The 113810-nt window shown below is 72.9% G+C and carries 100 protein-coding genes (1 of these 100 running past the window's edge); 35 read left to right on the top strand and 65 right to left on the bottom strand.

The window, feature by feature from the left end:
- From ACH4FX_RS17260 to ACH4FX_RS17250, 3 genes are all read right to left on the bottom strand, one after another.
- Positions 1 to 482: the 5' end (the start) of a UvrD-helicase domain-containing protein gene (locus ACH4FX_RS17260; protein ID WP_398479687.1), read on the bottom strand. 3532 nt of this gene lie to the left of the window's left edge; only the first 482 of its 4014 coding nucleotides appear in the window; the start codon lies at positions 480 to 482; its stop codon lies beyond the left edge, outside the window.
- Between the two features lie 211 nt (positions 483 to 693).
- The gene (locus tag ACH4FX_RS17255; protein ID WP_398479983.1) at positions 694 to 4107 is read right to left on the bottom strand and encodes an ATP-dependent helicase; all 3414 of its coding nucleotides are present in this window, start codon (positions 4105 to 4107) and stop codon (positions 694 to 696) included.
- Between the two features lie 435 nt (positions 4108 to 4542).
- Positions 4543 to 4941: an MGMT family protein gene (locus ACH4FX_RS17250; protein ID WP_398479685.1), complete on the bottom strand. Its 399-nt coding sequence runs from the start codon at positions 4939 to 4941 to the stop codon at positions 4543 to 4545.
- A 290-nt stretch (positions 4942 to 5231) separates the two neighbouring features.
- Between ACH4FX_RS17250 and ACH4FX_RS17245 the strand changes: the two genes are divergently transcribed.
- Positions 5232 to 8327: a lysylphosphatidylglycerol synthase domain-containing protein gene (locus ACH4FX_RS17245; protein WP_398479684.1), complete on the top strand. Its 3096-nt coding sequence runs from the start codon at positions 5232 to 5234 to the stop codon at positions 8325 to 8327.
- A 108-nt stretch (positions 8328 to 8435) separates the two neighbouring features.
- Here the strand turns inward: ACH4FX_RS17245 and moeZ are convergent, their stop codons facing one another.
- From moeZ to ACH4FX_RS17185, 12 genes are all read right to left on the bottom strand, one after another.
- The gene (gene moeZ / locus ACH4FX_RS17240) at positions 8436 to 9614 is read right to left on the bottom strand and encodes an adenylyltransferase/sulfurtransferase MoeZ (RefSeq protein WP_398479682.1); all 1179 of its coding nucleotides are present in this window, start codon (positions 9612 to 9614) and stop codon (positions 8436 to 8438) included.
- Between the two features lie 98 nt (positions 9615 to 9712).
- The gene (locus ACH4FX_RS17235) at positions 9713 to 10519 is read right to left on the bottom strand and encodes a spherulation-specific family 4 protein (protein WP_398479680.1); all 807 of its coding nucleotides are present in this window, start codon (positions 10517 to 10519) and stop codon (positions 9713 to 9715) included.
- The gene (locus tag ACH4FX_RS17230; protein ID WP_003984446.1) at positions 10507 to 11484 is read right to left on the bottom strand and encodes an NAD(P)-dependent oxidoreductase; all 978 of its coding nucleotides are present in this window, start codon (positions 11482 to 11484) and stop codon (positions 10507 to 10509) included. Before ACH4FX_RS17230 ends, ACH4FX_RS17235 begins: the two co-directional genes overlap by 13 nt.
- 326 nt (positions 11485 to 11810) lie before the next feature.
- A complete protein-coding gene (locus ACH4FX_RS17225) occupies positions 11811 to 12950 on the bottom strand; it encodes a hypothetical protein (RefSeq protein ID WP_398479678.1) in 1140 nt (379 codons plus the stop codon).
- A gap of 380 nt (positions 12951 to 13330) precedes the next feature.
- Positions 13331 to 15370 (bottom strand): glycosyltransferase, encoded by a 2040-nt coding sequence (locus ACH4FX_RS17220; protein WP_398479676.1) that lies wholly within the window; start codon positions 15368 to 15370, stop codon positions 13331 to 13333.
- 190 nt (positions 15371 to 15560) lie between these two features.
- Positions 15561 to 17288 (bottom strand): dipeptide ABC transporter ATP-binding protein, encoded by a 1728-nt coding sequence (locus tag ACH4FX_RS17215; RefSeq protein WP_398479674.1) that lies wholly within the window; start codon positions 17286 to 17288, stop codon positions 15561 to 15563.
- Positions 17285 to 18274 (bottom strand): ABC transporter permease, encoded by a 990-nt coding sequence (locus tag ACH4FX_RS17210; protein WP_398479672.1) that lies wholly within the window; start codon positions 18272 to 18274, stop codon positions 17285 to 17287. The genes ACH4FX_RS17215 and ACH4FX_RS17210 overlap by 4 nt, the downstream gene beginning before the upstream one ends.
- Positions 18271 to 19275, bottom strand: a complete 1005-nt coding sequence (locus ACH4FX_RS17205; protein WP_398479670.1) for an ABC transporter permease — start codon at positions 19273 to 19275, stop codon at positions 18271 to 18273. Before ACH4FX_RS17205 ends, ACH4FX_RS17210 begins: the two co-directional genes overlap by 4 nt.
- Positions 19275 to 21014, bottom strand: a complete 1740-nt coding sequence (locus ACH4FX_RS17200) for an ABC transporter substrate-binding protein (protein WP_398479668.1) — start codon at positions 21012 to 21014, stop codon at positions 19275 to 19277. Before ACH4FX_RS17200 ends, ACH4FX_RS17205 begins: the two co-directional genes overlap by 1 nt.
- Before the next feature lie 212 nt (positions 21015 to 21226).
- Entirely contained in the window at positions 21227 to 21322 is a 96-nt protein-coding gene (locus ACH4FX_RS17195; RefSeq protein WP_398479666.1) for an Ms4533A family Cys-rich leader peptide, read from the bottom strand.
- Positions 21323 to 21495: 173 nt separating this feature from the next.
- Positions 21496 to 22872, bottom strand: a complete 1377-nt coding sequence (locus ACH4FX_RS17190; protein WP_398479664.1) for a DUF3152 domain-containing protein — start codon at positions 22870 to 22872, stop codon at positions 21496 to 21498.
- A gap of 629 nt (positions 22873 to 23501) precedes the next feature.
- Positions 23502 to 24554 (bottom strand): alpha/beta fold hydrolase, encoded by a 1053-nt coding sequence (locus ACH4FX_RS17185; RefSeq protein WP_398479662.1) that lies wholly within the window; start codon positions 24552 to 24554, stop codon positions 23502 to 23504.
- 173 nt (positions 24555 to 24727) lie between these two features.
- On the opposite strand from ACH4FX_RS17185, the gene ACH4FX_RS17180 reads away from it, so the two are divergent.
- The 4 genes from ACH4FX_RS17180 to ACH4FX_RS17165 all read left to right on the top strand — a co-directional run bounded on the left by ACH4FX_RS17180 (position 24728) and on the right by ACH4FX_RS17165 (position 26651).
- A complete protein-coding gene (locus tag ACH4FX_RS17180; protein WP_398479660.1) occupies positions 24728 to 24946 on the top strand; it encodes a hypothetical protein in 219 nt (72 codons plus the stop codon).
- 142 nt (positions 24947 to 25088) lie between these two features.
- A complete protein-coding gene (locus ACH4FX_RS17175; RefSeq protein ID WP_398479658.1) occupies positions 25089 to 25730 on the top strand; it encodes a TetR/AcrR family transcriptional regulator in 642 nt (213 codons plus the stop codon).
- A 223-nt stretch (positions 25731 to 25953) separates the two neighbouring features.
- Entirely contained in the window at positions 25954 to 26181 is a 228-nt protein-coding gene (locus ACH4FX_RS17170; RefSeq protein ID WP_398479656.1) for a DUF3107 domain-containing protein, read from the top strand.
- A gap of 197 nt (positions 26182 to 26378) precedes the next feature.
- A complete protein-coding gene (locus ACH4FX_RS17165) occupies positions 26379 to 26651 on the top strand; it encodes a hypothetical protein (RefSeq protein WP_398479654.1) in 273 nt (90 codons plus the stop codon).
- A gap of 167 nt (positions 26652 to 26818) precedes the next feature.
- Here ACH4FX_RS17165 and ACH4FX_RS17160 read toward each other — a convergent pair whose 3' ends face one another.
- Complete coding sequence (locus ACH4FX_RS17160; RefSeq protein ID WP_398479981.1) at positions 26819 to 27574, bottom strand: ferritin-like fold-containing protein; 756 nt, start codon at positions 27572 to 27574, stop codon at positions 26819 to 26821.
- Between the two features lie 464 nt (positions 27575 to 28038).
- Here ACH4FX_RS17160 and ACH4FX_RS17155 point away from each other — a divergent pair, with 464 nt between their 5' ends.
- On the top strand, positions 28039 to 30594 hold the full coding sequence (locus tag ACH4FX_RS17155; protein WP_398479652.1) for a DEAD/DEAH box helicase: 2556 nt from the start codon (positions 28039 to 28041) through the stop codon (positions 30592 to 30594).
- Positions 30595 to 30699: 105 nt separating this feature from the next.
- Positions 30700 to 31557 (top strand): alpha/beta fold hydrolase, encoded by an 858-nt coding sequence (locus tag ACH4FX_RS17150; RefSeq protein WP_398479650.1) that lies wholly within the window; start codon positions 30700 to 30702, stop codon positions 31555 to 31557.
- A gap of 28 nt (positions 31558 to 31585) precedes the next feature.
- Here the strand turns inward: ACH4FX_RS17150 and ACH4FX_RS17145 are convergent, their stop codons facing one another.
- A complete protein-coding gene (locus ACH4FX_RS17145) occupies positions 31586 to 32527 on the bottom strand; it encodes an NYN domain-containing protein (RefSeq protein ID WP_398479648.1) in 942 nt (313 codons plus the stop codon).
- Positions 32528 to 32739: 212 nt separating this feature from the next.
- Here ACH4FX_RS17145 and ACH4FX_RS17140 point away from each other — a divergent pair, with 212 nt between their 5' ends.
- On the top strand, positions 32740 to 32892 hold the full coding sequence (locus ACH4FX_RS17140) for a hypothetical protein (RefSeq protein WP_199810363.1): 153 nt from the start codon (positions 32740 to 32742) through the stop codon (positions 32890 to 32892).
- Positions 32893 to 33009: 117 nt separating this feature from the next.
- Here ACH4FX_RS17140 and ACH4FX_RS17135 read toward each other — a convergent pair whose 3' ends face one another.
- From ACH4FX_RS17135 to ACH4FX_RS17125, 3 genes are all read right to left on the bottom strand, one after another.
- Entirely contained in the window at positions 33010 to 33615 is a 606-nt protein-coding gene (locus ACH4FX_RS17135) for a MarC family protein (protein ID WP_398479646.1), read from the bottom strand.
- Positions 33616 to 33915: 300 nt separating this feature from the next.
- Positions 33916 to 34770, bottom strand: a complete 855-nt coding sequence (locus ACH4FX_RS17130; RefSeq protein WP_398479979.1) for a PHP domain-containing protein — start codon at positions 34768 to 34770, stop codon at positions 33916 to 33918.
- A gap of 203 nt (positions 34771 to 34973) precedes the next feature.
- Entirely contained in the window at positions 34974 to 35612 is a 639-nt protein-coding gene (locus ACH4FX_RS17125; protein WP_398479644.1) for a DUF6758 family protein, read from the bottom strand.
- Positions 35613 to 35823: 211 nt separating this feature from the next.
- On the opposite strand from ACH4FX_RS17125, the gene ACH4FX_RS17120 reads away from it, so the two are divergent.
- Positions 35824 to 37191, top strand: a complete 1368-nt coding sequence (locus ACH4FX_RS17120) for an MFS transporter (protein ID WP_398479642.1) — start codon at positions 35824 to 35826, stop codon at positions 37189 to 37191.
- 86 nt (positions 37192 to 37277) lie between these two features.
- Here ACH4FX_RS17120 and ACH4FX_RS17115 read toward each other — a convergent pair whose 3' ends face one another.
- On the bottom strand, positions 37278 to 37874 hold the full coding sequence (locus ACH4FX_RS17115; protein ID WP_398479640.1) for a suppressor of fused domain protein: 597 nt from the start codon (positions 37872 to 37874) through the stop codon (positions 37278 to 37280).
- Between the two features lie 510 nt (positions 37875 to 38384).
- Here ACH4FX_RS17115 and ACH4FX_RS17110 point away from each other — a divergent pair.
- From ACH4FX_RS17110 to ACH4FX_RS17095, 4 genes are all read left to right on the top strand, one after another.
- A complete protein-coding gene (locus ACH4FX_RS17110; RefSeq protein ID WP_398479638.1) occupies positions 38385 to 39515 on the top strand; it encodes a magnesium and cobalt transport protein CorA in 1131 nt (376 codons plus the stop codon).
- Positions 39516 to 39562: 47 nt separating this feature from the next.
- Entirely contained in the window at positions 39563 to 40132 is a 570-nt protein-coding gene (locus ACH4FX_RS17105) for a hypothetical protein (protein ID WP_398479637.1), read from the top strand.
- A 211-nt stretch (positions 40133 to 40343) separates the two neighbouring features.
- A complete protein-coding gene (locus ACH4FX_RS17100; protein WP_398479635.1) occupies positions 40344 to 40637 on the top strand; it encodes an ArsR/SmtB family transcription factor in 294 nt (97 codons plus the stop codon).
- Entirely contained in the window at positions 40634 to 41023 is a 390-nt protein-coding gene (locus ACH4FX_RS17095) for a VOC family protein (protein WP_398479633.1), read from the top strand. Before ACH4FX_RS17100 ends, ACH4FX_RS17095 begins: the two co-directional genes overlap by 4 nt.
- 13 nt (positions 41024 to 41036) lie before the next feature.
- Here ACH4FX_RS17095 and ACH4FX_RS17090 read toward each other — a convergent pair whose 3' ends face one another.
- On the bottom strand, positions 41037 to 41777 hold the full coding sequence (locus tag ACH4FX_RS17090; RefSeq protein ID WP_398479977.1) for a hypothetical protein: 741 nt from the start codon (positions 41775 to 41777) through the stop codon (positions 41037 to 41039).
- A gap of 333 nt (positions 41778 to 42110) precedes the next feature.
- Here ACH4FX_RS17090 and ACH4FX_RS17085 point away from each other — a divergent pair, with 333 nt between their 5' ends.
- The 3 genes from ACH4FX_RS17085 to ACH4FX_RS17075 all read left to right on the top strand — a co-directional run bounded on the left by ACH4FX_RS17085 (position 42111) and on the right by ACH4FX_RS17075 (position 45257).
- Positions 42111 to 43409, top strand: a complete 1299-nt coding sequence (locus ACH4FX_RS17085) for a magnesium transporter MgtE N-terminal domain-containing protein (RefSeq protein ID WP_398479631.1) — start codon at positions 42111 to 42113, stop codon at positions 43407 to 43409.
- Positions 43399 to 43989: a DUF1003 domain-containing protein gene (locus ACH4FX_RS17080; protein ID WP_398479629.1), complete on the top strand. Its 591-nt coding sequence runs from the start codon at positions 43399 to 43401 to the stop codon at positions 43987 to 43989. Before ACH4FX_RS17085 ends, ACH4FX_RS17080 begins: the two co-directional genes overlap by 11 nt.
- Positions 43990 to 44096: 107 nt before the next feature.
- A complete protein-coding gene (locus ACH4FX_RS17075; RefSeq protein WP_398479627.1) occupies positions 44097 to 45257 on the top strand; it encodes an Mrp/NBP35 family ATP-binding protein in 1161 nt (386 codons plus the stop codon).
- Positions 45258 to 45354: 97 nt separating this feature from the next.
- Here ACH4FX_RS17075 and ACH4FX_RS17070 read toward each other — a convergent pair whose 3' ends face one another.
- The 5 genes from ACH4FX_RS17070 to sigE form a co-directional block, all read right to left on the bottom strand.
- Positions 45355 to 46080 (bottom strand): hypothetical protein, encoded by a 726-nt coding sequence (locus tag ACH4FX_RS17070; RefSeq protein WP_398479625.1) that lies wholly within the window; start codon positions 46078 to 46080, stop codon positions 45355 to 45357.
- A gap of 127 nt (positions 46081 to 46207) precedes the next feature.
- Positions 46208 to 46702 carry a sec-independent translocase gene (locus tag ACH4FX_RS17065; RefSeq protein ID WP_398479623.1) on the bottom strand — a complete coding sequence of 165 codons (495 nt, stop codon included), beginning with the start codon at positions 46700 to 46702 and terminating at the stop codon, positions 46208 to 46210.
- Between the two features lie 170 nt (positions 46703 to 46872).
- Positions 46873 to 48627: a trypsin-like peptidase domain-containing protein gene (locus tag ACH4FX_RS17060; RefSeq protein ID WP_398479621.1), complete on the bottom strand. Its 1755-nt coding sequence runs from the start codon at positions 48625 to 48627 to the stop codon at positions 46873 to 46875.
- 716 nt (positions 48628 to 49343) lie between these two features.
- Entirely contained in the window at positions 49344 to 50330 is a 987-nt protein-coding gene (locus ACH4FX_RS17055) for an anti-sigma factor family protein (RefSeq protein ID WP_398479619.1), read from the bottom strand.
- Positions 50327 to 51016 carry an RNA polymerase sigma factor SigE gene (gene sigE / locus ACH4FX_RS17050; protein ID WP_398479617.1) on the bottom strand — a complete coding sequence of 230 codons (690 nt, stop codon included), beginning with the start codon at positions 51014 to 51016 and terminating at the stop codon, positions 50327 to 50329. The genes ACH4FX_RS17055 and sigE overlap by 4 nt, the downstream gene beginning before the upstream one ends.
- 276 nt (positions 51017 to 51292) lie before the next feature.
- Here sigE and ACH4FX_RS17045 point away from each other — a divergent pair, with 276 nt between their 5' ends.
- On the top strand, positions 51293 to 51976 hold the full coding sequence (locus tag ACH4FX_RS17045) for an O-methyltransferase (RefSeq protein ID WP_398479615.1): 684 nt from the start codon (positions 51293 to 51295) through the stop codon (positions 51974 to 51976).
- Positions 51977 to 52218: 242 nt separating this feature from the next.
- On the opposite strand, the gene ACH4FX_RS17040 is transcribed toward ACH4FX_RS17045, so the two are convergent.
- On the bottom strand, positions 52219 to 52386 hold the full coding sequence (locus ACH4FX_RS17040) for a DUF3117 domain-containing protein (protein WP_003985072.1): 168 nt from the start codon (positions 52384 to 52386) through the stop codon (positions 52219 to 52221).
- Positions 52387 to 52700: 314 nt separating this feature from the next.
- On the opposite strand from ACH4FX_RS17040, the gene ACH4FX_RS17035 reads away from it, so the two are divergent.
- Positions 52701 to 53501, top strand: a complete 801-nt coding sequence (locus ACH4FX_RS17035; protein ID WP_398479613.1) for an enoyl-CoA hydratase/isomerase family protein — start codon at positions 52701 to 52703, stop codon at positions 53499 to 53501.
- A 46-nt stretch (positions 53502 to 53547) separates the two neighbouring features.
- On the opposite strand, the gene ACH4FX_RS17030 is transcribed toward ACH4FX_RS17035, so the two are convergent.
- Both ACH4FX_RS17030 and ACH4FX_RS17025 read right to left on the bottom strand, forming a co-directional pair.
- Positions 53548 to 54156, bottom strand: a complete 609-nt coding sequence (locus ACH4FX_RS17030) for a DNA-3-methyladenine glycosylase I (protein ID WP_398479611.1) — start codon at positions 54154 to 54156, stop codon at positions 53548 to 53550.
- Entirely contained in the window at positions 54156 to 54590 is a 435-nt protein-coding gene (locus ACH4FX_RS17025) for a DivIVA domain-containing protein (RefSeq protein WP_398479609.1), read from the bottom strand. The genes ACH4FX_RS17030 and ACH4FX_RS17025 overlap by 1 nt, the downstream gene beginning before the upstream one ends.
- Before the next feature lie 84 nt (positions 54591 to 54674).
- Here ACH4FX_RS17025 and folP point away from each other — a divergent pair, with 84 nt between their 5' ends.
- Positions 54675 to 55535, top strand: coding sequence for a dihydropteroate synthase (folP, locus tag ACH4FX_RS17020; protein WP_398479607.1), 861 nt, complete (start codon positions 54675 to 54677; stop codon positions 55533 to 55535).
- A gap of 70 nt (positions 55536 to 55605) precedes the next feature.
- Here folP and ACH4FX_RS17015 read toward each other — a convergent pair whose 3' ends face one another.
- Together ACH4FX_RS17015 and dapE are read right to left on the bottom strand one after the other, a co-directional pair.
- Positions 55606 to 56358: a TIGR00730 family Rossman fold protein gene (locus ACH4FX_RS17015; protein WP_398479605.1), complete on the bottom strand. Its 753-nt coding sequence runs from the start codon at positions 56356 to 56358 to the stop codon at positions 55606 to 55608.
- A 111-nt stretch (positions 56359 to 56469) separates the two neighbouring features.
- Positions 56470 to 57561 (bottom strand): succinyl-diaminopimelate desuccinylase, encoded by a 1092-nt coding sequence (gene dapE, locus ACH4FX_RS17010; protein ID WP_398479603.1) that lies wholly within the window; start codon positions 57559 to 57561, stop codon positions 56470 to 56472.
- Between the two features lie 41 nt (positions 57562 to 57602).
- Here dapE and ACH4FX_RS17005 point away from each other — a divergent pair, with 41 nt between their 5' ends.
- Entirely contained in the window at positions 57603 to 58631 is a 1029-nt protein-coding gene (locus ACH4FX_RS17005) for a heavy metal transporter (protein ID WP_398479601.1), read from the top strand.
- Positions 58632 to 59081: 450 nt separating this feature from the next.
- The gene (locus ACH4FX_RS17000) at positions 59082 to 59651 is read left to right on the top strand and encodes an ATP-binding protein (RefSeq protein ID WP_398479599.1); all 570 of its coding nucleotides are present in this window, start codon (positions 59082 to 59084) and stop codon (positions 59649 to 59651) included.
- A gap of 97 nt (positions 59652 to 59748) precedes the next feature.
- Here ACH4FX_RS17000 and dapC read toward each other — a convergent pair whose 3' ends face one another.
- Positions 59749 to 60846 carry a succinyldiaminopimelate transaminase gene (gene dapC, locus ACH4FX_RS16995; RefSeq protein WP_398479597.1) on the bottom strand — a complete coding sequence of 366 codons (1098 nt, stop codon included), beginning with the start codon at positions 60844 to 60846 and terminating at the stop codon, positions 59749 to 59751.
- 132 nt (positions 60847 to 60978) lie between these two features.
- On the bottom strand, positions 60979 to 61299 hold the full coding sequence (fdxA, locus tag ACH4FX_RS16990) for a ferredoxin (protein WP_018089397.1): 321 nt from the start codon (positions 61297 to 61299) through the stop codon (positions 60979 to 60981).
- 139 nt (positions 61300 to 61438) lie between these two features.
- Between fdxA and ACH4FX_RS16985 the strand changes: the two genes are divergently transcribed.
- Together ACH4FX_RS16985 and ACH4FX_RS16980 are read left to right on the top strand one after the other, a co-directional pair.
- A complete protein-coding gene (locus ACH4FX_RS16985) occupies positions 61439 to 62449 on the top strand; it encodes a GNAT family N-acetyltransferase (protein ID WP_398479595.1) in 1011 nt (336 codons plus the stop codon).
- Between the two features lie 17 nt (positions 62450 to 62466).
- On the top strand, positions 62467 to 63321 hold the full coding sequence (locus ACH4FX_RS16980; RefSeq protein ID WP_398479593.1) for a tetratricopeptide repeat protein: 855 nt from the start codon (positions 62467 to 62469) through the stop codon (positions 63319 to 63321).
- Here ACH4FX_RS16980 and ACH4FX_RS16975 read toward each other — a convergent pair.
- The 11 genes from ACH4FX_RS16975 to ACH4FX_RS16925 all read right to left on the bottom strand — a co-directional run bounded on the left by ACH4FX_RS16975 (position 63288) and on the right by ACH4FX_RS16925 (position 74486).
- Positions 63288 to 64451, bottom strand: coding sequence for a PP2C family protein-serine/threonine phosphatase (locus tag ACH4FX_RS16975; RefSeq protein ID WP_398479591.1), 1164 nt, complete (start codon positions 64449 to 64451; stop codon positions 63288 to 63290). The genes ACH4FX_RS16980 and ACH4FX_RS16975 overlap by 34 nt on opposite strands.
- A 110-nt stretch (positions 64452 to 64561) precedes the next feature.
- Positions 64562 to 65200, bottom strand: a complete 639-nt coding sequence (locus tag ACH4FX_RS16970) for a response regulator transcription factor (RefSeq protein WP_398479589.1) — start codon at positions 65198 to 65200, stop codon at positions 64562 to 64564.
- Positions 65201 to 65304: 104 nt separating this feature from the next.
- Positions 65305 to 65496, bottom strand: a complete 192-nt coding sequence (locus ACH4FX_RS16965) for a hypothetical protein (RefSeq protein WP_398479587.1) — start codon at positions 65494 to 65496, stop codon at positions 65305 to 65307.
- Between the two features lie 136 nt (positions 65497 to 65632).
- Positions 65633 to 66868, bottom strand: a complete 1236-nt coding sequence (locus tag ACH4FX_RS16960) for a sensor histidine kinase (RefSeq protein ID WP_398479585.1) — start codon at positions 66866 to 66868, stop codon at positions 65633 to 65635.
- Positions 66865 to 67602 (bottom strand): ABC transporter permease, encoded by a 738-nt coding sequence (locus ACH4FX_RS16955; RefSeq protein WP_398479583.1) that lies wholly within the window; start codon positions 67600 to 67602, stop codon positions 66865 to 66867. The genes ACH4FX_RS16960 and ACH4FX_RS16955 overlap by 4 nt, the downstream gene beginning before the upstream one ends.
- Positions 67599 to 68558 carry an ABC transporter ATP-binding protein gene (locus tag ACH4FX_RS16950; protein WP_398479581.1) on the bottom strand — a complete coding sequence of 320 codons (960 nt, stop codon included), beginning with the start codon at positions 68556 to 68558 and terminating at the stop codon, positions 67599 to 67601. The genes ACH4FX_RS16955 and ACH4FX_RS16950 overlap by 4 nt, the downstream gene beginning before the upstream one ends.
- Before the next feature lie 132 nt (positions 68559 to 68690).
- The gene (locus tag ACH4FX_RS16945) at positions 68691 to 70007 is read right to left on the bottom strand and encodes a serine hydrolase domain-containing protein (protein WP_398479579.1); all 1317 of its coding nucleotides are present in this window, start codon (positions 70005 to 70007) and stop codon (positions 68691 to 68693) included.
- Between the two features lie 287 nt (positions 70008 to 70294).
- Complete coding sequence (locus tag ACH4FX_RS16940) at positions 70295 to 72526, bottom strand: hypothetical protein (RefSeq protein WP_398479577.1); 2232 nt, start codon at positions 72524 to 72526, stop codon at positions 70295 to 70297.
- A 164-nt stretch (positions 72527 to 72690) separates the two neighbouring features.
- Complete coding sequence (locus tag ACH4FX_RS16935) at positions 72691 to 73215, bottom strand: DUF6113 family protein (protein WP_398479575.1); 525 nt, start codon at positions 73213 to 73215, stop codon at positions 72691 to 72693.
- Positions 73212 to 74168: an N-acetyl-1-D-myo-inositol-2-amino-2-deoxy-alpha-D-glucopyranoside deacetylase gene (gene mshB, locus ACH4FX_RS16930; protein WP_398479573.1), complete on the bottom strand. Its 957-nt coding sequence runs from the start codon at positions 74166 to 74168 to the stop codon at positions 73212 to 73214. Before mshB ends, ACH4FX_RS16935 begins: the two co-directional genes overlap by 4 nt.
- A 123-nt stretch (positions 74169 to 74291) precedes the next feature.
- The gene (locus ACH4FX_RS16925) at positions 74292 to 74486 is read right to left on the bottom strand and encodes a hypothetical protein (protein ID WP_398479571.1); all 195 of its coding nucleotides are present in this window, start codon (positions 74484 to 74486) and stop codon (positions 74292 to 74294) included.
- Positions 74487 to 74718: 232 nt separating this feature from the next.
- Here ACH4FX_RS16925 and ACH4FX_RS16920 point away from each other — a divergent pair, with 232 nt between their 5' ends.
- Positions 74719 to 76881: a prolyl oligopeptidase family serine peptidase gene (locus tag ACH4FX_RS16920; protein WP_398479569.1), complete on the top strand. Its 2163-nt coding sequence runs from the start codon at positions 74719 to 74721 to the stop codon at positions 76879 to 76881.
- Positions 76882 to 76905: 24 nt separating this feature from the next.
- Here the strand turns inward: ACH4FX_RS16920 and ACH4FX_RS16915 are convergent, their stop codons facing one another.
- Positions 76906 to 77895: a hypothetical protein gene (locus ACH4FX_RS16915; RefSeq protein ID WP_398479567.1), complete on the bottom strand. Its 990-nt coding sequence runs from the start codon at positions 77893 to 77895 to the stop codon at positions 76906 to 76908.
- A 447-nt stretch (positions 77896 to 78342) separates the two neighbouring features.
- Here ACH4FX_RS16915 and ACH4FX_RS16910 point away from each other — a divergent pair, with 447 nt between their 5' ends.
- The 5 genes from ACH4FX_RS16910 to ACH4FX_RS16890 all read left to right on the top strand — a co-directional run bounded on the left by ACH4FX_RS16910 (position 78343) and on the right by ACH4FX_RS16890 (position 84620).
- The gene (locus ACH4FX_RS16910) at positions 78343 to 79374 is read left to right on the top strand and encodes an ABC transporter permease (protein WP_398479565.1); all 1032 of its coding nucleotides are present in this window, start codon (positions 78343 to 78345) and stop codon (positions 79372 to 79374) included.
- 89 nt (positions 79375 to 79463) lie between these two features.
- A complete protein-coding gene (locus ACH4FX_RS16905; protein WP_398479563.1) occupies positions 79464 to 81266 on the top strand; it encodes an ABC transporter substrate-binding protein in 1803 nt (600 codons plus the stop codon).
- 126 nt (positions 81267 to 81392) lie between these two features.
- Entirely contained in the window at positions 81393 to 82370 is a 978-nt protein-coding gene (locus ACH4FX_RS16900) for an ABC transporter permease (protein WP_398479562.1), read from the top strand.
- Positions 82371 to 82380: 10 nt separating this feature from the next.
- Positions 82381 to 83454 carry an ABC transporter ATP-binding protein gene (locus tag ACH4FX_RS16895; RefSeq protein WP_398479560.1) on the top strand — a complete coding sequence of 358 codons (1074 nt, stop codon included), beginning with the start codon at positions 82381 to 82383 and terminating at the stop codon, positions 83452 to 83454.
- Between the two features lie 11 nt (positions 83455 to 83465).
- The gene (locus ACH4FX_RS16890; protein WP_398479558.1) at positions 83466 to 84620 is read left to right on the top strand and encodes an ABC transporter ATP-binding protein; all 1155 of its coding nucleotides are present in this window, start codon (positions 83466 to 83468) and stop codon (positions 84618 to 84620) included.
- A 53-nt stretch (positions 84621 to 84673) separates the two neighbouring features.
- Here ACH4FX_RS16890 and ACH4FX_RS16885 read toward each other — a convergent pair whose 3' ends face one another.
- The 8 genes from ACH4FX_RS16885 to ACH4FX_RS16850 all read right to left on the bottom strand — a co-directional run bounded on the left by ACH4FX_RS16885 (position 84674) and on the right by ACH4FX_RS16850 (position 92344).
- Entirely contained in the window at positions 84674 to 85744 is a 1071-nt protein-coding gene (locus ACH4FX_RS16885; protein ID WP_398479556.1) for an ABC transporter ATP-binding protein, read from the bottom strand.
- A complete protein-coding gene (locus ACH4FX_RS16880) occupies positions 85713 to 86768 on the bottom strand; it encodes an ABC transporter ATP-binding protein (protein WP_398479555.1) in 1056 nt (351 codons plus the stop codon). Before ACH4FX_RS16880 ends, ACH4FX_RS16885 begins: the two co-directional genes overlap by 32 nt.
- 11 nt (positions 86769 to 86779) lie before the next feature.
- On the bottom strand, positions 86780 to 87790 hold the full coding sequence (locus ACH4FX_RS16875) for an ABC transporter permease (protein ID WP_398479553.1): 1011 nt from the start codon (positions 87788 to 87790) through the stop codon (positions 86780 to 86782).
- Entirely contained in the window at positions 87783 to 88706 is a 924-nt protein-coding gene (locus ACH4FX_RS16870; RefSeq protein WP_398479551.1) for an ABC transporter permease, read from the bottom strand. The genes ACH4FX_RS16875 and ACH4FX_RS16870 overlap by 8 nt, the downstream gene beginning before the upstream one ends.
- 15 nt (positions 88707 to 88721) lie before the next feature.
- The gene (locus ACH4FX_RS16865; protein ID WP_398479549.1) at positions 88722 to 90344 is read right to left on the bottom strand and encodes an ABC transporter substrate-binding protein; all 1623 of its coding nucleotides are present in this window, start codon (positions 90342 to 90344) and stop codon (positions 88722 to 88724) included.
- Between the two features lie 189 nt (positions 90345 to 90533).
- A complete protein-coding gene (locus tag ACH4FX_RS16860) occupies positions 90534 to 91196 on the bottom strand; it encodes a hypothetical protein (RefSeq protein ID WP_398479547.1) in 663 nt (220 codons plus the stop codon).
- 73 nt (positions 91197 to 91269) lie between these two features.
- A complete protein-coding gene (locus ACH4FX_RS16855; protein WP_398479545.1) occupies positions 91270 to 91470 on the bottom strand; it encodes a DUF397 domain-containing protein in 201 nt (66 codons plus the stop codon).
- A 10-nt stretch (positions 91471 to 91480) separates the two neighbouring features.
- Complete coding sequence (locus ACH4FX_RS16850; protein WP_398479543.1) at positions 91481 to 92344, bottom strand: helix-turn-helix domain-containing protein; 864 nt, start codon at positions 92342 to 92344, stop codon at positions 91481 to 91483.
- Positions 92345 to 92478: 134 nt separating this feature from the next.
- Between ACH4FX_RS16850 and ACH4FX_RS16845 the strand changes: the two genes are divergently transcribed.
- Positions 92479 to 92883, top strand: coding sequence for an ATP-binding protein (locus ACH4FX_RS16845; RefSeq protein WP_398479541.1), 405 nt, complete (start codon positions 92479 to 92481; stop codon positions 92881 to 92883).
- Between the two features lie 98 nt (positions 92884 to 92981).
- On the opposite strand, the gene ACH4FX_RS16840 is transcribed toward ACH4FX_RS16845, so the two are convergent.
- The 7 genes from ACH4FX_RS16840 to ACH4FX_RS16810 form a co-directional block, all read right to left on the bottom strand.
- Positions 92982 to 94034, bottom strand: coding sequence for an ABC transporter ATP-binding protein (locus ACH4FX_RS16840; protein WP_398479539.1), 1053 nt, complete (start codon positions 94032 to 94034; stop codon positions 92982 to 92984).
- Positions 94027 to 95064: an ABC transporter ATP-binding protein gene (locus ACH4FX_RS16835; protein ID WP_398479537.1), complete on the bottom strand. Its 1038-nt coding sequence runs from the start codon at positions 95062 to 95064 to the stop codon at positions 94027 to 94029. Before ACH4FX_RS16835 ends, ACH4FX_RS16840 begins: the two co-directional genes overlap by 8 nt.
- A gap of 11 nt (positions 95065 to 95075) precedes the next feature.
- Positions 95076 to 96002: an ABC transporter permease gene (locus ACH4FX_RS16830; RefSeq protein ID WP_398479535.1), complete on the bottom strand. Its 927-nt coding sequence runs from the start codon at positions 96000 to 96002 to the stop codon at positions 95076 to 95078.
- Positions 95995 to 96918 carry an ABC transporter permease gene (locus tag ACH4FX_RS16825; protein WP_398479533.1) on the bottom strand — a complete coding sequence of 308 codons (924 nt, stop codon included), beginning with the start codon at positions 96916 to 96918 and terminating at the stop codon, positions 95995 to 95997. Before ACH4FX_RS16825 ends, ACH4FX_RS16830 begins: the two co-directional genes overlap by 8 nt.
- A 122-nt stretch (positions 96919 to 97040) precedes the next feature.
- Positions 97041 to 98669: an ABC transporter substrate-binding protein gene (locus ACH4FX_RS16820; RefSeq protein ID WP_398479531.1), complete on the bottom strand. Its 1629-nt coding sequence runs from the start codon at positions 98667 to 98669 to the stop codon at positions 97041 to 97043.
- Positions 98670 to 99143: 474 nt separating this feature from the next.
- The gene (gene typA, locus ACH4FX_RS16815; protein ID WP_398479529.1) at positions 99144 to 101048 is read right to left on the bottom strand and encodes a translational GTPase TypA; all 1905 of its coding nucleotides are present in this window, start codon (positions 101046 to 101048) and stop codon (positions 99144 to 99146) included.
- A 346-nt stretch (positions 101049 to 101394) separates the two neighbouring features.
- Positions 101395 to 103779, bottom strand: coding sequence for an ABC transporter family substrate-binding protein (locus tag ACH4FX_RS16810; protein WP_398479527.1), 2385 nt, complete (start codon positions 103777 to 103779; stop codon positions 101395 to 101397).
- A gap of 519 nt (positions 103780 to 104298) precedes the next feature.
- Here ACH4FX_RS16810 and ACH4FX_RS16805 point away from each other — a divergent pair.
- The 5 genes from ACH4FX_RS16805 to ACH4FX_RS16785 all read left to right on the top strand — a co-directional run bounded on the left by ACH4FX_RS16805 (position 104299) and on the right by ACH4FX_RS16785 (position 109055).
- Complete coding sequence (locus tag ACH4FX_RS16805) at positions 104299 to 104616, top strand: hypothetical protein (protein ID WP_398479525.1); 318 nt, start codon at positions 104299 to 104301, stop codon at positions 104614 to 104616.
- A gap of 67 nt (positions 104617 to 104683) precedes the next feature.
- Positions 104684 to 105544, top strand: a complete 861-nt coding sequence (locus tag ACH4FX_RS16800; protein WP_398479523.1) for a hypothetical protein — start codon at positions 104684 to 104686, stop codon at positions 105542 to 105544.
- A gap of 15 nt (positions 105545 to 105559) precedes the next feature.
- Positions 105560 to 107569: a fumarate reductase/succinate dehydrogenase flavoprotein subunit gene (locus ACH4FX_RS16795; RefSeq protein WP_398479521.1), complete on the top strand. Its 2010-nt coding sequence runs from the start codon at positions 105560 to 105562 to the stop codon at positions 107567 to 107569.
- Entirely contained in the window at positions 107566 to 108354 is a 789-nt protein-coding gene (locus tag ACH4FX_RS16790) for a succinate dehydrogenase/fumarate reductase iron-sulfur subunit (RefSeq protein ID WP_398479519.1), read from the top strand. Before ACH4FX_RS16795 ends, ACH4FX_RS16790 begins: the two co-directional genes overlap by 4 nt.
- A 200-nt stretch (positions 108355 to 108554) precedes the next feature.
- Entirely contained in the window at positions 108555 to 109055 is a 501-nt protein-coding gene (locus ACH4FX_RS16785; protein ID WP_398479517.1) for an excalibur calcium-binding domain-containing protein, read from the top strand.
- Positions 109056 to 109090: 35 nt separating this feature from the next.
- Here ACH4FX_RS16785 and ACH4FX_RS16780 read toward each other — a convergent pair whose 3' ends face one another.
- From ACH4FX_RS16780 to ACH4FX_RS16765, 4 genes are all read right to left on the bottom strand, one after another.
- Positions 109091 to 111895: a SpoIIE family protein phosphatase gene (locus ACH4FX_RS16780; protein ID WP_398479515.1), complete on the bottom strand. Its 2805-nt coding sequence runs from the start codon at positions 111893 to 111895 to the stop codon at positions 109091 to 109093.
- 161 nt (positions 111896 to 112056) lie between these two features.
- The gene (locus tag ACH4FX_RS16775) at positions 112057 to 112482 is read right to left on the bottom strand and encodes an ATP-binding protein (protein ID WP_398479975.1); all 426 of its coding nucleotides are present in this window, start codon (positions 112480 to 112482) and stop codon (positions 112057 to 112059) included.
- Positions 112483 to 112856: 374 nt separating this feature from the next.
- Entirely contained in the window at positions 112857 to 113270 is a 414-nt protein-coding gene (locus tag ACH4FX_RS16770; protein WP_398479513.1) for a (deoxy)nucleoside triphosphate pyrophosphohydrolase, read from the bottom strand.
- A 39-nt stretch (positions 113271 to 113309) separates the two neighbouring features.
- Positions 113310 to 113489 (bottom strand): SPOR domain-containing protein, encoded by a 180-nt coding sequence (locus tag ACH4FX_RS16765; RefSeq protein WP_398479511.1) that lies wholly within the window; start codon positions 113487 to 113489, stop codon positions 113310 to 113312.
- Positions 113490 to 113810: the final 321 nt, after the last annotated feature.

The following is a 113810-nucleotide window of genomic DNA, read 5'->3' as shown; positions in this document are numbered from 1 at the left end:
GCACTCGGCTCCAGGCCGATGCGGAGACCGTGGTCCTTGAGGAGCTGGCCGGCGAAGGAGTGGTACGTCGAGATCCGGGGCTCGCCGGGGACGCCGTCCGCGCCGGCCTGAGCCCCTGGGGATCCAGGGGAGGCCGAGAGGCCCGAGGCGCCCGGGAAGCCCGGGAGGTTCGGGAGGCCCGCGCCGAACGGGTCGGCCGGCTCCGTCACCCCGGCCGCGGCCAGCGCCTTGCGGACCCGCTCGGCCAGCTCGCCCGCCGCCTTGTTCGTGAACGTCAGCCCGAGCACCTGCTCCGGGGCGACCTGGCCGGTGCCGACCAGCCACACCACGCGCGCGGCCATGACCGTGGTCTTGCCGGAACCGGCGCCGGCCACGATGACCTGCGGGGCGGGCGGTGCGGTGATGCAGGCCGTCTGCTCCGGGGTGAACGGGATGCCGAGGAGCTCCTTGAGCTGCTCGGGGTCGGTGATGCGAGCTGACACATCCGAGACCGTATCGGCCCCCACTGACAATCACGGCAAACCCCAGCTGAGCGGGCCGCTGGGGCGTCCGGGACGCCAGGGCCGACGCGGGGCCGGTGGCCGGCACGGGACCGGTGGCGGGCACGGGACCGGTGGTCGGCCCAGGACCGGTCGCCGGCACGGGACCCGTGATCGGCACGGGACCGGTCGCCGCCGCGCCGGGGCGCGTCCGTCACTCCACGACGTGCTGCCCCTCGGGCAGGGCCGAGCAGGAGTTGCGGAACGTGCAGTGGGTGCAGTGCTGTCCCGTGGTGGGGGTGAAGCGCTCCTCCAGGACCCGGCCGGCGGCGGCGGCGAGCAGTTCGCCCACCCAGTCCCCGTCCAGGGGCTGCTGCGCCTGGACGGCGGGAAGCGCGTCGCCGCCCTCCTTCTGGGGCGCGCCCAGCCGCAGGTGTACGAGTTCCGCGCCGCCCGGCTCCGGCCGCCGCCCCTCGAAGGCGGCGTCCACCGCCCCCTCCCGCACCGCGAGCTGGTACACCGCGAGCTGCGGGTGGCGGGCGACCTCCGGCCCGGTCGGCTTCTGCTTGCCGGTCTTGAAGTCGACGACGTACGCCCGGCCCTCCGCGTCCCGCTCGACGCGGTCCATGCTCCCCCGGATGCGGACCGCGTACTCGCCCGCTTCGAGGGTGACGTCGAAGCCGTGCTCGGTCGCCACGGTCTCGCGGCCCAGCGTGCCGCGCTCCATCACGTGCCAGCGCAGGAAGCGTTCCAGGGCGGCGCGCGCGTTCTCCTTCTCCTGCCGCGACTTCCAGGGCGCGTCGAACGCGAGCGCGTCCCAGACCGAGTCCAGGCGCTCCATCAGGACGGACAGGTCGGCGGGCGTACGGCCCGAGGCGACCTCGTCGGCGAGGACGTGGACGACGTTGCCGAAGCCCTGGGCTGTGGTCGCGGGCGTGTCCGCCTTCACCTCGCGCCCCAGGAACCACTGGAGGGAACAGGTGTTGGCGAGCTGGTCCAGCGCGCTCCCGGAGAGGACCACGGGGCGGTCCCGCTCGCGCAGCGGCACGGCGCTGTGCGTCGGCTCGTACAAACCCCACCACTGGTCGGGGTGGGCGGCCGGCACCAGCGGCCGGCCGTCGTCGTCCCGCAGCGCGGCCAGCTTCGCCAGCCGCTGCGCGGCGGCCTCGCGCAGCGCCGGAGTGGCCGCCGGGTCGACGGTGGTGGCCCGCAGCTCGGCGACCAGCGCGGCGACCGACAGCGGGCGGCGGGGGCGCCCGGTGACGTCCTGCGGCTCCACCCCCAGCTCGGTCAGGAAGCGCGACGGCTGGTCCCCGTCGTCGGCCGCGGCCTTGACGGCGGTGACCACCAGGCGCTCGCGGGCCCGGGTCGCCGCCACGTAGAACAGCCGGCGCTCCTCGGTGAGCAGCGCGCCCGGGGGCAGCGGCTCGGCCAGCCCGTCCCGGCCGATCCGGTCCGCCTCCAGGAGCGAGCCGCGGCGGCGCAGGTCCGGCCAGAGCCCCTCCTGGACACCGGCGACGACCACGAGCCGCCACTCCAGGCCCTTGGAGCGGTGCGCGGTCATCAGGCGTACGGCATCGGGGCGCACGGTCCGGCGGGTCAGGGTGTCGGCGGCGATGTCCTGGGCGTCCAGTTCCTCCAGGAAGTTGAGCGCGCCCCGGCCGCCGGTACGGGCCTCCGCGCGGGCGGCGGTCTCGAACAGCGCCACCACGGCGTCCAGGTCGCGGTCCGCGTTGCGGGCCGCCGCGCCGCCGCGCCGGGCGGTCCGCTCCAGCCGCTGCGACCAGGTGGGCGTGCCGTCCCACAGCGCCCACAGGGCCTCTTCGGCGGTGCCGCCGCGGGCCAGGAGGTCACGGGTGGTGCGCAGCAGCTCACCGAGGTGCCGTGCGCCCCGCGCGTACGCCGGATCGTGTGCGACCAGGCGCTCCGGCTCGGCGAGCGCCCGCGCGATCAGTTCGTCGGAGGGCCGCGGTACGTCGTGCCCGGCCGCCCGCTCCTCCTCGCGCAGCGCCCGCCCCAGCCGGCGCAGGTCGGCGGCGTCCATGCCACCGAGCGGGGAGGTGAGCAGTTCTACGGCGGTCTCGGGGGAGAGCCGGTGCGCGGCCTCGGCGGGCTGCGCCGGTCCTGCCTCGGCAGGCGCCACCGCCGTGACCGCCGCCTCCCCGGCGTCCCCCGAGACCTCCGCGCCGCCCGCGTCCTCCGCGCCCTCCGGAACCGCCGCCCCCGAAGCCCCCGCCGGCCCCGCAGCCGCCGCCGAAGCCGCCACCCGCAGCGCGGTGAGCAGCGGTGCGACCGCCGGCTCCTGCCGCAGCGGCAGCTCGTCGCCGTCGATCTCCAGGGGTACGCCGGCCGAGGACAGCGCCCGGCGCACGCCGGGGATGGAACGGCCGCCGGCGCGCACGAGGACGGCCATGTCACGCCACGGCACGCCGTCCTCCAGGTGCGCGCGCCGCAGGATGTCCGCGATGTTGTCCAGCTCGGCCCCCGGCGTCGGGTACGTGTAGACCTCGACGCGGCCCCGGTCCCGTACGGCCGCGAGGTCACGGTGCTCCCGTACCTTCTGGGCCGGCAGGCGGGTCAGCGGCATCCGGGAGGTGAGCCGCCGGGTGGCCGCCAGGAGGGCCGCGCCCGAACGGCGGGAGGTGCCGAGCACCTCCACCGGCGCCGGTTCGCCACCCGTACGAGGGAACATCAGCGGGAAATCGAGGATCCCGTTGACGTCGGCGCCGCGGAACGCGTAGATCGACTGGTCCGGGTCGCCGAAGGCGACGAGCGTCCGGCCGCCGCCCGCCAGCGCGCGCAGCAGCCGTACCTGCGAGGCATCGGTGTCCTGGTACTCGTCGACGAACACCGCGTCATAGCGCGCGGCGAGTTCCACGGCGACCTCGTCGCGCTCCGCGAGCAGCACCGCCCGGTGCACCAGTTCGGCGTAGTCCAGCACACCCTGCGCGTCCAGGACGTCCAGGTACTCGGCGAGGAACCCGGCCGCCGCGCCCCAGTCGGGCCGCCCCGTACGCCGCGCGAAGTCGGCAAGCGCTTCCGGGCCCAGTCCCAGCTCGCGGCTGCGCGCGAGCACCGCGCGGACCTCGTCGGCGAAGCCGCGCGTCGTCAGGCAGGCCCGCAGCTCGTCCGGCCAGCGCACCCGGGCCCGCCCGGCGGCGGCCAGCCCGGCCTGACCTTCGAGCAGCTCGCGCACGACGAGGTCCTGCTCGGGCCCGGACAGCAGGCGCAGCGGGTCGGCGAAGAGGTCGGCGTCCTGGTGGGCCCGTACGAGCGCGTAGCAGTACGAGTGGAAGGTGGTGGCCTGCGGGGCGGCGGCGCTGCCCAGGCGCGCGGCGATCCGGTCCCTCAGTTCGACGGCGGCCTTGCGGCTGAAGGTCAGCACGAGCAGCCGCTCGGGGTCGGCACCGTCCCGTACCCGCCGGGCCACCGCCTCCACGAGCGTCGTGGTCTTGCCCGTACCGGGGCCCGCGAGCACCAGCAGCGGCCCGGCGCGGTGGTCAACCACAGCGCGCTGACGTGCGTCCAAAGCAGGAGGGTCCGCCGGTCCCGGCCGGGTACGCACCAGTCGGTACGCGCCGGAGGCATCCCGCCGCGCCGCACGCCGGCGCGGCGGCGCGGACGGCACGGCCGAGGCCGAGAAGGAGGAACTCACGTGGATCGCCGGTCCTGGGAGGAGGTGCTGGTCGTGGTGCGCACTGCGGTGCGGAGCGGGCCGGTGCGGCCACCGCGCCGGACGCCGGGTGGCGGGGCGGTGGTGCGGGCCGTGCCCGACGCTACGCCAGATGGCGCACGAGGCGCAGCGCGTCCCACGACCGTACGTCGGATGCGGAGGTCCGTGCCGCCGGCACCGCCCACGCCGGGCCTGCCGGACGCGTCGCACGTGCCGCACGCCCCGGCCTCCGCGCCCTGCGGAGCGGACGGCTCGCTCCCGGGCGGTACGCGCTCGGGCGCCTCCCTCCCGGGCGGTACGCGCTCGGCCGTGGCCGCCGGCAGGCTGCGGGCCGGTCCCGACGGCCGCGAAGCCCGCCGCCTCGCGCCCCCGGCCCGGCCGCGTACCGCCTCAGTCCCGCCGCACCGGATCACCCACCGCATCACCCACCGGATCGCTGCCGTCCCAGCGGGCCCGCCGCATGTCGAGGCGCGGTACGTGTCCCTCGGCCGACCGGGCCGCCTCCCGCAGCGGGGTGCCCTCCTCCCGGTAGTGCGCCATCGCGCGCAGTTCGGCGCCGGGCAGCAGCCGGCCGTCCGCGCGCACCACGCGCCACCACGGCACGGCGCCTCCGTACAGGGCCATCACCCGGCCCACCTGACGCGGCCCGCCCACGCGCCACCCGTCGTCGGCTTCCGACAGCCCCGCGGGCGGGTCCTCCCCCGCGAGCCACTCGGCGACGTCGCCGTACGTCATCACGCGACCCGGCGGGATCAGCTCCGCGACTCCGAGGACCCGTTCCGCGTACACGGGGATCTCCGTTCCGCCGGGGTCCGACGGGCTCCCGCCGTCCTCGGGGGCACCGTCTCCGCGCTCGGGAAGCCCTCCCGTTTTCCCACTCATTCGGCCCATCCTGCACCACGCCACCGACAGCCGCCGGTGGCCTGGGCGAGGGTCCGCGCGGTGGCCCGCGTGCCGGCCCGCCGACGGCGTGCGCGGACCGGCGCGGCGGCGTATGTTCCGTTTCCCGGCCCCGCGAAATGCACCCTGATGCCCCCCGCCCCACCCCGGCCATGCCACCATCTTCCGGGCGGTGACTGGTGATACGAGATCAAAAAGAGACGGCCGAGCAGCAGGGTGCGGTGCCTCCGCGGGAGGCCGGCACCCCTGAGGCGCGGTCCACCGCCACCCCCGCCCGGGGGGACGGGAAGCAACGGGGGAAGCCGTCACAGGCTTCCGAGACCGAAAAGGCGAGCACGATCGAGAAGGCCGGAAGAGCCGACGAGTCCGCGAGTCCGGAGGGGCCAGACCAGCCCCCCCGGGCCGACACGGCGACCGCTTCCACCGGAGCGGAGGACGCGGCAGAAGAGAAACGCACCACCGGCGGGGCCGCCGGCACGACGCCCGGCACCGGAAGACCGGCCGGGCCGGCCGAACCAACCGGACCGGCCGACCCACCCGCACCATCGGGGGCGACCGCCACATCCCCCCGCAAGAAACCCAAGCCGGGCAAGTCCCAGCCAGACAATCCCAAGCCGGACAAACCGGAAAAGGCCGACCGCACCTCCCCGCCTCACGACCACGTGGGCAGCGAGTTCCACGTCGACCAGGTCTCCGGTGACGAGCCGCTGCTCCCGGCCCGGGTGCACCGGCCCTCCGACCTGATGCGCCTGCTGCTCGGCATCGTCGGCATCGCCCTGGTGCTGCTGCTGGCCACCTTCGCGCACGGCACGACCCAGGGTCTCCAGCGGGACATCGGCGAGGGCGCCGGACTGGCGCCGCGGCTACTGATCAACTTCGCCGGGCTGGCGTCCAGCGTGGCCGTACTGATCGTGCCGGTGGCCTTCGCCGTCGAGCGGCTGATCAAACGCGACGGGCTGCGGATCGCGGACGGCGTCCTGGCGGCGGTCCTCGCGCACGGCGTCTCGCTCGCCACCGACCTGTGGGTGGCCGAGGCCGCCCCGGAGTCCATCCGGGTGGCGCTGACCCAGCCGCTGGCCAACGGCGGGCTGACCGCGCCGGTGCACAGCTACCTCGCGCCGGTCATCGCGTACATGACAGCAGTGGGCATGTCGCGGCGGCCACGCTGGCGGGTGGCGATGTGGTGCGTACTGCTGCTCGACGCCTTCGCCGTCCTCGTCGGCCGCTACACGACGCCGTTCGCCATCGTCACGACGATCCTCATCGGCTGGACGGTGGCCTTCGGGACGCTGTACGCGGTCGGCTCGCCCAATGTGCGCCCCACCGGCCAGAACCTGCTCGCGGGCCTGCGCCGGGTCGGCTTCCACCCCGTCAGGGCGGTGCGGGCCGAGGACATCGGCACCGCCGAGCACCCGGAGCACGCCGACCGCGGCCGCCGCTACATCGTCACCCTGGAGGACGGCCCGCCGATCGACGTCACCGTCGTGGACCGCGAGCGGCAGGCCCAGGGCTTCTTCTACCGGGTGTGGCGCCGGCTGTCGCTGCGCGGCATCAACCAGCGGCGCAGCCTGCAGTCGCTGCGCCAGGCGCTGGAGCAGGAGGCGCTGCTGGCGTACGCGGCCATCGCGGCCGGCGCCAACGCGCCCAAGCTGATCGCCACCTCCGAGCTGGGCCCGGACGCCGTGATGCTCGTGTACGAGCACATCGACGGCCGGCCGCTGGACTCGCTGCCGGACGAGGAGATCACCGACGATCTGATGCGCAACGCCTGGCGACAGGTGGCGGCGCTCCAGTCGCGGCGCATCGCCCACCGGCGCCTGGTGGGCGACGCCCTTCTGGTGGATCGTTCCGGCAGGATCGTCCTGACCGATCTGCGCGGCGGTGAGATCGCCGCGGGCGACCTGGTCCTGCGGATGGACATCGCACAGCTGCTGACCACGTTCGCGCTGCGGGTCGGCGCCGAGCGGGCGGTGGCCGCCGCCGTGGACGTGCTCGACCCGGACGCGGTCGCCGACAGCCTGCCGCTGCTCCAGCCGATCGCGCTCAGCCGCACCACCCGGGCCACCCTGCGCCAGCTGGCCCGCGAGCGCTCCGCACGGGAGCGCGAAGCGGTCCTGGAGGCGTCGCGCGCCGCCAAGGCGCGCAAGGCCGCCGAGGCGGCCCGGCGGGGCGGTGCGCACACCAAGGAGAGCCCGAGCAACCGCAAGGTGCTGCGCGCCGAGAAGAACGCCGAGAAGCGGGCGGTCGACGAGGCGCTGGAGGAGGCCCGCGAGGAGGACCTGCTCTCGCAGATCCGCCAGCAGGTGCTGCTGATCCGGCCGACGGCACCGGTCGAACCGGCCCGTCTGGAACGGATCCGGCCGCGCACCCTGGTCAGCTGGATCGCCGGTGTCTTCGCCGCGTACTTCCTGCTCTCGCAGATCACCCACGCCAACTTCGGCCAGGTGGTCGCGGCCCAGTGGGGGTGGGTGATGGCGGCGCTGGCCTTCTCGGCGCTGACCTACCCGGCGGCGGCGATGAGCCTGCTCGGCTTTGTACCGGAGAAGGTGTCCTTCCTGCGGACGGTGGTCGCGCAGGTGGCGGGCAACTTCGTCAAGCTGGTCGCACCGGCCGCGGTGGGCGGCGTGGCGCTGAACACCCGCTTCCTCCAGCGCTCCGGCCTCCGGCCCGGCCTGGCGGTGGCGAGCGTGGGCGCGTCCCAGCTGTTCGGCCTGGGCTGTCACATCGTGCTGCTGCTGACCTTCGGCTATCTCACCGGTACCGAGCGCACGCCGTCGCTCTCCCCGTCCCGCGCGGTCATCGCGGGCCTGCTGACGGCGGCCGTGCTGGTGCTGGTGGTCACCGCCGTACCGGCGCTGCGCAAGTTCATCTCCACCCGCGTACGGTCGCTGTTCGCGGGCGTGGTGCCGCGGATGCTGGACGTGCTCCAGCGGCCGAAGAAGCTGGCGGTCGGCATCAGCGGCACGCTGCTGCTCACAGCGGCGAACGTGATGTGCCTGGACGCCTCGATCCGCGCGTTCGGCGGGGGCGGGCAGCTGAGCTACGCGGCCATCGCCGTGGTGTTCCTCGCGGGCAACGCGGTGGGTTCCGCGGCGCCCACCCCCGGCGGTGTGGCCGCCATCGAGGGCGCGCTGACCGCCACGCTGACGCTGGCCGGTCTCACCGCGGACATCGCCTTCCCGGCGGTGCTGCTCTTCCGGCTGATGACGTTCTGGCTGCCGGTGCTGCCGGGCTGGCTCTCGTTCACGCACCTGACCCGCAAGCGCCAGATCTGATCAACGAGGTGCCGGATCCGACCCGCAACCGCCGGATCCGACCGGAATACGGCGAGGGCCCGCACACCAGGTGGTGTGCGGGCCCTCGTACGCCGTGCAGGGCGCCGGTCAGTACACCGGCTTCTCCGGCTCGACCGTGTTCACCCAGCCGATGACGCCGCCGCCCACGTGCACCGCGTCCGCGAAGCCCGCGGACTTCAGGACGGCGAGCACCTCGGCGGAGCGGACGCCCGTCTTGCAGTGCAGGACGATCTTCTTGTCCTGCGGGAGGGCCTGGAGGGCGCTGCCCATCAGGAACTCGTTCTTCGGGATCAGCTTGGCGCCGGGGATCGAGACGATCTCGTACTCGTTCGGCTCCCGGACGTCGATGATCTCGATCTTCTCGTCCGTGTCGATCCACTCCTTGAGCTGCTGCGGAGTGATCGTGGAACCGGCCGCCGCCTCCTGGGCCTCCTCGGACACGACGCCGCAGAAGGCCTCGTAGTCGATGAGTTCGGTGACGGTCGGGTTCGTGCCGCAGACCGCGCAGTCCGGGTCCTTGCGGACCTTGACCTGACGGTACGTCATCTCCAGCGCGTCGTAGATCATCAGCCGGCCGACCAGCGGCTCGCCGATGCCGGCCAGCAGCTTGATGGCCTCGTTGACCTGGATGGAACCGATGGACGCGCACAGCACGCCCAGGACGCCGCCCTCGGCGCAGGAGGGGACCATGCCAGGCGGCGGGGGCTCCGGGTACAGGCAGCGGTAGCAGGGGCCGTGCTCGCTCCAGAACACCGACGCCTGGCCGTCGAAGCGGTAGATCGAACCCCAGACGTACGGCTTGTTCAGCAGCACGCAGGCGTCGTTGACCAGGTAGCGGGTGGCGAAGTTGTCCGTGCCGTCCACGATCAGGTCGTACTGGGCGAACAGCTCCATGACGTTGGTGGAGTCGAGGCGCTCTTCGTGGAGGTTGACCGTGACGTACGGGTTGATGCCCAGCACCGTGTCCTTGGCGGACGCGGCCTTGGAACGGCCGATGTCCGCCTGGCTGTGGATGATCTGGCGCTGGAGGTTGGACTCGTCGACCTCGTCGAACTCCACGATGCCGAGGGTGCCGACGCCCGCCGCGGCCAGGTACATCAGCGCGGGCGAGCCCAGGCCGCCGGCGCCGACGCACAGCACCTTGGCGTTCTTCAGCCGCTTCTGCCCGTCCATCCCGACATCCGGGATGATCAGGTGGCGGGAGTACCTGCGGACCTCGTCGACGGTGAGCTCCTCGGCGGGCTCGACCAGGGGTGGCAGCGACACGGGGACTCCGTTTGTCGGTTCTCGATGGGCGACCCCCCGCCCCGGGCGGGCCCGGAGCAAGGGACGGTGGTCTTCCCGTAACACTGCCACGCCCTTCTTCATTCCGAGACACCAGGTCCGATACGCGAGACGAATTCGTCCCAGTAGCCGGGCAGCGACTCCCAGGCGCCGCCGCCGTGGTCGAGCCGGTCGGTGAAGTAGACCGTCCCGGCGCCCTGCCAGCGGGCGATGCGCAGGGCTTCTTCCAGGTGGGTGCGGGGGACGCCGTGCACCAGGTGGCAGAAGCGCCCGGCCGGGTACTCGGCGGTCCACTCGGCCGCTTGCGACCACCGGTAGTCGGACCAGCGCCCGGCGAAGGTGACGAGCTGGTCGGCGGCCTCCGCATAGCCCGGGTGCGGGTGGCGGCCGTGCCCGGTGACGAGGTGCGCGCCGTCCCGGAGGGCCCGCAGGGTGGTGGTCAGGCGCCGGGTCCCGGACAGCAGTGTCCGCTCCGTGGGACAGCGGTCCAGATAGAAGCCGTCGACCTTGTACCAGTCCAGGAAGCGGTGCGCGTCGGACACCAGCTCCCCGAAAGGGCGGGCCCCGTACGCCATGTCGAGGTGGCCCAGCAGCCGGGCGCCCGCGTCCCGCAACTGGGCCGCGGTCGGCAGGCAGTACGGGTCGGGCCGGGCCCCGGGGCCCTGCGCGACGTCGAGCACCACCCAGTGCAGCGCCGCCGCGGCGCCCCGCGGCCCCGGCGCCCGGCCCGCTCCCCCGGTGCAGGCCAGGCCCCTGGAGAGCCGCAGCAGTTCGGCCCACTCCGTGGGCGCCATCAGCGGGTGGGCGAACCCGGGGACGCCGACGCCCAGCGGCGCGGCACCGGTCCTGGCGCACCCGCTGTCCACCGGAGTCGTCAGATACGGCATGCGGCCTCCATCCAGATGTCGGCGAGGGACTCCTCCAGCCCGATCCGCGGCCGCCACCCCAGGCGGTCGCGGGCGGTGCGCACGTCCGCCTGCTGCCAGCTCCCGCACCCGTCCGGATAGGGGTACGCGGGAGGGATGGTGCCGTGTTCAGATGTCGGCCCCGGAATGGCGAGCCGGGCGGCGGCGGGACCGCCGCCGGGGTAGCCGGGCGGGGTGTCCAGTTCGTGGAGCGAGCCGCCGAACCCGGCGACCCGCGCGAGCAGGGCGGCGGCCTCGCGCAGCCGTACGGCGTGTCCCGTGCCGATGTTGACCACGCCCTGCGCGGCGGAGAGCGAGGCGGCGTGCACCGCCCGCGCCACGTCCCGGACGTCCACGAAGTCGCGCTGCACGCCCAGGCCGCCCAGCTTCAGTTCGGTGTCCCCGGACTGCATCGCGCGCCGCATCGCCTCCGCGAGCCGGCCGAGCGGCGACCCGGCCGGGGTCCCCGGGCCGACCGGCGAGAAGACCCGCAGCACGACGGCGTCCAGGCCGGAGCCGAGGACCAGTTCGGTGGCGGCGAGCTTGCTGACGCCGTACGGGCCGCCGGGCCGTGGCACGGCGTCCTCGGCGGTCGAGGAGCCGGGCTGCGAGGGGCCGTACTCGGAGGCGCAGCCCAGGTGCACGAGCCGGGCGCCGCAGCTGCTGCGCCGCAGCGACTCGCAGACGGTGGCCACCGCGACGGTGTTGTGCCGGGTCAGGTCGCGGGCGCCGCCCCGGGTCGTGCCCGCGCAGTTGATGACCACGCCGGGGTGGACCGCGTCCAGGAAGCGGGTGAGCGCCCCCGGGCTGCCGGAGGCCAGGTCGAAGCGGACGTCCGCGTCGTCGCCGCGCCCGAGGGCGGTCAGCTGGACGGCGGGGTCGGCGAGCAGCCGGTCGGCGACATAGCGCCCGAGGTACCCGTTGGCACCGATGAGCAGCACCCTCATCGCGCGACCCCCCGGTCCCGGTGTGCTTCGGTGGGGTGGACGTTCATGTTGTCGTTCTCCTCATGCAGGTTGGGGCGTGGTCCGGCGGGGGCGGCGGGACCGCCACCTCGGGGGCCGGGAAGTGGCGGTGCGCGCCGCGCGGGTGGTGGCGCGCGACCGGAAGAGGACGGCCGGCCCCATGGGGGCGCGGCAGGCGTCCTGCGGGAACCCGCGCGCACGCCGGGGTGCCGGCGTGCGCGCAGGCGGTGATGGCGCGCCCGCCGGGAGTGGTGGCGTGCGCGCCGGTGGAAGCGGTGTGCGTATCGCGGGTGGCGACGTGTGCGGGGTCATGGGCGGTCCGCCTCCGCAGGAGCAGCGGCGAAGGCCGCGACGGGGTCCGGTGTGTGCGCCGAGGCACCGGCCAGGGCGCGCAGCGCGTACAGCAGCAGGCCGGCTGCGGGCACCGCGCAGGCCACGACCGGTACGGCGGACGGGCCGAGGAGGGCGACGGCGGTCCCGACCGGCTTCCCGAGCGGCGCCAGACCGGGCAGCCGGGCGGCCAGAACGGAGGCCAGGGCCGCGGCCTCCAGTGCGACGGCGGCGGCCGGACCCGCGGCGGCCGCGGCGGGGAAGCCGTGCCGGGCGAGCAGCCGCGCCAGGAAGAGCAGGCTGCCGAGGGCGCAAACGGCGGCCACCGGCCCCGCTCCCCCGTCGCCGACGGCGGTGTCCGCAGCGGCCGACAGGGCGAGCAGCGCGGCGAGCTGCATCGTGACGGCGGTGAGCAGCAACGGCCGTACGCGGGAGGCGAATACGGCCAGGCATCGACTGTCCGCCAGTCCGCGCCGCGCGCGGGCCGCGAACCAGTGCGCACACCAGGCGGCGGGCCCGACGGCACACGTCAGGGCCAGGGCAGTGCCGGTGACGAACTGGGGCCGCGCCAACGGCAGATCGGGGCCGCCGGTCTGCACCTGCCGCAGCAGCCAGTCGCCGCACAGCGCGTACCCGGCCAGCCAGCAGGCCCACAGCCCGGCGGCACGGCCGGACCGGTACCGCGCGCGCAACGGGCCGTACCGGACGCACAGGCGCAGGGCCAGAACGACCAGACCGGCTCCGGCCGTGGCGACGGCCGTCTGCACCATCAGGGCTGACGGGGCGTCAGACCAAGTCTGCGATACGGGCGTGGGCACATGGGCGGACGCGGCGACGGCGGCCACGGTCCCGGCGCACAGGGCTCCGGGCAGCAGGTGCAGCACCGCCCGCACGCCCCTCCCCCGCCGTACGGGCGCGGGCGCCGGCGCGCCGGGTGGGGGCGCGTCGGCGCGCGGCACCCGGGCATACAGCTCCTCGGCCAGCGAGAACACGTCGCGGTGCCGGAAGCGGGCGGCCGTGCGGTCGGTGACACCGTGCGCCTCCAGACCGGCGGCGATCTCCATCGGATCGACGGCGTGTTCGCACAGCGTCCGGTGCCGGTACATCAGCGTCTTCACGGGATCGGCCGGGCCGCGCCGGGGCGGGACCGGGGTGTTCCGTACGGGCGGGGGTGCTGGGGTGGACGGGTTCCGTACGGGAGAGGGGGCGGGCGTGTCCCATGCGGGCGAAGGGGCAGGGGCGGCGGGCCGCCCGCCTGTCCGGGCCTCCGGTGCGGGGCCTCCCCCGGCATCCTGCGCGGGGCCTGCCCCGGCCACCGGCGCGGGCCCTGTCACAGCATCCGGCGCGGGTTCCGTCCCGGCTGCCGGTGCCGTTCTTGTCCCCACTGCCGGTGCCGGTGCCGGCCCTGTCCCGGCCACCGGCGCGGGTCCTGCCCCAGAATCCGGTGTGCGTCCCGTCCCGGCATCCGGCGCGGGCCCCGTGCCGGTCTCGGCTGTCGTCACGGCCGCGCTCCTCTCTGGCGGTCGGCGCCGGTGCCCGCCCCGGCGGCGGCCGGTTCGGCGGGCTGCGGACCGGCGGGCCCGGCGGCAGGCCGGTGCCCACCGTCCGCCGGCGGATCCGCGCGCCGTGCGCCGTCCCCCTCCCCGTCCGGTCCGGCGCGGCCCGGTCCGGCCCAGCGCGGGGTGCGGCCGGTCGGCGGTGCGGCCTGCCCGGTGCCGCGCATCGCGGCCCAGCGGCCCGGTACGTGGGATTCGGCGGGCCGGGCGAACAGACGGGGCACGCCGGCCGCGTCCGGTACGGCGTCGGCGGCCGGGCGGCACGGCATACGGGACATCAGCTCCAGATAGATGCCACGAAATGCCGCGACGTTCTGTTCCGCCGTGAACAGTTCGAGTGCGCGGGCGCGCGCGGCGGCGCCCAGCCGGGCGCGCCTGCCGGGGTCACGGAGCAGTGCCAGGCACGCGTCGGCCAGCGCGCGCGGGTTGCGCGGCGGTACGACCAGGCCCGTACCGCCGATGACCTCGCGGACCGCGCCGACATCGGTGGAGACCGTGGCCCGGCCGCTGAGCATGGCCTCCACCAGGGAGCGCGGGAAACCCTCCGCCACGCTGGAGAGGACCAGCACCGAACCCGCCGCGTAGGCGTCCTGCGGGCGGGGCACTTCCGGGCCGCCGAGCTCCTCGAAGGAGACCGGGTTGTCGCCGGCGCTGCACGCGTCGGCGGCCTCGTCGGGGAAGAGCTGGGCGGCCAGCGCCCGGCAGTGCGCCAGGTAGGCGGGGTCCTCCGGGCCGGTGTCCGGCGCGGCGACGAGGCGCAGGGTGGCCGCGGGCTCGGCCCGGTGGACGCGCGCGAAGGCGTGCAGCAGGGAGACGAGGTCCTTGGCGGGCCCGACGGCGCCGGTCCACACCAGCGTCGCGGAGTGGTCGGCCGCGGCGTCCGGGACGGCGGTGAATCCGCTCGCGTCCATGCCCGGGTGAACCGTGCGCAGGCGCCCCTGGTCCGCGCCGCAGCGCTCCTGCCAGTGCCGGGTGTGGGCGTTGCCGGGGGTGATGAGTGCGGACTGCGCGTATGCCTCGGCGGCCAGGGCGGTTTCGAAGGCGCCCAGCAGGGCCCGTACGGGGGCGCTGAGCTGCGCTCCGGCGCGCGCGAGGTAGTGCCCGCGCAGCCGCGCGCCGTACTCGGTGAGCAGAAGAGGCGTGCCGAAGAAGCGTTTGGCCAGCAGGCCGGGGAGGGCGACGGTCCCGCCGGTCGTGGCATGGCAGAGATCGACCACCGCGAGCCCGCCACCGGCGGGCACGTCACCGGCCCCGGGGACGTACGCTCTGCCGGGCGCGTCGCCGTACCAGTCGAGGGAGAGAGGGCGCAGGGCGCGCTCCAGCTCTTCGGTGACGGCCAGCAGGTCGCCCACGCGGGCGCCGTGCGCGGCGCGCGGCGCGCCGGGGGCGTGGCAGGCCGCCTCCAGGAGGCGTACGGCCTCTTCGGAGCGGAGGAGTTCGGGCAGGCCGCCCTGCTCGCGGGCCAGTTGGGCGAGTCCGTAGAGTCCGGCGGCGAAACGGTCCGCCTGGCTCTCCCGCGCCCCGTCACCGGCCACTGCCGCCGCACCGGCGGGACCCGGTTCGCCGGCCCCACCACAGCCCCGTTCACCGGCCCGCTCACCCGCCGGCCGGGCCGCGGTGAACCCCGCCGCGAGGTCGCCGAAGCACTCCGCGAACCGCCGGCGCGCGAGCCGTCCGCGCGCCCGCGCCCGGCGCCGCCCGGGCCGCCACCGCAGCGTGCCGGGGAGCTCCCCGTACAACGGAGCGGTGCGCACCGCCCGGACCCGGCCGGGCGCGCCCTCCCCGTCGGCCGCCCCGCGCCCCATCGCCGGACCGCCGGCCGTAGGGCCCGGGCGCCCCGCGAAACCGTTCCCGGGGTCGTGGGCGAGGGTGAAGACCTCGAACTCGTGGCCGGTGAGGCCGCGCACGAGCCGGTCGCGCCACGGACGCGTCTCACCGGACGCGCCTGGACCGCCACTCTCGGTGAGCAGACCAATGCGCACGAGCGCACCCCCGTTCTCCCTGATAGGTGTCCGACGGCGGCGGCCACCACTGGGGGCCCGCCGCTACTTGCAGGAAGAAGCTACGCAGAGATTCCGGTGACACGACGGACGGTTGTCCGTCGCGCCACCGGAAGGGGTGAAGAGACGTAACTTTCCACCCCGGTGGGCGTTCTGGCGCGCTACGTGCCGCTCACGCCGCGGCCCGCAGCGCCCGGCGGCCGGCCGACGCCTGCGGGTCGAGCACCGGCACCGCCGCCAGCAGGTCCTTCGTGTACGGGTGCGCGGGGCACCCGTACACCTCCTCGGTGGCGCCCTCCTCCACGATCCGGCCGCCGCGCATCACCGCGACCCGGTCGCTGACCGCCCGTACCACCGCCAGGTCGTGCGCGATGAAGACCAGCGCCAGGCCCAGGTCCCGCCGCAGTTCGCCGAGGAGGTCCACGATCTGCGCCTGCGTGGTGACGTCCAGCGCCGAGACCGGCTCGTCGCAGACCAGCAGCCGGGGGCCGGGGGCCAGCGCCCGCGCGATGCCGACGCGCTGCCGCTGCCCGCCGCTGAACTCGTGCGGGTAGCGGTGGTACCACGCCGGGTCCAGGCCGACCCGCTCCAGCAGTTCGCACGCCCGGCGCACCACGCGCGCGTCGTCCCGGTCGCCCGCCGCGCGCAGCGGGTCGGCGACCGACTCGCCGATGCTGCGCCGCGGGTTGAGCGACGACGCCGGGTCCTGGAAGACCATCTGCAACTCGCTGCGGAACGGCCGCAGTGCCCGGTAGCCGAGGGTGCCGATGTCGTGGCCGCGGTAGCGCAGCGTCCCGGCCGTCGGGTCCAGCAGGCGTACGAGCATCCGCCCGAGCGTCGTCTTGCCGCTGCCCGACTCCCCGACCAGGCCGACGGTTTCCCCTTCCCGTACGGTCAGCGAGACCTCGTCGACCGCGGTCGTACGGTGCCGCCGCCCGCCGAACTCGCGGCGCAGACCGACGGCTTCGAGCAGAACGCCGTCCTCCCCGCCGGCGGTCCTCCGCCCGCGCGCGGCCGGTGCGGCGTCCACCCGCGCCACCGCCGCCAGCAGTTCCTTGGTGTACGGCTCGCTCGGTGTGCGCAGCACCTCGCCGGCCGTGCCGTGTTCCACCGCCCGGCCGCCGCGCATCACCAGCACCTCGTCCACGCTGCCCGCGACCACCCCCAGGTCGTGGGTGACCAGGAGCAGCCCCATGCCGGTCTCCGCCCGCAGCTCGTGCAGCAGATCGAGGATCTGGGCCTGTACGGTCACGTCCAGCGCGGTGGTCGGCTCGTCGGCGATCAGCAGGCGCGGTTCGCAGGCGAGCGCCATGGCGAGCAACGCGCGCTGGCGCATGCCCCCGCTGAATTCGTGAGGCCGTGCGCGGGCGCGCCGGGGGGCGTCCGCGATGCCGACGCGCTCCAGCACCTCGACGGCGCGGGCGCGGGCCGCGCGCCGCGGGACGTCCGGCCGGTGCACTCGGTACACCTCGGCTATCTGGTCGCCGATGGCGTGGTACGGGTCCAGTGAGGACAGCGGGTCCTGGAAGACCATCGCGGCCCGGCCGCCGCGCAGCCGCCGCAGCTCCCGGTCGTCCGCCGCCCGTACGTCCGTACCGGCGACCCGGACCGTGCCGCCGACCCGCGCACCGGTTCCCCGGTGCAGGTCCAGCAGGGCCGCCGCCACGGTGGACTTGCCGGAGCCGGACTCGCCGACGATGCCCAGGGCCCGGCCCGCGGCGAGCGAGAAGGAGAGCCCGTCCACGGCCCGTACGGCGGCACCGCCGGTACCGCCGGCACCGGCCCGCCCGTCCCCGTCTCCCCCGTTCCCGTCCCCTTCCCCGCCGGGGAAGACGACCGACAGGTCCCGGACCTCCACCAGGGGATCCGTCGCCGCTCCGGAAGCGTTCTCTGAGGTCATGTCAGGGCCACCCTTCGGTCGGCGAGTGCGTAGAGGATGTCCGCCACCACGTTGGCGACGACGACGGCCGCCCCGGTGCCCAGCACCACGCCGACGACCACGGGCAGGTCGACGACGCGCACCGAGTGCACCAGGAGCTGTCCGATGCCCGGCAGCCCGAAGAGCGTCTCGGTGAGCACCGCGCCGCCGAACATCGTGCCGAGGTCGAGCGCGGTGAGCGCGATGACGGGCGGCAGCGCGCCGCGCAGCGCGTGCCGGGTGACGACGGAACGTTCCTGCACGCCGTACGCGCGGAAGGTGCGGATGTGGTCCTCGGCCAGCGTCTCCAGCGTCGCGGCACGGGTCAGCCGGGCGTACTTGGCGGACTCCAGCAGCGCCAGCGCCGTCCAGGGCAGCAGCAGGTTCCAGGCCCACTGCTCGGGGTCCTCGGACAGCGGGACGTAGGACGGGAACGGCAGCCACCGCAGATACGCGCAGAAGATCATCAGCAGCAGAAGCCCGGTGATGAAGACCGGGGTGGCGGTGCCGACGAGGGTCAGACCGGTCAGGACGCGTTCCGTCGTACCGCCGCGGCGCAGCGCGGACAGCAGCCCGGTGCCGACACCGAGCAGCAGCCAGAGCACCATCGCGCCGAGGGCGAGGGACGCGGTGACCGGCAGCCGGTCCCCGAGCAGCTCGGTGACCGGGGTGCTGTTCTGGTAGGAGAGGCCGAGGCAGGGCGCGTCGCAGTGCAGTACGGCGGTGCCGGACGAGAAGTCGCGGCCGGCCAGCAGCCCTTGGAGGAAGTGCAGGTACTGGGTCAGGACCGGGGCGTCCAGCTCCAGCCGTTCGCGTACCTGCTGGATCTGCCCGGGGTTGCAGCGCGGGCCGCAGGCCAGCTTGGCGGGGTCGCCGGGCACGACGTAGAAGAGCATGTAGACGGCGACCGTCAGCAGGAAGAGGACGAGGAGCGCGCCGCCCAGCCGGCGCAGGGCGTAGCCGGTCATGCGACCGCCTCCTTCTCGTGGGCGGCGTCCACGGCGGCGGGCGCGCCCGCGGACCGGCCCGTGCGGGCCGCGCGGGTGCCGACCCGCAGCCGGGACCGCTCGCGCGGATCGAGCGCTGTACGGACCGCGTCGCCGAGCACGGTGAACGCGAGGACGGTCACCAGCAGGCAGCCCGCCGGAAGCAGGACGTACATCGGGTCGGCCCGGAACCAGGTCGTCGCGGTGGACAGCATCTGGCCCCAGGAGGCGGTGGGCGGTGTGACGCCGATGCCCAGGAAGGACAGGGACGCCTCGGCCACGATGTTGCCGGGGACGAGGACCGCCGCGTAGGTGATCACCGGCGCGGCGAGCGCGGGCAGCAGTTCGCGCCGCGCCACGCGCAGCGGCCCCGAACCGCCCAGCCGGGCCGCCGCCACGTGGTCCAGCTTCTTCAGGGCCAGGGTGCGGGCGCGCACGATCCGGGAGGTGCCGAACCAGCTGAGCAGGCCGATGACCAGCACCAGCAGCAGCGGACGGGGGAAGTCGGCGGGCACGATCGCGGTCAGCGAGATGGCGATGACGAGCATCGGCAGCGCGGTCAGCACCTCGGTGAACCGGGAGAGCACCTGGTCCGCGAGCCGGTTGCCCAGCCCGGCCGCGAGGCCGACGACCAGGCCGAGCAGGACCTGTACGGCCGTCGCGCCGAGCGCGATGAGCAGGGAGACCCGCGCCCCGTACAGCAGCCGGGCGAACAGGTCCCGGCCGGTGCCGGGTTCGACGCCCAGCCAGTGGTCGCCGCTGATCCCGCCGTACGGGCCGATCGGCACGCCGCCGCGCGCCGAGTCGATCAGGTCGTCGTGGTACGTGGTCGGATCCTGGCCCTCCAGGGCGGCGAGCAGCGGGGCGCCGAGGGCGAGCAGGACGAGCACGACGAGGACCGCGGCGGAGGCCACGGCGGCGGGCCGTTGCCGCAGCCGCCGCCACACCGCGCTCTTCTGAGGGGGTGTCACGCCGGTTGCCATCACTTCACCGCGACCTGCGAGATGTCCAGCACGCCGTCCCAGTCGCTGATCACGACGTTCTTGACGTCCTTGCCGTACAGGCGCTTGTAGACGGGGTGGAAGAGCGGTACGGACAGGGCCTGTTCGCCGATCTTCTTGTCCAGCGCGCCCCACCGGACGGCCGCCGCCGACAGGTCGGTCAGCTTGTTGATCTCGTCGATCTCGTGGTTGACGGCCGGATCGTCGAGCTGCGCGTGGTTGAAGTTGTAGGCGTCGCGGACGATCTGGCGGCCGTCGAAGACCGGCGCGAGGAAGGGGCCGCCGGACGGCCAGTCCGCTCCCCAGCCGCCGATGAACAGGCCGGGTTCGTCGTCGACGCTGTGCACCTTCTCCTTGTAGTCGTTGTCCTCCAGCCCCTGGAGCCGGACGGTTATCCCGGCCTTTTTCAGGGCTTCCTGTACGGCGGTGGCGATTTCCGGGCTGGTCTCGAAGTTCTTGGCGGTGGAATGGGTGAGGGTGATGGTCAGCCCGTTCTCGTAACCGGCCTCCTTGAGCAGTTCCCTGGCCTTCGCCGGATTCCCGGTGCGGCCGGCCGGGAACGGGTCGTACGGGGTGTGGCCGAAAGCCTTGCCGTTCGGGAGGAAGGTGGTGGACGGTTCGGCGAGCGCGGAACCGCCCGCGGCGTTCACCACGCTCTGCCGGTTGACGGCATAGGCGATGGCCTGGCGCACCTTGGGGTCGTCGAAGGGTTTCACCTTCGGGTTGAAGGCGAGGTAATCGGTGTAGCCGAAGTGGCCGGTGCCGACCCGCTTGCCGAGCTGCTCGTCCCCGCCGATCTGCGCGAGTTCGGCCGGACCGAGGTTGGTGTCGGTGGTCACCGCGGCGGCGTCCGGGCCGGCGCCGGTGGCCAGCCGCTGGTTGACGACCGCCGGGTCCAGGCCCGATTTCACGTCGATGGTGTCGGGATAGGCGTGCCGCTCGGAGTCGGTCTCCTCGGACCAGTGCGGATTGCGTTCCAGGACGAGGCGTTCACCGTCCCCGACGTTCTTGACGACCTTGTACGGGCCCGAGGAGACCGGATGTTCCTCGTATTTCGTGCCGGTGTCCTTCGCCCGCGGCACCGGCGCGAACTGGGTCTGCGTGGCGAGCAGCGGGAATTCGCCTTCGGGCTTCTTCAGGTGGAAGACGATGGTCTTGTCGTCCGGCGTCTCGATGGACTTGAGGCCGTCCTTGCTCTTGTCCTTGTACGGCCCCTGGTAGCTTTCCCCGCCCACCAGCCAGTCCCGCAAATAGGGCGCTCCACCGGAGAGTTCGGCGGCGAAGGAACGCTCGATGCCGTATTTGATGTCGGCGCTGGTGATCGGCGAGCCGTCCTCGAACTTGAGCCCGTCCTTGAGCGTGTACGTCCACACGGTGGCGTTCTCGCTGGGCCGGCCGGTGTCGGTGGCGAGGTCCGGTACGGCCTTGGCGCCCGCCGCGCCGTTCTCCCGGTTGCGGGTGGTCAGCGTACGGAAGACCAGCGTCGGTACCTTGCCGCCGCCGGAGGTGTACAGGCGCGCGGGGTCGAAGTTGGTCTGCGGCACGGAGTTCAGGACGGTGAGCGTGCCGCCCTTGGCCGGGGCGGCGTCCGCGCCGCCGCCCGCGCCGGTGTCCTTGGGGCCGCAGGCGGTGGCCCCGGCGGCCAGCGCGACGCTCACCGCGACGGCGGCCACGCGTCTGGCGGTGGCGGGGAGGTGTCGGGTACGGGATGGCTCGGCCATGGCGGTGGGTGCCTTCTTTCGCAGCAGGACGTACCCGCGGAAGGCGGCGACAGGAGCGCGGTGAGGCGCGGGACCGCCCCTGCGGACACGTTCGGGTGAGAGCGTGCGTACGCGGGGGATGCCCCGGCCCGGGGTCGGACGTCGCCGCGGTACGCACGGACCCGCGGTGCGCGAGCCGTCGCGGCGCGCTTCCGCGCGGCCGGGGACGGACCTCAGCGACAGTGGATGTCGGCCACGGACTGCGCGGACACGCCGATCAGCGCCAGCTCGAAGGCGGCGCGTTCGTAGGCGGTGACAGGGCGCGGCATGCGCATGAAGACATCACGAATGTACGGTTGTCGGCAAAGGCGTCCCGCGCTGCGAGACATCGTGTTCCATATGCTGGTACGCAGCCCTCGTGACCACAGTGGTTCGCCGCCCGGTTCGCCGCTGGCCCGGGGGCGGCTCGCCGCCCGGTCCGGAGCCCGGCCCCCGTCCCGGGTCAGCGTCCGTCGGGGAACGGCCAGGCGTTGGGGCGGCAGGTCGCGCCGTCCGTCGTCAGGAACTTGGTCTGCTGCATCATCACCGGCGCCAGGGCGCCCTGCCGCCCGCAGCTCTCGTGGTTGTGTCCGAGCCGGTGGCCCACTTCGTGGTTGATGAGCATCTGCCGGTAGGCGTGCATCTTGTCCGGGCCGTAGGTCTTGGCGCCCTGCGCCCACCGGTACGCGTTGATCATGATGCGCTCGGTGGCCGCCGAGTCGCACGAGACGTTGTCCTCGGTCGTGTCCAGCCCGGACTTGGCGCACCATTTCGCGGTGGTCCCCGGGCTGGCCAGCGTGACGACGAAGTCCGCGTGACCGGAGCCCACCCGCCGGAAGGTGCGCTGTCCGCCGTGCGCCCAGCTCCGCTCGTCGTTGAGGGTCTTGTGCACCGCGTCGGCGAACAACTGCCCGTCGAGGCCCATGCCCTCCTCGACGTCGACCCGGTAGCGCAGCACCCGGCCGTGCCCGGGCTCCTTCGCGTCCCCGCCGGCCGGCTTGAACCGCCCGGAGGCCGTGAGCTTCTCGTCCAGGGGGAAGACCTGCGCCATCTTCTGGTCGTACGAGGCCGGGGCCGCCTGCTGTGTCGGGCGCGCCTGCGAGCGCGAGGCCCCGGCGGCGTCGGCCGCCCGGTCCCCTTCGCCCAGCGCCTGCGGCTTGCCGTCGTCCTGCTGCTGCTCGGCGACCTGCCCGGCCACCACGACCGCAAGTACGGTCGTCACGGCCGCCGCGGCCACGCCGGTGAACGTGCGGCCCTTGGCGCCCTTCTTGCCGGTCCCGGACCGGTGTCCTTCCGCGCCTATCTCGACGACGCCCTCGTCGTCGTCCGGTGTTCCGTGCGCCCCGTCGGTCGCGGGTCCGGAAGCCACCGGTGGCCCGGGGCGCGCGCCGACGGGATGCGCCGGTGCGCGCCCCGGGGCACCGGCCGCGAACACATCGTCGTCCTCGTCCTGCGGCCCGCCGGGCCGCTGTCCGCCCGGCACTTGGTCAAAGGCGTCCACGTACTCCTGGCGCGGCGCCGGGACGCGACCCTGCGGCGTGACCGGCGAGCCGAGCGGCCCGGTGCCCGTGACGGTCGGGCCGCTCGGTACGGAGCCTTCGGGCCGCGGGGCGGGGCGGGCAGCGGCGCCTTCGGGGGCGTCGTCCCCGTAGGGGGTGAATCCGTGGGCGGCATCCGGCCGGCCGTCGCCCGGCCGACCGACACCCGGCCGACCGGCACCCGGCCGACCGGCACCCGACCGGCCGTCGCGCGGCCCCGGTACGCGCGGGGTGCCTTGCGCGGGGGTGGGCTGCGGGGAAGCGCCCTGCGCGGGCGTGGCCTGCGCAGGCGTGCCCTGCATGGAGGTGGTCCCCGACGGGCCCTGCCCGGGTGCGCCATGCACCGGCGTGCCGTGCGCAGGTGTGCCCTGCACCGGCGGATCTTGCGAGGGTGTGCCCAGCCCTGGCGCTCCCTGCGCCGGCGTGCTGTGCGCGGGTGCGTCCGGGGCTGCCGTCTCCGAGGCGGGCGAAGTCCGAGGGGTTCCCTTCGCCGGGGTGGGCCACGGCGACGAGTGCGCCGCGGCGCCGTCCCCGGGAGTGTGCTGCCCGGGCCCGTACCCGGAGCCGTACGGAGCTGCCCCGCGCGCCGGTTCGTACGCGGGCGCGGGGTGCGCGAAACCGTGCCGGAGTGCGTCCTGCGCGGGCCCGTGCCCCGGCGTGCGCTGCTGCGGGAGCGGCGGGAACCCGCCGCGCGCACTCGCGTCCCGGGTCCCGTCCGCAGGCGAACCGCCGTCGGCCTCCGCCCCGGCCGTTGCCCCGGTCTCCGTCCCGGCCTCCGGGCGGCGGCGCCGGCGGCCCGTACCCGGCCCGGGAGCGGGTACGGCGCCACCTGCCGCACCGGGCCCGCCGGCGCCGTCCACCCCACCTATTCCGGAGGTGTCACCGGCGGTTGCGGCCGGTCCCCGGCGGCTGTGACGTCCCACTCGGCCTGTCAGCTCCTACCCACGTCACCGGACGCGGCTCCGGCGGCGGACCGTACCGCCCCGGCGCTCCCGCCCGCCCCGGCCGCGCCCCGCGCGGCCGCTTCGTCGTCCAACAGTTCGCGGAAGGCCCGCGCCACCGTTTCCGGGCACTCCATCATCGCCACGTGCCCCGCCTCCGGCAGCGTCAGCAGCCGTGAGCCGCGGAACGCGGCGGCCGCCCGGCGTGCCATACGGAAGGAGACCAGGCGGTCGCGCCCACCGTAGACGAGAAGCGTGGGCGCGAGCACCCGCTGCGCCTGCCGCCACAGATTGTGCTGCCCGCCGAGCGTGTACGCATTGACGATGCCCCGTGCGGTGCGCGTCATCACCTCCCAGAAGTACGGGAGTTCGAGGCGCCGTGCGTATTCCTCGGCGGCGGCGGTGAAGCCGTCCGGGGTCACCAGGGCGGGGTCGCCGTAACACAGGGCCAGCACCTCGCGGGTGCGCCGCTCCGGCGTCCAGTCCCGGGTCAGCCTGCTGAACAGCCGGGTCACGCCCGGCACCGCGAGCAGCCCGGTCGGCACCGCCGACAGCTGGGGCCGCAGTTCGGGCAGCGCGGGCGAGATCAGCGTCAGGGTCCGCACCAGGTCCGGGCGGACCGCTGCCACGCGGGTGACCGCCGCGCCGCCCATCGAGTTGCCGAACAGGTGGACGGGGCCGCGGCCGCTCGCGTCCAGGTAGCGGATGACCGCCCGGGCCTGCGCGGAGACCGAGTAGTCACCGTCGTCCGGCGGCGGCGCGTCACCGAATCCGGGGAGGTCCAGCGCCTCGCCGTCGACCCGGTCGGCGAGCAGCGGCATCAGCGCGGACCAATTCTGCGACGAGCCGCCGAGGCCGTGCACGTACAGCGCGGGCGGCAGCCCGGCCCGCTTGCCCGGCACCGCCCGTACGCTCAGCGTCAGGCCCGGCAGGCGCACGGAACGCACCGTCTCGCCCGCGCCGACGCGCGAGGGGCGGCCCGCCGGGGGCACCGGGAGTACGGCGCGGGCGTCCGGCGATCCGGTCGACTCCGTCGAAGACATGGGTCGATGTTACGAGACGATCACGCCGCCGATCGTGTGTTCGCGCTCACACACCACATCGCATTTCGCAATCCGCTCTCTTAGGCTCGGGCGTGAAGGGCACTCGTGTGATGAGCGCTCGCCGGCGGGCGCTCGCCCTGGCCTCCGGAGTACGCGAGAGAGAGGGAGCCACCATGCCCGTCGACCCGACCGACCCGGACACCTTCGAGGACGAGACGGACTCCTCGGAATTCGGCGTCGAGGCACCCGAGGCCGACGCCGCGGAGCAGCACGCGGACGTCGCGCCGCACCACGACCAGCCGCTGACCGGCATCGACCCGTCCGCCGCGAACGAGGCGGACATCGCCGAGCAGGCCCGCGTCGTGGACCTCGACGAAGACGATTACCGATGACCTGGGGTCATATGTCGGCTTCCCACAGTGTCCGGCAACAGATTTTCTCGCCCTCGACCGCGCACAGCCGGGTTACCCAAAAGTACGATGGCGGGCGCGGCGCGTGCGTACGCCGCGGACGGAACCACACCTGGGAGGCAGCGTGAGCGCCATCGAGCAGACCGAGGCGGCACGCCCGCGGGGCACGCGCCTGCCACGCCGAGCCCGGCGCAACCAGCTCCTGGGCGCGGCCCAGGAGGTCTTCGTGGCGCAGGGCTACCACGCGGCCGCGATGGACGACATCGCCGAGCGCGCCGGCGTCAGCAAGCCCGTGCTCTACCAGCACTTCCCGGGCAAGCTCGACCTCTACCTGGCCCTCCTGGACCAGCACTGCGAGGCGCTGCTGCACTCCGTGCGCAGCGCACTGGCCTCGACGACCGACAACAAGCAGCGCGTCGCCGCGACGATGGACGCCTACTTCGCGTACGTCGAGGACCCGGGCGGCGCCTTCCGTCTCGTCTTCGAGTCCGACCTGACCAACGAGCCCGCGGTCCGCGAGCGGGTGGACAAGGTCTCCCTGGAGTGCGCGGAGGCGATCAGCGAGGTCATCGCCGAGGACACCGGCCTGTCCAAGGACGAGTCGATGCTGCTGGCCGTCGGGCTGGGCGGCGTCTCCCAGGTGGTCGCGCGCTACTGGCTCTCCTCCGGGAGCACCGTGCCGCGCGAGACCGCCGTCCAGCTGCTGACCTCGCTCGCCTGGAAGGGCATCGCGGGCTTCCCGCTGCACGGCGCCGACGGCCAGTGAGCGCTGCCGCGGGCCGGTAGCGCGGTCCGGCGGGCGGCGACCGGCGGCGGTGCGCGCGATCGCACCCCGTCCACGCGCCCCGCGGCTGTTCGCTGCGGGCGTGCTCCGCGGCGTCCTGTCCGTCCGCGCAGCGGGTTACTGTGTGCTGCGTACGGCGCGGATCACCGCGCACCCGCCCCATGGCCCGGCCAAGGGGAATCACGACCGTCGGAGGGACAAAGCCGTGGAGGTCAAGATCGGCGTGCAGCACGCGCCCCGTGAGATCGTTCTGGAGAGCGGGCAGACCGCCGAGGACGTCGAGCGAGCGGTGGCGGACGCACTGGGCGGCAAGTCGCAGCTGCTGAGCCTCGTGGACGAGCACGGCCGCAAGGTCCTGGTCCCGGCGGACCGGCTGGCCTATGTGGAGATCGGCGAGCAGACCGTCCGCAAGGTCGGTTTCGGCACGCTGTGACCGGACGCGGGCCCGGCCGGCCCGCGTACCCGTCAACGAGCGGCGGCCCGGAGAGATCGTCTCCGGGCCGCCGCTCGTGCGTACGCCGCCCGCCGGCTCCCGGCACCGGCGAGGGTTGCCGCGCATTCCCGCTGGGTACGACGGCCTACGACCGATTTGTGTCGTCCAACCGGTCATCACCGCGGGAGGGATAAACCATGGTCTGGGAAGCTCTCGGCTCCGTGCTCGTCGGACTCGTCATCACGCTCGCCGCCACCCGCTGGCTGCCCGGCCGCTTCCCCGCACGCCTCCTGACCCTGGCGACCGGCCCCGCCGCGGCGCTCCTGGGCGCGTTCCTCGCGCACTCCATCCTGGGCCCGGGCCACTTCTTCCAGACGCTGCTGGCCGCCGCGGGACTGAGCGCGGCGATGCTGTCCCTCCTGGTCCGCCCGAGCCACAGCCTGGTGCCGGCGCGGGGGATGGCGCCGTAGCGGTACGGGGCCGAGCCGCCCGGCGAAGCGAAAACCAGCCCGTCCGGCGCTTGAGGACGAGCGGAGCGATATCAAGCCCGTCCGGCGCTTGAGGATGCCCGCCGCAGGCGCAACGGACCGGCACCGGGCGGGCCGGGCCCGAACCCGACCCACCCGCCGCGCAGCGGCTACGCGGCCAGCCCCAGCGCAGCCATCCGCTTCGTGTGCGCCTCCGTGATCCGCGAGAACATCCGCCCGACCTCCGCCAGGTCGAACCCGTCGGCGACCCCGCCGACCAGCATCGTCGACAGCGAGTCCCGCTCGGCGACGACCCGCTGCGCCTGCGACAGCGCCTCGCCCATCAGCCGCCGCGCCCACAGCGCGAGCCGCCCGCCGACGCGCGGGTCGGCCTCGATCGCGGCCCGTACCTTCTCGACGGCGAACGTCGCGTGCCCGGTGTCGTCGAGGACGCCGAGGACCAGGTTCCGGGTGTCGGAGTCGAGCCGGGCCGCCACCTCCCGGTAGAAGTCACTGGCGATCGAATCGCCGACGTACGCCTTGACCAGGCCCTCCAGCCAGTCGGACGGCGCGGTCTGCCGGTGGAACTCGTCCAGCGCCGCGGCGAACGGCTCCATGGCCTCGTTCGGCTCGGCCTCGATCTGCGCCAGCCGGTCGCGGAGCCGCTCGAAGTGATGGAATTCGGCCGACGCCATCTTGGCCAGCTCCGCCTTGTCGTCCATCGTCGGCGCCAGCTTCGCGTCCTCCGCGAGCCGCTCGAAGGCGGACAGCTCTCCGTAGGCGAGCGCACCGAGCAGGTCGATGACGGCGGCCCGGTACTGCGGTTCCGCGGAGGCCGCGGCCCAGTCCTGGGCGGCGATCCCGGTGTGTTCCTGTGCGTCGTCGGCGGTCTGCGCTGCGTTGTCAGGCGTCTCCATGAAGCGCACAATAGCCCGCCGCACAACCGGGGGAAGTGGCTGGTCAGCCACTCCTGCCCCACCCGACCGAACGATTGCCCGGACACACGTGTGGCCATCCGGGGTATGGTGGTAATGCGCCCGCCGAGTATCGGTGGGTTGTTCCACGCATGCGGATGCCCGGTCGGTGGCCCGATCGGCTCCAACCCGACCGCCCTTTTTCGCGGCGCGTACGCGACGTACGTACAGCGAGAGGGACACCGCTCGCGGTTCGAGTGCTTGAGCGAAGGCAGTGGTCCCGCGCCATCCGGCTGATCAAAGGCCGGCCCGTACGACACCGTGCGAGGGCGCGGTACGACCCCCTTGGCCGCCTCGTGCCGCGTCTTCACAGAAGAGGCAAGATTCTGTCTACGTTCCGAGAGCTCGGGATCCTCCCCGAGACCGCCGAGGCCCTGGAGGCCGTCGGCATCACGTCCCCCTTCCCCATCCAGGAGATGACGCTCCCCGTGGCCCTGTCGGGCTCCGACGTCATCGGCCAGGCCAAGACCGGCACCGGCAAGACCCTGGGATTCGGCCTCCCCCTGCTGGAGCGCGTCACCGTCCCCGCGGACGTCGAGGCGGGCCGGGCGCGGCCCGAGCAGCTGACGGAGGCACCGCAGGCCCTCGTGGTGGTTCCCACCCGCGAGCTGTGCCAGCAGGTCACCAACGACCTCCTGACCGCCGGCAAGGTCCGTAACGTGCGGGTGCTGTCGATCTACGGCGGCCGGGCGTACGAGCCGCAGGTCGAGGCCCTGAAGAAGGGCGTCGACGTGGTCGTCGGCACCCCGGGCCGCCTGCTGGACCTGGCGGGCCAGAAGAAGCTGGACCTCTCGCACGTCAAGGCGCTGGTCCTGGACGAGGCCGACGAGATGCTGGACCTCGGCTTCCTGCCCGACGTCGAGCGCATCATCAACATGCTGCCGGTGCGCCGCCAGACCATGCTGTTCTCCGCGACCATGCCGGGCGCGGTCATCGGCCTGGCCCGCCGCTACATGTCGCAGCCCACGCACATCCGCGCCGCCGCGCCGGACGACGAGGGCCAGACCGTCGCCAACATCAAGCAGCACGTCTTCCGCGCCCACTCGATGGACAAGCCGGAGATGGTGGCCCGCATCCTCCAGGCGGACGGCCGCGGCCTGGCGATGATCTTCTGCCGTACGAAGCGGACCGCGGCCGACATCGCCGACCAGCTCGCGCGCCGCGGCTTCGCCTCCGGCGCGGTCCACGGCGACCTCGGCCAGGGCGCGCGCGAGCAGGCGCTGCGCGCGTTCCGCAACGGCAAGGTCGACGTGCTGGTCTGCACCGACGTCGCCGCCCGCGGCATCGACGTCGAGGGTGTGACGCACGTCATCAACTACCAGTCGCCCGAGGAGGAGAAGACCTACCTCCACCGGATCGGCCGGACCGGCCGCGCGGGTGCCAAGGGCACCGCGATCACGCTGGTGGACTGGGACGACATCCCGCGCTGGAAGCTGATCAACAAGGCGCTGGACCTGCCGTTCGACGAGCCGGAGGAGACGTACTCCACCTCCGCGCACCTGTACGAGCTGCTGGAGATCCCCGAGGGTACGAAGGGCGTCCTGCCGCGCGCGGCGCGCACGCGTGCCGGGCTGGCCGCGGAAGAGGTCGAGGACCTCGGCGAGACGGGCGGCCGTGGCCGCGGTCCGCGCCGCGGCGGGCCCGTCGAGGAGGAGCAGCCGCGCCGCACCCGTACGCCGCGCCAGCGCCGGCGCACGCGGAGCGGTGCGCCGGTGGACGAGTCCGGTGCGCCCGCCGCTTCCGGTACGGCCGAGGACGGCGGCGCCGCCACGGACGGGCCGCGCCAGCCGCGTCGCCGCCGTCGTACGCGCGGCGGTTCCGGCAGCGCGTCGGCCGCCGCCGGGACGCCGGCCCGCGAAGCGGCGGCCCCGGCCGCCGAGGGCATCGCGTCCGAGGCCGCGCAGACCGACGCCACCGCGGCGCCGGCCAAGTCGCGCCGCCGCCGTACGCGGGGTGGCGCGAACGCCGCCGCCACGGGCGAGACGGCCACCACGACGGCCGCCGTCGCCGTGGACACGGCCGAGGGCCCCGCCGAGACCGTCAAGGTCCCGGCCCAGGTCACCGCCGAGTCGCCGGTCGTCACGGAGGCCACCGAGGCCGAAGCCCCGGCCAAGCCCCGCCGCCGTACGCGCAGCGCCAAGCCCGCGGCGGAGACCGCCGTGGAGACGGCGGAGAGCACGGAGACGGCCGCGGAGCCGGTCGCGGACGAGGCTCCGGCCAAGCCGCGCCGCACCCGCAAGACGGCCGCCGCCAAGAAGGCCGAGGCCGCCGCCGACACGGCGGAGGCCACCGAGGCGGTCGCTGAGACGGTCGCGGAGGAGGCTCCGGCCAAGCCCCGCCGTACGCGCAAGACCGCTGCCGCCAAGAAGGCCGAGGCCGCCGTCGACGCGGCCGAGGGCACGGAGACGGTCGCTGAGACGGTCGCGGAGGAGGCACCCGCCAAGCCGCGCCGCACCCGTAAGACCGCCGCCAAGAAGACCGAAGCGGCAACCGAGGCCGTCGAGCCCGCGGCGGACGAGGCACCCGCCAAACCCCGCCGCACCCGCAAGACGGCCGCCACCAAGAAGGCCGAGGCCGCCGTGGACGCGGCGGAGGCGACGGAGACGGAAGAGGCTCCGGCCAAGCCGCGCCGCACCCGCAAGACCACCGCCGCCAAGAAGGCCGAGGCCGCCGCCGACACGGCGGAGGGCACGGAGACGGTCGCTGAGACGGTCGCGGACGAGGCACCCGCCAAGCCCCGCCGCACCCGCAAGACCGCCGCCAAGAAGACCGAAGCGGCAACCGAGGCCGTCGAGCCCGCGGCGGACGAGGCACCCGCCAAACCCCGCCGCACCCGCAAGACGGCCGCGTCCAAGAACGCCGAGACGGCCCCGCCCGCCGACGCTGCTGCGGACGAGGCGCCGGCCAAGCCCCGGCGTACCCGTAAGACGGCCGCCAAGAAGGCCGTGTCGGAGGCCACGGCCGAGGGCTGATCCCGACCACACGCCGACGGCCCGGTTCCCGCTCAGCGGGGCCGGGCCGTCGGCGTGTGCGCCCGCGCGCGGCGGGCTTCCCGCGCCCCCGGATAGCCTCGTCCCATGAGCAAGCCGCCCACCCTCACCCTGCCCCCGTGCGCCCGCGCGCGCCGACTCGTCACCGAGCGCGGCGAGTTCGCCGTCCATGACGCCCGCCCCGACGGGCCCCCGGCCGGGACCGCGCTGCTCGTGCCCGGCTTCACCGGCAGCAAGGAGGACTTCATCGGGCTCCTGGAGCCGCTGGCCGCCGCGGGTTTCCGGGTGGTGGCCGTGGACGGCCGCGGCCAGCACGAGTCACCCGGCCCGCGTGACGAATCCGCTTACGCACAGGGCGAGTTGGCGCAGGACATACTGGCTCAGGCGCGCGCTCTGGACGCCGGTCCGGTCCACGTTCTCGGCCATTCCCTCGGCGGCCTCCTCACCCGCGCCGCCGTCCTGCGCGATGGCGCGCCGTTCCGTTCCGTGACGGTCATGAGTTCCGGCCCCGCCGCCATCACCGCGACCCAGCAGGCCCGTGTACGCATGCTCATCGACGCCCTCGGGCGGATGGACATGCAGTCGGTGTGGCTGGCCATGCGGGATCTCGACCCGCCGGAGGCCGAGGACGCCGCCACCCCGCCCGAGATCGGCGCGTTCCTCCACCGGCGCTGGATGAACACCGTCCCGCAGCAGCTGGCCGCCACCGGGCGGCAGATGCTGACGGAGCCGGACCGGGTGGCGGAGCTGGCCGCCGTGCCGCTGCCCAAGCACGTCGTGTCGGGTACGGAGGACTACGTCTGGCCGGTGCCGGAGATGGACGCGATGGCCGAGCGCCTGGGAGCCCGCCGCACGGTGGTCGAGGGCGCGGAGCACTCCCCCAACGCCCAGCGCCCGGCCGAGACGGCGGCGGCGCTCGCCGAATTCTGGCGCGCGACGGCGTGACCCACCGGCCGCGCCCGGCGCGCGCGCCCTAACACTGCGCCCGTACGTGCTCCCAGAAGCCGTCCCGCAGCGCCCGGCGCAGGTCCGCGTGCCCGCGCAGCGAGTACCGCAGCAGCGCCTCGGCGGCCGTCAGCAGCTCCTGGTCGACCGTGCCGGGCAGGTACGGGTGGCCGGGCAGCAGTTCGGTGATCCAGGGGACGCCGCGTTCGGACAGCCATCGGGCGGCGACCCGCGCGCCGACGAAGCGCACCTCGTCGCGGGTGGGCGCCACGCCGCCGCTGCCGTCGGCCACCGGGTCCGCGGCGTCGTACACGACGGCCCGCCGGGTCACGTACGGCTTGCAGAACTCCAGGTCGAAGGTGCGCTGGCTGTCCACCTCCCACAGCAGCGGCTCGGCCTGGTTGCGCCCGCCGACCGCCTCGATGCCCCACAGGTGGACCCGGGCGCCGTAGCCCTGTGCGGCCTCCACCGCCGAGACCAGGTCCTCGTCGCCGCCGATGAGGACCGCGTCGCTGATCGCGCGGTGCCGGGCCAGCGACTCCAGGTCGGAGCGGATCAGCGAGTCGACGCCCTTCTGCTGGTTGTTCGCGTTCAGGTTGCCGAGCCGGACCTTGACGTCCGGCAGCTCGGCGACGCGCTGCTGCTCCGCGGTGTGGATACGGCGCCGGGCGCCGTCGTACCAGTACACGCGCAGCAGCCGGCTGTCCGGGAAGATCGTGCGGGCCTTGTCGATGAACGCCTCGATGAGGCCCTCGGCGTCCAGCTCGAAGGCCCGCCGGTCCTCGGTGCCGGCGACGAGCCGCCCGGCCGCCGCGTACACATAGCCCGCGTCGACGAAGGCCGCGTGGGTGGACGGGGTGGTGGCGACCTCCGCGAGCACCCGTGTGAGCAGCTCGTTCGTCCGCTCGATGCCCGCGAGCACGGCGGTGAGGTCGGGTGCGGGGCCGGTGGGCCGTACGTCGTCGTTCATACGGGCCCATTGTCCGGCCGGTCACTCAGCGCGCACAACCGCTCCCGCTACCCACCAGTATTTAGACGGCCGAAAATTTTCTTTAGCGTAGGGAATGATTGCAGGCAGCATGTCGTTGTACCCACTGGACACGCAAGGCAGCGACGCCTCACGTGTCCCTCGTACAACAGCAAAGTTCTCCGCAGGAGGATCAGACGAAGGGAGAAGCCGTTATGCGCTTCGAGATCATGCGCCTGGACGACGTCGACGGCGCCGCCGTGGACAGCACCGTCGTGGACGCCGCCTCCGTCAACCGGATCGTGCAGCAGGCCGCCGCAGTCGGCCAGCGCATCTACATCCGCCCAGCCGACACCGCCGCCCGATGACTCACGCCGCGTCACTCATGCACGCGTAACGCGTCATGTCCGGCGCACGGAGCGCCCCGCACGAACCACTTCGCGCGGGGCGCTTCGCGTGTCCGGGCCCGGCCCGCGGGCCCGCCGTCAGCCGCCGCGCACCACCTGCATGACGCCGTTGATGATCTGCTGCACCGCGAGCGCGGAGAGCATCATGCCGGCGAGCCGGGTCACCAGCACCACGCCGCCGTCCTTGATCACCCGGATGATCACCAGCGAGAAGCGCATCACCACATAGAGCACCACATGGATGGCGACGATCGCCGCCCACACCGACAGCTCGCCGCTGAGCCCGTCCGCGTGCTGCACCGCGAGGATCACCGAGACGATCGCGCCCGGCCCGGCCAGCAGCGGCATCCCCAGCGGCACCAGGGCCACGTTGACGTCCTTGGTCTGCGTCGGCTGCTCCGACTTGCCGGTCAGCAGACTGAGTGCCACCAGCAGGAGCAGCAGCCCGCCCGCGATCATCAGCGCGGGCGGCGTGATGTGCAGCCGGCCGAGGATCTGCTCGCCGAAGAGGCCGAAGACGGCGATCACGCAGAAGGCGACGGTGGCGGCCTGCCAGGCCATCCTGCGCTGCACCTTGGCGGGGCGGCCGGAGCTGAGGGCGAGGAAGATCGGGATGATCCCGGGCGGATCCATGATCACGAACAGGGTGACGAAGAGGGTGCTGAAGACAGCGAAGTCGAACACGGTGATGGCCTTGCAGGAGGTGGTACGGGAGAGCAGGTCAAGCGGAGGAACAACGGTCGGAGAGGGGGGAACGGGGAGTAGCGGGAAGGGGAGGGGAGAAGAGGCGCAGGCAGGGGGCGGGGAGGCGAGGAAGGGCGCACGGTCCGTGCACGCGCCGGCGTACGAGCGGGCAGGCGGGGCCCGGCAGGCGCGGTCCGACGAGCTCGGTCCGGACCGGCGCGGCCCGGGTGCGGCACGGCAGGGTGATCGGCCGTCGGCCGGAGCGCCGGTACGGGTCAGCCGACCGGGGTGCGGTACGGGTCAGCCACCCGCGCCGGGTACCGGGAAGGCGCCGGTCGCGCGGCGCACGATCTCGCCGTAGATCTCGGGGTCGGTGGTGTACTCGCCGAGCGCGACGGTCTTGCGGCTGCCGTGGTAGTCGCTGGAGCCGGTGGTCAGCAGGCCGAGGTCGGCGGCGAGGCCGCGCAGGCGCGCCCGCGTGGCGTCGTCGTGGTCCATGTGGTCCACCTCGATGCCGTCCAGTCCGGCCGCCGCCAGCTCGCCCACGACGCTCTCGGGGACGACCCGGCCGCGCTTGACCGCCAGCGGATGCGCGAAGACGGTGACCCCGCCCGCGGCCTTGACCAGGCGTATAGCGTCGAACGGGTCCAGTTCGTGCTTGTCGACGTAGGCCCGGCCGTCGTTGGCGAGCCACTGCGGGGTGAAGGCGCCGGAGACGGTCTCGACGACGCCCAGCTCCACCATCGCGGCGGCGACGTGCGGACGGCCCACCGTGCCGTCCCCGGCGATCCGCGCCACCTGTTCCCAGGTGACCGGAACGCCCAGCTCCTGGAGCTTGGCGACCATGCCCCGGGCGCGCGGCACCCGGTCGTCGCGCACCAGCTCCCGCTCGCGGGCGAATTCGGGCTCGTCGGGGTCGAAGAGGTACGCCAGCATGTGCATGCTCACGCCGCCGATGCGGCAGGACAGCTCGGCGCCGGTGACCAGCGTGAGTCCTGCGGGCAGCGCGGCCCTGGCCTCGGCATGCCCGCGCACGGAGTCGTGGTCGGTCAGCGCGACGACGTCCAGCCCGGCAGCCGCGGCGTTGCGTACCAGCTCGGCGGGGGTGTCCGTACCGTCGGAAGCAGTGGAGTGGGTGTGCAGGTCGATGCGCACGACGCGGAACTCCAGACTGCTGCGGGGCCGGCCAGGGGACACCAGCAGGATACCGGCCGCCCATGGACCCCTCGAACAGGCGCCCGGACCGGGCCCGGGGCCCGCGGGGCCTCAGCCCCCGGACATCTCAGCTGCCACGCCGGCACTGCCGCGCCCCGCCGTCGTCCCACGCCCTCGCACGGACGGCTCCCGCCGCCCCGCCCTCACGTGAGCAACCGCGGCGACAACGCCCCGCACGGCAGCAGGTCCACCTCGGCGCCCGCGTCCCGCAGGTCGGTCAGCACCAGTTCGTCGTACAGCAGCAGCCCCGACTCGGCCGGCCAGACCACCGCCCACAGCCACAGCCCGCGCGCCTCCCCGGCGAAGACCGCGCGGTCCTCGGGCGCCCCTTCCACGTGCCACAGAGGCGTCGGACGTCCGGCCGCCAGCACCTTCACGTGCGGCGGCTTGTCCACGCACATGTACGGGCCCGGGTCCGGGCCGTCGATGCCCGCGTAGCGCGCGCCGAGGCCGACGCCCAGTTCCTCGGCGATCAGCAGCAGTTCGCCGGGGCCGCCGAGCGGTCCCGGCCCCGAGCAGGCCACGGCGGTGGCACGACCGCCGCTGCGGTCGTCACCCGCGCAGGCCACGCCCGTGAACAGCCAGCCGACGGGCAGCGGCCACGGCATCCACACCGGCACCTGGGCACGGCTCACCACCACGGCCAGCGCTTCGACGCTGGGCGGGACCACCGGTTGCAGCGGGTGCACGGTGCCGTGCACGCCGCACTGCCAGGAGTCGGCAAAGAGACCGGGCGCCCGCACCCGGCCACCGCACTTCGGGCAACTGGGTTCGCCCCTCATAGAGCCCCACGGTCCTCCCGGCCGGGCGCCGCGTCAAGGACGATCACCCATCCGGAGCCCCGGCCGGGCACCCGCCATCAGTAGTTGTAGCTTGCACCCTTTAGGCCGACTAACTTATTGTGTGTAAACAGCAACGTTTCATGCGGAAGCGCCGGACCCGGCGGACACGCGGCCCCGACGCACGCAACCGGAACAGGAAGGGGACAGCGGCATGCGGGCAAGCGGTACGAGCGGCCACGGCGGCGCCGGAGAGGATCCGTTCGACGAGGGCGGCACAAGCATCCTGCGCCAGCCGATGGCCGTCTGGGCCACGGCGGGCGCCTCGGTCGTCGCCTTCATGGGCATCGGCCTGGTCGACCCGATCCTCCCCTCGATCGCCCGGGGCCTGCACGCCTCCAACAGCCAGGTCTCCCTGCTGTTCACCTCCTACTTTCTGATCACCGCGGTCGCGATGCTGGTCACCGGCTTCGTCTCCAGCCGGATCGGCGGCCGCAAGACGCTGCTCGCCGGGCTGGCGCTCGTGGTGCTCTTCGCCGCCCTGTCCGGCACATCCTCATCGGTGGGCGAGCTGGTCGGCTTCCGGGCCGGCTGGGGTCTGGGCAACGCGCTGTTCGTCTCCACCTCGCTGGCCGTCATCGTGGGTGCCGCGAATCCCATAGGGGCATCGCGGAGCGATTCGGCTCGGGGTGGTGGCGGGCGACGGGTCATAGGGGCATCGCGGAGCGATTCGGCTCGGGGTGGTGGTGGGCGACGGGCGGGCGGGAGCGCCGCGGCGATCCTGCTGTACGAGTCGGCGCTCGGCCTCGGCATGGCCTGCGGGCCGCTGCTCGGCGCGGTCCTCGGCGACATGAAGTGGCGCTACCCCTTCTTCGGCACCGCCGTCCTGATGGCCGTCGGCTTCATCGCGATCACGGTGTTCCTCAAGGAGCAGCCCCGGCCGGCCCGTAAGACCTCGGTGCTGGACCCGGTGAAGGCGCTCGGCCACGGCGGCCTGGCCTCCGCCGCCGTCTCCGCGTTCTTCTACAACTACGCCTTCTTCACGGTGCTGGCCTTCACGCCGTTCGTACTGGACATGAGCCCGTACAAGTCCGGTGGCGTCTTCTTCGCCTGGGGCGTGCTGCTCGCCGTCTTCTCCGTGCTGGTGGCGCCGCGCGTCCAGGAGCGTTTCGGATCGCTGAAGGTGCTGGGCGGCTCGCTGGTGCTGCTCGCCGCCGACCTGCTGGTGCTCGGGTACGGCGACCACACCACCGCCGTCGTCTGCACGATCGTCTCCGGCGCCTTCATCGGCCTGAACAACACCGTCTTCACCGAGCTGGCCCTCGGCGTCTCCGACGCGCCGCGGCCGGTGGCGAGCGCGGGCTACAACTTCGTGCGCTGGTTCGCCGCCGCGGCGGCCCCGTTCCTGGCGCCGAAGATCGAGGAATGGACCGACGTGCACATCCCGTTCGTGATCGCGGCGCTGGCGGCGCTCGTCGGCGCGGGCATCGTGGGCGTACGGCGCCGGGCGCTGACGCTGCGGGCACACGAGCTGGAGCCGCAGCACGCCACCGAGGACGGCGTGTCCGCCTTCGCCGGCTGACCGGCCCCGTACCGCGGTACGGCGCGCCACCCGCCCGGGGCGCGCGCCGTGCCGTCCTGCCGTACGGCCGGCGCACCGGCCCCGGCTCACGTCAACGGCACCCCGGCACGCAGCGGATCACGCAGGTCCGTGCCGTTCTTGAGCCACCGCTCCTGGAGCGCCTCGGCGCCGTGCACCCGCTTCCAGGCGGCCTCGTTGGGCGTCATCGGCAGCAGCGGCAGGAAGCGGACCGGGTCCAGCGGCTCTTCCAGTTCCAGGTCCTCGACCAGGCCGCCGGACTCCGCGACCAGGACAGCGGTGAACGGGGCCCCCGGCCACAGCGGCTCCCCCACGTCCAGCGACGCCCCCGGCGCCACGATCACGCCCTCGACCTGCGGGGACGCGGCGAGCACGGCGAGCGGGCGGAGCACCTTGGCGGTGTCGGCGCGGCCGGCCCGCACCGACAGCACCAGTTCGGCGCGCGGGCCGCGCACCGGGTCGGCCAGCACGGCCGTCGGGTCGGTCATCGGCCGGTCCGACATTCCGAGGGTGACGTATCGCACGAGGTCGCCGTCCGGGCCGCCGCCGGTGAAGCGCAGCACCTCGATCCGGTCGGTCCCGAGGAAGGTGACGGCGGCGCGCGCGTCCGGCTCGCCCAGGGTCGTGCGCAGGCGGGCTTCGACCAGCTCAAGAACGTCAGACATGCCGCGAGCATAGGCCCGGGTCCGGGGCCGGCCGCCGCTGCCCGGCGGGCGGGCGCAGGGCCGGTGCCGCGCCGTTCGTATGGAACGGGCAAAGGCGCACCGGATCGGTTCTGTCGACTGATAGCCTTGCCGTCTGGTCAGGGAATGACGTTCGTCCCCCAACGGGGACCGGCCGGAGGAGGTGGGGCTGCGGTGGATCCAAGTCGACCGTGCAGTACCGACAGTTCTCCCGTCATCTCCCCGCGCGCCCAGCGGCTTTCTTGATCCAGGGGCTTCCGTACCCCCGCCGCCCGCGGTGAAACCCGCGAAGTGCCTTCGCGCCGGAAGCAGATGACGGAAGAGCGCCTTCGACTCCCGTTTCCGTGTTTTCTGCGAACTGCCGTCAGTCCTGCGCACGGAGCGCCGCCCGCTTTGCGGACGTATGGCCTGCGCCGACGCGTACGTCCACGTTCCGGGCAGCGTTACGCCGCGCGCCCGCGGCTGGCGGCCGGCCCGTGAAGGAGCCTGCCCATGTCGATGATCCGCGACCTGCGTGCCGCCGTCCGCCCGTCCCGGCGGCGCGAGGACTCCCCGTACGAGTACGAGACCGACCTCCGCAAGCCCGCCCACACCAACAGCGCCATCGTGGACTGCGGCGTCTACCGCGACGGCCGGCGCGTCAGCGACCACGTCACGCCGTCCGAGGCGATGGCGGGCGTGCGCAGCGAGGGGGGGTTCGCCTGGATCGGGCTGCACGAGCCCACCGAGGCGGAATTCGCGGAGATCGCGCGGGAGTTCGGCCTGCACCCGCTGGCCGTGGAGGACGCCGTCCACGCCCACCAGCGGCCCAAGCTGGAGCGCTACGACGACACCCTGTTCACCGTCTTCAAGACGGTCCACTACGTCGAGCACGCCGAGCTGACCGCCACCAGTGAGGTGGTCGAGACCGGCGAGGTGATGTGCTTCACCGGGCGGGACTTCATCGTGACCGTGCGGCACGGCGGCCAGGGCTCGCTGCGCGCGCTGCGCCACCGCCTCCAGGACGACCCCGAGCTGCTCGGCAAGGGCCCCTCGGCGGTGCTGCACGCCATCGCCGACCAGGTCGTGGACGGCTACATCGCGGTGGCCGGCGCGATGCAGGACGACATCGACGAGGTGGAGATCGACGTCTTCAGCTCCGGGTCGGACGGCAAGGGCGCGGGCAGGAACCAGGCGAAGGGCGGCGACGCCGGGCGGATCTACCAACTCAAGCGGGAGGTCCTGGAGTTCAAGCGGGCCGTGTCGCCGCTGCTGCGGCCGATGCAGGTGCTCAGCGAGCGGCCGATGCGGCTGATCGACTCCGACATCCAGAAGTACTTCCGGGACGTGGCCGACCACCTGGCCCGGGTCAGCGAGCAGGTGCTCTCCTTCGACGACCTGCTCAACTCGATCCTCCAGGCCAACCTGGCGCAGGCGACGGTGGCGCAGAACGAGGACATGCGCCGGATCACCTCATGGGCGGCGATCTTCGCGGTGCCCACGATGATCGCCGGGATCTACGGCATGAACTTCGAGTACATGCCCGAGCTGAAGTGGAAGTACGGCTACCCGCTCGTCCTGCTGGTCACGGTCGGCATCTGCTTCGGCATCCACCGCGGCTTCAAGCGCAACGGCTGGCTGTGACGCCGTACGCCCCGGGCGGCCCGCCCGTCGCCCATTAGGCTGGCCCCATGACGGAGACCGTGTCGCAGGCGCTGCTGGACCGCGCGCTCATCGAAGAGGCCACGAAGAAGTCCGGCCTCATCTGGGTACGGGGCGTCACCGGCCCGGCGCGGGCCCTGTGGCACGTCTGGCACGACGGGGCCGCGTGCGTCGTCGGGGCGGGCGCCGGCGGCGGTACGGACCGGGCGGCCGACCCGGCCGACGAGCAGCCGCTGCACGATCTCGGCCTGGCGGACGGCGGCACCGCGACCGTCACCGTACGCAGCAAGGACAAGGGCGGACGGCTGGTCAGCTGGCAGGCCCGGGTCACCGAGCTGACGCCGGACGGCGAGGCGTGGCAGGCCGCCGTGGAGGACCTCAAGGGCAAGCGGCTGAACGCGCCGGACGCGGAGACGATGCCGCGGCGCTGGGCGCGCGAGTGCCGCGTCCTGCGGCTGGAGCCGGTCACGGAGGCGGCGGCCCGTACGGAGTTCGACGGCTCCTCCGAGGCCGCCACGCCCCTGCCCACCCCGGCCACCACCCGCAACCCCGTCCCGGCGGGTCTCCCGAAGCTCCTGCGCGGGAAGCGCAGGGGCTGAGGGCGGGGCCGCGCCGGAGCGGCCCCGTATGGCGGCCGTCCCGCCGCCTTCCCGGCACCCCAGGCGCCCCTACCGGACGCCCACACACCGCTTCCGGCACGTCCCTCCCTGTCACCCACACACCGCTTCCGGCACGCCCCCTTCGGCATGCCCCGGACAACGCCGCCCCCTGCCTCGATAGGCAAGTCTCCACTTGCCTATCGTGGCGGCCATGGCGGAAGAGGTCTTCAAGGCGCTGGCCGACCCCACCCGTCGGCACATCCTCGACGAGCTGGTGGAGCGGAACGGCCAGACACTGTTCGAGATATGCGCGCGGCTGGCGACGAAACACGGCCTGGGGCTGTCCCGCCAGGCGATCAGCCAGCATCTGGCCGTACTGGAATCGGCGGGGCTGGTCGCCTCGCGGCGCGAGGGCCGCTACAAGTTCCACGACCTGGACACCGCACCTCTTGAACGCATCATGACCCGATGGCTCAGAGCCGACACACCGGAGAGCACCCCATGAGGATCTACGTCACCAGCGTCTTCGTCGACGACCAGGAGAAGGCCCTGCGCTTCTACACCGACGTACTGGGCTTCGTGAAGAAGCACGACATCCCCTTGGGCGGCCCGGCCCGGTGGCTGACCGTGGTCTCGCCGGAGGACCCCGACGGGACCGAACTGCTGCTGGAGCCCTCCGGCCACCCCGCGGTGCAGCCGTACAAGACGGCCCTGGTCCAGGACCGCATCCCGGCCACCTCCTTCGCCGTGGACGACGTCCGGGCCGAGTACGACCGGCTGCGCGGCCTCGGCGTGGTCTTCACCCAGGAGCCGGCGGACATGGGCACGGTCACCACCGCGGTCCTGGACGACACCTGCGGCAACCTGATCCAGATCATGCACAGCAAGTGAGCGGGGAGCGCACCTAGTCGCCGGTCGTGATCTGCTTGCCGTAGTCGATCACTTGGCCGGCCTCGGGGGCCCGGAGTTCCACCGGCTTGTCCCAGTCGGTGAGGCGGATCTCGCCGGCGCCGCCCGCGCGGCGCAGCCGGAGCGGGTAGGGCTTGCCTTCGAGGGAGACGTCGAGCGTGCCGCCCGCGCCCTGGCCGGCGGCGATGCGGATGGTGCGGGTGCCGTCCAGGGTGCCGCGCTCGCCGGTGGTCAGCTTGCCGTGCAGGCCGAGCAGGCTGCTCAGGAGCACGCCCTTGTCCGTGAAGCCGCTGAAGCGCTTGTAGACGGGGTCGGTGGCGGGCACCTTCACGTACTTGCCGACGAGCTTGGAGGCGGCCGTCCCGTCGTTCTTCGAGGGGTTGGCGCTCTTCTCGCGCTCCCAGAAGCCGGCGTCCGCCTTCAGGTACAGCGCGTCGCCGACCCGCAGCAGCTGGAAGGTGGCGGCCTTGGTGGACAGCTGCCCCTCGGCGCCGTTCCGTCCGAGCCGCATGTCGAGCTTGTAGGTGCGGCCCTGGCTGACCAGGTTGCCGGCGAGCCGTACCGTTCCGGCACCGCGGGCGGCCGTCTGCGCCTTGGACTGGATCTGGTCGGCGGGCAGCTTGCCGACCCCGTTCGTCCCGGCGTCCGGGTCCTCCGCCGCGCAGCCCGCCAGCGCCCCGGCGAGCACCGCGCACACCGCCGCCGTCAGCGCCGCCCCGCTCCTGCGACGGGGCACGGCCGGGCGGCGGGAGCAGGCCCGGGCGGGGCCTGCCGAGGGGAATGTGGTCACGACGGCTCTGCTTCCTGGTGCGGATGACCTCGGCGGCAGTACGGCAGCGTACCCGGGGCCGGGCACGTCGTACGGCGGAGTGCGTGGTGGACACCGTACGGCCCTTCCCACCCGGGCGGCACCGGCCGGTGCACGTTAGCCTGAATTCGGATCAAGGCTCTGCGGGGGGCTTCACCTGCGGATGAGCGGCAACACGTAACGCGAGGCAGGAACGGGCGCGGCCGTGGCGACGCGGCGGCCCGTACAGGCGGCGGCGGAACGGAAGCGGAGGCACTCGGCATGGCGGTGGTCACCCCCCGGGTGTTCGTCTCGCATCTCTCGGGCATCGCCGTCTTCGACCCCAACGGCGACCAGGTCGGCCGGGTGCGCGACCTGGTGGCGCTGCTGCGGGTCGGCGGCCGGCCGCCCCGGCTGCTGGGCCTGGTCGTCGAGGTGATCAGCCGCCGCCGGATCTTCCTGCCGATGACCCGGGTGACGGGCGTGGAGTCCGGCCAGGTCATCACCACCGGCGTGGTCAACATGCGGCGCTTCGAGCAGCGCGCCTCGGAGACGCTGGTCCTCGGCGAGCTGCTGGACCGCCGGGTGCGGCTGGTCGAGACGGACGAGGAGGCCACCGTCCTGGATATCGGCATCATCCAGCTGCCGGCCCGCCGCGACTGGGAGATCGACAAGGTCTTCGTACGGAAGGGCCGGGGCGGGGCGCTGCGCCGCAAGGGAGAGGTGCTGACGGTCGAGTGGTCGGCGGTGACCGGGTTCTCGCTGGAGGAGGACGGGCAGGGCGCGGAGAGCCTGCTGGCCACCTTCGACCAGCTGCGCCCGGCCGACCTGGCCAGCGCCCTGCACCATCTGACGCCGAAGCGGCGCGGCGAGGTGGCCGCGGCGCTGGACGACGCCCGGCTGGCGGACGTGCTGGAGGAGCTGCCGGAGGACGACCGGGTCGAGATCATGGGCAAGCTCGCGGAGGAGCGGGCCGCCGACGTCCTGGAGGCGATGGACCCGGACGACGCCGCCGATCTGCTCTCCGAACTGCCGGAGGAGGAGAAGGAACGGCTGCTGGGCCTGATGCGGCCGGACGAGGCGGCGGACGTACGGCGCCTGATGGCGTACGAGGAGCGGACCGCGGGCGGTCTGATGACGACCGAGCCGATCGTGCTGCGGCCGGACGCGACGATCGCGGACGCGCTGGCCCGGGTGCGCGACCCGGACCTCTCCCCGTCGCTGGCCGCGCAGGTCTACGTGTGCCGGCCGCCGGACGAGACGCCGACCGGCAAGTACCTGGGCCTGGTGCACTTCCAGCGGCTGCTGCGCGACCCGCCGTTCACGCTCGTCAGCTCCATCGCCGACACCGATCTGCCGCCGCTGCCGCCGGGCACCCCGCTGAACGAGGTGACCAGCTATCTGGCCACCTACAACATGGTCGCGGCGCCAGTCGTGGACGAGAGCGGCTCGCTGCTGGGCGCGGTGACCGTCGACGACGTACTGGACCACCTGCTGCCCGAGGACTGGCGCGAGGCGGAGATGCACGGCCCGCCCGGCGCGGCGGCGGACCGGGAGGGAGAGCCGGACGATGGGCGTTGAGGAACGGGACGGTGTGAAGGAGCGTGCGCGGGCGCTGAACACGGCTCCCGGGCCCGGCCTGGGCGGCGGGCGCCCCCGGGTGCGCCTGGACCAGCCGCGGGCGCCGCGCCGGAGCCTGCTGCCGGAGTACGACCCGGAGGCGTTCGGGCGGCTGTCGGAGAAGATCGCCCGTTTCCTGGGGACCGGCCGGTTCATCGTCTGGATGACGGTGATCATCGTGGTGTGGATCATCTGGAACGTCTCCGCACCCGACCATCTGCGCTTCGACAAGTACCCGTTCATCTTCCTGACGTTGATGCTCTCGCTCCAGGCGTCCTACGCGGCCCCGCTGATCCTGCTCGCGCAGAACCGGCAGGACGACCGGGACCGGGTCACCCGCGAACAGGACCGCAAGCAGAACGAGCGCGCCATCGCCGACACCGAATACCTGACCCGGGAGGTGGCGGCGCTCCGGCTGGGCCTGGGCGAGGTGGCCACCCGCGACTGGATCCGCTCCGAACTCCAGGACGTGCTCAAGGAGCTGGAGCTGCGTCAGCTGGTGGACGCGGAGAGCGACGCGGAGGTCCGGCGCCGGGAGTAGGGCCGGACCGCGCACGGCAGGGCGGGCGGCCGGCCCGCGCCGGAGTGACGAACACGACCGCCGACCGGCCTTTCCGGAGGCCCCCTCACGCGCCTTACCCTTGGGGCATGGCTACCGACACGCCCCAAGGCGCAGCGCCCAGCGAGGACGCGGTCCGCGCCGCGCTCGCCACGGTGAACGACCCCGAGATCCACCGCCCCATCACCGACCTCGGCATGGTCAAATCGGTGGAGATCGCGGCGGACGGCACGGTCGCGGTGGCGGTCTACCTGACGGTCGCCGGCTGCCCGATGCGCGAGACGATCTCCGCGAACGTGCGGGACGCCGTGGCGCGCGTCGAGGGGGTCACCGGCGTCGAGGTCGAGCTCGACGTGATGAGCGACGAGCAGCGCAAGGAGCTGGCCTCCTCGCTGCGCGGCGGCACCGCCGAACGCGAGGTGCCGTTCGCCAAGCCGGGCTCGCTGACCCGGGTCTACGCGGTCGCCTCCGGCAAGGGCGGCGTCGGCAAGTCCTCGGTGACGGTCAACCTGGCCGCGGCGATGGCGGCCGACGGCCTGAAGGTCGGTGTGGTGGACGCCGACATCTACGGCCACTCGGTGCCCCGCATGCTGGGCGTGGACGGCCGGCCCACCCAGGTCGAGAACATGATCATGCCGCCGTCCGCCAACGGCGTGAAGGTGATCTCCATCGGCATGTTCACCCCGGGCAACGCCCCGGTGGTCTGGCGCGGCCCGATGCTGCACCGCGCGCTCCAGCAGTTCCTGGCCGACGTGTACTGGGGCGACCTGGACGTGCTGCTGCTCGACCTGCCCCCGGGCACCGGCGACATCGCCATCTCGGTGGCCCAGCTGGTCCCGAACGCGGAGATCCTGGTCGTCACGACCCCGCAGCAGGCCGCGGCGGAGGTCGCCGAGCGGGCCGGCTCCATCGCCGTACAGACCCACCAGAAGATCGTCGGCGTGGTGGAGAACATGTCCGGGCTGCCCTGCCCGCACTGCGACGAGATGGTGGACGTGTTCGGCACCGGCGGCGGCGAGCGGGTCGCCGAGGGCCTGACGAAGACGACCGGCACCCAGGTGCCGGTGCTGGGCGCCATCCCGATCGACGTACGGCTGCGCGAGGGCGGCGACGAGGGCAAACCGGTGGTGCTGACCGACCCGGAGTCCCCCGCCGGCGCGGCGATCCGCGCCATCGCGGGCAAGCTGGGCGGCCGGCAGCGCGGCCTGGCGGGCATGTCGCTGGGGATCACCCCGCGCAACAAGTTCTGAGCCGTTCCGGCCGCCGCCCGGGCGGCGGCCGGAACGTGCGGAGGGGCGGGCCCGATGGGCTCGCCCCTTCTTCGTGGTGGCATCCGGCCGCTCCCCCTCAGTCCGCGGCCACGCCCTCCGCGGGCACGTCGTCCGCCCGCGCGTCCTCGGCGTCCTGCGGGCCCGCGCCGGTCCCGCCGTTCTCGTACACGCCGAGGTCCTTGACCACGGCGAAGCCCAGCCCGTACGCGCTCATCCCGCGCCCGTACGCCCCGATGTGCACGCCCCCGGGGCCGTCGCCCGCCGAGCCGGCCAGCACCCAGCCGTACTCCGACTCCCGGTAGCGGAACGGCGTCGGCACACCGTCCACCGGCAGGGTCAGCGCGCTCCAGCCCTCGCCCCCGAGGTCGTCGGCCAGCTCCCAGGCGAGCATCGTCTGCTGGTCGAGCCAGTCCTGGCGGAGGGTGCGGTCCATCTGTGTCGGCCAGGTGCGCGAGAGCAGGCCCGACCCGGCGAGCCAGGCCGCCGTGGAGACCGAGGTGGCCTCCAGGACCCCCGTACCGTCGGCGCTGCGCCGGACCGGCCGGCTGGCGACGGTCACCACCACCGCGAAACGCTCCGCGTCCGGCGCGGTCTCCACCTTTATGGTGGGCTCCTGGCCGTGGCCGGTGGCGCCGTGCTCGACCGTGCCGTCCGCGGCCGCACCGACCTGCATCAGCCAACGGGGACCGGTGAACGCGTCGTCGAGTCCGTACCACGGAAATGCGGCCATCAGATAGCCGTCGACCTTCCGCCCGGCGCCGGCGGTGACCGCCCGTACTCCTGCCCGACCCGTCGTCTCCATCTGCGCGGAGCCTCCTCGTTGCCCTGCGTCGTGGGCGGCCCGCCCCCCTCAGGCGACCTCACCCCGGACACGGGGAGCATAGTCAACCCGGTCGGCACCAGCGGGCATAAGGCTTGCATAAGACGAGTCAGGTGGCATCGGGGTCGAACGGCGGGCGCTCGCCCGGCGACGGCTTCGCGCCCTTCTTGAACATGTCCGGCGCGGTGGTCCCGCCGCCGGAGCCGGCGCCGGCGTCCGGGGCGCCCTTGGCGAAGCTCACCCGGGACGCGGACCCCCGGTCGGCGGAGGAGGCGCCGTCGGTGCCGTGCACCGCGTCCGTGACCTCGGCCATCTCCTGCTTCAGGTCGAAGCCGTTGCGGATCTCCTGGAGGCCGTACTGGTCGTTCTCCAGCACGTGCTTGCGCACGAAGTTGCGCGGCTTGAGGTCCTCGAACTCGAAGTCCTTGAACTCCGGCCCCAGCTCGCTGCGGATGTCCTCCTTGGCGTTGTCCGAGAACGCCCGCACCTTGCGCACGAAACCCATGACATCCGAGATCACCTTGGGCAGCTTGTCCGGCCCGAAGATCAGAACCGCAAGGATCACGAGCGCGACCAGCTCTAGGGGTCCTATGTCGAAGAACACCTTGCAGCTCCTTGGGTAATCCGTGGCCTACCGGGTCCCAGGGGGACCTAGGGGGACGTGTCGGGCCTATGGGCCAGGCCGCCTATCACGGTACCTGGCCCCGCCCGTCCGACGGGAGTCGCCCGCCCCAACACCGTGCAAACGGTCGGCGCCCGGGCCCGGCCGGGCGCTCACTCCCGGCTGGAGGCGCCCAGGGTGAGCTGCGCGGTCCGTTCCTTGCCGGCCCGGAGCAGGGTCAGCGCGAGCCGGTCCCCCGGCCGGTGGCTGCGGATCTTGATGATCAGCTCCTCGCCGCTGTGCACGGGCTGCCCGTCCACCTTGGTGATCACGTCGCGCGGCTGGATGCCCGCCTTGGCGCCCGGTCCGCCGGGTGTGACGGGGGCACCGCCGTCCTTGCTCCGGGAGCTGACCCGGGCGCCGTCGCCCGCGTACTCCATCTCCAGCGTGACGCCGATCACCGGGTGCATGACCTTGCCCTTGTTGATCAGCTGCTCGGCCACCCACTTGCCCTGGTTGATCGGTATGGCGAAGCCCAGGCCGATGCTGCCGCCCTGGCCGCCGCCCTCCAGCCCGCCGCCGGAGCTGTCGGCCGCGCGGATGGCGCTGTTGATGCCGATCACCCGGGCCCGGGAGTCGACGAGCGGGCCGCCGGAATTGCCGGGGTTGATCGGGGCGTCGGTCTGCAGGGCGTCCACGTACGAGACGTCGCTGCCGTCGCCCTTCTTGCCGCCCGCGGTGATCGGCCGCTGCTTGGCGCTGATGATGCCCGCGGTCACGGTGTTGGCGAGGTCGTACGGGGCGCCGATCGCCACGACCGGGTCGCCGACGCGGACGGAGTCGGAGTCGCCGAGCGCCAGCGGACGCAGCCCGGAGACGCCCTGGACCTGCACGACGGCCAGGTCGTAGCCGCCGTCCCGGCCGATGACCTTGGCCTTGGCGGTCTCCCCGCCGCTGAAGGAGACCGATATCTCGCCGCCGGTGCCGGCCGGCTCGACGACGTGGTTGTTGGTGAGGATGTGGCCCTGCTTGTCGAGCACGAAGCCGGTGCCGGTGCCCTGCTCCGCGTTGCCGCGGACGTGCAGGGTGACCACGCTGGGCAGGGCCGCCTGGGCGATGCCGGCCACGCTGTCCGGCTTCCGGCCGCCCTGGTCGCCGGTGGCCTGCGGCAGCTCGATGGAGCCCAGGCCGCCGTTGCGCTCGATGTACGCGCCGACGCCGCCGCCGATACCGCCCGCCAGGAGGGCCAGCGCGACCGCCCCGGCGGCCAGCACGCCGCGGCGGTTGCGCCGGGGGGCCGCCGGGGGCGGGGGCGGCGTGCCCAGCGGCATCGCGGCACCGTGCTGCGGCGCCCGCCACGGGTCGTACTGCCAGTGGCCGGACCCCTCGCCCTGCTGGTGGGTGGCGGGCGCACCCGGCTGAGGTACGGGCGGCTGACCTGGGTGGGGCGCGCCGTGCGCCTCGGGCGGGAGCGGGGCGCCGGACGCGTCGTGCGCCACGACGGGCGGCTGCGCGCCGTCGCCCTTGGTGAGCAGGGTGGTGCCGGTGCCGGTGGGCGGAGTGGTCTCGGGGGTGCCGTGCGGGGGCGGGTCGTGCGGGGCCGTCGGCTCGGCTTGTGGCATCGGGGTGCGGGCGGAGTCGGCGTACGGCTGCGGCTGGGGCGCGCCCGGGGCCGCAGGGGGCTGCGGCTGGGCGGGGAACGGCTGCTGGGGCGGCGGTACGGGGGCGCCGGTGCCGTAGGGGGACTGCCGGCCGGACGGCGGGGCGGCCGCGTGCGGTGCGGTGTGGTGTGGTGCGTTGCCCGCGCTCTGCGGCGGGACTCCGGTGCCGTGTGCAGGGGTGGCCGTCGGGCGCTGCACCGGCGGCGCGGGGGCCCAGGGGCCGGGATCTCCGTACGGAGGCGTGCCGTAGGGGTCCTGGGGGTGCAACGGCTGCTGCTGCGGCGGGGCGACCGGTGGCGCGGGGAACTGAGAGGCGCTGGGGCCATCCGAAGGGGCCGGGCCGGAGGCGGTCGCATCGGAAGGGGCCGGGCCGGACACGACAGCATCGGACGTGGCAGGACCGGAGGCGGTCGCATCGGAGGCGTCGCCTGACGTGGCGCCTGACGTAGCGTCAGGCATGGCTCCGGGCTGTTCGCCGGGCATCGACGAGTCTCCGGCCGGTGCGGTGGACGGGCTGTCGGCCGCCGCGGCCTTGGACGTCGCCCCGGACGGGCTGTCCGCCGCCGCGACATCGTCCGATATGCCGGACGGGCCACCGGCCGACGGTCCGGACGGTCCGCCCGCCACCGGCGCGGCATCCGGCACCCCCGGAGCGCCCGGCACCTCCGCCGCTCCGGAAACCTCCGCGCTTCCCGCCGTTCCCGCGGCCTCCGCCGGAAACTCCCGTGCCGCAGCGCCCCGTTCCGCCTCGGGTGCCGTGGAACCGGGCGCGGCGGGGTCCGCCGCCGGATGCGCGGGCCGCTGGCCCGGCCGGCTCCACCAGTTGCGCTTCGGCCCGGCGGCCGTCCCCTCGTCCATGCTCTCCCCACCGATTCGCCCGCTGGTCACACGGGCTCCGCCACCTCACCGGCGGCGCGCCCGACAAGCGAACGCCGCCCGGACAGCGATTCAACCAGGTCCGCGCGGCCTCGCGCAGGGCCCGGTCAGCGCTCGGCGGGGTGGTGGGCGGTCATCGTCTCCCGGGAGGCGGGGCCGGACGGCGCGACGGCCCCGGCCGGCGGGCGTCCGGCGTCCGCGGACGGCAGCGCCGGTCCCAGGACGCGGGCACCGGACAGCGGCGACGTGGTGCCCGGCGCGAGGTGGTACGGCAGGCCCTGGCCCGTCTGCACCGTCAGCGCGGACGGCCAGGAGACCAGGGAGAGCGACAGCGGCGGGGCGGGGCGGGCCGCCGACGGCGCCGACGGTCCGGTGAGCCCCAGCGAGCTGGGCGCCGGCTCGGAGGTCACCCCCGCGGCCGGGAGCGACCGGGGCCAGGGGGTGCCCGTCCCGAACAGGGACGCGCCGTGGGCCGGGCCCGGCCGGCCGTAGAGGCCCGGGGTGGTGCCGAGCGGTGTCGTCTGGCTGCCGGTGCCGTCCGCACGGCCGGCCGGTGCGTCCACCGCCGCTTCCAGCGGCAGCGCGCCGCCGAGCGCGAACGCCGCCAGCGACACGGCACCGGCCGCCGCGGCGGCGAACCGGCGGCGCTGCGGCGCGGGCCGCTCCGTCTCGTGGATGCGGAACCCGCGCGAGCGCGGCTGCCGCGGCACCGCGCCGACGGCATGGCCGCCGGACGGTGCGTACCGGAACGAGCCGCCGCGCGCCTCGAACTCGCCGCCGTCGGTGATCTCACCACCGAACGCGCCGCCGCCGAGACCACCGCGGCCCAGCCGACTTCCGAAGCCGTCGGCATCACCCCCGGGCAGGCCCTGGAGACGCGCCAGCAGCCCCTCGGAGGGACCGGGGGGCGCGGTTGCCGCGAAGACGTTCTTCAGCTGTCGCTGGTCGTCGGCCTCCGCCTTGCACTTTCCACACGTAGCGAGATGCGCGAGCACCCGCTCGCGCGCGTCATGCCCCAACTCCCCGTCGACCAGAGCCGCGAGGCGGTCGCCGAGATGATGCTCGGCGGGGGACGGACCGCCTGTACCGCTCACGCGATTCCGACCTCCCCTGTAGTGAGCGAGGTGAGCGTCCGCTGTTCGCGCTCGCGCTCCTCGGCGCGCGCCGCCGGGGAGCGGTGCTTGAGCGCCTTGCGCAGGTGGGAGCGGCCGCGGTGGATCCGGCTGCGGACCGTGCCCAGCTTGACGCCGAGCGTGGCGGCGATCTCCTCGTACGACAGGCCCTCGATGTCGCAGAGCACCACGGCGGCGCGGAACTCGGGCGCGAGGGTGTCCAGCGCCTGCTGCACGTCGGCGTCGAAGTGGGTGTCGTTGAAGTGCTGCTGCGGGGAGGGCTCGCGGCTGGGGAGCCGCTCGGCCGCGTCGTCACCGAGCGCGTCGAAGCGGATGCGCTGGCGGCGGCGGACCATGTCCAGGAAGAGGTTGGTCGTGATGCGGTGCAGCCAGCCCTCGAAGGTGCCGGGGGTGTACGTCGACAGCGAGCGGAAGACGCGGACGAACACCTCCTGCGTCAGGTCCTCGGCGTCGTGCTGGTTGCCCGTGAGGCGGTAGGCGAGGCGGTAGACCCGGGCACTGTGTGTGCTGACGATCTCCTCCCAGCTGGGCGGGGACCAGACCTGTGCGTCCGCTTCGGCGGCGAAGGTCGCTGTCGTAGCGGTGTCACGGGCCCCTCCCCTACCCTTAAGGCCGTGGGAGCGGGAACGGTCAGCGGTGTCTGTCACGGATTTCGGCTCGACGACCGACCGCCTGAAGCGCCTGCGCGCCCATCGGTCACCCGTCGCAGCCGCACCTCCCCTGGTGGCTCTGGTGGTGTCCAGTAGAGCCCCTACCATATCCACCTCGCCCGTTAGCTCCGGATAAGCAGATTTGACCTGCTTTTGGTCTGGCTTCGTGTCATCCCGCGCGTCCCGCTGGGTCTTCACCGATGCATCCCCCCTGCTGTGCTTCAACGCCCGGTCCCATCTGCGGGTTCCCGCACGCAGCGGATACAGTCACGGTTGCGTCAACTACGGGGACAGGAGAGGGCCATTACCGGCAACCGGCAGACGAGCTTGGCATTCGCCGAGGCGTACGGCGCCGGGACCATCGACGACAAGGCCGACGCCGCCCTGCACTGGTCCCGCGACCGGGCCCGGGAGGCGGGCATCCGCGCGGTCTCCACGGGCACCGGCACCGCCCTGCGCCTGCTCGCCGCCACGGCGGACGCCAAGGCGGTCGCCGAGATCGGCACCGGCACGGGGGTGTCGGGAATCTACCTTCTGCACGGTATGCGGCCGGACGGTGTCCTGACGACGGTCGACCTGGAACCGGAGCGGCAGCAGTTCGCGAAGCAGGCGTTCCGGGAGGCGGGCTTCGCCGGCAACCGCGCGCGCTTCATCCCCGGCCGCGCCCTGGACGTCCTGCCCCGGCTGGCCGACGGCGGCTACGACCTCGTCTTCTGCGACGGCGACCGGATGGAGTGCCTCGACTACCTCGCTGAATCGTTGCGGCTGCTGCGCCCCGGCGGCCTGGTCTGTTTCGAGGGCGTCTTCGCCGACGGCCGCACCGTGGACTCGGCGGCGCAGCCCGCGGAGGTGCTGCGCCTGCGGGAGCTGCTGCGCACGCTGCGCGAGAGCGACGCGCTGGTCTCGTCCCTGCTACCGGTGGGCGACGGCCTGCTGTGCGCGGTCAAACGCGGCTGAGCACGGACGCGGGGACGGTACGGACGCGTACGGATATGTACGGGTATGTGCGGATGCGCACGGCCCCGTACGCCCCGACCGCCGACCACCCGCGAACGACCGCCCGCGAACAACCACCCCCGATACGAACGAGGCCCCGGCAGGCATCGCGCATGTGCGCGGCGCCCACCGGGGCCCGGGTATTCGGCTGGGGGTCCAGGGGGACAAGCCCGGGAGACCGCAGCATCAGGGCGGCTGCCCTGTCAGACGGTGACCTTCTCCAGGGCCTCGCCCAGGGCCTTGGCCTCGTCGGGAGTCAGCTCGACGACGAGTCGACCGCCGCCTTCGAGCGGAACGCGCATGACGATGCCCCGCCCCTCCTTGGTCACCTCGAGCGGGCCGTCGCCCGTCCGCGGCTTCATGGCCGCCATGCTCGTTCCCCTTCCTGAAACCAGCTCACGCAGCCGACAACCCAGGTGTCACCGGCATCGAACACATTGCTTCCAGGCCATTATCCCGCATCGCACGACCCGATGACCAACATCGGGGAGCATCCCTTCGGCAACGCGCTCTCGCAAAACCACCCAATTCGGGGAGTGGGCTGCGATACTTCGCCATCCACCGGTGTCCGGTCCGCGCCGGTTCTTTGACGTACGTCACATGACGGACGCCGATGATCTCCGGCATCCTGAGCGACGGCTGCCACAGCCGGACAGCCCGAGCCGCGACGGAGGGACCCCTCACCATGGCCGACACCGTGCTCTACGACGTGACCGACGGCGTCGGGACGATCACCATCAACCGTCCCGACGCGATGAACGCGATGAACACGGAGGCCAAGGCCGCCCTGCGGGACACGCTCCGCGAGGCCGCCGCCGATCCGGCCGTACGGGCCGTCCTGCTGACCGCCACCGGACGGGCCTTCTGTGTGGGCCAGGACCTCAAGGAGCACATCGGGCTGCTGGCGGAGGACCGCGCGACCGGCTCCGAGGACACCATGAGCACGGTGCGCGAGCACTACAACCCCATCGTCACGGCGCTCGCCGGGATGCCGAAGCCGGTGGTGGCCGGGGTCAACGGCGTCGCGGCGGGCGCCGGAGCCGGGTTCGCGCTGGCCGCCGACCTCCGGATCGTCGCCGACACGGCCTCCTTCAACACGTCCTTCGCGGGCGTCGCGCTCACCGCCGACTCGGGGATCTCCTGGACACTGCCCCGCCTCGTCGGCCACGGCCGCGCCGCCGACCTGCTGCTCTTCCCGCGCAGCATCACCGCCCAGGAGGCGTACGACCTGGGCATCGCCAACAAGGTCGTACCGGCGGCGGAGCTGGCGGCCGAGGCGGCGGCGGTGGCCCGCACGCTGGCCGCGGGACCGACCGCCGCCTACGCCGCGATCAAGGAGTCCCTCGCGTACGGGGCCGGGCACACGCTCGCCGAGACGCTCGGCAAGGAGGAGGAGCTCCAGACGCGGGCCGGCGCCTCGGAGGACCACCACATCGCGGTCGAGGCGTTCGTGAAGAAGGAGAAGCCGCGCTTCCTGGGGCGCTAGCCGGTTGGCACCCGTCCGGCCAGGGAGCGGCCGGGCGGGCGTCCGCTCAGACCTCGGCCGCCGCCTCCACCGCGTCCCGCACATGGCAGTCCACGAGGTGGTCGTTGACCAGGCCGCACGCCTGCATCGTCGCGTACGCCGTGGTCGGGCCGACGAAGCGGAAGCCGCGCTTCTTCAGGTCCTTGGCCAGCGCCGTGGACTCCGGGGTGACCGGCGCCAGGTCGGCGAGGGTGCGCGGCGCCCGCCGCGTGCCGCGCTCGGGTGCGTACGACCAGATCAGCCGGTCCAGCTCGCCCGGGGCCAGCCCGGCCGCCACCCGGGCGTTGCCGATCACCGCGTTGATCTTCGCGCGGTTGCGGACGATGCGGGGGTCGGCGAGCAGCCGCTCGGCGTCCGCGTCGGTGAACCGGGCGACCGCCTCGATCCGGAAGTCAGCGAACGCTGCCCGGAAGCCCTCACGGCGGCGCAGGATCGTGATCCAGGACAGCCCGGACTGGAACGCCTCCAGGCTCATCCGCTCGAACAGCGCGTCGTCGCCGTGGACCGGCAGGCCCCACTCGGTGTCGTGGTACGTGCGGTAGTCGGCCATCTTCTCCGACTCCATGCCCCAGGGGCAGCGCGGCACCCCGTCCGGCGCCGTGATCACTCCGGTCATCAGGCCGTCTTCCCCTCTTCGTCGCCGTCGGAAGCCGCGGCGGCCTCCCCGGTCGGCCGTTCCTCGGCCGGCCGCTCCCCGGCCCGGTCCGCGGGCCCGTCCTTGATCAGGCCGGGCGCGCCCATCGCCGCGGCGTGCGCGCCCGCGAGGGCGGACTCCAGCTCGGCGATCCGCGCGTCCCGCTCGGCCAGCTCGGCGCCGAGCCGGTCCAGGACGTCGTCGACGTCGTTCATCCGGTAGCCGCGCACGCACACCGGCAGGCGCAGCGCCTCCACGTCGGCGCGGGAGAGGGGCCGGTCGGCGGGCAGCGGTTCGTACAGCCGGTCCGGCGCGGCCTCGCCGAGCCCGCCCTCGTCACCGTCGCCGATCACGGCGAGCGTGACCGCGGCGACCACCACGACCATCGCGATCAGCAGGAACCAGAACACGACCATCTCCCCGAGCTATGTGTTGGCACTGATCGTGCCATGCGGGTGCGACCGTTAGGGTCGCTGGCGGACCAGGAAGAGGGAGAAGCGATGCTGCGGCTGGGGAATCGGGAGTTCACTGCGCACGAGCCGGTGATCATGGCGATCGTGAACAGGACCCCGGACTCCTTCTACGACCAAGGGGCCACCTTCAGCGACGAGCCCGCGCTCGCCCGGGTGGAACAGGCGGTGGCGGAGGGCGCCGCGATCATCGACATCGGCGGGGTCAAGGCGGGCCCGGGCGAGGAGGTCAGCGCCGCGGAGGAGGCCCGGCGCACGGTCGGCTTCGTGGCCGAGGTGCGCAGGCGGCATCCGGACGTGGTGATCAGCGTGGACACCTGGCGGCACGACGTGGGCGAGGCGGTCTGCGAGGCCGGCGCCGACCTGCTGAACGACGCGTGGGGCGGGGTGGACCCGAAGCTGGCCGAGGTCGCGGCCCGCTACGGCGCCGGGCTGGTGTGCACCCATGCGGGTGGTGTCGAGCCGCGGACCCGCCCGCACCGGGTGGCGTACGACGATGTGATGGCGGACATCCTGCGGGTGACGCTGGGCCTGGCCGAGCGCGCGGCGGAGCTGGGCGTACGGCGCGACGCGATCATGATCGATCCGGGGCACGACTTCGGGAAGAACACCCGGCACAGCCTGGAGGCGACCCGCCGGCTCGGCGAGATGACGGACACCGGGTGGCCGGTGCTGGTCTCCCTGTCGAACAAGGACTTCGTCGGCGAGACGCTGGACAAGCCGGTCAAGGAGCGGCTGCTGGGGACGCTGGCGACGACCGCGGTGTCGGCGTGGCTGGGCGCCCAGGTCTACCGCGTCCACGAGGTCGCCGAGACCCGGCAGGTACTGGAGATGGTGGCCTCGATCGCGGGCCACCGGCCCCCGGCGGTGGCCCGCCGGGGGCTCGCGTAGCGCGGGCGGGCGGTCCGGCCGGCCGCCCCGGCCATCGCTGGGAGGCGCCCGGGGCGCTCCGCCCGTTCGGCTACTTGCCGGTCTCCTTGGACACCAGCGCGACCGCCTCCGCCACGTCGTCGGTGACGTGGAACAGCAGCAGGTCGTGCTCGGACGCCTTGCCCTGGGCGACCACCGTGTCGCGCAGCCAGTCGACCAGGCCGCTCCAGTACTCCGTACCGAAGAGCACGATCGGGAAGCGGGTCACCTTCCGCGTCTGGACCAGGGTCAGCGCCTCGAAGAGCTCGTCGAGGGTGCCCATGCCGCCGGGCAGCACGACGAATCCCTGTGCGTACTTCACGAACATCGTCTTGCGGACGAAGAAGTAGCGGAAGTTGACGCCGATGTCGACGTGCGGGTTCATGCCCTGCTCGAAGGGCAGCTCGATGCCCAGGCCGACGGAGACGCCCCTGGCCTCCCGGGCGCCCCGGTTCGCGGCCTCCATCACCCCGGGCCCGCCGCCGGTGATCACCGCGAAGCCGGCCTCCACCAGCGCCCGGCCTAGGGCCACGCCCGTCTCGTACTCGGGCGAGCCGACGGGGGTACGGGCCGAGCCGAAGACGCTGATGGCACTCGGGAGTTCGGCCAGCGCGCCGAAGCCCTCCACGAACTCCGACTGGATGCGCATGACCCGCCAGGGGTCGGTGTGCACCCAGTCCGTGTCCCCCTCGGCGGTGTCCAGCAGCCGCTGGTCCGTCGTCCCCCGCTGCACCTGGTCGCGCCGGCGCACCACCGGTCCCAGCCGCTGTTCGTCCCACGCCCGCTCTTCCTCGGGGATGGCCATATCGTGCTCCCTCCGCTGCCGGTCGGTGTCCGGCAAGGGTAGATCGACGCAGGTGGCGGGCAGGGCAATTCCGGATGCCGGGAAGCATCAGGGGCGGGTGTACCCGGTGCGCTACGCGGTGAGCCAGGCCCGCAGGCGCTCCTCGCAGTGCCGGATGCGGTCGGTGGCGACCCTTTCGTCCTTCTTGTGCGCCAGCAGCGCGTCCCCGGGGCCGTAGTTGACAGCGGGCACGCCCAGCGCGCTGAACCGCGCGACGTCGGTCCAGCCGAACTTGGGCTTCGCGGTGCCGCCGACCGCCGCCATGAAGGCGACGGCCGCGGGGTGCGACAGCCCCGGCAGCGCGCCCGGCGAGTGGTCGTCGACGACCAGCTCGGCGACGCCGCAGTCCGCGAAGACCTCGCGGACGTGGTCGAGCGCCTCCTGCGCGGAGCGGTCGGGCGCGTAGCGGAAGTTGACGGTGACCGTGCAGGCGTCGGGGATGACGTTGCCGGCCACGCCGCCCTCGATCCGTACCGCGTTCAGGCCCTCGCGGTATTCGAGCCCGTCGATGACGGCCCGCCGTGGCTCGTACGCGGCCAGGCGGGCGAGGATCGGCGCCGCCGCGTGGATGGCGTTGCTGCCCATCCAGCTGCGCGCCGAGTGGGCCCGCTCGCCCGCGGTGCGCAGCAGGACCCGCAGGGTGCCCTGGCAGCCGCCCTCCACCTGGGTGTCCGAGGGCTCCAGCAGGACGGCGAAGTCGCCCGCGAGCCAGTCCGGGTGGTGCTCGGCCAGCCGGCCGAGGCCGTTGAACTCGGCGGCGATCTCCTCGGCGTCGTAGAAGACGAAGGTCAGGTCGCGGTTGGGCGCGGGGACGGTGGCGGCGATGCGCAGCTGTACGGCGACGCCGGACTTCATGTCGGTGGTGCCGCAGCCCCACAGGACGCCGTCCTCGTCGAGCCGCGAGGGCACGTTGCCGGCGATCGGCACGGTGTCCAGGTGGCCCGCCAGCACGACCCGCTCGGCATGGCCCTGGTTCGTCCGCGCGACCACGCAGTTGCCGTCCCGCTCCACCGTCAGGTGCGGGAGCGCGCGCAGCGCGTGTTCGACGGCGTCCGCGAGGACCTTCTCGTCCCGGCTGACGGACGGGATGTCGACGAGCTGCGCGGTCAGCTCGGCCGCGTCGCGGGAGAGGTCCAGTGCGGGGGTCTGCGTAGCGGGCTCCATGGGTCCGACCCTACCGGCGGCCCTCCAGTACCGTTGGCTGCGTGTCCCCCCAGCCCACCGCTCCCACCCGCAGCAAGCGCCTCCTGCGTACCGGCGCGGCCTTCGCCGTGCTCGTCGGGCTGGGGGTGTACCTCCTCGTGCAGTACGTCACCGGCGGCCCGGGTGCGCCGCGCTGTTCGGTACGGGCCGCGGACGGCGGCGAGCCGTACGAGATCTCGCCGGAGCAGGCCGCGAACGCCGCGACCATCGCGGCCGTCGGCTCCTCGCGCGGGCTGCCGGAGCGGGCCGTGACGATCGCGCTGGCGACCGCCATGCAGGAGTCCGGGCTGCGCAACATCGGCTTCGGCGACCGCGATTCGGTGGGGCTGTTCCAGCAGCGGCCGTCGCAGGACTGGGGGACGGTCAAGCAGATCATGGACCCGGTCTACTCGGCCGGTGAGTTCTACACGCACCTGGTCAAGGTGCCGGGCTATTCGCGGCTGCCGCTGACGGTGGCCGCGCAGAGGGTGCAGCGCAGCGGCTACCCGCAGGCGTACGCCAAGCACGAGCCGGACGCCGCGCTGCTGACCGGCGCGCTCACCGGGCGCGACGGGGCGGCGATGACCTGCTCGGTGAACCGTCCGGCGGACGAGAAGCACCCGGGCGGCACGGAGCAGGTGCGCAAGAAGCTGGTGCGCGAGTTCGGGCCGGACGTCCTGCCGCGCACGGGCGGGGCCGCGCCGGACGGCGGCAAGGGCGGTGCCGGGGACGGCGACCGGGTGCTGACCGTGCCCGCCGTGCGGCCGGACCCGGCCGGCGGCGACGGGGACGAGAGCGCGGTGGCGCACCGGCCGCCGGGCGGGGGCCAGGCCGGCGGGGCCGCGGCGGGCGGCGACGGTTCCGGGAACGCGCGGCGCGGCTGGGAGCTGGCCACCTGGGCGATGGCCCACTCCGGCGAATTGGGCATCGAGCAGATTTCCTACGCCGGGAAGATGTGGTCCGCGGCCGATTCCGGGAAGGCCTGGCAGCGGGCCACCGGCGAGGCAGCGCGCACTTCGGGTACGGACGTACGGATCGTCACCGGGCGGTGAGGTCCGGCGGCCGGCCGCCGGGAGACCGGGAAGCGCCCGTCCGGCCCGGCGCCGGGCCCGCTGCGGCCCGCCGCGCCCGTAACCCGGACGGCCGCCCCGCCGTCAGCACGGGCGTCACCGAGCAGCCGTCCGGCGGGTCGCTCGGTCGAGTTAACGGCGTCAATCGGGCGCAGCGGGGGCCACAGGGTCGCCGACGAGATCACTCGAATGGCATGGACCCCGCCTGAACACAGAGGCGTGACGTTTCGGCACCGTACTGCGTCCGGCGCAGTTTGCCCGGTTTCATCCGGAGCAGATTATGTGACCCCTCACCGATTCTTTACCGGCGGCGCCGCAACCTTCGCGGGTCTGGCGCGGTAGTCACGTCGTGCGCCCGGCAGCCACCGCGCCCCGCCGGCGGACACGGCACGTCTGTCAGAAGAACCAGTCCCTCTCCGTAAAAGGAGCACCATGTCCCTCCCCCTCTCGCGCCGGATCGCCCGAGCCGCGCTGCTGGTCGCCGCCGGCGCAGCCCCCGTGGTCGGTGCGGCAGGCTCCGCGAGCGCCGTGGAACTGCCGAAGGCCGCCGATCTGGGCGGCCTGACCGCGGTGGACACCGCGAGCCTCGCCGACACCGCGGACGGCGCGGTGCAGGGCGCCGGCGACCTCGCCGGCGAGACCGGCGGGAACGCCGCCGAGGCCGGTGGCAAGGTCGTCCGCAAGGCCGTTCCGGCGCTGAGCAAGTCGGCCGGCAAGACCACCGGCAAGACGCTCAAGGAGACCGCCCCGGCCGCGAAGGAGGCCGCCAGCAACGCCGCCGGCGACACCGCGGACAGCGCGGGGGACATCCTCACCGACACCCTGCACACGGCCACCGAGGACGGCCTGCCGACCGACGGCCTGACCGAGACGCTGCCGGGCGACGGCCTGTCCACCGACGGCCTGACCGACTCGCTGTCCACCGACGGTCTGGCCCAGGCGGTCGGCGACAGCGGCCTGGCCTCGGACCTGCTGCCGACGAACGGGCTGCCGATCAACTGACGGAAGGGCCGCACCGCGCGAAGCCCGGAGCGGACGCCTGCGCAAGGCGTCCGCTCCGGGCTTCCGTGTGCCCGTGGCCGGAGCCACGGGCACCGGCTCACTGCGCCAGGCGCCGTACCGCCGCGTCCACCCGCTCGTCGGTGGCGGTGAAGGCGACCCGTACGAACCGCTCCCCCGCCCTCCCGTAGAAGTCGCCCGGCGCCACCAGGACGCCGCGCTTGGCGAGGTCGGCGACGGTGTCCCAGCACGACTCGTCGCGCGTCGCCCACAGGTAGAGCGACGCCTCGCTGTGCTCGATGCGGAAGCCGGCCGCCTCCAGGGCCTCGCGCAGCGCCGTGCGGCGGCGGGCGTAGCGCTCGCGCTGCTCGCCGACGTGCTCGGTGTCGCCGAGCGCGGCGATCGTGGCGGCCTGCACGGGCGCGGGGATCATCATGCCGCCGTGCTTGCGGATCTGGAGCAGCTCGCCGAGGACCGCGGCGTCGCCCGCGAGGAACGCGGCGCGGTAGCCGGCCAGGTTGGAGCGCTTGGACAGCGAGTGGACGGCCACGATGCCGTCGTACGAGCCGCCGCAGACGTCCGGGTGCAGGACGGAGACCGGGTCGGACTCCCAGCCCAGTTCGATGTAGCACTCGTCGCTGAAGAGCAGGACGCCGTGCTCGCGCGCCCAGGCGACCGTACGGCGCAGCTCGCCGGCGCTCAGCACGCGGCCGGTCGGGTTGGACGGCGAGTTGAGCCACAGCAGCCTGAGGCCGGCCGGGTCCAGCTCCCAGGGGTCGTCGTAGACGACCGGCTCGGCGCCCGCCAGGCGCGCGCCGACCTCGTACGTGGGGTAGGCCAGGCGCGGGTGGGCGACGCGGTCGCCGGCGCCCAGGCCGAGCTGGGTCGGCAGCCAGGCGACCAGTTCCTTGGAGCCGACGACCGGCAGCACGTTGGTGTGGGCCAGGCCGGTGGCGCCGAGGCGCTCGCCCGCCCAGCCGGTGATCGCGTCGCGCAGCGCGGGGGTGCCCCACACCGTGGGGTAGCCGGGGCTGTCGGCGGCGTCCGTGAGGGCTTTTCGGATCAGCGGGGGCACGGGGTCGACCGGGGTGCCCACGGACAGGTCCACGATGCCGTCGGCATGCGCGGCCGCCGTGGTCTTGTACGGCTCCAGCCGGTCCCAGGGGAAGACCGGAAGACGGGATGAGACGGTGCCCACGTTGCTCTCTTTCCTCACGTTCCTCTGGCTGCACAGGGCTGGAAACGCCTCGGCCCCGTGCGGCGTCGGCATCCCGGTCTCAGGTGACGGGGAGGCCGGCCGTACGGGACCGGGGCGGCGCCATGCGGCCGCTTACTGGTTCTGCGGCGGCAGCGCTGCGATGAAGGGGTGGTCGCGCTCGATCAGGCCCAGCTTGCTGGCACCGCCGGGCGAGCCCAGCTCGTCGAAGAACTCCACATTCGCCTTGTAGTAGTCCTTCCACTCCTCCGGGGTGTCGTCCTCGTAGAAGATCGCCTCGACCGGGCAGACCGGCTCGCAGGCGCCGCAGTCGACGCATTCGTCCGGGTGGATGTACAAGGACCGGGAGCCCTCGTAGATGCAGTCGACGGGGCACTCCTCGATGCATGCCTTGTCCTTGACGTCGACACAAGGCTGCGCGATGACGTAGGTCACGCTGTCGTTCCTCCTCGGTAGGGCTGGCGGACCGATTGGCAGTTCCGCCGCGGGGCGCGCGGGAGCGCGGCGTCGTCGATGCCCGCACCTAGTATCTCCGTTCCCGGGCAGGAGACGAACAAGAGGGGCGGGTAGAGCCGTGGAATTCACTACCGGCGGACGGTTGGAGGTCCACATCACCCGTGCTGACGTGGGCAAAAGGGTATCTGTCCGGCGCTTGAGCGGCGCTGGGGAGGGGACCGCGAAGTTCACCGACACGGTTGGCGTTCTCACATCCTGGGACGACGGTGTGCTGAGCATCACACGCCGGAACGGAGAGACCGTCCGGATCTCCGAGGCCACGCTGGTCGCGGGCAAGACGGTGCCCGCGGCGCCGGCCCGCCGCCGCTCCCCCGCGACGAGCGCGCCCGAGCTGGACCGGGTGGCCGCCCGCGGCTGGCCGCCGGTGGAGAGCGCGTGGCTGGGCGAGTGGCAGCTGCGGGCCAGCGCGGGCTTCACCCGGCGGGCCAACTCGGTGGCGGCCCTGGGCGATCCGGGGCTGCCGCTGGACACCGCGCTGGAGCGGGTCCGCGCCTGGTACGCGGAGCGCTCGCTGCCCGCCTACCTCCAGGTCAGTACGGGCGCCCCGGGGACCCAGGAGCGGCTGGCGGCCGAACTGGACAGCCGCGGCTGGACGCGCGAGGTGTCGGCCGAGACGCGGACCGCCGCGCTGGCCCCCGTCGGCGATCTGGACGCGGACGTCTCCCGGGTGGCGCTCGCCCGGGAGGTGGACGCGCGGTGGCTGCGCCGCTACCAGCGGGCCGGGGTGCCCGGGCCGGAGGTGCTCCAGGTCCTGCACGGCGGCCCGTCCGTGTGGTTCGCGAGCGTGCCGGACGAGGCGGGCGAGGTGATCGCGATCGGGCGTTGTGTGGTGGACGGGCGCTGGGCCGGGTTCGCGGCCGTCGAGGTGGACGGGGCGCACCGGCGGCGCGGGCTGGCCTCCGCCGTGATGGCGGCGCTCGCCCGCAAGGCCCTGGACGAGGGCGCCTCGGCCGCGTACCTCCAGGTGGAGACGGACAACCACGACGCCCGCGCGCTCTACGACCGGCTGGGCTTCGGCACGCACCACCACTACCACCACTGGCGCGCCACTCAGGGAGGCCCGAGCTGAACGGGTACGAACCTCGTATGCACCCGGAGCCGGACGGAGACGGCGCCTCCGCCGAGCGGCGGCGGCGGTTCGCCGAGGCCGCCCGCGACGAGCGGCCGGACCTGGCCCGGCTGTGCCTGCTGATCGCGGCGGAGGCCGACCCCGCGCTGGACGAGGCGGGCGCGGACGCGGCGCAGATCGAACTGGACGCGCTGGCCGGGCGGCTGCCGTACGCCCCGGCCGGGGGCCCGCGCCCCTGGGCCCGCAACGTCGCCGAACTGCTCGGCGCACGCCTGGGCTTCCACGGCACGCCCGCCGACTACCGGCGCCTGGAGTCGTCACTGCTGCACGAGGTGCTGCGGCGCCGGCGCGGCCTGCCGATCCTCCTGTCGGTGGTGTGGATGGAGGTCGCGCGCCGGGCCGGTGCCCCGGTGTACGGGGTGGCGCTGCCGGGCCACTTCGTCGTCGGCTTCGGTGACCCGTACGGCGCACACGTCCTCGCCGATCCCTTCGACGGCGGGCGGCTGCTGACCGACGAGGACGCGGAGGTGCTGGTGGCGGGCGCGACCGGGGCGCCGCCGACCGAGCAGATGCTCACGCCGGCCGATCCGCTGGACATCGTGCTGCGCATCCTGAACAACATCCGGGCGTGGGCGGCGGCCCGGCCGGAGCACACCGCCGTACAGCTGTGGGCGGTCGAGCTGTCCCTGCTGCTGCCCCGCCATCCGGCGAGGCTGCGCCACGACCATGCGCAACTGCTCGTGCAGCGCGGCGACTTCCTCGGCGGCGCGGCCGAACTGGAGGAGTACGCGAAGGTGGTCGAGGCGGTCGATCCGGCCGCCGCGGCGACGGTGCGCCGTCAGGCGGCGGCGGCCCGCGCCATGCTCAACTGATCTTGCGGGGCCCGGGCGGTGGCGTCCGCGTCCGGCCGCGGTGCGGTGTGCGGGCGGCGGCGCACGATCAGGACGGTCGCGTCGTCCTTCAGCTCCCCGCCGGTGAAGCGCTCCAGGTCGGCGCGGAGGGTCCGGGCCAGTTCCGCGGGTTCCAGGTGCGTCCAGCGGGCCAGCCGGCCGGCCAGCGGGTAGAACTCGCCGTCCGCGCCGCGCGCCTCGGTGACGCCGTCGGTGCACAGCACGATCCAGTCGTCCGCCACCGGCTCGACGGCCACGCTCTGCCGCGCCTCGCCGGTCAGCCCGCCGAGTCCCAGGGGCAGACCGCCCTCGCCGTCGGTGCGCTCGGTGATCTGGCCGTTCCGTACGAGGTAGTACGGGATGTGGCCGCAGGACAGGACGTTCGCGCGGTCCTCGCCCCGCACCTCCAGCAGCAGCGCGGTGACGAACCGCTCCTGACCGCCTCGCTCGGCGGAGCGGGCGTTGTAGCGGCACAGCGCTTGTTCCATGCGTTCGGCGACGGCTTCGAGAGTGTCCTTGTATTGGGCCGCCTCCCGGAAGGAGGCCAGCACTTCGTGCCCGGCGCCGATCGCGGGCATGCCCTTGCCCTGTACGTCGCCGATCACCAGCCGCAGCCCGTGCGGCGTCTCCACGGCCTCGTAGATGTCCCCGCCGACCCGGGCGCCCTCCTGGGCGGACACATAGAACCCGTACGCCTCCAACGGGCCCGCCCGCAGCGGCAGCTCGCGCAGCATCTCCCGCTGCACTGCGTCGGCGACCATGCGCGTACGGGCGTACAGCGCCTCCCGGTCCAGCCGGGTGCGGCACAGCACCAGCGCGAAGACGGCCACCAGCACCGCCCCGAAAACGCCGACGGCCTTGCTGGCCACGGACCACTCCGGCACGAGCCGGAGCTGGATGAGCAGCTGGCACAGCAGGTACACGGCGGCCACCGCGGCGGTCCACCGGTAGGTGCAGCGCAGCGCGCCGATCAGCGGCGCGATCCCCATGAACAGGGCGAAGTGCAGCTGCGGGCCGGTCACCGCGTCCACCAGGGTGATGGCCAGGGTCGCGATGATCAGCAGCACCGCCACACCGCGGTCGCGCGCCGGGGATCGCTGGAAGGTCGTCACCTTTCCAGCCTGCGTCCGCCGTACCGGCCGGCCCAGGGTCGAAGGTCCTGGTGGGGGCGGGGCGCGGGTGAGACTCCTTACAGGGCGCGGGCTACAGCACGGCGGGCGGGCTACAGCCAGCCCTTGTCGCCGGCCGTGCGGACGGCCTCGGCGCGGTTGCGGGCGCCCGTCTTCTGAATGGCGGTGGACAGGTAGTTGCGTACCGTGCCCTGGGAGAGGCACAGAGCGGCGGCGATCTCCGCGTTGGTGGAGCCGTCGGCCGCGGCGCGCAGCACGTCGCGCTCCCGGTCGGTGAGCGGGTTCGCCCCGTCGGCCAGGGCCGCCGCCGCGAGCGCCGGATCGATGACCCGGTCGCCGCGCAGCACCCGCCGTACGGCGTCCGCCAGCTGCGCGGCCGGGGCGTCCTTGACCAGGAACGCGTCGGCGCCGGACTCCATCGCGCGGCGCAGGTAGCCGGGCCGCCCGAACGTGGTGAGGATGACGATCTTGAGCGCCGGGAACTCGGCGCTCAGCAGGGCGGCGGCGTCCAGCCCGCTGATACCGGGCATCTCGATGTCGAGCAGCGCGACATCCACAGGCTGCTTCCGCACCGCGTCGAGGACCTCGTCGCCCCGCGCGGCCTGGGCCACGACCTCCAGGTCCGGTTCCAGCCCCAGGAGCGCGGCCAGCGCCTCGCGGACCATGGACTGGTCCTCGGCGAGGAGGAGGCGCACTGTCTTCACGGGCCGGCCGTCGCACGGGTCAGTCATACGGACCACCCTAGCCAGCCGAAGAAACCCCTGGTCACCCCGGGCGAACGGACGGGAACGCGACGGCGGGACCGCCCTGGTCGCGGCGGCGCTCCGGGCAGACCCTAGACGTAGTAGCGCCGGTGCTGCGGTGCCGGCTCGAAGGTCTGCCGGCAGCCGGAGCACCACCAGTGCCAGACCTCCTGGCCCCGCCCCGAGTCGCTGGTGTCCTTCCACAGCCTGCGCCGGTCCCGGCAGGTGGGGCAGCCGGGCGGCGCGAGGGGGCGGACGACGGCCCGCGGGTCGATGGGTGGCATGGCGCCAGCCTGCACCGCCCCCGGCGCCGGTGCGCCGGTTCCCGCGCCGGGCCACTCCATCGGGGGGAGCGGGGGCGGGCGCTCCCGTGCGCCGGAGCCGCCGGTGGCCGCCCGGCCGGGGTGCGGACGCCGGCTGTCACGCCCCGGACGGGCTGTGGTCCGCGGTGCGGGTGGTGGCGCCGCTCACCGGCGGGGCGCCGAGCGGGACGTACGCGCGCAGGACGAAGCCGCGCCCGCGCGGCGCGGTGCCCGTCTCCAGCCGGCCGTCGGCCAGGGCGAGGCGTTCGCGCAGGCCGCTGAGGCCGTTGCCGTCGTGTGCGCCGCGGGCCGGGCCGGTGCCGTCGTCGGTGACGGACAGGCACAGGTAGCGCCGTTCGTCGGCCTCCCATTCCTCGGTGAGCAGCACCTCGCAGCGGCCGGCGGAGCTGTGCCGTACGACGTTGGTGACGGCCTCCCGCAGCGCCCAGGCCAGGGCGCCCTCCCCGTCCTCCCCGAGGCCCCGGTGCTCCTGCTCCAGGGCCGGGTCGAAGTCCGCCGTGATCGCGGCGGTGCGCAGCGCGGCGCGGGCCCCGGCCAGTTCGACGGTGAGGCGGGGGCGCCGGTAGCCGGTGACGGCCTCGCGGACGTCCACCAGGGCCTGGCGGCTGACCCGTTCGATGTCGGCGACCTGCTGGGCCGCGGCGTCCGGGGTGCCGGGCAGCATCCTCCCGGCCAGCTCGCTCTTGAGCGTGATCAGGGAGAGCGAGTGGCCGAGGAGGTCGTGCAGGTCCCGGGCGAGGCGCAGCCGCTCCTCGTTGGCGGCGAGCCGGGCGACCTCCTCGCGTGCGGCGCGCAGCTCCTGCATCGTACGGATCATGTGCTGCACGCCGACCATCGCGAACCCGCTGAGCAGGCAGGGCAGGGCGTACGCGAAGAGGTAGACGTGCACGTTCGGATAGCGCAAGCCGATCAGTACGAGGACGCAGGTCAGCGCGGGGATGGCCCACCGTGAGATGCGGAAGGGCTGGGTGACGCCCACGGAGACGCTCGCGAAGGTGAAGAGCACCAGCCAGTTCGGGCCGATCTCCCAGGCCAGCAGGGCAGCGAGCGCCACGATGACGAACACGGCCGCCCGGACCAGGCCGTCCGGCATCGGCCGGTGCGTCATGTGCCGGAAGACCAGCGCGAAGTAGACGGCGATGAACGCCAGGAGACCGGCCCAGCCCAGTACGTCGTCCGCCGGGGACAGCTCTCCCCCGGCCAGGTCCCCGATCGGGCCCGACAGGTACAGGAACCAGATGACGATCCAGACGGACTTCGCCAGCGCCTGTCTGAGGGTGCGGGGAGCCCTGCCGAACATCACCGGGTTGGGGTCGGTCTCCGGTTCGTTCATGCCGTGCGGGTGTCCTTCCGGTAGAGCCAGGCCGCGCCCCCGGCGAAGACGACCAGGTAGCCGACGAGGATGGCGATGTCCTTGACGTGCGGGGCGCTCCCGGCCTCGACGGCGGTGCCGAGCGCGGCGTACGCGTGGGTGGGCAGCCACTCGGCGATGTTCTGCACCCACTGCGGCAGGATCGTCAGCGGCATCCACAGCCCGCCGAGGAACGCCAGCACGAAGTAGACCATCATCGCAATGGGGCGGACCGCGTCGCCGCTGGCCAGGTAGCCGATGGCCACGCCGAGCGCGGCGAAGACGAAGCTGCCGAGCCAGGTGCCGACGAGGATGGCGGCCCACTGCCAGACTTCCAGCCGTACGCCCTTGACCGTGGCGCCGACGAGCATGACCAGCAGGATCGACGGCAGGCTGATCGTCGCGGCGGAGCCCATCTTGGCGGCCACGTAGCCGCGGCCGGGCAGCGCGGTCAGCCGCAGCTGCCGCACCCAGCCCTTCTCACGCTCCTTGGCTATCGCCTCGCTGTTGCCGATCAGCACGGCGGTCATCGCGCCGAACGCCGACATGGCGACCATGTAATACAGGCCCATGTCCAGGCCCAAGCCCGGGATCGGCTTGCTGTCGGCGCCGCCCGCGATGATCAGGTAGAGCACCGGCGGGTAGATCACCGAGAAGAACATGAACTTCTTGTTCCGCAGGGCGCGGACGATCTCCAGCTTGATCAGAGTGGTCATCGTGCCGCCTCCTCGGCGGTCGCTGCGTCGGTGATGGCGATGAACGCCTGCTCCAGGCCGAGACCGGCCACTTCCAGGTTGCGCGGGTACAGGCCGAGGCCGTAGACGGCGTGCATCGTCGCGTCGGCGTCCTGCGACTGGATGCGTACGGTGCGCCCGGAGACCTCCAGGGAGGTCAGGCACGGCAGGCCGCGCAGCGCCTCCCGGTCGGCCGGACCGTCCAGGTCGAAGGCGATGCGGCGGGCGCCGGCCCGCGCCTTGATCTCGGCGGAGGTGCCGTCGGCCAGCACCCGGCCGCGGTGCAGCACGATCACGCGGTCCGCGATCTCGTCGGCCTCTTCGAGGTAGTGGGTGGCGAACAGCACCGTACGGCCCTGCTGGGCCTGGGCCCGCATGGTGCCCCAGAAGGTCTGCCGGGAGGAGACGTCCATGCCGGTCGTCGGCTCGTCCAGCACGATCAGGTCGTTGGCGCCGGCCGTGGCGAGCGCGAACCGCACCCGCTGCTCCTGGCCGCCGGAGAGCTTGTCGACCATCCGGTCGGCGATCTCGGTGATCCCGGCGGTGGCCAGGATCCGGTCGACCGGGTAGGCGTGCGGGTGCAGGTCGGCGGCGAGCCGGACCAGCTCACGGACCTTGACACCGCCCATCAGGCCACCGCTCTGCAGCATCGCGCCGACCCTGCCCTGCTCGATGGCGCGCTGCGGGGTGGTGCCGAACAGCGACACGGAGCCGGTGTCGGCGTTGCGCAGGCCCAGGAGCAGGTCGAGGGTGGAGGACTTGCCGGCGCCGTTGGGGCCGAGGAGCGCGACGGTCTCGCCCGGGTACAGCTCCAGGTCGAGGTCGGCCACCGCCCGTACGGAGCCGTAGTTCTTGCTGACCTTCCGGAAGCTGACCACGGGCGCCGGGCCCGCGCGGCGCCCGGCGGACCGGTCTGTGGTGGTGGCTGTGCTCGTCATGTGATCCAGCCTGCCGGTGGCGCGGGGGTGTCCGGCAGTGTCGGGTGTCGTGACTCCGTGATGACAGATGTCATGGGTGGAGTCCCCTAGGGGAGCGGTCCGGCCGCGCTCCCCGGCGGTGCCGCGGGCGGATCAGCGGCTTCGCGGGCCGCAGAACTCGGCCTCGACGACCCCCGCGTACGAGGACGCGTCGCCCAGCCAATCGCCGTTGATGTTGAACGTCAACTGGTGGCCGCCGTCCCTGGTGCCGACGACCCCGGACACGGAGCCGTTGGCGCGGCCCGTCTTGCCCACCACCGTCACTCCGCAGGAGAGGGTGACGGACTCGATGCCGAGCCCGTAGCGGAAACCTCTGACCTCCGCGGGCACGGTGGTGAACATCTGCCGGGTCGCCGCCGGGCCCAGCAGCTTCCCCCGGAGCAGCGCCCGGAAGAAGGTGTTCAGGTCGCCGGTGGTGGAGATGACGTCGCCCGCCGCGCCGAGCCACGACATGTTCTGTTCGGTGGCGTCCACGACGGGCGCGCCGGGCTGCCGCTGCCGGAGCCGGGAGTACGCGGTCGGGTGCGGCAGCGGCATCTGGGGGCGCAGGCCCGGGAAGGAGGTCTCGCGCAGCTTCAGGGGGGTCAGGATGCGCCGCTGGACCTCGTGGGCGTACGAGTGGCCCGTCACCTTCTCGATGACCATCCCGGCGACGACGAAGTTGGTGTTGCTGTACGAGGCGGGCGGGGTGGGCGGGTCGGACGGCCTGGCCGGAGCGGATGAGGTGGACGAGGTGGACGAGGTGGCTGTGGCAGGTGAGGTGGCCGAGGTCCTGTCCGGAGTGCTGTGCGGGGGCCGCTTCATCGCCAGGGCGACCAGCTCTTCGGGGCGGTAGGTGTCGTAACGGTGCTGGAGGAAGCCGGGACCCGAGGTGCGGCGGGCGAACTCGGGGTCGGCGGTGTAGTTGAACAGGCCACTGGTGTGGTTCAGCAATTGACGCAGCCGGATGGCGCGGCCGTCGTTGCCGTTGCCGCGCACCAGTCCGGGAAGCCACTTCTCGACGGTGTCGTCCAGGTCCAGCTCGCCCTCCTCCTCCAGCTGGAGGAGGACGGTGGCGATGAAGACCTTCGTGATGCTGGCCGCGCGGAAGTGGTCGGCGCGGGTGCGTTCGCGCCCGGTGGCGGTGTCCGCGTGACCGGCCGAGCCGAACCACCGGCCGTGCGCGTCATCGACCTCGGCGGCCACCCCGGGCAGGCCGCCCCGCTCCACCACGGCGCGCAGCGCGTCCTGTGTCGCCCGGTGGCCGTCCGGCCGGCGGTCGGGAGTCGCGGCGCCGGCTGCGGGCCCGGTGGCGAGCACGGCGGTCACCGCCATGGCGAGGGCCGTCGCACGGGTGCCGGAGGCGCGACGGGTGGGGGTGTGGGTGGCGGGCTTGGCGGTACCGCTGAGGCGGTGGGTTCCGAAAGGCATGACCGGGACGCTATGGCGCGCCGGGACCACGCAGTAGCGACGAAAGTAAGGGCCGCGACCTGACGTTCGGGGGGTGTCCGAGTGCCCTTCGGGGGGCTCGCCGACCATGGACCGGACCAGGCACGTGCCCGTACGCCGTCGAGCCGGCCCCGTACGACGGTACGGGGCCGGCTCGACGTGACGCGATCAGCTCGACGTGACGGGTCCGGTTCTCCGTGACGGGTCCGGCTCGTCGTGACCCGACCGGCTCGACGTGACGCACCCGACGCGACGCTTCCGGCGCGGGATCAGCCCGTCGTGGCCCCCTCCACCTTGGCGATGCGCTTCTGCGGTGCGGGCGGGGCGGGCTTCCTGAGTGCCTGCTGCATCGCCGCGGCGGCGTGCTGCGGGGTCATCTTCACCTTGCCGGCGCCGCCGTCGATCATCACGTTGTCGAAGGCGTGGCCGTACTTCTCCTCCAGCTTGGCCAGGTCTATGACCGGCTGGAGCTTGCCGTCGGGGGCGGCCGTGAAGGACAGCAGCTCGCCGATGGAGCGCTGGCTGAACGGCACCTCGACGCCGCCCGCCGACAGGTAGACCCACCCGGAGACGGCCGGCTCGGCCATCTCCTTCATGGCCCGGTCGACCTCCGCCTTGCCCGCCTTCGGCTGCTGCTCGACGGCGGCCAGCACCACCGGGGTGTTCTTGCCGGTGGCGGCCCGGTCGAGATACGCCTTCTCGATCTTGCTCTTGGACGCCTTGACGTCCACCGCCTTGTAGGGCGTGCCGTAGTGCGGGACCGGCTTGCCGTTCTCGAAGGTGATGCTGCCGTCCTTGGCGGCGCCCGCCGGGCCCGCCACCGCCTTGAGCGCGACGTCCAGCTTCTCGTCGTCGGTGACCAGCGCGGGCTCGGCCGTCCGGGTGCCGCCGAACAGCGAGCCGATGACGGAGACCGGGTTGTAGTCACGCCCGGAGGCGTCCCGGACCGTGGCCTGGGTGTCGATGTTCAGCCCGGCCTTGGCCGGCACGAGCGTCTGCTCCTTGCCGTCCACGGTCAGCTTCAGCGGCTCGGTGCGGGCCTTCTGGACGGCCGCGTCGAGCTTCTTGACGGCTTCCTCCTTGGTGGCGCCGCCGATGTCCACGCCCAGCACGGTGGTGCCGTTGGGCACGTCGGCGTGGTCGAGCAGCAGCCCCGCGCCGTACGCGACGCCCGCCAGCACGACGACCGCGACGCCCAGCAGGACGACCTTGTTGCGCCCCTTCTTCTTGGGGTTGATCGGCTCGGGGATCTTGGGGCGCGGCGGGGCCGGGGTGTCCTGGCCCGCCCCCGGTCCGGACGGGAAGCCGCCGGCGGGCGCCGGGCCGCCGTCCGCGGGCACCGCCGGGATGCCGCTGACCAGGGTGTCACTGGAGATCTGGTCCCCACCGCGGTCACCGGAACGGCCGGAGCCGCCGGGCGTACCACCGGGGAACCCGCCGCCGTCCGTCCCGGCAGACGTACCACGGGGGAACCCACTGCCGTCCGCCCCGGCAGACGTGCCACCGGGGAACCCGCTGCCGTCCCCACCGGGGAGCCCGCCGTCCGTCCCGGTGGGCGCGCCGCCGGGCACACCGCCCGCGATGCCGCCGGTGACGCCGATGCCGCCGCCCGCGCCGGCGGGCGGGGCCGGGGGCTGCGGGGTGAGGAGCGCCGTGTCGTCGGCCGCGGCGGGCCCGCCGTCCGTGCCCGGGGCGGGGAAGCCGGACGGCCGGTCGAAGGACACCTCGCCGGTGGCCGGGCCGGTCGTCGGGCCGCTGGGGCCGCCGCGCCCGTCGGTACGGCCGGAGCCGCCGGGCGCGTCGAACGGGCTGGTCCCGCCCTGCTCCCCGGGCCCGTCGAACGGGTTGGCGGGCGCGTCGAACGGCGACGACGGGGCCGCGTCGAACGGCGAGCCGCCGTCCTGCCCGGGCGCGTCGGAGAAGAACGGCAGGTCCGTGCGCGGCTGGGAGCCGGCGGCCGGGGTCTGCGGCGGGGCGGCGCCGGACCGGTCCGCCGGGGTCGCGGGCGGGGCGGCCGGGGAACCGGCGGCGGCCGTGGTCGGCTTACGGGGCGAGAACCAGTCGCTGGTCTTCTCTGCCGGAGCGCTCTTGGCGCCGTCGGACCCGCCCGCGTCGGGCTTGCGGGTGCTGCCCGTGCGCTCGCCCCCGGCGGCCCCCTTGTCGGACGAACCCTTCCCGGACGCACCGGACATACCGGACACTCCAGGCGCGCCGGGCGTACCGGACGTGCCGGAACCCGACGATCCGTTAGCGCCGGACTCCTCACCGACGGGCTTGCGCACGACCACCGGCGGAATGGGGCGGGACCCCGGAATGTTGATCTTGATCCGCGTGGTCAGCGTGGTCTCGGTCTTCGGCTCCTCCGGCTTCGCCGCGGCGTCGGCCGCCACTGCGTCGTCCGCCTCGGACCGAGGCGTTCCGTACGGCGGTGTCCCCGACGGGTACGCGGCACCGCCGCGCCCCTGGGCGCCGGAGGACGAACTGTCAGATTCACGACTCAAAGCAGGTTCTCCCGGTTGGCTCCGCCGCTCGTCAGTAAGGTGCTTGGGCGGCTCGGCGGCGCGCACCACCATACTGTCCGCCGTCGGCGGACACCCGGGGAGCGGACCGACGGCCCGGCCCCGGACCGCCGTGCGGTACTGAAAATGATCTCTCCGGCCGGTACTTACCTGCCAAGTCGGGCCGCTTGTGCACCGTTGGCCCGCATCTGCGAACCGGTGGCACAGATCACAGCGAGCACGATGCCGCCCACGAGGAAGACGTACGTGCCCACGCCGGCCCCGAAGAGGAAGTCGCCCTCGGGGCGGGAGTCGCTGAGCAGGATCACCGTCACCAGCCAGCCCGCGCCCGCCGCCAGCACGCCACCCGTCCGGCCCAGCGCCAGCGCGCTCCCGTAGAAGAGGCCGCCCGCCCCCGCCAGGGCCAGCAGCAGCCCGCCGGGGAACCACGCGGCCTGGACGAGCCCGCCCGCGATGGCCACCACCGCGCCCAGGAGGAACAGCAGGACGTACCCGGCCACCCGGCCGGGGCTCAGCGGCGCGGCGAGACCGCTGCCGGGCGCCGTGCCCGCCCTACCCCCCGTACCGGTGTCCGCCGTCGCTTTCCGGCCACCTCCGCCGGCGGCCGGGGTGCCCGCCTTCGGCCCCTTGCCCCCTGTCGTGGCCCTGGTCCGCTTCTTCGCGCCGCTCATACCGCCGTCTCCTTCTCGTCCGTGCCGCGCCTTTCGTCCGCGTTGTGTCCCGCGTCCTCTCCGCCGTCCGGCAGGCCCGCGAAGAGATCGTCCTCACATTCCCCTTCCGCGGCGCCGGACGTGCCGTGTACCAGCTGGTAGTGCTCGGTGGCGAACAGCGGCTGCCCCAGGTCGTTGGAGAGCGCGAAGAAGGGGCCTTCGACGGCGATCTGCGTGGCGTGCGCCCGCATCGCCGCGGCCTTGGCGGCCCCGTGGCGCTCCCCGCCGGCGATCGAGGCGGTCACCACGGCATCGTCCACGACGCCCGGCACGTCGGCCACCTCGGCGACGCCGGGGAAGGACGGGCCCGCGGCACGCAGCCGCGCGAAGCCCGCCTCGACCGCCGAGCGCGGGTTGCGGTTCCAGTAGATCTTCGCGATCCGGTGCGGCGCGCCCAGCTCCGGGCGGAAGCCCGGGTCGGCGGCGAGGTCGGCGGCGCGCATCGCGACGCGGTGCGCCTTGATGTGGTCGGGGTGGCCGTAGCCGCCGTTGTCGTCGTAGGTGACCAGCACCTGCGGCCGGATCTCGCGGACCACGGCGACCAGGTGGCCGGCGGCCTCGTCCAGGCCGGCCTGCCAGAAGGATTCCGGCCGCGCGTTCTGCGGCGCGCCCATCATCCCGGAGTCGCGGTAGCGGCCCGGGCCGCCCAGGAAGCGGTGGTCGGTGACCCCGAGCGCCGTCATGGCGGCGGCCAGCTCCCCGGCCCGGTACGGACCCAGCGCGTCGTCACGGTCCGGCGCCAGATGGGCCAGCTCCGGCGGGATGACCTCGCCCTCCTCGCCGCGGGTGCAGGTCACGAGCGTGACCAGGGCACCCTCGTCCGCGTACTTGGCCATCGTGGCGCCGTTGTTGATGGACTCGTCGTCCGGGTGCGCGTGCACGAGCAGCAGCCGGCGGGCGGGAAGGTCGGTCATGGGACCAGCGTACGAGCCGGGCGGCCGGGACTCGGCACCCGATCCGGCCCACCCGGCCCGTCCCCCGTTCCGGGCCCTGCCCGCCCCTCGCGGGCGGACGGCGCAGGCCGCGCGGGAGGGCGGCTAGAACTTGAGTCCGTTGAGCATGCCCGCGACGTTCGTCGTCAGCTGCTTGATGGTCGGGCCGACCGACGAGCTGGCCAGATAGAACCCGAGCAGCATGCACACCAGCGCATGCCCCGTCTTCAGCCCGGACTTCTTGACGAGCAGGAAGACGATGATCGCCAGCAGCACCACCGCCGAAATCGAGAGTGCCACGGCGGCTCACCTCCAAGTACGCACGGTCCGGACAGCGTTGGAACGTCACGGGGCTGCCGGCCGGCGGCCCCGCGGGCACGGGGAAGTCACGCTCCACTCCCATACCCACTCCGCGGAGGGGATCATAACTTTCCATGCTCGCGCATATGTCGGTGCACGGGAGCAGAACGGGGGCGCACGCGATCATCGCGCGTGCGGCCACGGCCGGGCGCGGCCCCGTAGGCTCGTCCGCATGACCGGACAGCTCTCCTTCCCCCGGCAACACGCCCGCACCCAGCGCTTCTCACTGGGCGCGCCACGCGGCTTCGCGGTCGCCCCGGACGGCTCGCGCGTCGCCTTCCTCCGCTCCCGTACGGGCACCGATCGAGCGAACCTGCTCTGGGTGCTGGATCTTGACGACGGACGGGAGTACGCCGCGGCCGACCCGCGGGCCCTGCTCGCCGGCGCGGACGAGGAACTGTCCGCCGAGGAGCGGGCGCGCCGCGAACGCACGCGCGAAGGCTCGTCCGGCGTGGTGGGGTACGCCGTGGACGCCGCGGTGGAACTCGCCGCCTTCACCCTCTCGGGCCGGCTGTTCACCGCCGAGCTGCGCGCCGGCACGGCGCGTGAACTGCCCGTTCCGGGCCCGGTGGTGGACCCCAGGCCGTCGCCCGACGGACGGCACATCGCGTATGTGTCACAGGGCCGGCTGCGGGTCGTGCCGGCCGAGGGGACGCCGCGGGAGGACGGCGGCGCGGGCGACCGCTCGCTCGCCGAGCCGGACGGCCCGCACGTCACCTGGGGCCTGGCGGAGTTCATCGCAGCCGAGGAGATGGACCGGCACCGCGGCTTCTGGTGGTCCCCGGACAGCGACCGGGTGCTCGCCGCGCGGGTGGACGACGCGCCCGTACGGCGCTGGTGGATCGCCGACCCCGCGCACCCGGACCGGGAACCGGCGCAGGTCGCCTACCCGGCGGCCGGCACCCCCAACGCCTCGGTGGGGCTGGCCCTGCTCGGCCTGGACGGCTCCCGCACGGATGTGACGTGGGACCGGGAGCGCTATCCGTACCTGGCGCGGGTGCACTGGTCGGCGGCGGGCCCGCCCCTCCTGCTCGTCCAGTCCCGCGACCAGCGCGCGCAGCGCTGTCTGGCCGTCGACACCAAGACCGGCGCCACCAGCACGCTGCACGCCGACGAGGACCCGCGGTGGGTCGAGCTGACCTCGGGGGCGCCCGCCTGGACGCCGGACGGGCGCCTGGTGCGCATCGCGGACGAGGGCGGCGCGCGCCGGCTGTTCGTCGGCGACCGGCCGCTGACCGCCGCGCCGCTGCACGTCCGCGCCGTCCTGGACATCGGCGAGGACGACGTGCTGTTCTCGGCGTCCGGGGAGGACCTGCACGACATCGGCGTCTACCGCGCCTGGTACCGGGGCAGCGGCGACCAGGGCGGCTGGGAGCGGGTCGGGCAGCGCCCCTACCCGTCCGTGTCCTCGGCGGTGCGCGGCGGCACCGTGGCGGTGCTCTCGCACGCCTGTCTGGAACGGCCGGGGGCGCAGACGGAGGTGGTGCGCCTGGAGGCGGACGGCGGTGAGACCTGGCTGGCCGGGATCGGCTCGTACGCCGAGGTCCCGGTGCTCGCCACCGCCCCGCAGCTCGTGTCGTCGGGCGAGCGGCGGATTCCGTGCGCGGTGGTGCTGCCGACCGGCTACCAGGAGGGCGACGGGCCGCTGCCGGTGCTCATGGACCCGTACGGCGGGCCGCACGGGCAGCGGGTGGTGGCCGCGCACAACGCGCACCTGACCTCGCAGTGGTTCGCCGACCAGGGCTTCGCGGTGATCGTCGCGGACGGACGGGGCACCCCGGGCCGCTCCCCCGACTGGGAGAAGGCCGTCCACCGGGACCTGGCCGCGGTCGCGCTCCAGGACCAGGTCGACGCGCTGCACGGGCTGGCCGGCCGCTTCCCGCTGGACCTGGACCGGGTGGCGATCCGGGGCTGGTCGTTCGGCGGCTACCTGGCGGGGCTGGCGGTGCTGCGCCGTCCCGATGTCTTCCACGCCGCCGTCGTCGGCGCCCCGGTGACCGACCTGCGGCTGTACGACACCCATTACACGGAGCGCTACCTGGGCCACCCGGACGAGGAACCGGCCGTCTACGCCGCCAATTCGCTGGTCGGTGACGACGGCCTGGTGGACGCGGCGGAGGAGCACCGCCCGATGATGATCGTGCACGGCCTCGCGGACGACAACGTGGTGGTGGCGCACTCCCTGCGCCTCTCCTCGGCGCTGCTGGCGGCCGGCCGGCCGCACGAGGTGCTGCCGCTGTCGGGCGTCACGCACATGACGCCGCAGGAACAGGTGGCCGAAAATCTCCTGCTGCTGCAAGTCGACTTCCTGAAGAGGTCCTTGGGCCTCCGGTGAACCCGGCCGCCCGGCAGCACCGCCTCACCAGTTCGGCGGCAGCTTCGAAGGCGGGGCCGGCGGTGTGAAACCCGGCGGCAGCGGCCCGGCCTCGGGCCCGTGCGGACGGTCGCTATCGCCCGCACGGGCCAGCGCTGCCAGCGCCACGAGCCCGGCCAGGGTGACGAAGGCCATGGTGGCCACGTCCAGCTGACCGCGCGCGGACAGGGCGTGGAAGCGGCCGAGCAGTCCGGCGTGCTGTGCGGCCGCCAGAGCGGCGGCACCGTGTGCCAGCAGCAGCGCCGCGGCCAGCAGCCCAGTCGGCCGTATGGACACGGCGCGCTGGGCCGCGCCGAGGGCGGCTGCCAGGGCCAGCAGTACGAGTGACAGCAGGTACCAGTTCGGCGGCGGCTGCAACAGGGCGTGGAAGGCGCCGGCGTTCCCGATGACGCTGTCCCAGTACGGGCCCCATCCCAACTCGCGTACCCAGTGCACCTGCCAGCCTGCCAGCGCCAGCCCGGCGCCACCCAGCAGCAGGGCGGCCAGCGCGGCGGGCGCGAGACGCAGACGGCCGGCCGGGCAGCCGGCGCCGCTCCGGCCGGCCGAAGCGGTGATCAGCAGAAGCACGCTCAGCAGCAGCGCGGCACCGGCTGTGATCAGCGCCCACTCCCTGGCCCCCGGCTCCAGGCCGGACAGCCGCCCGCCGCCGAGGGTGCGCAGCAGCGGCGCCCGGAACAACAGCGTCGCGCCCGCCACCGCGGTCAGCGCGCACGGAGCGGACGGTGAGCGGCGCAGCACGGCCACCGCCGCGAGGAGGGAGGCGAGCCCCAGCACCGGGTCCAGCAGCGTGGTGGCCCAGGCCCGGAAGCCTTCCGGCCGTACCGGCTCGCCCGCCCACAACCACCAGACGTCCTGCGGGCGTTCGGCGAACCACAGGTCACGGGCGATCCATCCGGCACACAGCAGGGCGAGCAGCGCGCACAGCAGGGCGGCGAATCCCCCGGCACCCCGCGCGCGAGCCCTTCTCCGCCCCATGACGTGGCCCACCCCCTGCCGCCGCACGGACAGGTCTACTCCACTCACCGCACCGGGACAACAGTGCGAGGGCAGACGGCGGGCGGCGGGCCGGGCGCGGTCCCGGCCGGGGCGGTCACAGGGCCGCCCCGGCCGGTTCACGGCACCCGCACGGCCGTACGCTGTCCAGCGTGGCGCGTCCGTATATCGGCGTCGCGTCGGTCAAGTTGCCTTCACGTTAAAGACGTTGGGCACGATATGTCACCCATGCCGTACACGGCATACGCCTGTCAAGCACGCCGTGGCGTCAATCTGCGCACCCTTCGCTCAAGAAGCGGACACCACCCGGGCGAGCGTCCGTCGTCCTCTTGACTGCGACATAAATCACTTGCCAAAGTCCGCTCAACCAGCGGTGCGTAACAGCTCCGCTTCCTGTTCCAAGTGAACTCGGTGCGGGGGAACTTCGCGATGACCAGTCCGTCCCAGACCGCCGTGACACCGACCGATCCCACCGGACTCGGCCCCGGCGGCGCGGGGAAAATCAAGGGCAGCAAGGGCGGGGAACTGGTCGGCCGTTCCCCCGGCCAATTGATGTGGATCAGATTCCGGCGCGACCGGGCCGGAATGATCAGCGGCTGCGTCGTGCTCACGTTCTTCCTGATCGGCTTATTGGCGCCGGTGATCTCCAAGCTGTACGGCAAGGACCCGTACACCCGCTACGGGCAGATCACCCCGGGGCTGCTGGTCAACGGATATCCCGCGCAGCCGAACGGCGGCATCTCCAGCGAATTCTGGTTCGGCATCGAACCGGGACTCGGCCGGGACGTGTTCATGCAATTGATCTACGGCATCCGTACGACGCTCTACCTCTCGATCGCGATCACCGCGGTATCGGTGCTCACCGCCATCGTGATGGGCGTGGCGGCCGGCTACTTCGGCGGCCGGGTCGACTACTTCATCGGCCGGATCATCGACCTGCTGATGGCCTTTCCCAATCAGCTGTTCTTCGTCGCGTTCGTCCCCGTGGTCGGCGCGATCTTCGTGGCCCCCGAGGACGCGATGGCGACCTGGATGCGCTGTCTCATCCTGATCCTGGTGCTGTGGTTCCTGGGCTGGATGAGCCTGGCCCGGCTGCTGCGCGGTACCGTCCTGTCGCTGCGCGAACGGGAGTTCGTCGAGGCGGCCAAGGTCAGCGGGGCCTCTCCGGCCCGCATCATCCGGCGCGAGCTGCTGCCGAACGTCATGACGCCGATCCTGGTGCAGACGACGTACATGCTCCCCAACTTCGTCACCTCCATCGCGGGCCTGTCCTTCCTGGGCGTCGGCCTGGTCGAGCCCACCCCCGACTGGGGCCGGATGTTCGCCAACGCCGTCGACTACTACCGCAACGACATCACGTACTTGTTCTTCCCCGGCGTCGCGATGGTGATCTTCATCGTCGCGTTCAACCTCCTCGGGGATTCCGTCCGGGACGCCTTCGACCCGAAACGCGCCCGGTGAACCGTGTTTCACGGGGGGTGCTGCCACCCCAGCACCGCACACGTCAGGCAGCGGAGACGGAACTACGACAGGCAGGTGCATCCATCACCATGAACACACTCCGTACGCACAGAGCGCGCGCCACGGTCGTGGCGCTGTCCGCGGGGGCACTGGTCCTGACCGCCTGCAGCAGCGGGGCCGGCAAGGGAGCGGAGGACGACCAGGGCCGCAAGCAGGCGGAGAGCCAGCGCGCTCAGATCACCTTCGGCGACGCCAAGGCGTCCACCGGACCGGCGGAGCCGGTGCCCGGCGCGACCTCCGGCGGCACCATCAAGGTCTACCAGCGCGACACCTACGACCACCTGGACCCGGCCCAGATCTACGTGAGCGACGAGGGCACCCTGTCCACACTGCTGTTCCGCCGGCTGACCTCGTACCACATGGACAACAAGGGCAAGTACACGGTCGTCGGGGACCTGGCGACGGACAGCGGCAAGGCCACCGACGGCGGCCGGACCTGGACGTACACGCTGAAGAAGGGCCTGAAGTTCGAGGACGGCTCGCCGATCACCGCCAAGGACGTGCGGCACACCTTCGAGCGGCAGTTCGCGAACTTCATCTCCAACGGGCCGACGTACGTCCAGCGCTGGATGGCCGACGCGGAGGGCAACGAATACCGCAAGCTGCTGCCGGACGGCCCGTACAAGGGCAAGCACCTGCCCGACAGCGTGCTGGAGACACCGGACGACAGCACCATCCGCTTCCACTTCAAGAAGCCGGTCGGTGACCTGCCGTACGCGCTGGCCATGGCGGGCTACGCGGTCGTCCCGGAGAAGGGCGACACCAAGGAGCGGTACGACAAGGCCCCGGTCGCCTCCGGCCCGTACAAGATCCAGCCGGGGTCGTTCAAATCCGGAAAGGGCATGCAGCTGGTCCGCAACACCAACTGGGACCCGAACACGGACATCACCCGCCACCAGTACGTCGACCGGTTCGACATCCAGTTCGGCGTCTCCTACCCGGACTCGACGCAGCGGCTGATGTCCGACAGCGCCGACAACAAGACGGCCATCAGCTTCAACAACCAGGTCGACGCCGCCAGCCTCCAGCAGGTGGCCCGCGACCCGGACATCAAGAAGCGCTCCGTCTCCGGCTATCAGCCCTTCGTCGGCGTGATCAACTTCAATATGAAGCGCCTGAAGGACAAGAAGGTCCGCGAGGCCATCGCCCACGCCCTGCCCATCCAGGCCATCCTGGACGCGTACGGCACCCCGGGCGGCGGCGAGCTGGCCGGCAGCTACATCAGCCCGACGCTCACCGGCCACAAGGACATCGACCCGTACGGCAAGCTCAAGAAGCCGATGGGCGACGTGGAGAAGGCCAAGCAGCTGCTCAAGGAGGCCGGCAAGGTCGGCATGAAGCTGACCTTCGCGTACACCAACGCGCCCGAGCCGCAGAAGTACTCGGTCGCGGTCGCCGACAACCTGCGCAAGGCCGGCTTCAACGTGCAGAACAAGGACCTGCCCTCGGACACCTACTACGACATCATCGGCAAGGTCGACAACCAGTTCGACATCTACCCGTCCGCGTGGGGCGCCGACTGGCCCAGCTCGCTGACCGTGATCCCGCCGGTCTACGACGGCCGGCAGATCCAGGACAACGCGCCGAACTACTCGCACTACAACAACCCCGAGGTCAACAAGGAGATCGACCGGATCTCCCAGCTGACCGACCAGAAGAAGGCCGCGCACGACTGGTTCGCGCTCGGCGAGAAGATCCTCAAGGAGGACCTGCCGCAGCTGCCGACCTTCTACTACAAGCAGGTCCAGCTGCACGGTTCCAAGGTCGGCGGGGTCGTCAACAACGACATCATCAGCTCCGTCGACCCGACCAAGCTGTACGTGAAGAAGTAGCGGAGCCGGCGCTCCGGCGCCCGCGCGCCGTGCGCCGCAGGCGCCCGGTGTGCCCGTCGTCCCGGACGGGCACACCGGACCGGCGCACCCCCGTCCCTCTGGCTGCCCACGAGAGCTGCGACTGCCATGCTGCGTTTCCTCTTCCGCCGGTCCCTCGGCGCGATCGTGATCCTGCTGATCATCAGCGCGTTCACGTTCTTCCTCTTCTTCGCCGCCCCCCGGGATCCCGCGCTGCTGGCCTGCGGAAAGAACTGCACGCCCGACGCCATCGCAGTGATCCACAAGAATCTCGGGCTGGACAAGCCGGTGCCGGTCCAGTACTGGGAATTCATGTCCGGCATCGTCACCGGACGGGATTTCGCCCAGGGGCCGTGCCCGGCCCCGTGCTTCGGCTATTCGTTCGCCAACGGTGACCCCGTCTGGTCCACGATCGTGGACCGTTTCCCGACCACCGTCTCCCTGACCATCGGCGCCGCCGCGGTGTTCCTGACGGTGGGCGTCGGCACCGGAATGATCGCGGCCTGGAAGCAGGGCAAGCTGATCGACAAGATCTTCAGCTCGGCCTCGCTGGTGCTCTCCTCGATGCAGATCTATTTCGTCGGGCCGATCGTACTGGCGCTGCTGGTCTACAACCTCGGCTGGTTCGGGCAGCCGAAATACGTGCCGATCACCGAGGATCCGGCGGGCTGGTTCCTGGGGCTGATCATTCCCTGGTGCGTGCTGTCGATCATCTTCACCGCGCAGTACACCCGTATGGCGCGCTCATCGATGATCGAACAGTTGCAGGAGGACCACGTACGGACCGCGCGGGCCAAGGGAATGGCGTCCCGCCGGGTCTTCTTCCGCTATGCCTGGCGCGGCTCGCTGATTCCCATCGTCACCATTTTCGGCATCGACCTGGGGTCCCTCTTCGGCGGCGCGATGATCACCGAATACACCTTCGCGCTGCCCGGCCTGGGCACCCTCGCCGTGAAGTCGGTGCAGAACACCGATCTGCCCATGACCATGGGCGTGATGCTGTTCGCCGCGACCTTCATCATCCTGTTCAACATCGTGGTGGACGCCTGCTACGCGTTCATCGACCCGCGCGTGCGGCTGTCCTAGGAGAGACCCCGTGTCCACATCCACCCAGCCCGCGGACGTGCCGGGCCCGGCCGCCCCGGCGTCCTCCTCCCCGCCCTTCCTGTCCGTGCGCGACCTGTACGTACGGTTCGCCACCGAGGACGGCGTCGTCCAGGCGGTCGACGACCTCTCCTTCGACCTGGAGCGCGGCCGCACCCTCGGCATCGTCGGCGAGTCCGGTTCCGGCAAGTCGGTGACCAACCTCGCGATCCTGGGGCTGCACAACCCCAACTACACGACGATCGCGGGCGAGATCCTGCTGGACGGCCACGAGCTGACCGGCGCCCGGGAGAAGGACCTGGAGAAGCTGCGCGGCAACAAGATGGCGATGATCTTCCAGGACCCGCTGACGTCGCTCTCGCCGTACTACACGGTGGGCCGGCAGATCGCCGAGCCGTTCGTCAAGCACACCGGCGCGAGCAAGCGCGAGGGCCGGCGGCGGGCGATCGAGATGCTGGCCAAGGTGGGCATCCCGCAGCCGACGCTGCGGGTGGACGACTACCCGCACCAGTTCTCCGGCGGGATGCGGCAGCGCGCCATGATCGCCATGGCGCTGGTGTGCAACCCGTCCCTCCTGATCGCCGACGAGCCGACCACCGCGCTGGACGTGACCGTACAGGCGCAGATCCTGGACCTGCTCAAGGACCTCCAGCAGGAGTTCGGCTCCGCCATCATCCTGATCACCCACGACCTCGGGGTGGTCGCCAACACCGCCGACGAACTGCTCGTGATGTACGCCGGGCGGGCCGTGGAGCGCGGCACCGTCAAGGAGATCCTCAGCGAGCCGCGGCACCCGTACACCTGGGGCCTGCTGGGTTCGATGCCGCGGCTGTCGGCGAGCGTCGAGGAGCCGCTGACCCCGATCCCCGGCACGCCGCCGAGCCTGCTCGCACCGCCCTCCGGCTGCCCCTTCCATCCGCGCTGCGCCTTCCCCGGCGAGGTCGGCGGCACCCGCTGCCGGGACGAGCGCCCCCTGCTGGCGCCCGGGCGCGCCGCCGCCTGCCACCTGACCCCGGAACAGAAGCACACCCTGTTCACCGAACAGATCAAGCCCCGGCTCGGCTAGGAGCGACGACCATGAGCGCACCCGAAGACGTCATCGTGCCCGCGCCCCGGCCGGCCGCCACCGGGCCGGGCGAGCCGCTGCTGGTCGCCGAGCGCCTGACCAAGCACTTCCCGATCATGGCCGGGTTCCCGTTCAAGCGCCGGATCGGCGCGGTGCAGGCGGTGGACGGCATCGACCTGACCGTGCACGAGGGCGAGACCTTCGGGCTGGTCGGCGAGTCGGGCTGCGGCAAGTCCACCACCGGGCGGCTGCTGACCCGGCTGCTGGAGCCGACCGCGGGGACGATCACGTACCGGGGGCGGGACATCACCCACGCCGGGCGCCGGGAGCTGGCCCCGGTCCGCTCCGAGATCCAGATGATCTTCCAGGACCCGTACTCGTCGCTGAACCCCCGGCAGACGGTCGGCACCATCATCGGCGGGCCGATGGAGATCAACGGCATCGAGCCGCCGGGCGGCCGGGAGCACCGGGTGCGCGAGCTCCTGGAGACCGTCGGCCTCAACCCGGAGCACTACAACCGCTTCCCGCACGAGTTCTCCGGCGGCCAGCGCCAGCGCATCGGCGTCGCCCGCGCGCTCGCGCTGGAGCCGAAGCTGATCGTCGCGGACGAGCCGGTCTCCGCGCTGGACGTCTCGATCCAGGCCCAAGTGGTCAACCTCCTCCAGGAGTTGCAGCGCGAGCTGAACATCGCGTTCCTGTTCATCGCGCACGACCTGGCGATCGTGCGGCACTTCAGCCAGCGGGTCGCGGTGATGTACCTGGGCAAGATCGTCGAGTTGGGCGACCGGGACTCGATCTACCGCCGGCCGCGCCACCCGTACACCCACGCGCTGCTCTCCGCCGTCCCGGAGGCCCGGCTGCTGGACGCGCAGGAGGGGCCGGACGACCGCGAGCGCATCCGGCTGGCCGGGGACGTGCCGTCACCGATCGACCCGCCGTCCGGCTGCCGGTTCCGCACCCGCTGCTGGAAGGCGCGTGACAAGTGCGCCGCCGAGGAACCGCCGCTGGTGCAGATCACCGGCAACGTCGCGGGCCATGTGACGGCCTGTCACTACCCGGAGGAGCCCACCACGGCGGCACGGGACACGGACATCGTGCTGGACCCGGCGCTGGCGGCGATCGAGGACGCGGCGTCGGGGGCGGGAACGGAGAAGGCGGGACCGTGACGGCGGCGACCGCGGGTCCGTGAAGGCGGCGGGTCCGTCCGTACGGCCGTCCGTCAGCCGCCCGGCACGACCTGCCGCTCCTCCGCGAAGTGGCACGCCGAGGCGTGCCGGGCCGGCCCCGTCACCTGCTCGAACCCTTCCGGTACGGCCAGCGGCGGCACCTCCAGCGCGCAGCGCTCCCGCGCCTTCCAGCAGCGGGTGCGGAAGCGGCAGCCGGACGGCGGATCGGCGGGTGACGGCACGTCACCGGCCAGCAGGATGCGCTCGCGCCGGGTGCGCGCCTCGGGGTCCGGCACGGGTACGGCGGACAGCAGCGCCTGTGTGTACGGGTGCGTCGGATGGCCGTAGATCTCCTCCTCCGTACCGGTCTCGACGAAGCGGCCGAGGTACATCACGGCGACCCGGTCGGAGATGTGCCGCACCACCGACAGGTCGTGCGCGATGAAGACGTACGACAGGTCGAACTCGTCCTGGAGGCGTTCCAGCAGGTTGACCACCTGTGCCTGGACGGACACGTCCAGCGCGGACACCGGCTCGTCGCAGATGATGATCTCCGGGTGGAGCGCGAGGCCGCGGGCGATGCCGATGCGCTGGCGCTGGCCGCCGGAGAACTGGTGCGGGTAGCGGTTGATGTACTCGGGATTGAGCCCGACCACGTCCAGCAGCTCCTGGACCTTCCTGCGCCGGTCGCCCTTCGGGGCCGCCTCCGGGTGGATCTCGTACGGCTCGCCGATGATGTCGCCGACCGTCATCCGCGGGTTCAGCGAGGTGTACGGGTCCTGGAAGACCATCTGGATGTTGCGGCGCACCGCCTTCAGCGCGCGCCCGGACAGCCGGGTGATGTCCTCGCCCCGGTACAGGATCCGGCCGCCGGTCGGCTTCTCCAGCCCCACCAGCATCTTGGCGACCGTCGACTTGCCGCACCCGGACTCGCCGACGATGCCCAGCGTCTCCCCTTTGCGCAGCTCGAAGGAGACGGTGTCCACCGCCTTGACCGAGCCGATCTGCTTGCGCAGCACGATGCCCCGGGTCAGCGGGTAGTGCTTGGCCAGCTCCCGTACGTCGAGGACCGGCTCCCCGGCGCCGTCCGCCTCAGTGTTCACCGGCGCGGCCTCCCTGCTCACCGACGGTCTCCTCCCAGAAGTGGCACGCGCTGGCCCGGCCCGGCGCCACGTCGAAGAGCGGCGGCCGGTCCGTACGGCAGATGTCCCGCGCCTTGGGGCAGCGCGGATGGAACGGGCAGCCCGGCGGGATCGCGGTCAGGCTGGGCGGCAGGCCCTTGATCGCGTACAGCTCCCGGCCCTTGCGGTCCAGGCGGGGGATGGAGTCGAGCAGGCCGCGGGTGTAGGGGTGCGCGGGCGCCCGGTAGAGGTCGTGGACGGGGGCGGTCTCCACGATCCGGCCCGCGTACATGACGGCGATCCGGTCGGCGACGTCGGCGACCACGCCCAGGTCGTGGGTGATCAGGACGAGCCCCATCGCGTACTCCCGGCGCAGCTCCGCGAGCAGGTCCATGACCTGCGCCTGGACCGTCACGTCGAGGGCCGTGGTGGGCTCGTCCGCGATGATCAGGTCCGGCTCCAGGGCCAGCGCCATCGCGATCATGATGCGCTGGCGCATGCCCCCGCTGAACTGGTGCGGGTAGTCGCCCACCCGGCTCCGGGCGGCCGGGATGCGCACCCGGTCCATCAGCTCGACGGCGCGGGCCCGTGCCGCCTTGCGCGACATGCCGCGGTGCACCTCGAACAGCTCCCCCAGCTGCGCCCCCACGCTCAGCACGGGGTTGAGCGCCGACAGCGCGTCCTGGAAGATCATCGCCAGCTTGGTGCCGCGGGTCCGGCGCCGTTCCTCGGCGCCCATCCGGAGCAGGTCCCGGCCGTGGAAGAGGATCTCGCCGCCCGTGATGTGTCCGGGCGGAGTATCGAGGATGCCCATCACCGCCTGCGCGGTGACCGACTTGCCCGACCCCGACTCGCCCAGCACGGCCAGCGTCTCCCCCGCGAAGACCGTGTAGCCGACGCCGTTGACCGCGTGCGCGATCCCGTCCCGGGTACGGAATTCGACCTGGAGCCCGCGGACCTCCAGCAGCGCGCCGCCGTCCACCGGGGCACCGCGGGCGCCCGTCCCTTGTGTCCCCTCAGCCGTCATCCACCGTCTCCTCAGCGCAACTTGGGGTCGAGGGCGTCGCGCACCGCGTCGCCGAGCATGATGAACGCCAGCACGGTCAGGCTGAGCGCGCCCGCGGGCCAGAGCAGCATGTGCGGCGCGTTGCGGATCTGTTTGGACGCCTCGGAGATGTCGATGCCCCAGGAGACGGTCGGCGGCTTCAGGCCCACGCCCAGGTAGGACAGCGTCGCCTCCAGCGCGATGTACGTACCGAGCGCGATGGTCGCCACCACGATCACCGGCGCGACCGCGTTGGGCGCCAGGTGCCGCAGCAGCAGGCGGGTGTTCCCGGCCCCCAGCGCCCGCGCCGCCTGGACGAAGTCGGCCTGTTTGACGGTCAGGACGGAGCCGCGCGCGATCCGGGCGAGCTGCGGCCAGCCCAGCAGCACGATGAACCCGACGACCGGCCACACCGACCCGGACGGCACGACGGACAGGAAGACCAGGCCGCCCAGCAGCATCGGGATGGCGAAGAACATGTCGGCGATCCGGGAGAGCAGCGCGTCCCACCAGCCGCCGAAGAACCCGGCGAGGCCGCCCAGCACCCCGCCGAGCAGCGCGGCCCCGGCCGTCGCGCAGACGCCGACCGTCACGGAGGCGCGGGCGCCGTACACCGTGCGCGCGAAGACGTCGCATCCCTGGGTGTCGAAGCCGAAGGGGTGGCCGGCCCGCGCACCCTCCTGGGAGAGGGTGATGTCGCAGTCGAGCGGGTCGGTGCCGGTCAGCAGGGACGGCCGGACGGCGATCAGGACGAAGAAGACGATCAGCAGCCCGGAGACCAGGAAGACCGGGTTGCGGCGCAGGTCGTGCCAGGCGTCCGACCACAGGCTGCGGGCCCGGCCGGCGGGGGGCTGGGCGCCCGTCCCGTCCGGTGAACCCGGGGCGCCGGGCACTTCCGGGGTGGCCGCGAGCACGCCCACGGACTCCGCCTCGGCGGCGGGCAGCGACGCCTTGCCGCCCGGCGACTGGAACGGCTCCGGACGTTCGGGCGCGGGTTCAGGCATAGCGGATCCTCGGGTCGAGCACGGCGTACAGGAGGTCGACGATCAGGTTCGCCAGCAGGAAGACGATGACCAGGACGGTCACGAAGCCGACGACGGTCGGGGAGTTCTGCCGGACGATGCCCTGGTACAGCTCGTAGCCGACGCCGTGCACGTTGAAGATCCGCTCGGTGACCACCGCGCCGCCCATCAGGGTGCCGACGTCGGCGCCGATGAAGGTGACCACCGGGATCAGCGAGTTGCGCAGCAGGTGCCGGACGACGATCCGCCGCCGGGGCACTCCCTTGGCGACGGCCGTCCGGACGTAGTCGGCGCGGGCGTTCTCGGCGATCGACGTACGGGTGAGCCGGGTGACGTACGCCAGCGACACCAGCGCCAGTACGCAGCCGGGCAGCAGCAGCGCGTCCAGGGGCGCGCCGATCGGGACGGCCGGGGTGACCCACGCCCACTTCACGCCCAGCAGGTACTGGAGCACATAGCCGCTGACGAACGTCGGCACGGACACCACGATCAGGGTGAGCACCAGCACCCCGGTGTCCAGCAGCCGGCCGCGCCGCAGCCCGCTGAGCACGCCCAGCGTCACGCCGACGACGATCTCCGCGACGATGGCGACGGCGGTCAGCCGCAGGGTGACCGGGAAGGCGGTGCCCATCTTGTCCAGGACCTGCAAGCCGTCGAACGTGGTGCCGAAATTCCCGGTGAAGATCTGCCCCATGTAATGCAGGTACTGCTGCCACAGCGGCTGGTCCAAATGGAGTTCGCGGCGGATCTGCGCGGCGGTCGCGGGGTCGGGTGCGCGGTCGCCGGAGAGCGCGGCGACCGGGTCGCCGAGCGCGTACACCATCACGAAAATCAGGAAGGTGGCACCGATGAACACCGGCACCATCTGCAGCAGCCGCCGGATCACGTAACGCCCCATGGCCGTCCGCCCGCCTCAGTCCTTGATGGTGATCTGGTCGTACACCGGAACGCTGAAGGGATTCAGGGCGACGTGCTCGACCCGGTCCGTGTAACCGCCGCTGCCGTTCTGGTACCAGAGCGGAATCGCGGGCATTTCCCGGGCGAGGATGCGCTCGGCCCGGTGGTAGGTGTCGTTGACCTGCCGCTGCTCGCTCTCCGCGTTCGCGCGGCTCACCAGCCGGTCGAATTCCTTGTTGCTCCAGCCGGAGTCGTTGGACGAAGCGCCGGTGAAATACTGGCTCTGCAGAAAGGTCTGGATCAGCGGGTAGTCCATCTGCCAGCCGGCGCGGTACGGGCCGCTCATCTTCTTCTGGGTGACCTTGCTGCGGTAATCGGCGAAGGTGCCCATCGGGCTGCCGTCGCACACATGGCGTCCCAGCGCCCGGTTGACGCTGTTGCACAGGGCGTCCACCCACAGTTTGTGCGAGCCGGTATCCGCGTTGTACGTCACCTTCATCGAACCGCCGGGAATCCCGCCGCCTTCGGCGATCAGCTTGCGGGCCCCGGCGGGGTCGTACGTGCACGCCGTACCGCACAGTCCCGCCTGGTAGCCGCCGTGCTCGCCGAGGGCCATCGCGGTCCAGTCGGTGGCCGGCGTGCGGGTACCCCGGAAGATCTGCCGGGTGATCGCCGGCCGGTTGATGGCCATCGAGATGCCCCGCCGGACCTTTTCCATCCCGGGCTTCGACCAGTTCTCGTCGTACATCGGGAACGACAGCGTCTGAATGATTCCGGCGGGCTGGTTGATGTAGCGCCCTTTCAGGTCCTTCGCCACGTGCTTCAGCTGTGCGGCCGGCACGTCGTCGACGAGGTCGAGGTTCCCCGCCATCAAGTCGGTGTAAGCGGTGTCGTTGTCCGTGTAGACCTGGAGATCGACCCCGCCGTTCCGCGCCTTGTCCGGCCCCGGGTATTCCTTCCAGGTCCGCAGCCGCATGATGCCGCCCTTGGCGTACGACTGGACGGCGTACGGCCCGTTGCCGACCGGCTTCGCCAGCCAGGCGTCGTGATCGGTGAAGAACATCCGGGGCAGCGGCAGGAAGGCGTTGTAGCCGAGCAGCTCCGGCCACAGCCCGAATTTCTGGTTCAGCCGCACCGTGAACGTCAGCTCGTCCTTGACCCGCAGACCGCGCATCGTCTTCGCGGCCGGCTTCGCCCCGGACCCTTCCGGATGCACCTCGTCGTATCCCTCCACATAACTGAAGAACGGCGCACCCAGCTGCCGGTTGGTGACCAGCGCCCCGTAATTCCAGGCGTCCACGAAGGACCGGGCCGTCACCTTCTCCCCGTTGCTGAAGCGCCACCCGGGCTTGAGCTTCACGGTGAAATTCCGCGCGTCCGCCGACTCGATCGACTCGGCCACCATGTTCTCGGGCACGGCGGTCCGCGGGTTGTACCGCTTCAGCCCCCGGAAGGCCAGGTCGAGCACCTTGCCGCCCTGCACGTCGGTGGTGTTGGCCGGCTCCACCGGGTTCTGCGGATCGCCCCAGGAGGCCCGTACGACGCTGGGATCCTGCCCGCCCCCGCCGCACCCGGCGGCCGCCAGGGCCACCACGGCCGCCGCGAAGAACGCCGGACCGGCGCGCAAGGCTCCGCGCAACGAGCTGCCTCCTCAGAGCTGGTGCCGGGCACCCCACGACGCCCCGGCCTGCCGGCCCCAACCTGACACCTCACGCGCCCCCGGCCCGCCAGCCGGGGCCCAACACGGGCGAGAACCCCCCGTTCGAGCGATCTTCGGCACCCGGCGAGCGCCCCGCGGCGGGTCCGGCAGGCGGCCCGGCTCCCGGCCTCACCGGTCGTCGTGGGGCTCGCACCCGGTGCCGTCGCCGTCCCGGTCGAGGCGGTGCGGGTCGGAGGGCCCGACGTGGGTCGGTCCGTCGAGGTCGGAGCAGTCGAGGTCGGGCTCGCTCGTCGACGGGCCGGGGCGGGGGGAGCCGCCGGTCCCGTCGCTCGGCGTCGGGCCCACCACCGCCCGGATGTCCGCGGCGACGATGGCCCCGTCCCGGACGGTGTAGGTACCGGCGAAGGACCGTACGGACCCGTCCCGCTGCTCGGCGTCCAGCGTGACGGAGACCGTCCCGCCCCGGACGCCGGTGATGCGGACGGTGTCATGCGCGGTGTCCGCGAAGCCCGCCACGAAGGCGTCGTACGAGCCGCCGAGGTGCTTGCCGCCGAGGTCCCAGGCACGGCGGAAGTCGCGCGCGTTGACGGCCGCGTAGTAGTCCTCGACGACGGCGGCGGCGTCCCGCGCGGTGGCCGTCTCCTCCGGCGCCGCGGTGGACTCGGCGGAGCCGGAGGGCGCCGGCGTGGGCTCGCCGGTGACGGTACGGGTGCTGGTGACCGTGGTGGGGCTGCCGTCCGGCCCGTCCCCGCCGGAGGAGCCGCAGCCTGCCAGCACGGCGGCGGTCGCCGCGAGAACGACGGCGGACGCCGGGACGCATCGGCGGCGCATCGGCCTCACCCCGCCCGGTGGAACGGTACCTACGGCTCCAGTCTGCGCCGCCCGCCGCGGCCCCGCCCGTGGATCACCAGGACGCGGGGTCGAAGGCGCCCGCCTTCACGCCCCGCACCAGCTCCCCGAGCGCGCCCGCGGACACCTCCAGCACCGTTTCCGGCTCCGCGCTCTCCCGCATCCGCCGGCGCCCGTCGGGCCCGGCGGCCACCTCCACACACGCCTCGGTGTGCCCCTCGCTGAAGCTGGACTTCCGCCACTCGAACCGGGACATGTACACCTTCCTAGAGCAGGGGGTACAGAAGTCGCTCGATGAGTCTGACCGTGTCTTTCGAACGCTGCGCCGCGGGCGGCAGCGCCGCCTCCGCCAGCTTAGCGAACGTGTGCGCGTACCGGTCGACGGCGTCGGCGTCGCCCAGGTACAGGGAGTTCTCGACGTGCGGGACCACCACCGTCGACAGTTCCCGCACGGGCGGCATCAGCACCGTGAAGGGGGCACCGAAGGCCACCGGCCCTTCGAACGGGAGCACTTGGAGCGTCACGTTCGGCAGGCGGCACGCGTCGAGCAGACGCAGCAGCTGGTCCCGCATGAGCTGGCGGCCCCCGAAGGTGACACGCAGCGCGGCTTCGTGCACGACCGCGTGCAGCCTCGGTGCCCCCTCCCCCGCCAGGACCCGCTGCCTCTCCACCCGGAACTCCACCGCGGCCGCCTCCGCGCTGCGGGGCACGTCCACGTACCCGCCGCGGTGCACGGCCGTGGCGTACGCCCGCGTCTGCAGCAGGCCGGGGACGAACAGCGGCTCGTAGCAGGCGATGGACTCGGCGCCCGCCTCCAGTTCGGCGAAGTCGAGCAGCGGCGCCCGGACGCTGTTCCGGTACACGCTCCACCACCCTTTTCCGGTCTGCCGGCCGAGGGCGATCAGCGCTTCGACGTATGCGGCGTCGATCCCCTCCACCGCGGCGGCGAGGGCGCGCAGCCGCTCGGCGGACAGGCTCGTGCGCCCGCTCTCGACGTTGCTGATGTGTGATTGGTGCATCCCCATGACGGCGGCACTCTCCCCCACCGACAGCTTCGCGCGCTCGCGCAGCTTCCGCACTTCCGCTCCGAAGCGCCGCTGGCGATACGTGGGATTGGCGCGCAGGCCCATCGGTCCCTCCCTCGATGCACGCGAGCAGTATTTCGCAACTCCGCATTCCCGCAATGAGGTTGTGAATAGGTAACCCTAGTCGCTACCTTGAGTGCGGCACCAGTCACAGACTGCACTCACCTGGAGGCTGCCTCATGAGCACGCCCAGCGAGACCTGGTCCTACGGCTTGTTCATTCCGCACGACCCCCGGGCGGTCGGTGTCGTCAGAGCCGCGCTGCGGCACATCCTGGACGGGGCCGGGCTGGACTGCCTGGCGGAGACGGCGGAGCTGATGGTGTCGGAGCTGGTGACCAACTCGTACCAGTACGCGAAGACCGACGCGTACGTGAGCGTGGACCGTTCGCCGTTCGACCTCACCATCGCCGTGTGGGACACCGGCCCGGGCGTGCCGGAGCAGCAGAAGGCCGCGGTGGACGAGGAGTACGGCCGGGGGCTGGGGATCGTGGACGCCTGCGCCGACAGCTGGGGGGTGCGGGACTATCCGAACGGAAAGGCGGTGTGGTTCACGCTGGCGCCCAAAGGAGGGGCGGAGGGGTAGGCCCGGGAGTGCGGGTGTGACGGCGGCGGCCGGGAACGCGTACGGGGGCGCGCGGAGCACGGAGCTCCGGGCGCCCCCGCGTACGGGTACGGGCCGGCTCAGGCCGCGCCGACCACGTCCTTCTCCTCCGCGAAGTGGCAGGCGGACTCGTGTGCCGCCAGGCTGTCCGAGGACGCGAAGCGCTCCGGGACGGCGAGCAGCGGCACCTCTTCGGCGCACTTGTCCTGCGCCTTCCAGCAGCGGGTGCGGAAGCGGCAGCCGGACGGCGGGTTGGCCGGGGACGGCACGTCGCCGGTCAGGATGATCCGCTCGCGCCCCTCGCGCGCCTCGGGGTCCGGGACGGGGACCGCCGAGAGCAGCGCCTGCGTGTACGGGTGGGTCGGGTGCTCGTAGATCTGCTCGTCGGTGCCGATCTCCGCCATCTTGCCGAGGTACATGACCCCGACCCGGTCGGAGATGTGCCGGACGATGGACAGGTCGTGCGCGATGAAGAGGTAGGAGAGGTTGAACTCGTCCTGGAGCTTCTCCATCAGGTTGATGACCTGTGCCTGGACCGACACGTCCAGCGCCGAGACCGGCTCGTCGCAGATGATGATCTCCGGGTTGAGCGCGAGGCCGCGGGCGATGCCGATGCGCTGGCGCTGGCCGCCGGAGAACTGGTGCGGATAGCGGTTGAGGTACTCGGGGTTGAGGCCGACGACGTCGAGGAGTTCCTGCACCTTGCGGCGCCGGTCGCCCTTGGGGGCCACCTCGGGGTGGATGTCGAAGGGCTCGCCGATGATGTCGCCGACCGTCATACGCGGGTTGAGCGAGGTGTACGGGTCCTGGAAGACCATCTGGATGTTGCGGCGCACCGCCTTCAGCGCGCGCCCCGACAGCCGGGTGATGTCCTCGCCCTTGTAGAAGACCTCGCCGGACGTCGCCCGTTCCAGGTTCATCAGCAGCTTGGCGACGGTGGACTTGCCGCAGCCGGACTCGCCGACGATGCCGAGCGTCTCGCCCTGGTACAGCTCGAAGGAGATGCCGTCCACGGCCTTGACCGCGCCGACCTGCTTCTTGAACAGGATGCCCTGGGTGAGCGGGAAGTGCTTGACCAGGTTGCGGACTTCGAGGATGGGCTCGCGCCGCGCGTCCTTCTTCGGCTCAGCCATTGATCGTTTCCTCCCAGAAGTGGCACGCGCTGCCGCGGGCGTCGGTGACGGTGTGCAGTGCCGGCACCTCCGTACGGCAGATGTCCTGCGCCTTCGGGCAGCGCGGGTTGAACGCGCAACCCGGCGGGATGTTGAGCAGGTTGGGCGGCAGGCCCTTGATCGCGTACAGCTCCTGGCCCTTCTGGTCCAGGCGCGGGATGGAGTCGAGCAGACCGCGGGTGTACGGGTGCGCGGGGCTCTTGTAGAGCTCGTGCACGGGAGCGTGCTCGACGATCCGGCCCGCGTACATCACCGCGATCTTGTCGGCGACGTCGGCGACCACGCCCAGGTCGTGGGTGATCAGGATCAGACCCATGTGGTACTCGCGCTGGAGCTCCGCGAGCAGGTCCATGACCTGCGCCTGGACGGTCACGTCCAGGGCGGTGGTGGGCTCGTCCGCGATGATCAGGTCCGGCTCCAGGGCCAGCGCCATCGCGATCATGATGCGCTGGCGCATACCGCCGGAGAACTGGTGGGGGTAGTCGCCCACCCGCTTCGCGGCGGCCGGGATCTTCACCCGGTCCATCAGCTCGACGGACTTGGCCTTGGCGTCCTTCTTGCTCAGGCCCTGGTGGACCCGGAACATCTCGCCGAGCTGGTAGCCCACGCTGAGCACCGGGTTGAGGGAGGACAGCGCGTCCTGGAAGATCATGGCGATCTTGGCGCCGCGGATCTTGCGGCGCTGCTCGCCGGACATCTTCAGCATGTCCTGCCCGCGGAAGAGGATCTCCCCCTGCGGGATCTTGGCCGGCGGCATGTCGAGGATGCCCATGATGGCCTGGGCCGTGACGGACTTGCCGGACCCGGACTCACCGAGCACGGCGAGCGTCTCGCCCGCGCTGACGCTGTAGTTGACGCCGTTGACGGCCTTGACGACACCGTCGCGGGTGTGGAATTCCACGTGCAGGTCGCGGACCTGGAGCAGCGGTTCGCCGCTCTGGTCCCCGGACCGCTGTGCGGGAACGTCCGCGGTTTTGGAGATGGTGGTCACGTACGCCTCCCTCAGCGCAGCTTGGGGTCGAGGGCGTCGCGCACCGCGTCGCCGAGCATGATGAACGCCAGCACGGTGATGCTCAGGGCGCCCGCCGGGTAGAGCAGCATGTGCGGCGCGTTGCGCACATCCGTGGCGGCGGTGGAGATGTCGATGCCCCAGGAGACCGTCGGCGGCTTGAGGCCGACGCCCAGGAACGACAGCGTGGCCTCCAGGGAGACATAGGTACCGAGCGCGATGGTGGCCACGACGATCACCGGCGCCAGGGCGTTCGGGGTGATGTGCCGCAGCAGCATCCGCGAGGTGCTCGCGCCCAGGGCCCGCGCCGCCTGCACGTAGTCCTGCTGCTTGGCGGTGATCACCGCGCCGCGCGCGATACGCGCGATCTGCGGCCAGCCCAGGATCGCCATCAGCAGCACGACGGTGAAGAGCGAGCCGCCCTTGATGACGGACAGGAAGACGATGCCGCCCAGCAGGATCGGGATGCCGAAGAAGATGTCGCCGATCCGGGAGAGGATCGAGTCCCACCAGCCGCCGAAGAAGCCGGCCAGACCGCCCATGACGCAGCCGAACGCGGCGGCGAGCAGGGTGGTGCAGACACCGACGACGACCGAGGCCCGGGCGCCGTAGACGGTGCGGGCGTAGACGTCGCAGCCCTGGGCGTTGAAGCCGAAGGGGTGGCCGTCGCTCGCGCCCTGCTTGGACCGGGTGATGTCACAGGCGTACGGGCTGGTGCTGGTCAGCAGGCTCGGCCAGATCGAGATGACGACCAGGAAGAGGATCAGCACCGCGGAGATGTAGAAGATGGGGTTGCGCCGCAGGTCGCGCCAGGCGTCGCCCCACAGGCTGCGGGGTTTGTCCGCCTTCAGCTCCACGCCGACGACAGCGGCCGCGTCCACGGGGGCCTGGGTGTGCACGGAGGTGTCGGTGTCAGGCATAACGGATCCTCGGGTCCAGGACCGCGTAAAGCAGGTCGACGAGCAGGTTGGCGGCGAGGAAGACGACCACGAGGATGGTCACGAAGCCCACCACCGTCGGCGAGTTCTGCCGCAGGATGCCCTGGTAGAGCTGGTAGCCGACGCCCTGGATGTTGAAGATCCGCTCGGTGACGACCGCGCCGGCCATCAGGCCGCCGATGTCGGTGCCGAGGAAGGTGACGACGGGGATCAGCGAGTTGCGCAGCAGGTGGACGGTGACCACCCGGCGGCGCGGCAGACCCTTGGCGGTGGCGGTGCGGATGTAGTCCGAGCGCAGGTTCTCCGCGATCGAGGTACGGGTGAGCCGGGACACGTAGGCCAGCGAGACACCCGCCAGCACGATGCCGGGCAGCAGCAGTTCGTCCAGGGTGGCGTCGATGGAGACCGCCGGGGCGGCCCAGGCGAGCTTCACGCCGACGAAGTACTGCAGCACGTAGCCGGTGACGAAGGTGGGGATCGAGATCACCAGCAGCGTGAAGACCAGCACGCCGGTGTCCACGGTCCGGCCGCGGCGCAGACCGGCGACGACGCCCAGCGTCAGGCCGACCACCAGCTCGATGACGAAGGCCACCAGCGTCAGCCTGATGGTGTTCGGGAAGGCGTTGCCCATCAGTTCCACGACCGGGGTGCCGTTGAAGGACGTACCGAAGTCGCCCTGGAAGATCCCGGCCATGTATTGCAGGTACTGGCTCCACAACGGGTCGTTGAGGTGCAGGGACTCCCGGATCTGCGCGGCGGTGGCCGGGTCCGGTGTCCGGTCTCCGAACATGGCGGCGACGGGGTCGCCGATCGCGTAGACCATGACGAAGATCAGGAAAGTGGTGCCGATGAAGACGGGCACCATCTGGAGCAGTCGTCGTATGACGTAGCGCCCCATGTGTCCTCCAGGAAAGCGCCGACGCGGGAACAGCCGGACCCGATGCGCACGGGTACCGACTGTCCCCTGCCGCCGTAAGCGGTTATGTTCTGCGCGCCCCGCTCAGGGGCGGCCGCGTCGGATCAGCTCTTGACGGTGATGTCGCTGAAGACGGGGAAGCTGAACGGGTTGAGCGCGACGTCGGAGACCTTGTCCGACCAGCCGACGGTGCCGTTCTGGTAGAAGAGCGGGATGTTCACCGCGTCCTGGACGACCAGCTTCTCGGCCTGCTTGTAGATCTCGGTGGCCTTCTTGATGTCCGGCTCGGCGGCGGCCTGGTCCATCAGCTTGTCGAATTCCTCGTTGCTCCACTTGCCGTCGTTGGAGCTGGACCCGGTCTTGTACAGCGGGGTGAGGAAGTTCTCGATGTGCGGGTAGTCCATCTGCCAGCCGGCGCGGAACGGCCCGTTCATCTCGCCCTTGGTGATCTGGTTGCGGAAGTCACCGAAGGTACCGACCGGGTTGCCCACGCACGCCTTGTCGTCGCCGAGGACCTTGTTGATGCTGTTGCAGGCCGCGTCCGCCCACTGCTTGTGGGAGTCCTTGTCGGCGTTGTAGCTGATGGTCAGCTTGCCGCCGGGGATGCCGCCGCCCTCTTGGATGAGCTTCTTGGCCTCGGTCGGGTTGTACGTGCAGAGGTCGCCGCACATGTTCTTGTCATAGCCGTTGGCCTCGCCGAGCACCGGGGAGGTGAGGTCGTTCATCGGCGTACGGGTGCCGTTGTAGATCTTCTCCGTGATGCTCTTGCGGTCGATCGCCATGGAGATACCGCGGCGGACCTTCTCCATGCCCGGCTTGTTCCACTCGGGCTTGTAGAACGGGAAGGTGACGGCCTGGTAGAGACCCGCGGGCTGGGTGAGGTAGTTGCCCTTGAGGTCGTTCTTGGCGTTCTTGATCTGCTCCGCCGGGATGTCGTCGTTGACATCGAGGTTGCCGGCCTGGAGGGCGGCGTACGCGGCGTTGGAGTCGGTGAAGACCTGGAGCAGCACGCCCTTGTTCTTCGGCTTGTGCTGCCCGGTGTAGTACTTGTTCGGGACCAGCTTCATCAGCTTGCCGCGCTCGTACGACTCCACGGCGTACGGGCCGTTGCCGACCGGCTTCTTCAGGTATTCCTCGTGCTTGTCGAAGAACAGCTTGGGCAGCGGCGCGAACGCCTTGTAGCCCAGGCGGACCGGCCAGGTCGAGAACTTCTTGTTGAGCTTGACGGTGAAGGTGGTGTCGTCCACGACCTTCAGACCCGAGAGCGTCTGGGCGGTCGGCTTGCCGTTCTCCGGCGAGGTCTTGTCGTAGCCCTCGATGTCGGAGAAGAAGTAGGCGTTCTTCTGCTTGTTGGTGGACAGCGCCGCGTAGTTCCAGGCGTCCACGAACGACTTGGCCGTGAGCGGCTCGCCGTCGGAGAACTTCTGGCCCTTCTTCAGCTTGATGGTGAAGTTCTGGGCGTCCTTGCTCTCGATGGACTCGGCGGAGGCGTCCTTGGCCTCACCGGTCTTCGGGTCGTACTCCTTCAGATTCATGAAGATCTGATCCAGCACCTTGCCGCCGAGCACCTCATTGGTGTTCGCGGGCTCCAGCGGGTTCTGCGGGTCTCCCCAGTTGGCCCGGATGAATCCGGCCTCAGCACCCGAACCGCCACTGCTTCCGCCGCAAGCCGTAGCCGTCAGGGCGATGGCTATCGCCCCTGCGACCCAGGTGGCGCTCTTGGCACCGCGCATGGGACTGCCTCCTCATGAGTCCATTCACTTCATGGAAAGGAGCTGCCCGCAGCTGACACCCCTGACAGCCAGCGACCAGCCCCTGCTGCTCGTGAGTCGGCGCTCCCCACAGCGCGTGACCCATTGACCCGAGCTCAATGCACCCCAGTCTCAGTCACGTTCGCCCCATAAACCACGTGTAAGGGGTCTCGGTTTGGTCACATCCGTTTTCCGGAAGTTCGGAATCCGGACAAACCAATCCATCCAGACGGTAACGAAACGGACGGTCGGCGCAGCGCAACATGATCTTCGTCCGTAATTCGGACTCAGCATGGCCGGATCGCAACCCGAAACCTGTTGACTCATTACCCGCGTCTACGCTAATGACCACGCCGACGCGGCAAACGGAGAGCGCCCCACCGGACGGAGAATCCGGTGGGGCGCTCTCGGAGCGTAATCGCCGCTCGCGCACCGGGCGTCACCCGGTGTGACGGATCAGCGCTTGGCGCGCGACGCCGTACGGGCCCGCTCGCGGGCGTCGAGGACGACCTTGCGGATGCGGACGGCCTCGGGGGTGACCTCGACGCACTCGTCGTCGCGGCAGAACTCCAGCGACTGCTCCAGGGAGAGCTTGCGCGGCGGCACGATGGACTCCGCGACATCGGCCGTGGAGGAGCGCATGTTGGTGAGCTTCTTCTCCTTGGTGATGTTCACGTCCATGTCGTCGGAGCGGGAGTTCTCGCCGACGATCATGCCCTCGTAGACCTCGGTGCCCGGCTCGGTGAACAGCACGCCGCGCTCCTGGAGGTTGGTCATCGCGAAGGCGGTGACCGTGCCGGCCCGGTCGGCGACCAGCGAACCGTTGTTACGGGTCGTCAGCGTGCCGAACCAGGGCTCGTGGCCCTCGTGGATGGAGTGCGCGATGCCCGTACCGCGGGTGTTGGTCAGGAACTCCGTACGGAAGCCGATCAGGCCGCGGGACGGCACGACGAACTCCATCCGGACCCAGCCCGAGCCGTGGTTGGACATGTTGTCCATCCGGCCCTTGCGGACGCCCATGAGCTGGGTGACCGCGCCCATGTGCTCCTCGGGCACGTCGATGGTCATGCGCTCGACCGGCTCGTAGGTCTTGCCGTCGACCTCCTTGGTGACCACCTGCGGTTTGCCGATGGTCATCTCGAAGCCCTCACGGCGCATCTGCTCGACCAGGATGGCCAGCGCCAGCTCACCGCGGCCCTGCACCTCCCAGGCGTCCGGGCGCTCGGTGTCCAGCACGCGCAGCGAGACGTTGCCGATCAGCTCGCGGTCCAGGCGGTCCTTGACCTGGCGGGCGGTGACCTTGCGGTCCTTGACCGCGGCCTTGGCGTCCGCGCCCTTGCCGGTGCCGCCGCGGCCGACCAGCGGGGAGGTGTTGGTGCCGATGGTCATCGAGATCGCGGGCTCGTCGACCGTGATCAGCGGCAGCGCGACCGGGTTCTCCGGGTCGGCCAGCGTCTCGCCGATCATGATGTCGGGGATACCGGCGACGGCGCAGATGTCACCGGGGCCCGCCACCTCGGCCGGCTTGCGGGTCAGCGCCTCGGTCATCATCAGCTCGGTGATGCGCACGTTCTGGATCGACCCGTCGCGCTTCATCCACGCGACCGTCTGGCCCTTGCGCAGCTCGCCCTGCTCGACGCGGAGCAGCGCGATACGGCCGAGGAAGTTGTCCGCGTCGAGGTTGGTGACGTGGGCCTGGAGGGGGGCCGACTCGTCGTACTCGGGGGCCGGGACGGTCTCCAGCAGCGTGCTGAAGAACGGCTCCAGGTTGTCGCTGTCCTGCGGGACGGTGCCGTCCTCGGGCTTGGTCAGCGAGGCGACGCCGTCGCGGGCGCAGGCGTAGACGATCGGGAACTCGATCTGGTCCTCGTCCGCGTCCAGGTCCAGGAACAGGTCGTAGGTCTCGTCGACGACCTCGGCGATGCGCGAGTCCGGGCGGTCGGTCTTGTTGATGCACAGGATGACCGGCATCTTCGCGGCCAGCGCCTTGCGCAGCACGAAGCGGGTCTGCGGCAGCGGGCCCTCGGAGGCGTCCACCAGCAGCACCACCGCGTCCACCATCGACAGACCGCGCTCGACCTCACCGCCGAAGTCGGCGTGGCCGGGGGTGTCGATGATGTTGATGGTGATCGGGTCCCCGCCGTCCTTGGGGTGATACTTCACCGCCGTGTTCTTGGCGAGGATCGTGATGCCTTTCTCACGCTCCAGGTCGTTCGAGTCCATCATGCGTTCGTCGAGGTTCTCGGCGGCGTGCGCGGCGAACGAGCCGGCCTGCTTGAGCATGGCGTCGACGAGGGTCGTCTTGCCGTGGTCGACGTGGGCGACGATGGCGACGTTACGAATGTCGTGGCGCGTGGGCATACTGCGGCGCTTCTCCCGGATCGTGGATGGCTGCACGTACGGTCCGGTACGTGTGCCTGCCGGGCATGAAGACGCCACGGCCTCACCCCATGGTACGGGGCTGCCGCGGAGTCGGCCGCCCCAGGTCGCGCGGACCAGCTCTGACCTGCGGCGATGCACATCCGAACAGCGATCGTGCACCGGCTGGGCACCCACCGGCCACCGCCCGGCCGGCCGGACGCCGGGCACCGGTCACCGGCCCGGCCCCGGCCGTGGGACGCCCCGCGCTCCCCCCGTACACCGACGGCCGGCCGGGCGGTCCCCCGCGCCGGCCGGCCGTCCCGCCCCGGGAGCCCGGGGCCGCCGGTCACCGCTTCCGGTAGCCGATGTCCTGGTAGCGCGGCGTCGTGAAGCCGAAGGCCCCCGCGTTGACCAGGTCCTTCTTCGCCGCGACCACCTCGGGGCGCTGGTAGAGCGGCACCGAGCCGGCCGCCGCCCAGATCCGGGCGTCGGCCCGTTCGACCAGCTCGCGGGAGGCGTCCTCGTCCAGCTCGGCCACCGCCTGGTCGAAGAGCTGGTCGATGTGGTCGCTGCCGACCCGGGTGTAGTTCTGCTCGACGGTCAGGCTGCCGTCGGCCGCGGGCTGCGGCTTGGCGTAGATCGGGCGGCCGTCGGTGGCCGGGTAGGCGGAGGCGGGCCAGGTGTAGAGCGCCAGGTCGAAGTCGCCGGCCGCGATGTGGTCCTCGAAGTAGCTGGAGTCCGGCACCTTCTGGACGACGGTCTGCACCCCGATCCGGGCCAGCATCCCGGAGATCCGGTCGGCCACCGTGCGCAGCCGCTCGGAGCCGGGGCCGTCCGGCAGCACGAAGCGCAGCGCGAGCGGCTTGCCGTCCTTCTTGACGGCGGGGACGGGGCCGTGGGCGGCGGGGTCCGCCCCGGCGTACGCCAGGAGGTCCGCGCCGACCGGCTTGCCGTCGGCCGCCCGGCCCGGTCCGGCCTGTCCGGCGGGGGCCCGGCCGCCACCGGGCTCCGGAGCCACCTCGATCATCTCGGCGGCGCTCAGCGCGCCGGCCGCCAGCATCTCGTAGCGCCGGTAGTCCGCGTACGCCGCGACGGAGGTGTCGCCCGCGGCCTTGCTGCGCCGGTCCGCGGCGACGGTCTTGTAGAAGACGGCGCTCTGCCGCAGCAGCGCGGACCGCTGGAGGTCGGCGGCCCCCACGCCGGCCGCGGACAGCGGCGTGGTCGGCACGGCGCGGGCACGGACCACGTCCCCCGCCTTGCCGTCGCGCTGGCCGGCGTCCACCTTCTTCTCCGGTTCCTGGCCGGGCTTGCGCTCCGGCTGCTGCGGCTGGGCCGAGCCGCCCGGCGCCCGCCAGCCCGCGTCCGCCAGCATCGCCCGCGCGGCCCCGGTGTCCGGGCCGCCGAGGGCGCCGCTGTGGTCCGCGTACCCGGGCTGGCCCGCCATCAGCAGATGGCTGCCGAGCGGCTGGTTCGGCAGGCCGAGCGGCTTCAGCACACTGTCCGCCAGCTTCTGCCGGTCGATGGCGCGGGCCACCGCGCGGCGCACCCGGTCGTCGTTGAGCGGGTTCGTGCTGCCGTTGAGGGCGAGCTGTGTGTAGGCGGGTTCGAGGGCCTTGCGGACGGTGTAGCGGCGCAGCGCCTCCTGCTCGGCGGTGGCCGCGCGGCGCGGCGGTGCGTCGTCGCCGCGCGCGGCCGGGGAGCGCTCGGCGTCCTGGACGCGTCCGGCCTCCGAGGCCCCGCCCGGCCCGCCGGCGCCCGGCGAGCCCGCGCCGGACGATCCGCCGCCCGGCGACGCGGCGCCCCGGGACCCGGCACCCGCCGATCCGGACGGCGCGGGCCGGCCCGCCGCGGTGATCCGGCGGGCGTCGGCCGGGTCCACCTCGGCCAGGTCGACCGTCCCGGCGGCCAGCGCGGCGGCCCGCTTCTCGCGCGGCACCGCCGTCAGCACGACCTTGTCCAGCTTGGCGGGCGCGCCCCACCACCGCGGGTTGCGGACGAGGGTCAGGGTGCCCTCCTTCGTGTCCCGGCCCTGTACCGCGAAGGGCCCGGCCGTCTCCTTCAGCTGCTCGCGCGCGCCGTCGTTGAAGGCACGCGCGTCGCCCATCACGCTCTTCGGGTACAGCGGCGTGAACAGCGACTTCCAGTCGGCGTACGGCTTGGCGAAGGTGACCTTGACCTCCCGGGCGGTACCGCCCCGCTCGACCTTGTCGATGCGGTCGTAACCGGCGTTGCGCGCGCTCCAGTACGCGTTGTCCTTGCCGCGCAGCGCGTTCCACTGGGCCGCGAAGTCCTCCGGGCCGACGGCGCGCCCGTCGCTCCACCGGGCCTTCGGGTTGATCTTGTAGACGACGGTCTGCCGGGGCTCGCGGTCGGTGACGTCGGCGGCTTCCAGGTAGTCCGGGTTGCGCTGCGGCCGGCCGCGCCGGTCCAGGGTGAACAGCCGGGGCAGCACCGCGTCGGTGACGCGCCGTGTGGCGGCGTCCGCGCGCGGCTGGAAGGCGTTCAGGGTGCCGGGCACCGCGTCCACCGCCCAGCGCAGCGTGCCGCCCTGGCGCACCCGGTCGCGGGCGGTGGCGGCGATGTCCTGCGCGCCGGGCGCGGCCTCCTCGGCGTCGTCGCCCCCGCCGCAGCCGGTCAGCACCGGCAGCGGCAGCAGCACTCCCGCAGCGAGGAGCGCGGCACAGCGGCGCCTGCGGCAGGCCGCGCCGCCTGAGCTGACGGGGTGGGTCATCACGGTTACCTCCGGGGCTCGCCCGCGCCGGGCCACCGCGGCGGGCCGCGGGGCCACGGATCACGTTCGGCCGACTTTGCGGCTCATCACATCTATGGCTCCACCACTGAAGGCGACCGGCCCCCGTACGGGCGGGCGACACGTCGGCCACGGCCGGGAAGGCCACCCGCCCGGCCCAACCGGTTCCGCTCCGGCGGGCGGTGCCGGCCGGGCGGGGCCTCGTACGGAACGCCTTCCGGCCCGGGCCGTCCGGACGTGGGCGGGGCGAGCGTACGGGCCGGCGCCCGCGGGCGTACGCGCCGCCGTACAAAAGCACGCCCCCCGGTACGGCCCGACGGCGCACACCCGCCGAAACACGCCGGTCCGGTTCCGCAATCCCGGCAGATCCCTTCCCAATCGCGACTGTGACGCGCGACACTCGCAGGCGCACGCCGCTGCACCCGGGCCGGTGCCCGGGGCCGCGTGGAACGGGGCCGCGCGGAACGGTGCCGACCACACCCGCGGAGGTGAGGGCAAGTCATGTCACTCCAGGACGACCTGACGGCTGTTCAGCGCAACCTGGACGATCTGGAACGGTCGGTCGGACGGCTGGCGCAACGGTGCGGCGACGGCCTCGACATACGCCGCCTGCGCAGCGACACGGATCATTTGCGCGAAAGCCTGCAACTGCTGCGGGAGGGCGCCGCCGGCCCGGCCCCCGGACGGGCCGCGCACAGCGGCCTCGCCCCCGCACCCGGCCCCGAGATGGTGACCATCCCGGACGCGCCGTACGACACCGCGCTGTGGGCCGACGCGGAGGACGAGGGGCTCGGCGCGCGCGGCCGCCGGGCACCGTAGGCACGCCCCGTACCGCCGCTGAGCGCCACCCGTCCCACCCCCAGACTGCCGTCCACGGAGACCGACGTTGGCCACTGGCACCGAACCCCAACCGCATACCGACGCACGCGGCACGAAAGGCGCGTCCGGCCCGTACCGCGCCGGAGTGCACGCCCCCACGCGCGCCGCGATCCCCGCCCGCCACCTGCGCACCGACCGCTGGTGGCTGTACCCGGCCACGACCGCCGCGGGCCTGTTCGCCTTCGTCGTCTACTCGACGTGGCGGGCGTTCGCGAACGCGGACTACTACGCCGCGCCCTACGTCTCACCGTTCTACTCGCCGTGCCTGGCGGAGAACTGCCACCCGATGCGCGGCGGCCCCAACTGGGAGATCTTCGGCGGCTGGTGGGGCCTGTCCCCCGCCCTGCTGATCCTGATCTTCCCGCTGGGCTTCCGGCTGACCTGCTACTACTACCGCAAGGCGTACTACCGCGGCTTCTGGGCCTCCCCGCCGGCCTGCGCGGTCGCCGAGCCGCACAAGAAGTACACCGGCGAGACCCGCTTCCCGCTGATCCTCCAGAACATCCACCGCTACTTCTTCTACTTCGCGGTGCTCGTCGCGGGCATCCTCACCTACGACACCGTGCTCACCTTCCGCGACGAGCGGTACGCGTGGGGCCACATGGGCCTGGGCACCCTCGTCTTCCTCGTCAACATCGTGCTGATCTGGGCGTACACGCTCTCCTGCCACTCCTGCCGGCACATCGTCGGCGGCCGGCTGCGGCACTTCTCCAAACACCCGGTGCGCTACCGCCTGTGGGGCTGGGTCGGCAAGCTGAACGCACGGCACGCGGCGCTCGCCTGGGCCTCGCTGATCAGCGTGGCCGCCGCCGACTTCTACGTCTTCCTGCTCGCCACCGGGGTCTTCGACGACCCGCGCTTCTTCTAGGAAGGGTGCCTTGTGATGACGCAGCTGGACCGGCAGGAGTGGGACGTCGTCGTGGTGGGGGCGGGCGGCGCCGGGCTGCGCGCCGCCATCGAGGCCCGCGAACAGGGCATGCGGACGGCCGTGATCTGCAAGTCGCTGTTCGGCAAGGCCCACACGGTCATGGCCGAGGGCGGCATCGCGGCCAGCATGGGCAACGTCAACGAGGGCGACAACTGGCAGGTGCACTTCCGCGACACCATGCGCGGCGGCAAGTTCCTCAACCACTGGCGGATGGCGGAGCTGCACGCCCGGGAGGCGCCGGAGCGGGTCTGGGAGCTGGAGACCTGGGGCGCGCTGTTCGACCGCACCCCGGACGGCCGGATCTCGCAGCGCAACTTCGGCGGCCACGAGTACCCGCGTCTGGCGCACGTCGGCGACCGTACGGGCCTGGAGCTGATCCGCACCCTCCAGCAGAAGATCGTCTCCCTCCAGCAGGCGGACGAACGGGAGCTGGGCTCGTACGACGCGCGGCTGAAGGTGTTCCAGGAGTGCACCGTCACCCGCATCCTCAAGGACGAGGACCGGGTGGCCGGCGCGTTCTGCTACGAGCGGGAGTCCGGCCGCTTCTTCGTCCTCCAGGCGCCGTCCGTGGTGCTGGCCACCGGGGGCATCGGCAAGTCCTTCAAGGTGACCTCCAACTCCTGGGAGTACACCGGTGACGGGCACGCGCTCGCGCTGCTCGCCGGGGCGCCGCTGATCAACATGGAGTTCGTCCAGTTCCACCCGACGGGCATGGTCTGGCCGCCGTCCGTCAAGGGCATCCTCGTCACCGAATCCGTCCGCGGCGACGGCGGGGTGCTGCGCAACAGCGACGGCAAACGCTTCATGTTCGACTACATCCCGGACGTCTTCAAGGAGAAGTACGCGCAGTCCGAGGACGAGGGCGACCGCTGGTACGACGACCCGGACCACAACCGCCGTCCCCCCGAACTGCTCCCCCGCGACGAGGTCGCCCGGGCCATCAACGCCGAGGTCAAGGCGGGCCGCGGTTCCCCGCACGGCGGGGTCTTCCTCGACGTGTCCACCCGGATGCCGGCCGAGGAGATCCGGCGCCGGCTGCCCTCCATGCACCACCAGTTCAAGGAGCTGGCGGACGTGGACATCACCGCCGAGGCGATGGAGGTCGGGCCGACCTGCCACTACGTGATGGGCGGGGTGGACGTCGATCCGGACACCGCGGCGGCCACCGGCGTGCCCGGCCTGTTCGCCGCCGGCGAGGTGGCCGGCGGTATGCACGGCTCCAACCGGCTCGGCGGCAACTCCCTGTCCGACCTGCTGGTCTTCGGCCGCCGGGCGGGCCTGTACGCGGCCGAGTACGCGCGCGCCCGCTCCGTACGCCCCGCCGCCGACCCGCTCCAGCTGGACGCGGCGGAGGCGGAGGCGCTGCGCCCGTTCAGCGCCGAGGGGCCCGACGCGCACCACGCGGGACGCCCCGCCGAGAACCCGTACACCCTCCATCAGGAACTCCAGCAGGCGATGAACGACCTGGTCGGCATCATCCGCAAGGAGAGCGAGATGGCGGAGGCCCTGGAGCGCCTCGCCGACCTGCGGGTCCGGGCCCGCCGGGCCGGGGTCGAGGGCCACCGGCAGTACAACCCCGGCTGGCACCTGGCCATCGATCTGCGCAACATGCTGCTGGTCAGCGAGTGCGTGGCGCGCGCGGCGCTGGAGCGCACCGAGTCCCGCGGCGGGCACACCCGGGACGACTACCCGGAGATGGACCGGCGCTGGCGCCGGATCAACCTGGTCTGCGCGCTGGCCGAGAACGGCGCGGAACTCCCCCCGCGGGACCCGGCCACCGGCCAGATCCGCCTCACCCGCCGTGAGACCCCGCCCATCCGGCCCGATCTGCTGGACCTGTTCGAACGGGACGAGCTGGCGAAATACCTGACCGACGACGAACTGACGGCGGGCACGGACACCGCGCCGGGTACCGGCCCGGCGCCGGCCGCCGGAACGACGGACGACGAGGAGACGAGCCGGTGAGCGCGCAGTCCGACGCCTACAAGGCGCACTTCAGGATCTGGCGGGGCGACGCGGACGGTGGCGGCCTGGAGGACTTCCGCGTCGAGGTCAACGACGGCGAGGTGGTCCTGGACATCATCCACCGGCTCCAGGCCACCCAGGCGCCCGACCTCGCCGTACGGTGGAACTGCAAGGCGGGCAAGTGCGGCTCGTGCAGCGCGGAGATCAACGGGCGGCCGCGGCTGATGTGCATGACCCGGATGTCCGTCTTCGAGCGCGCCGAGACGGTCACCGTCACCCCGATGCGTGCCTTCCCGGTCGTCCGCGACCTGGTCACCGACGTCTCCTTCAACTACGCCAAGGCCCGCGAGGTCCCCGGCTTCGTCCCGCCGCCCGGCCTGGCGCCGGGCGAGTACCGCATGCGGCAGGAGGACGTCGGCCGCTCGCAGGAGTTCCGCAAGTGCATCGAGTGCTTCCTGTGCCAGGACACCTGCCACGTCGTCCGCGACCACGAGGAGAACAAGACCGCCTTCGCGGGGCCGCGCTTCCTGATGCGCATCGCGGAACTCGACATGCACCCCCTGGACGCCGCCCCCGAGGCCGGTCTCGACCGCAAGCGCACCGCCCAGGAGAACCACGGCCTCGGCCACTGCAACATCACCAAGTGCTGCACCGAGGTCTGCCCGGAGCACATCCGCATCACCGACAACGCCCTGATCCCCCTGAAGGAACGGGCGGTCGACCGCAAGTACGACCCGCTGGTGTGGCTGGGGAACAAGATCGGACGGCGCAGGGGAACGGCCTGACCGACAGGACGGGCGCGGCGCGCGGGACAGGCGTCAACTCCCGTGCGCACAAAGGGTTACGGCCCGCCTTCCGGGCCGCTACCGTCGTCGTACTCGGTAACCGGTGGCCCGCTCCGACGACGGGCTCCACAGGCCGCTCCGCCGCCTCCCCCCACCGACTGGGCACCCGACCGGCTACCCGCGCACCCGGGGGTACCGCCGTGACCAATCCGTACGACCGCTCATCCTCCTCCCCCTCCCCTTCCGCCCCAGCCGTGCGCCGGCCGTGGTTCCGCCGCGGCCGGGTCTGGGGGCTGCTCGCCCTGGGCTTCCTGTTCGGCGGCTGCACCGGGGCCCTCGGCGCCGGCGGTCAGCCCGACCCGGACCGCTCGCCCGTACAGGCTGCGGGACGGGTCTCGCCGGGCCCCACGGTCACGGTCACCGCGCCGCCGGTGAAGGCCGCCCTCCCCACACCCACCGTGACCGTGACGAAGACGGCCCGGGCCACGGTGACCGCGCGGGCGACGGTGACCGCCGCGGCGCCACCTCCGGCCGGTGGCACGGCATCCGGCGGCTCCGGTTCCGGCGGTGGCTCGGGGGACGTCCAGTACGAGAACTGCGCGGCCGTACGGGCGGCGGGCGCCGCGCCCATCCACGCGGGAGAGCCCGGCTACGGGCGGCACCTGGACCGGGACGGTGACGGCGTCGGCTGCGAGAGCTGACCGGCGCCGGAGCGCCGGGACGGCCCCGCCCCGGCTCAGAACAGGCTCAGCAGCGCGTCCGCGGGGTCGGGCAGCGCGGTGTCGCCGTCCGGGAGGGGCAGTTCGAACCAGACGGTCTTGCCGCGGGGGGTACGGCGGCTGCCCCAGCCGGCGCTGAGCAGGCCGACGAGTTGCAGGCCCCGCCCGCCCTCGTCGGTGTCCCGGGCCCGGCGGCGCCGGGGCTGGGCCAGGTCCGCGTCCCAGACCTCGCACACCAGGGTGCGGTCCAGCAGCAGGCGCAGCCGGATCTCGCCGTGGCCGTGCCGCAGCGCGTTGGTGACCAGTTCGCTGACGAGCAGCTCCGTGGTGTCCACCAGGGCCTCCAGGCCCCAGTCCGTGAGCTGGTCCCTGGCCAGCTCACGGGCGCGGGACACCGAGCGGGCCTCGGGGGCCAGGTTCCAGTCGCCGACGGAGTCCTTGGGCAGGCCGTGCACCCGCGCCATCAGCAGGGCGATGTCGTCCTCGCCGTGCCGGGTGTCCAGCGCGCTCAGTACGTGGTCGCAGACGTCCTCCAGCGGGCGCCCGGCCTCGGACAGGGCGGTACGGAAAGCGCTCAGGCCCTCGTCCAGCGGGTGGTCGCGGGACTCGACCAGGCCGTCCGTGTACAGGGCGAGCAGCGCGCCGTCGGGCAGTTCGACCTCGGTCTCCTCGAACGGCTCGCCGCCGACGCCCAGCGGCATGCCGGGCGGCACGTCCAGCAGCAGCGCGTCCTCGCCCTCCTCGACCAGGATGGGCGGCAGGTGCCCGGCGTTGGCGAACGTACAGCGCCGGGTGACCGGGTCGTACACGGCGTAGACGCAGGTGGCGAGGTAGACCTCGGACAGATCGGCGGTGCCGGAGCCGGGCCGGGGCGCGTCCGCGGCGGGTCCCGCGGGCGCGTCGGCGGGCGCGGCGGAGCGGCTGCGCGGGGCGCGCGTGGTCGTACGGGCGCCGCCGCCGGCCGCCCCGAGCCCGCGCGCGATCTCGTCGAGCGCGGACAGCACCTCGGCCGGCTCCATGTCGAGCAGCGCCAGCGTCCGTACGGCCGTCCGCAGCTCGCCCATCGCGACGGCGGCCCGCAGCCCGCGCCCCATCACGTCGCCGACGACCAGCGCGGTGCGGTGGCCGGGCAGCTCGATGACGTCGAACCAGTCGCCGCCGACCTCGGTGGCGGTGTTCCCGGGCAGATAGCGGCACGCGATGTCCAGGCCGGCCGCCTCGGGGTCGCCCGGGGGCAGCAGGCTGCGCTGGAGGATCAGAGCGCGCTCGTGCTCCCGGCGGTACAGGCGGGCGTTGTCGATGCAGACCGCGGCGCGCGCGGCCAGTTCGACGGCGAGCGCGGTGTCCCGTTCGCCGAACGGCTCGCTGCCCTTCGTCCGGGAGAACTGCACCAGGCCGACCACCGTGTCGCGGGCGACCATCGGCACCGCGAGCGTCGAGTGCACCACCGCGCCCAGCTCGGCGCGCTCCTCGCCCTCCCGGCCCGGGATGATCTGCGCCTGGGCGGTGCGGAGCGCGCCCGCGCACGGGGAGTTGAACGGGTAGCGGTGGACGGCACCGACCGCGACCGGACCGCACTCGCCCTCGGGCAGACCGCAGGTCGTGGTGGCCAGCGGCGCGTCCGAGACGGCGCTGGCGAAGGCGACCCGGCGCAGCTCGGCGCTGCCGTCGGCCATCCCCGGCGGCGCCTCGTCACCGGCCAGCAGCCCTTGGTAGAGGTCCACGGAGGCCAGATCGCAGAACTGCGGTACGGCCACGTCGAGCAGGGTGCGGGCGGTGGTCTCCAGGTCGAGGGAGTTGCCGATGCGGGCGCCGGCCTCGTTGAGCAGGGCCAGGTTGCGGCGGGCGCTGGCGGCCTCGCGCTCGGCCCGGCGCCGGCCCGTCACGTCGGCGGCGAGGGCGGCGACCCCGATGGGCCGGCCACTGGCGCCGTGCAGCCGGTACAGCGAGACGGACCAGCGGCGGCGGTCGGCGTCACCGGCCGCGGGGGCGGGGGGCTCGGGAGCGGTGGGGGCGGGGATGGCCACCGCGGTCCCGTCCGGGGCGGAGACGGACGCGGACGCGGCGGGCGGGACCGTACCGACGAGCTGCATCTCGGTGACCGGCTCGCCCGACTCCAGCACCCGCCGCAGCGCCGCCTGGAGCCGGTCCGCCTCGGAACGCGGCAGGAAGTCGTGCGGCCCGCCGCCGCGGTACTTGGCCGCGGGACCGCCGAAGACGGTCGCGAAGCGCTCATTGACGCGCCGGATGCGCAGATCCGTACCGAACAGCAGAAAACCCATGGGAGATTGGCCGAAAACGGCCTGCGAGGCGGCGAGGTCGGTCTCGATGCCGCGCAGCGCGCGGACGTCGACGACCAGACAGACCGCGGCCCGCTCGCCCTCCGCGGTCTCGGACGGCATCACGTAGATCTCGGCGAGCCGCTGCCGCGCCCGGTCCCCGGCGCCCTCGTCCGTCTCGCGCGTGCGGTAGGGGACCAGGCCGGTCCACTCCCGTCCGTCGAGGATCTGCGACACCGTACGGCGGGCCTGTTCCTGCAGCTCATCGGGGACGAAGGCGGCCACCGGGTCCTTGCCGACCGCATACCGGGCGGGGATGCCGAGCATCTCGGCGGCGCGCTCGCTCCACCGGTCGATGCGTCCGTCGGGGCCGAGGGAGAAGGCGGCGACGTGGATGTAGTCGTAGATGGAGCCGGGCGGGCTGCTCTGCCATATCGGCGGGCCGTCCGGGCCTTCGGGCCCCGCCGGCCGTGCCGGGCCGTCCGTACCGCCCGGTCCGGCCGACTGCGCGGGTCCTGCCCCGCCAGATGACTTCTCGCTCACGAGCCCCGTCCCCTCCAGCTCATCGTGCCCGGACCGGACAGGCCGAGTATCCAGCACCGCGGCTATCCGGAACACGGTCTTCACGATCACAGCACAGTCTCGATCGCAGGCCGTCCACAGAATGTCAATGAAACGGCAACGATCAGGCCGCCACCAGACTCCTAACCCGCCACAGACAGCTCGAACCACACTGTTTTACCCGTCCTGCCGTGACGAGTGCCCCAGCGTCGCGAAGTGCACGCCACCAGTTGCAGTCCCCGGCCGCCCTCGTCCTCGGGGGCCGCGGTCCGCTCCCGGGGCGGGTCGGGCACCGGGTCGGACACCTCGACGAGCAGCTCGCCCCCGCTCCGGAGGACCATACGCACGCCGATGGGCCCGCTGGCGTACCGCAGCGAATTGGTCACCAGCTCGCTGACGAGCAGGACGGTCAGGTCGGCGGCGGGCTCCAGCCCCCAGTCCCGGAGCGCTTCGCGGACCACGGCGCGGGCGGTGCGTACGGAGCCGGGCTCGGCCGGGAAGCTCCATTCGGCGAGGGGGGAACCGGAGATCACGCCGCGCCGGGGCGCGTAGGGCGCGGATTCGGGCACCCCTGCCGCTGCGCTGTCGCTCACGCCGATCACTTCCCAGCCCGGTGCGAACACCCTCCGGATTGTCCGTGGTGAGGGGTAAACAGCACATACCCGGTATCAGCGCTTCAATATCGCCCTCAATAGCGCACTGTGGCACAAACGGCGTACTGAGGCGGACAAGGGCACGGCACGCACGCCTCCCGCGACACGGCACCACTCCGGTGCGCCGCCCCATGACGGCAGCCCCGTACGGGGGACCCGCGCCGGTCCGATGATCGGCCCGTACGAGGGAACGGTGAGGTACCAGGGTGACCGGGGACGCCTGACGGCGTGCGGGTGCGGGCGCCGCGTTCCCGTGGTGGTGGGGCCCCGCCCCGGGCAGCCGGCGCGGCTCAGGAGCCGGACGCGTACGCGGGGCCGAGGCGCCGCATCGCCTCGGCGACCGCCGGGCGGTCCTGGTCGAGCCAGTCGACCTCGTACTCCTGGTCCGGGGCCAGCCAGCGCAGCGCGTCATGGTCCTGGAGGGGCCGGGGCACACCGGACACCAGCCGGGCCGTCCACACCCACAGCACGAGACCGGGGCGCAGCGCCCACTCCCCCGGAATCCGCTCCACCGGCTCCGCCTCGATCCCCAGCTCCTCGCGCAGCTCGCGCGTCAGCGCCTCTTCGGGCGTCTCGCCGGGCTCCACCTTGCCGCCGGGCAGCTCCCAGCGGCCGGCCAGCGCGGCCGGGGCACTGCGCCGCGCGGCCAGCAGCCTTCCCCCGTCGAGCACCGCTCCGCCCACCACCACGCGTACGTCCGTCATGCGCGGCAGCCTACGTGCCCCCTCGGCCGCCCCCGCACGTCAGGTGGCGGCGTGCCCCACCCGCTCGACGACGTAGAGCCGTCCGTTCCTCCGGGTGTCGAGCCGGTCGGCCACCTGCTCCGCTTCCGCGCGGGTGGCGTAGCGGCCGACGCGATAGCGGTTGCCGCCCTCGTCCTGGCGAATGACCAGCCAGGGCAGCACCGCGCCGGTGTCGGTCATTGCGCCCCTCCGTCCGCCGGCCGGCGCGCCGTCGCGCGCCTGTCCTGTACTGATGCCGAAACCGCATTCCGCATATGCCCGAGCCTACGCCCGACCTTTACGCACCGGATACGGCTTTGCACAAAGAGGTACCGAACCGGCCACCGAAGGGCGCGCAAGGGGCGTACGGGCCGCTTCCGGCGGCCCCCGGCCCCTGTACGAACGGGCGCCGGGGGGGGGGGGGGGCCCCCCCCCGCGGCCCCCCCCCCCCCCCGCGGGGGGGGGGGGGGGCGGGCGCCCCCCGCCCCCCCCCCCGGGCCCCGCGCCCGCGCCGGCCCCCCG

Source organism: Streptomyces sp. NPDC018019 (assembly GCF_044327805.1).
GTDB lineage: Bacteria > Actinomycetota > Actinomycetes > Streptomycetales > Streptomycetaceae > Streptomyces.
Note: the sequence above shows the minus strand (reverse complement) of the source record. Positions and strands in the feature narration are given on the sequence as shown.

Bases quoted from the DNA above. Each gene is read 5' to 3' on its own strand.
- ACH4FX_RS16795 (WP_398479521.1), top strand. From the start codon at position 105,560: ATGACGCAGCTGGACCGGCAGGAGTGGGACGTCGTCGTGGTGGGGGCG.
- ACH4FX_RS17140 (WP_199810363.1), top strand. From the start codon at position 32,740: ATGCGCTTCGAGATCATGCGCCTGGACGACGTCGACGGCGCCGCCGTG.
- ACH4FX_RS17100 (WP_398479635.1), top strand. From the start codon at position 40,344: ATGGCGGAAGAGGTCTTCAAGGCGCTGGCCGACCCCACCCGTCGGCAC.
- ACH4FX_RS16900 (WP_398479562.1), top strand. From the start codon at position 81,393: ATGCTGCGTTTCCTCTTCCGCCGGTCCCTCGGCGCGATCGTGATCCTG.
- ACH4FX_RS17070 (WP_398479625.1), bottom strand. From the start codon at position 46,080: ATGGAGACGACGGGTCGGGCAGGAGTACGGGCGGTCACCGCCGGCGCC.
- ACH4FX_RS16905 (WP_398479563.1), top strand. From the start codon at position 79,464: ATGAACACACTCCGTACGCACAGAGCGCGCGCCACGGTCGTGGCGCTG.
- ACH4FX_RS16810 (WP_398479527.1), bottom strand. From the start codon at position 103,779: ATGACCCACCCCGTCAGCTCAGGCGGCGCGGCCTGCCGCAGGCGCCGC.
- typA (WP_398479529.1), bottom strand. From the start codon at position 101,048: ATGCCCACGCGCCACGACATTCGTAACGTCGCCATCGTCGCCCACGTC.
- ACH4FX_RS17180 (WP_398479660.1), top strand. From the start codon at position 24,728: ATGCCCGTCGACCCGACCGACCCGGACACCTTCGAGGACGAGACGGAC.
- ACH4FX_RS17205 (WP_398479670.1), bottom strand. From the start codon at position 19,275: ATGGCAACCGGCGTGACACCCCCTCAGAAGAGCGCGGTGTGGCGGCGG.
- ACH4FX_RS16875 (WP_398479553.1), bottom strand. From the start codon at position 87,790: ATGCCTGAACCCGCGCCCGAACGTCCGGAGCCGTTCCAGTCGCCGGGC.
- ACH4FX_RS17200 (WP_398479668.1), bottom strand. From the start codon at position 21,014: ATGGCCGAGCCATCCCGTACCCGACACCTCCCCGCCACCGCCAGACGC.
- ACH4FX_RS17030 (WP_398479611.1), bottom strand. From the start codon at position 54,156: ATGACCGGAGTGATCACGGCGCCGGACGGGGTGCCGCGCTGCCCCTGG.
- ACH4FX_RS17015 (WP_398479605.1), bottom strand. From the start codon at position 56,358: ATGGCCATCCCCGAGGAAGAGCGGGCGTGGGACGAACAGCGGCTGGGA.
- folP (WP_398479607.1), top strand. From the start codon at position 54,675: ATGCTGCGGCTGGGGAATCGGGAGTTCACTGCGCACGAGCCGGTGATC.
- mshB (WP_398479573.1), bottom strand. From the start codon at position 74,168: ATGACCGACCTTCCCGCCCGCCGGCTGCTGCTCGTGCACGCGCACCCG.
- ACH4FX_RS16890 (WP_398479558.1), top strand. From the start codon at position 83,466: ATGAGCGCACCCGAAGACGTCATCGTGCCCGCGCCCCGGCCGGCCGCC.
- ACH4FX_RS16870 (WP_398479551.1), bottom strand. From the start codon at position 88,706: ATGGGGCGTTACGTGATCCGGCGGCTGCTGCAGATGGTGCCGGTGTTC.
- ACH4FX_RS17025 (WP_398479609.1), bottom strand. From the start codon at position 54,590: ATGGTCGTGTTCTGGTTCCTGCTGATCGCGATGGTCGTGGTGGTCGCC.
- ACH4FX_RS17145 (WP_398479648.1), bottom strand. From the start codon at position 32,527: ATGAACGACGACGTACGGCCCACCGGCCCCGCACCCGACCTCACCGCC.
- ACH4FX_RS16880 (WP_398479555.1), bottom strand. From the start codon at position 86,768: ATGACGGCTGAGGGGACACAAGGGACGGGCGCCCGCGGTGCCCCGGTG.
- ACH4FX_RS16910 (WP_398479565.1), top strand. From the start codon at position 78,343: ATGACCAGTCCGTCCCAGACCGCCGTGACACCGACCGATCCCACCGGA.
- ACH4FX_RS17230 (WP_003984446.1), bottom strand. From the start codon at position 11,484: ATGAGGGTGCTGCTCATCGGTGCCAACGGGTACCTCGGGCGCTATGTC.
- ACH4FX_RS17085 (WP_398479631.1), top strand. From the start codon at position 42,111: ATGGCGGTGGTCACCCCCCGGGTGTTCGTCTCGCATCTCTCGGGCATC.
- ACH4FX_RS17095 (WP_398479633.1), top strand. From the start codon at position 40,634: ATGAGGATCTACGTCACCAGCGTCTTCGTCGACGACCAGGAGAAGGCC.
- ACH4FX_RS17115 (WP_398479640.1), bottom strand. From the start codon at position 37,874: ATGTCTGACGTTCTTGAGCTGGTCGAAGCCCGCCTGCGCACGACCCTG.
- ACH4FX_RS16965 (WP_398479587.1), bottom strand. From the start codon at position 65,496: ATGCCACCCATCGACCCGCGGGCCGTCGTCCGCCCCCTCGCGCCGCCC.
- ACH4FX_RS17210 (WP_398479672.1), bottom strand. From the start codon at position 18,274: ATGACCGGCTACGCCCTGCGCCGGCTGGGCGGCGCGCTCCTCGTCCTC.
- ACH4FX_RS16840 (WP_398479539.1), bottom strand. From the start codon at position 94,034: ATGGCTGAGCCGAAGAAGGACGCGCGGCGCGAGCCCATCCTCGAAGTC.
- ACH4FX_RS17165 (WP_398479654.1), top strand. From the start codon at position 26,379: ATGGTCTGGGAAGCTCTCGGCTCCGTGCTCGTCGGACTCGTCATCACG.
- ACH4FX_RS16820 (WP_398479531.1), bottom strand. From the start codon at position 98,669: ATGCGCGGTGCCAAGAGCGCCACCTGGGTCGCAGGGGCGATAGCCATC.
- ACH4FX_RS17080 (WP_398479629.1), top strand. From the start codon at position 43,399: ATGGGCGTTGAGGAACGGGACGGTGTGAAGGAGCGTGCGCGGGCGCTG.
- ACH4FX_RS16980 (WP_398479593.1), top strand. From the start codon at position 62,467: ATGCACCCGGAGCCGGACGGAGACGGCGCCTCCGCCGAGCGGCGGCGG.
- ACH4FX_RS17075 (WP_398479627.1), top strand. From the start codon at position 44,097: ATGGCTACCGACACGCCCCAAGGCGCAGCGCCCAGCGAGGACGCGGTC.
- ACH4FX_RS16845 (WP_398479541.1), top strand. From the start codon at position 92,479: ATGAGCACGCCCAGCGAGACCTGGTCCTACGGCTTGTTCATTCCGCAC.
- ACH4FX_RS17035 (WP_398479613.1), top strand. From the start codon at position 52,701: ATGGCCGACACCGTGCTCTACGACGTGACCGACGGCGTCGGGACGATC.
- ACH4FX_RS16920 (WP_398479569.1), top strand. From the start codon at position 74,719: ATGACCGGACAGCTCTCCTTCCCCCGGCAACACGCCCGCACCCAGCGC.
- ACH4FX_RS17000 (WP_398479599.1), top strand. From the start codon at position 59,082: ATGTCCCTCCCCCTCTCGCGCCGGATCGCCCGAGCCGCGCTGCTGGTC.
- ACH4FX_RS17195 (WP_398479666.1), bottom strand. From the start codon at position 21,322: ATGCCGCGCCCTGTCACCGCCTACGAACGCGCCGCCTTCGAGCTGGCG.
- ACH4FX_RS16765 (WP_398479511.1), bottom strand. From the start codon at position 113,489: ATGACCGACACCGGCGCGGTGCTGCCCTGGCTGGTCATTCGCCAGGAC.
- ACH4FX_RS16945 (WP_398479579.1), bottom strand. From the start codon at position 70,007: ATGCCTTTCGGAACCCACCGCCTCAGCGGTACCGCCAAGCCCGCCACC.
- ACH4FX_RS17125 (WP_398479644.1), bottom strand. From the start codon at position 35,612: ATGAGGGGCGAACCCAGTTGCCCGAAGTGCGGTGGCCGGGTGCGGGCG.
- ACH4FX_RS17215 (WP_398479674.1), bottom strand. From the start codon at position 17,288: ATGACCTCAGAGAACGCTTCCGGAGCGGCGACGGATCCCCTGGTGGAG.
- ACH4FX_RS16855 (WP_398479545.1), bottom strand. From the start codon at position 91,470: ATGTCCCGGTTCGAGTGGCGGAAGTCCAGCTTCAGCGAGGGGCACACC.
- ACH4FX_RS16970 (WP_398479589.1), bottom strand. From the start codon at position 65,200: ATGACTGACCCGTGCGACGGCCGGCCCGTGAAGACAGTGCGCCTCCTC.
- ACH4FX_RS16830 (WP_398479535.1), bottom strand. From the start codon at position 96,002: ATGCCTGACACCGACACCTCCGTGCACACCCAGGCCCCCGTGGACGCG.
- ACH4FX_RS17110 (WP_398479638.1), top strand. From the start codon at position 38,385: ATGTCGATGATCCGCGACCTGCGTGCCGCCGTCCGCCCGTCCCGGCGG.
- ACH4FX_RS17150 (WP_398479650.1), top strand. From the start codon at position 30,700: ATGAGCAAGCCGCCCACCCTCACCCTGCCCCCGTGCGCCCGCGCGCGC.
- ACH4FX_RS16950 (WP_398479581.1), bottom strand. From the start codon at position 68,558: ATGACGAGCACAGCCACCACCACAGACCGGTCCGCCGGGCGCCGCGCG.
- ACH4FX_RS17185 (WP_398479662.1), bottom strand. From the start codon at position 24,554: ATGTCTTCGACGGAGTCGACCGGATCGCCGGACGCCCGCGCCGTACTC.
- ACH4FX_RS17155 (WP_398479652.1), top strand. From the start codon at position 28,039: ATGACGCTCCCCGTGGCCCTGTCGGGCTCCGACGTCATCGGCCAGGCC.
- ACH4FX_RS16770 (WP_398479513.1), bottom strand. From the start codon at position 113,270: ATGACGGACGTACGCGTGGTGGTGGGCGGAGCGGTGCTCGACGGGGGA.
- ACH4FX_RS16935 (WP_398479575.1), bottom strand. From the start codon at position 73,215: ATGAGCGGCGCGAAGAAGCGGACCAGGGCCACGACAGGGGGCAAGGGG.
- ACH4FX_RS16960 (WP_398479585.1), bottom strand. From the start codon at position 66,868: ATGAACGAACCGGAGACCGACCCCAACCCGGTGATGTTCGGCAGGGCT.
- ACH4FX_RS17235 (WP_398479680.1), bottom strand. From the start codon at position 10,519: ATGCCGTATCTGACGACTCCGGTGGACAGCGGGTGCGCCAGGACCGGT.
- ACH4FX_RS16825 (WP_398479533.1), bottom strand. From the start codon at position 96,918: ATGGGGCGCTACGTCATACGACGACTGCTCCAGATGGTGCCCGTCTTC.
- ACH4FX_RS17105 (WP_398479637.1), top strand. From the start codon at position 39,563: ATGACGGAGACCGTGTCGCAGGCGCTGCTGGACCGCGCGCTCATCGAA.
- ACH4FX_RS16915 (WP_398479567.1), bottom strand. From the start codon at position 77,895: ATGGGGCGGAGAAGGGCTCGCGCGCGGGGTGCCGGGGGATTCGCCGCC.
- ACH4FX_RS16805 (WP_398479525.1), top strand. From the start codon at position 104,299: ATGTCACTCCAGGACGACCTGACGGCTGTTCAGCGCAACCTGGACGAT.
- ACH4FX_RS17040 (WP_003985072.1), bottom strand. From the start codon at position 52,386: ATGGCGGCCATGAAGCCGCGGACGGGCGACGGCCCGCTCGAGGTGACC.
- ACH4FX_RS17120 (WP_398479642.1), top strand. From the start codon at position 35,824: ATGCGGGCAAGCGGTACGAGCGGCCACGGCGGCGCCGGAGAGGATCCG.
- ACH4FX_RS17190 (WP_398479664.1), bottom strand. From the start codon at position 22,872: ATGCAGGGCACGCCTGCGCAGGCCACGCCCGCGCAGGGCGCTTCCCCG.
- ACH4FX_RS16850 (WP_398479543.1), bottom strand. From the start codon at position 92,344: ATGGGCCTGCGCGCCAATCCCACGTATCGCCAGCGGCGCTTCGGAGCG.
- dapE (WP_398479603.1), bottom strand. From the start codon at position 57,561: ATGGAGCCCGCTACGCAGACCCCCGCACTGGACCTCTCCCGCGACGCG.
- ACH4FX_RS16860 (WP_398479547.1), bottom strand. From the start codon at position 91,196: ATGCGCCGCCGATGCGTCCCGGCGTCCGCCGTCGTTCTCGCGGCGACC.
- ACH4FX_RS16955 (WP_398479583.1), bottom strand. From the start codon at position 67,602: ATGACCACTCTGATCAAGCTGGAGATCGTCCGCGCCCTGCGGAACAAG.